The following is a 114,513-nucleotide window of genomic DNA, read 5'->3' as shown; positions in this document are numbered from 1 at the left end:
ACGTGAACGTGGCGCTGGACGAGGTGCACAAGACCCTGCGTACGGCCAACTCGGCCATTTCCGAAGACTCGCCGCAGCGCCAGCGAATGGGCGAAGCACTGGACGAGCTGGAGCGGATGTCGCGTTCGCTACGCGACCTTGCCGATTATCTTGGCCGCCACCCCGAGTCGCTGATTCGTGGCCGGCCAAAAGCGGCCGGGGCCGCAGACCTTGAACCCTGAGGAGACAACCTATGCAACGACTGCGCAATGTATGTGTGGCCAGCCTGCTGGTGTGGCTCGGGGGCTGCAGCAGTACGCCGAACAACTACCACACGCTGGTACCGAGCGAACCGGTGCGTGACAGCGGCCAGCGCATCCAGGTGGTCAGGGTGGCCATGCCGCCCCAGGTCGACCGCCCGCAGTTGGTCGTGCGGCAAGGGCAGAGCGGCCTGGCCATTCTGGAAACGGAGTGGTGGGGCGCCAACCTGGTGGATGAATTCCGCAGCGCCTTGCAGGACCGGTTGGGCGGCCCGGCGGGCGGCGGCAAGGCGTCGCTGCGGGTGGATGTGCAACGCTTCGACACGGTGCCAGGGCGCTACGCCTCGTTGGAGGCCGTGTGGCGCCTCAAGCAGGAAGGGCAGGCCGAACTGACCTGCCGTACGTCCGTGCAGACTGCCGCGGACAACAGCATCACCAGCCTGGTGAATGCGCACCAGGCCAACCTGCGCACATTGGCCGAGGCGGTGCGGGGGAGTGCCCGGCAGGGTCGCTGCCCTGCATGAACCTTGGCATGATTCACCGCATTTCCCGGCCGCCGGGGTATGATGGCGTTAGCGAAACCGTACTGACAGGCCCCGTGGACCATGAACCGTCGTAAAAAGATCAAACAGCTATTGCAGGCGCATGCCAAAAAGGCCAGTGCCAAACTGGCGCCACGCAAGCCCAAGTACATCTGCAAGGCGGACCGCTTGAAGATGGAGGCAGAGGCGGCGGGCGAGGCTCCCCAGCTGGCCGACTGACACTGCCCCTAAAACCGATCGCATGGGCTTCAACGGCGGTAATAATGATGCGCGTCATGATGACGCTGGCGCATGGCGCGCTCATGGCGGCGCTCCCAATCACGGCGCCGTTCCCAGTCGCGCCGCCGCTCCCAGTCCCGCCGGGCTTGTTCACGCCGCCACTGTTCGCGGCGCCAGTCGCTTCGGTGGCCATGCCAGCGATCGTCATCATGCGCCAGCAGCGTGGCCGGCTGTTCAACGGCCGCACTGGCCACCCTGGACCAAGGGTTGCCGGCTGGTTGCAACGGTGATTGAACGGCCGGTGCAACTGCCTCGGTGGCTTTCATTTGTGTTGCCGATGCCGTGCCCACCGCCGCGAACGAGAACAGGCCGAGCAGCACCAACCTTGCGACATGTATTTTCATGAGCGTAGCCAACCTCTGATAACAATTGAGCCATCTGGCCAGCAGGTGTGGGGCGAACCTTGTCTCGCGTTCCGCTACCTTTCTGCGCCTCACACATAGACAGGGAATCAAGAAAAAGTTCGCTGCAGCAACAACTTGAAGAACTTTGCCGGGGTGGTTGGTGCTGGGCAGAACCCGCAACAGGTGCCATTGCGCTCAGTCAACTGCCTGCAAATACCTCACGCAGATGCCCCCGATAACTGTCGAACGCAGCAATCGCCCCTGCCACCACCTCTGCTTCTTCCTGTTCCTCCAGCACCAGGCTGTCCAGCCTGGCAACAAACTCGCGCCAATGCAGCGCTCGGCCATCCGGGTGGGGGGCCAGGTGGCGGGCGCCCTTGTCGCCATCCAGCCCAAGACGTTGTGTGTGCCTGAACAAAAACGCCGCCCCCAGGTTCGAACCTTCACTGCAATACAGCCATCCCAGGGCCTGGGCCGAGCTGACGCAGACCGGTTGGGGGGACGTTGGCAGTGGCAGGCCCAGGTCGAGCAGGTCGGCCTCTACCGCCGCGAAACGCGACAGCGCCGCCAGCCCAGGCAGTTGCTGGTTGAGTTGTTCATCCTGATACAACGCCAGCAGGCTGCCATGAAAGCGGTGCTGCACCTGCAGGAAGCGTCCATAGCGCGCGCGGTTCTCGAAAGGCCGCGCTGCCATCACCAGTTGATCAACGCTGTCATGATCCCTGCTGCTGGCCGCTTTCAGGCGTTTGCAGCGGCTTGGTTCGGTGGTGAGGGAAGTTACAGCGGTCATCGGCGTATCCGTGGCAATAGAGCAAGGCTCCCATGATGCTTGCCGTCCTTGGCAAGCAGCAAGCATCACACGTCCGACCTGAGCGAGTTCGCAATGATGGAGCGCAAGGACGATGCTCATTTATCATGGCGGCTGCCTTTACCATTGCCAAGGATACTTGCCATGAGCGCCCTCCAGTTTCGCACCCCCGTCCCCGCAGATGCCGAGCGTTGCTACGCCATCGAAATTGGCGCCTATGAAGGGGATGAGGCAGCCACGCTGGAGAAAATCCGCACGCGTATCACGCAGTACCCACAAGGCTTCCTGGTGCTGGAAAGTGACGGCGAGATCGTTGGTTTCATCAACAGTGGTTGCGCCCACGAGGTCGTGATGTCCGACGAGGCATTCAAAGAGCTGGTCGGCCATGACCCGGCGGCAGAGAACGTGGTGATCATGTCGGTGGTTGTAGACCCGGCCCACCAGGGCAAAGGCTACGCCAAAGTGTTGATGAACGAATTCATTGGACGCATGCACGCGGCGGGCAAGCAGGCCATTCACCTGATGTGCAAGGAGCAGCATGTGGCCCTGTACCAGAAGCTGGGCTACCAGTACGTGAAACCGTCGCCGTCGGACCACGGCGGCATGGCTTGGCATGAGATGGTCATGGACCTTTGAGTGGACATCTCGCTGCGTGACAGCGCAGCCCAAAAGGGCTGCGCACTACCTTCATTCAACCCGGCGATGCCGAGCTGATGCCTGGCATCAAGTGCCACTGACCAACTGATGTGCCAGCTGGTTGTGGCGCTCCAGTACGCGCGGCAGGTCGACAGTGGTCAGCTGGCCGTCTTTCACCACGATGCGGCCGTTGATCACGCTGGTATGCACCTGGGTCGGGGTGCAGAACACCAGTGCCGCCAATGGGTCGTGGTGGCCGCCGGCATACGCCACATGGCCCAGGTCGAAGGCGACGAAATCGGCGACCATGCCCGGGGCCAGTGCACCGATATCATTGCGGTTGAGCACTTTCGCGCCACCCAGGGTGGCAATCTCCAGTGCTTCGCGTGCGGTCATCGCGTCAGGGCCAAAGCCCACCCGTTGCAGCAGCAGCGCTTGGCGCACTTCACCGATCATGCTGGCGCCGTCGTTGGAGGCAGAGCCGTCGACCCCCAGGCCCACCGGTACGCCGTGGTCGCGCATCTTGCGCACCGGGGCGATGCCCGAGGCCAGCCGCATGTTCGAGCATGGGCAGTGGGCCACGCCGGTGCCGGTGCGGGCGAACAGCTCGATGCCGTGCTGGTCGAGCTGCACGCAGTGGGCATGCCATACATCGTGGCCGACCCAGCCAAGGTCTTCGGCGTACTCGGCAGGGGTCATGCCGAACTTCTCGCGGCTGTAGGCGATGTCGTTGACGTTCTCGGCCAGGTGGGTGTGCAGCGACACCCCATACTGGCGCGCCAGCACGGCAGCTTCGCGCATCAGGTCGCGGCTGACCGAGAACGGCGAGCATGGCGCGACCACGATGCGGCGCATCGAGCCGTGGCTGGCATCGTGGTAGTCCTCGATCAGGCGTTGCGATTCCTTGAGGATGTCGGCTTCCTTTTCCACCACCGAGTCAGGTGGCAGGCCGCCTTGGCTCTGGCCCACGCTCATGCTGCCGCGCGCGGCGTGGAAGCGCATGCCGATCTCGGCCGCCGCGTGGATGCTGTCGTCGAGCTTGCAGCCGTTGGGGTAGATATACAGGTGATCGCTGGAGGTGGTGCAGCCGGACAGGATCAGCTCGGCCATGGCGGTCTGGGTCGACACCGCGATCATCTCGGGAGTCAGGCGCGCCCAGATCGGGTACAGGTTGGTCAACCAGTTGAACAGCTCGCCGTCCTGAGCGGCCGGTACCACGCGGGTGAGGCTCTGGTACATGTGATGGTGGGTGTTGACCAGGCCTGGGATGACCACCTTGCCGGCCATGTCCAGAATCACGTCGGCGTGCTGCGGGAGGGTTTCGCTGGGGCCGACTTGCCTGATCAGGTTGTCTTCGATGAACAGGCCGCCGTTCTTGATTTCGCGGCGTTCGCCGTCCATGGTGACCAGCAGTGCGGCGTTTTTGACGAGGAGCGTTTTTGCAGGGTTTGTAGATGACATGGTGCAAGCCTGCGCAATACGCATCGGCGATTACCGATGTCATAGGCGCTCGGTATTGTAAGCAAGCTTTTTAGTGATTGTATACAGCTCGAAGCGCCAGTGCCGGCCCCTCAGCAGGTAAGACCGCGAAGCGGCCCGCACAGGTCATATCCATGAATGCTCGCACCGCCTCAGCGCCCGGCCTTGCGTTCCAGCACCGGTACCCGCGAGGCAAAGGCGCGCAAGTCGTCAGGCGTCACTCGGCCATCTGCAGCTCTGGCAGCTTCATGCGGAATGCACGGGTCAGCCCCATTAGCACCAACAGGCCCAGGCCCATCCAGCACAGACCGATGGTAAACGACAGGCTGGTCAGGCTGCTCCATAGCCACAGCGTGCTGAGAAAGCCCAGCCCGGGAATGACGCCGTACAGCAGGGCGTTGCGGCAACCGCGCAGTTTCTGGTCGACCAGGTAGTGCTTGACCACCGCCAGGTTCACCGCCGAGAAGGCGAACAGTGCACCAAAGCTGATCATGTTGGCCACGGTATCCAGGGTGATCACCAGGGCGATCAGGGACAACAGGCTGACCACCAGGATGGCAGTGGCCGGCACGCGCTTTTTCGTCACCAACTGGCCGAATGCCCGCGGCAATGCGCCATCGCGGCCCATGGCGAACAGTACGCGCGATACGCTGGCCTGGGACACCATGGCCGAGGCGAAGCAGCCGGCCACGTAGGTAGCGGTGAAGGCGGTTACCAGCAGCTCGCCGCCCACCCGGCGCATCACGTCCACCGAGGCCGAATCCGGGTCGGCGAAGCTGCCCCAGTCGGGGAACACCATCTGTGCGCAGTAAGATACCACCAGAAACAGCAGCCCGCCGATCAACGACACCGCAAGAATCGCCACCGGAATGCGGTAGGTCGGGTTGCTGGTTTCCTCAGCCATGGTCGACACCGCATCAAAACCGAGGAACGACAGGCACAGTACGGCGGCACCGGTCATGATCAACGGCACGCTGAAGCCTTCGTGGTGGAAGGGGGCCAGCAGCGACACCGGCTCCGCCTGTCCGCTGAGCTTGAGAATGGACAGGGCGACGAAGACGATGATGAACACCAGTTGCACCACCACCAGTATCCAGTTGACCCGGGTGATCGACTCGATGCCGATCAGGTTGAGGAAGGTGACCAGGGCAATGGAGCCCGCGACCCACACCCAGGCATGGATGGCCGGGAAGTATTCCGACATGTAGATGCCGATCAGCAGGTAGCTGAGCAGCGGCAGGAAGATGTAGTCGAGCAGCAGTGTCCAACCGGTGATGAAGCCGATATGGCTGCCAAAGGCCTTGCGCGTGTAGGTGTAGACCGAGCCGGAGTAGGGGTGGGCCTGGACCATGCGGCCGTAACTGTAGGCGGTCAGCAGCATGGCGGCGAGCGTGAGCAGGTAGGCGGTGGGCAGATGCCCTTTGGTCATCTGGGTGACCAGCCCGTAGGTGGTGAATACGGCCAGGGGCACCATGTAGGCCAGGCCGAACAGCACCAGGGCGGTCATGCCCATGGACTTGCGGAAGCGGCCGGTGCTGGTACCGGGTTGCGAGGATGCATGCTGGGCGGGGCTATGGGCTGTACTTGTTGTTGTATGCATTGCTAACTCCTGAAAAGGGATGCAGGACACCGCGGCAGGCGAGCAGGCTCGCGACCGTTGGGTGTTGTGCAAGGAGGTCGAGCGGAAGCTCGCAGCGCTGGGGCGGGTTGATGCTCCCACACCCTGCAGGTACCCGGAATCACCCTTTGGGGTGAGCGGCCACTGCCCTTGCCCGGCTCACCCCAAAGGGTGATTCCGGTGTCTGCAGCGCCGTGGGAGTATCTGCTCAACGACGCACCGCACTGGCGGCGGTGCCACTGAAAAGAAACGGCAGGCCCAAAGTGACTAATCAACTGCTTTCAGAACAATGGTTCGAGCACCAGGCCAAGGTCACCGAGGCGATCGGCCGGCCGGGCTTTGCCGCCAGCCTGTTTGCGGCATTGGGTGTGATCCGGCCGATCCAGGCGACCACGGTGTACCTGTACCCGCACGACGGCATGCCCTGTGCGCTGTTCGAGCAGGATGACAAGGCGCCTTGGCAGCCTGAGGGCAATGTCAGCCGCTACCTGTCGGGCTTCTACCTGCTCGACCCGTTCTACGGTGCTTGCGTGGAACAGGTCGAATCCGGCTGCTACGGCCTGTTCGAAGTGGCACCCGATCACTTCGAGGTCAGCGAGTACTACCAATCGTTCTACCGCCACTCGCACCTGGAGGATGAACTCAACTACATCCTGCAGGTGGCGCCCGGGCAAAGCCTGGCGGTGTCGCTGGCCTTCACCGACAAGCTGGATGGGCAAAGCCGCACGCGGTTCGGGCTCATCACGCCTTGGGTGCTGGCGGTACTCGGCAAGCACTTTGCCGGGCTGGACAGCCGCGCAGGCCGCTTCGAGAACATCCTCGAGCAACGTATCCATGCCGCCCTGAACAACTTCGGCAGCTCGCTGTTGACCGAGCGTGAATGCCGTATCGCCCAGCTGATCCTGCGTGGCCACTCGACCAAGTCGCTGGCCGAGCGGCTGGGCGTATCGGAAGACACCATCAAGTCGCACCGCAAGAACGTCTACGCCAAGCTCGACATCGGCACCCAGTCCGAACTGTTCTCCCTGTTCATCGATGCGCTGGCCAATGCCCAGGGCGTGCTGGGCAAGGACCCGCTGGAAAGCTACATGGGCAAGCTGCGCTGAACGCCAGCCGCCCTGCAACCCCACCGCAAAGGAAAACCAACAATGAACGCGCCTTTCGCCCCGCAACGCCAGACCCGTGACTACCAGGCAGCCGATGCAGCCCACCACATTCATGCCTTCCTCGACCAGAAGGCGCTGAACGCCGAAGGGCCGCGGGTGATCGTTGGTGGCGAACGTTTGCACCTGTGGGACAGTGAGGGCAAGCGCTACCTGGATGGCATGTCCGGCCTGTGGTGCACCCAGCTCGGTTATGGCCGCCGTGACCTGACCGCCGCCGCGGCCACGCAGATGGATCAGTTGGCTTACTACAACATGTTCTTCCACACCACCCACCCGGCGGTGATCGAACTGTCCGAACTGCTGTTCAGCCTGCTGCCGGGGCACTACAGCCACGCGATCTACACCAACTCCGGCTCCGAGGCCAACGAGGTACTGATCCGCACCGTACGCCGCTACTGGCAGGTGGTTGGCCAGCCATCCAAGAAAATCATGATCGGCCGCTGGAACGGCTACCACGGCTCGACCCTGGCGGCCACGGCGCTGGGCGGCATGAAGTTCATGCACGACATGGGCGGGTTGATTCCGGATGTGGCACACATCGACGAACCCTACTGGTACGCCGAGGGCGGTGAACTGACCCCGGCCGAGTTCGGCCGCCGCTGCGCCCTGCAGCTGGAGGAAAAGATCCTCGAGCTGGGTGCCGAAAACGTTGCCGGCTTCATTGCCGAACCCTTCCAGGGGGCGGGCGGCATGATCTTCCCGCCGGAAAGCTACTGGCCGGAAATCCAGCGTATCTGCCGCCAGTACGACGTGCTGCTGTGCGCCGATGAGGTGATTGGTGGCTTTGGCCGCACCGGCGAGTGGTTCGCCCATGAATACTTCGGTTTCGAACCTGACACCCTGTCGATTGCCAAGGGCCTGACCAGCGGCTACGTGCCCATGGGTGGCCTGGTGCTGAGCAAGCGCATTGCCGAGGCGCTGGTGGAGCGGGGCGGGGTATTTGCCCACGGCCTGACCTATTCCGGCCACCCGGTGGCGGCGGCAGTGGCCATCGCCAACCTGAAGGCGTTGCGTGACGAAGGCATCGTCACCCAGGTGAAGGATGACACCGGGCCGTACCTGCAGCGCATCCTGCGCGAGGTGTTCGCCGACCACCCGTTGATCGGCCAGGTGCAGGGCGCCGGGTTGGTGGCAGCGTTGCAGTTCGCCGAGCACAAGCCGACGCGCAAACGCTTTGCCAACGAGAACGACCTGGCCTGGCAGTGCCGCACCTTTGGTTTCGAGGAAGGGGTGATCATTCGCTCGACCCTGGGCCGGATGATCATGGCCCCGGCCTTGATCGCCAACCACAGCGAGCTGGATGAGCTGGTGGAGAGGACCCGGATAGCCGTAGACCGCACGGCGCGGCTGGTCGGCAAGCTCTAAGCCGCTGACAAGGGTAACGCGCTTCCCTGTGGCAGCGGGCACGCCCGCGAACACCGGCGAAGCCGGTGCCATCCACCGTGTCGCCTGATTCGCGGGCATGCCCGCTCCCACAGAGGGAGTGCGGCGTGCTTGCGGACTGTGTGGTACCTGTTACTTGCGCAAGAAGGACCGCCCCGACGGTCGTCTGGAGTACAAATGTACACGCTCGAATTCTGGCAACAACGCGCCTCGGACCTCTACCTTCCGGCCCATGCACTGATCGACGGCAAACCCGTCAACGCACAGGATGGCGCCACCTTCGCAGCCATCAACCCCGCCACCAACAACGTAATGGCACAGGTTGCCGCCTGCGGCCATGCCGAGGTCGACCTGGCTGTCGCCAGCGCCCGTCGAGCCTTCGAGCAAGGCCCCTGGCCGCGCATGGCGCCGGGCGAGCGCAAGAAAGTGCTGCTGCGCCTGGCCGAGCTGATCATGGCCCATCATGAAGAACTGGCATTGCTGGACTCGCTGAACATGGGCAAGCCGGTGATGGATGCCTTCAACATCGACGTGCCGGGCTCTGCCCATGTGTTCGCCTGGTACGGCGAGGCGCTGGACAAGCTGTATGACCAGGTAGCGCCCACTGCTGCCAATGCGCTGGCCACCATCACCCGCGAAGCCCTCGGCGTGGTCGCTGCCGTGGTGCCATGGAACTTCCCCCTCGACATGGCCGCCTGGAAGCTGGCCCCGGCGCTGGCTGCCGGTAACAGCGTGGTACTCAAGCCCGCCGAGCAATCACCGTTCTCGGCCCTGCGCCTGGCCCAACTGGCGCTGGAAGCGGGGTTGCCGGAAGGCGTACTGAACGTGGTGCCGGGCCTGGGCGAGCAGGCCGGGCAGGCGCTGGGCCTGCACCCGGATGTGGACTGCCTGGTGTTCACCGGCTCCACCCAGGTGGGCAAGTACTTCATGCAGTACTCGGCGCAGTCCAACCTCAAGCAGGTGTGGCTGGAGTGCGGCGGCAAGAGCCCGAACCTAGTGTTCGACAACTGCCAGGACCTGGACCTGGCTGCGGAAAAGGCCGCTTTTGGCATTTTCTTCAACCAGGGCGAAGTGTGTTCGGCCAACTCGCGGCTGTACGTGCAGCGTGCCATTCACGATGAGTTCATCGAGCGCCTGCAGGCCAAGGCTCGCCAGTGGCTGCCCGGTAACCCGCTGGATCCGGCGAGCCGCGCCGGGGCCATTGTCGATGCCGAGCAGACCGGCCGCATAGAGGCCGCCATCGTGCGTGCCGGGCAAGAGGGCGCGAGATTGGTGTGTGGCGGCCGACGCCTGAACATCGAAGGTTCGGACAACTACATCGAACCGACCATTTTTGCCGGTGTTGAGGGCCGCATGAGCCTAGCGCGCGAGGAGGTGTTCGGCCCGGTGCTGGCGGTCAGCGCCTTCGACACGGAAGAAGAAGCCGTGCGCCTGGCCAACGACAGCATCTATGGCCTGGCAGCCTCGGTGTGGAGCGACGACTTCAACCAGGTGCACCGGGTAGCGCGGGCGTTGAAAGCCGGTACCGTATCGGTGAACACAGTCGATGCGCTGGATGTGACGGTGCCGTTCGGTGGGGGCAAGCAGTCGGGGTTTGGCCGCGATCTGTCACTGCACTCGTTCGACAAATATTCGCAGCTGAAGACCACCTGGTACCAGTTGCGCGGCTGATGTCCTGTTCATGGTCCGCGGCGCCTGCGTCGCGGTACAAGGTCTTGCACGCTCGTCTATAAACCTGTTTCCGGCCCGGCAGAACGCTCACCCGCACTCTACACTGCTGCAGACATCAGCCAAGGCAATGTGCCGCACATGGAGTACCTGGGATGGGCTGCGTGTCGACGGGGCGTTTTGTTGGCAATACAGGACGTGGTATTTCACTGCAGTGGCTGGTGGCGCTGGCTATCGTGCTGGGCATGCTGCTGCTCGGCGCCGCCCTGGCCTGGCAGGGTTACCGCGGAATTCGCCAAACCCTCGTGGCTGCTGCTGGCGATGCTGCCCAGCAGGTTGCCAAGACGATCGACGAGCGCGCCAGGCGCCTGATCGAGCCGGCGCAAAGCAGCATTCGCCTGCTTGCCCACAACACGACGCTTCACACCCAGGCACAGCGCATGGATCGGCTGCCACAGCTGGTGGAAATGCTGGACGCCAACCGCATGCTCAGCGCCGCCTATCTGGGTTACCCCAGCGGCGAGTTCCTGTTGGTGCGTCGCCTGCGTGACCCACAGCTGATGCAGCGTTTCGCCGCTCCACCGGGCACGGCTTTTCTGGTGCAGAGCGTCAGCCATGGCGACGGCGCCAAGGTGCAGGGCGAGTGGCGCTTTTATGATCGGGCGCTGAACTTGTTGCAGGCCCAGGCCAAACCTGACTATCGCTACGATCCACGCCTGCGTCCCTGGTTCGCTCAAGCCACGGTACAACCCGCTACTGTACTGACTCGTCCCTATGTGTTCTTCACCACCCGTGAGGTTGGCTTGACCATGGCCCAACGTAGCGTCGACGGTGGGGCCGTGATCGGCCTGGACGTTTCGGTCAACGACCTGGCCAGCGAGACTCAGGACCTGCGCATGACCCCTGGTACCGAGATTGTTGTGGTCGATGACCAGGGCAACGTTGTGGCCTATCCGGACCCGCAGCGGGCAATCGTGCACGAAGGGCAAGGCGTGCGCCTGTCGCGGGTCGCCGAGTTGGGCGCTCCCAGCCTGGCGCAGCTATACGCTGACCTGCCGAAGGGCAACCAGCCTCAGCCTTATCAGGTGGACGGCCAGACCTGGTATGGCATTCGTGTGCAGCTGACCACCCTGGCCGGGCACGACTTGCACGTGCTGATTGCCGTACCAGGCCACGAGCTGCTGGTGGGGGCACGCAAAGTCTTGTTCGAGCAGTTGCTCTGGACCGTGGCACTGATGGCCGTGTTGCTGGTGCTCGGCGGTGTGCTTGGCCGGCGCATTGGTCGCCCGCTGCGGCTGTTGCGCGAGCAGGTTCAAGGTTTGGCCAGTTTTGATTTCAGTCGTGAAGTGGGCGTGCACTCGCGGGTTTCCGAGGTGCGTGAGCTGAGCCGTGTGCTGAGTCGCATGTCCGGTACTATTCGCCACTTTCAGGCGATTACCCTTGCGCTCAGTCGCGAGCGAGACCTTGAGCGCATGCTCGATGGCGTGCTGAGCCATCTGGTAGAAGCTGCCGGGGGCGACGCCGGCGGGGTTTACCTGTACGACGCTGATCAGGCTTTGCTGCGCCTGGTCGCCTCGTGCCGCGGTGAACACTACCCAAGCGAGCTGGTAGTGGATGAAGGCGCCCGGCAGCACTTGGCTGCAACAGTGACCCAGGCCCTCGGCCTGCACGAGCGCAGCCTGGCCGTGGTGCTGAATGACCGTAGCCAGGCACTGTTGGGCATACTGGTCCTGCAAATGGACGAAGAGCAGGCGCATGAGCGGGTAGGCGAGGCATTCCGGCGCTTTGTCGAGGAGTTGTCCGGTGTGGCTGCAGTGGCCATCGAGACCCGCCAGTTGGTCGAAGCCCAGCAACGCCTGCTGGACGCCATGATCAAGCTGCTGGCAGACGCCATCGACGCCAAGAGCCCCTATACCGGTGGCCACTGCGAGCGGGTGCCTCAGCTGGCTCAGATGCTGCTGGATCAGGCAGTGGCAGCCGACAGCGGCCCGTTCGCCAGCTTCAGCATGACCGAGGCAGAGCGATACGAGTTCCGTGTGGCAGCCTGGCTGCACGATTGTGGCAAGGTCACCAGCCCCGAGTACGTGGTGGACAAGGCGACCAAGCTGGAGACCCTTTACAACCGCATCCACGAAGTACGCATGCGTTTCGAAGTGCTGTGGCGCGATGCGGAGCTGGCTTACTGGCAAGGCCTGGCCAGCGGCGCCGACCAGCAGGTGCTGAAAGCCGCACTGAGCCGAAGCCAGGCCGAGCTGCAGGACGACTTCGCTTTCGTCGCCCAGGCCAACATCGGCGGCGAGTTCATGCAGGACACCGATATCCAGCGCTTGCAGGTGATCGGCAAGCGACGCTGGCTGCGCCATTTCGATAACCGCCTGGGCATCTCCCGAGACGAGGCGGAACGCCTTGTCGGCGTGCCGCAGCCTGAACTACCGACAGAGGAGCCATTGCTGGCCGACCGCCCCGAGCACTGCGTGCCCTGGGGTACTCGCACGCCGCCGGTGGTGAAGGGCGACCCGCGTAATATCTGGGGGTTCGATATGCACCTGCCAGGCCACGCCAGCAACTACGGCGAGTTGTACAACCTGTCGATCCGCCGTGGCACGCTGACTGACGAAGAACGCTTCAAGATCAACGAACACATCGTGCAGACCATCATCATGCTCAGTGCACTGCCGCTGCCGCGCCAGCTCAAGCGGGTACCCGACATCGCCGGCAACCACCACGAAAAGATGAACGGCAGCGGCTATCCGCGCCGTCTGGACGGGCAGGACCTGGGCATTGCCGAGCGAGTGATGGCGATTGCCGACATCTTCGAAGCACTGACGGCAGCAGACCGGCCGTACAAACCTCCGAAGACGCTGTCTGAATCGGTGAAGATCCTGGTGTCCATGGCCCGCGAGGGGCACGTCGACGGGCAACTGCTACAGCTGTTCCTCAGCAGCGGGGTATTTCGCCAATATGCCGAGCGCTTCCTGCGCACCGAGCAGATCGACGAGGTGGATGTGGCCTACTGGCTGGCGCAGATTCAGGAGCGTTGCGCAGCCAGACCTGTGAGCTGAGGGACGACAACGCTGAAAAAATCAGGCCGCGTGGCGCTCGATTCAAGCGCCACGGCCTTTCGCAGTGTCCTCCTGGAGACCGCCAACCACCCAGGTAGCGTGGATCAGCTCACTCATACTCCTGCACCCCTGCAATATGCCGCCCGGCGACATAGCCAAAGGTCAGCGCCGGTCCCAGGTTGATGCCACCCGACGGATACCAGCCACCCAACACGCTGGCCATGTCGGTACCTGCTGCGTACAGGCCTGCAATCGGTTGTGCGGACTCATCCAGTACACGGGCATTGCCGTCGGTGCGCAACCCGGCAAAGGTGCCAAAACAGCCAGGCTTTACTTTCACCGCATAGAACGGCCCGTGCTCGATGGGCGCCACGCAAGGGTTAGGGCCCTTGTGCTGTGGGTCACCCTGCTTGCGGTTGAACGGCGTGGAACCGCGGCCGAACGCCGGGTCCTGGCCGTTACGGGCATGGCTATTGAAGTCAGTGACCGTGGCGCGCAGCTCGGACGGGTCAATGCCGCAGGCCTGGGCGAGTTGCTCGAGCGTGGCGCCGCGTTTCAGGTAGCCGTTGCGCACATGCGGGCCTACCGGCAGCGGTGCCGGGCGGGCATGCCCCAGGCCATAGCGGCGCAAGAAGCGATGATCGCAAACCAGCCACGAGCACACCTCCTGACCCTGCGGCACTGCAGCGACCATGGCCGACACATAGTCGTAATAGCCATGCGCTTCGTTGACGAAACGCTTGCCGTTGGCCAGCACGCCGATAACGCCCGGTTTGCCGCGCTCGATAATGTGCGGGAAGTGGCCGACGCTGCCGTCGCGATACGGCACCTGTGAAACCGGTGCCCAGGCCACTGGCGACTTCAGGTCGGTGGCAACCACGCCGCCGGCGGATTCACCCAGCCGCAGGCCATCGCCAGAACACCCCTTGGGCGGCAGCGCCAGGTTGTCGTGGCCGCTGGCATCGCGCGGGAACAGTTGCTGGCGCCGGGCGTTGTCATTGGGGAAACCACCTGCCGCCAGCACCACGGCCTTGGCGCGGATCAGTTGCTCGCCCTGTGGCGTAGCGACCCACGCCCCGCGCACCTGGCCACCCTCGATAAGCAGGCGTTTGGCCGGCGCCGATGCTTGCAGGTGTACACCCAGGTCCTGTGCGGATTTAGCCAGGCGCGCCACCAGCGCCACACCGTTGACCAGGTGCATGGCCCGACCATGGCGGGCCAGGTGGTACAGGTGGCGGCCAAAGCGCTTGCACACGTGCAGCAGGGCCTTGGGCGAGCGGGTCATGTTGAGGAAGGCGGCAAGGTCGGCACCGGCCATGATCGGCATGCCCATGAACGAGGTTTCGCGCATGGTCTTGCGCAAGCGTGGCAGCAGGGCGCCAACCTCGCGGGCATCGTAGGGCGCAGCGATCACCTGGTGGCCGCCAAGGGCTGCCCCCGGCGTATCGCCATGCATGTCCGGGATGCCGTTGCCGTCGGCAAACTGCAACGCCGTGTACTTCTCGAAAAACGCCACCATGTGCGGGCACGCCTCGAGGAAGGCATCGACGCGCTCGGCATTGTAGTTTGCCCCCAGCTCATGGCGCAGATAAGTCCGCGGTTGCTCGATGTCTTCCTCGATGCCGGCCCTGCGCGCCAGCGGGTTGCGTGGCACCCAGGCCCAGCCGCCGGACCAGGCGGTGGCACCGCCAAACACCGGTTCTTTCTCCGCCACGATCACCTTCTGCCCATGCCAGGCAGCCGTGACGGCCGCCGCCAGCCCGGCGGCGCCAGAACCTATGACCAGTACATCGCATGCGGTTTCGAGAGGAGCGGAAGACATTGCGGGTTTCCTGTGTTTTTATTGGTACAATGTTCCACATTCTTATCGGCAGCGGGTGGTCCTGCAAGGTCAGGTCGGGCATGTCAGGCAAGAACTGGGCGATCATCGGACATTCGAGGTGGCCCGAGCTGCGCTGGCTGGCGACGATGTGGAATCATCTTCTAGAATCCGCAAAAAAATCAGGGACCTGTGACATGGCTGGTAGTCAGATCGAACGCGCCTTCAGTCTTGTAGAAAGCCTTACCGGTGAACCCCAAGGGCTGCCGTTACAAACCCTGGCCGAGCGCCTGGACATTCCCAAAAGCGCTGCCCACCGCATGCTCACTGAGCTGGTGCGGCTGGGCTACGTGCGCCAGAACCGGGAAAGCAGCCGCTATCAGCTGTCGGCCAAGCTGGTAGCGCTGGGCTTTCGTTACCTCGCCAGCAGCGGTGCCGACATCATCCAGCCGATTCTTGACCGCCTGGCCCAGGACAGCGGCGAACTCGTGCGCCTTGGGGTGATCGACGGTGCCCGGCAAACCTGGATCGCCAAGTCCCAGGGGGCGCGCTCCGGGCTGCGCTATGACCCGGATATGGGGCGCGACGCGCCGCTGTTCTATACCGCCTCCGGGCATGCCTGGCTGGCCAGCCTGGACGATGAGCAGGCGCTGCAGATGGTGTTGCGCCAGGGTATTGCCGACCCCGACCAGTTCGGCCCCAACGCGCCACGCTCCACCGACGAGCTGCTCGCCTACCTGCACCGCGCCCGCGAGCGTGGTTATGCCTGGGTCGAGGAAACCTCCGCCATCGGCACCTCAGCCCTGGCCGCAGTGGTGCGCCGGCCGCAAAGTGACGAGGTGATCGGCGTGCTGAGCATCGCCGGGCCCAGCGCGCGGCTGGCACAGAGCCGCCTTACAGCGCTGGCACCGCTATTGCTGGCGGCGGCAGAAGAGCTGTCGGCGGCCAGTCCCGCCAGCGAGCTGTTTGCCTGAGGGGATATTCCGGTCGATTACCGCACAGTCTGTTGCGCCTGTTCTTCTGAAAAGCTGAACTTGGTTCTAAATTGTCGAGTGTAAATTGTGGAACCAGGTTTCAGAATTTCATGACAACAATGACAAGAGGACAGGCTGTTGAACCCACCCCTTCGTATTGCCTTGATTGGCGCCGGCATCATGGGCCGGCAGCATTACCAGCATTTGCGCAATGTGCCGCAAGCCCAACTGTGTGCCGTGGCCGACCCCGGCCCGCAGGCCGAGGCCTTCGCTGCCGAGTGCGGCGTGCCTTGCTTTGCCGACCACCGGCAAATGCTGGAGCAGGTGCGCCCCGAGGCAGTGATCGTCGCCAATCCCAACAACCTGCATGTCGCCACCGCCCTGGATTGTGTCGAGGCCGGGGTGCCGGTGCTGCTGGAAAAACCGGTGGGCGTGCACCTGGATGAAGTGCGTGCACTGGTGGAAGCCTCACGCCGCCGAGGTGTGCCGGTGCTTGTAGGGCACCATCGCCGACACAATCCGCTGATCGCCAAGGCGCACCAGGTGATCAACGAAGGCAAGCTGGGCCGTTTGATCAACGTCACCGCGCTGTGGCAACTGCAAAAGCCCGACAGCTATTTCGAAACGCCCTGGCGCCGCGAGCCAGGGGCCGGTTTCTTGCTGACCAACCTGATCCACGACCTTGACCTGTTGCGTTACCTGTGCGGCGAGGTGGTGCAGGTGCAGGCCTTCACCCGCAACGATGTCCGCGGTTTTGCCAACGAAGACAGCGCCGCGGTGCTGCTGCAGTTTGCCAACGGTGCCCTGGGCAGCCTGACCGGGTCCGACGCGGTGGCTGCACCGTGGAGCTGGGAGCTGGACGCTGGCGAAAGCCCCGTGTACCCGCGCCAGGACGGCCAGCCGTGCTATCTGCTGGCCGGCACCCAAGGAGCACTGAGCATTCCCCAGCTAAAGCGCTGGCATTACGCCGAGGCAGGCTCGGGCTGGCATACGCCCCTGTTGCAAAGCTCGGAAAGCATCCCCGCCGGCGAGGCATTGACCCTGCAACTGCAGCATTTTGTGCGGGTTGCCCGGGGTGAACAGGCTCCGCTGATCGACGCTGCCGACGGGGGGCGCACACTGGCGCTGATCGAAGCGATAAGGCAGGCAGCCCAGAGCGGTCGGGCTTGCGCGCCCGCGCACATTGGCTGATGCAACCTTACTATTGCTGGTGATGATTAATGACTGATCGAATTTTTTCCCTCGCGGCCCTGACGGTGCTCGAGCTGTCTCCACCGGACATGGTCGAGGCCGCCGCCCGAGCGGGCTACAGCCATGTCGGCCTACGGCTGGTGCCAGCCACCGAACAGGAGCGGCATTTCCCGTTGGTTGCCGATGCCGAACTGCGTCGGCAAACCCAGGCGCGCTTGCGCGACACGGGCATCAAGGTGCTCGACCTGGAGATCCTGCGTCTTGAGCCGGCAACCTGTGTGGCCGATTTCGAAGCGATCCTGGCGGTGGGCGCCGAGTTGGGTGGCACTGAATTGCTGGTAGCGGGCAACGACCCTGACGAAGCGCGCCTGACCGAACGCTTTGCCGCATTGTGCGAACTGGCGGCACGCTACGGCATTCACCCCCACCTGGAGTTCATGCCCTGGACCGACGTACGTGACCTGCGCCAGGCCATGCGGGTGGTGGCCAACGCCGACCGCGCCAATGGCTGCGTACTGGTGGATGCCTTCCACTTCAACCGCTCCGGGTCTTCGCTGGACGACCTGGCGCAGCTGAAGCCGCAGCGCATGCGCTATGCCCAACTGTGTGACGTTGCTGGCCCGGTACCGGCCGACATGGACGAGATACTGCGCCAGGCGCGTAACGAACGTCGCTTCCCGGGTGATGGCGATGCTGACCTGGTTGGCCTGTTACGCGCCTTGCCGCCGAGCATGCCGCTGAGCCTGGAAACCCCTACGCGGCAATTGCTGGAGCAGGGCATCAGCGGCGAACAGCGTGCGCGCATGGCGCTGGAGAAAGCCAAGGCGGTGCTGGCCGCAGTCTGATTGGGCGAACGTGGTGCATGGCACCGGCTACGTCACGTCCGTGGGGCAACCCGCTCACACACCGAACGTTGCAGTGGCGTTGTCCGCTTCTCAAAAATACCAGGCCAAAAAAAGGGCCCGCAAGGGCCCCGTAGAGGTAAGTGGTTAGCGCTCTCAGGCGCTCTCGACCTTGCGCGGTGCCATGAAATACATCCACACCAGCGCCAGGAAGTACATGGCGGGGATCATGGTAAACAGCACCGCATAGTTGTTGTTGGTAGCGGTCAGCACGCTGCCGACAATCTGCGTCATGAACATCCCGCCAATTGCCGCACACATGCTGCCGAAGCCGAATACGGTGCTCACCAGGTGCTTGGGTGTGTAGTCCATCACCAGGCTCCATATATTCGCCGTCCACGCCTGGTGCGCGCCCACCGCGATCGAGATGGCCGCCACCGCGACCCACAGCCCACTGGCGTTGGCGGCAAAGATGACGCTGAGCATGGTGCAGGCAAAGATCAGCATGGACACCAAGCGCGCTGTCGTAGCGCGCACGCCACGGCCAATCAGCCACGACGACAGGATGCCTCCCCCGATGCTGCCGAAGTCTGCCGTCAGCCAGATGATGATCAACGGGATCCCCATCTGGGTCACGTTGATGCCCAGGCTGTATTGCTGGTTCAGGAACGGCGGCAGCCAATACAGGTAGAACCAGAACACCGGCGCGGTAATCGCATAGGCCACTGCAAAAGCCCAGGTGCCACGCAGGCGCAGGATACGGCTGAACGGCACGCGGGTCGGCTCTGGCTCATCATCCTGCTGGATGTACTGCACCTCGCTCTGACGCACGCGGGGGTGGTCTTCAGGGTTGTAGTACTTCAGCACCCAAAACACGACCCACACCAGGCCCAGGCTGCCCATGGCGATGAACGCAGCCTGCCAGCCCCACACAGCCAGGATCAGCGGCAACAGCGCGGGGGTGACCATGGCACCAACGTTGGTACCGGCGTTGAACAGCCCCGTTGCAATTGCCCGCTCACCTGCCGGGAACCACAGGCGCACGGTCTTGACGCAGGCCGGGTAGTTGGCGGCCTCAGTCAGGCCGAGGATGAAGCGGCAGACCATGAAACCTGCCGCCGAGGTGGCCAGGCCGTGGGCACCCGTGGCCAGGCTCCACAGCAATACAGCGAAGAAGAAGGCCCGTTTGACCCCGACTTTGTCGATCAGCCGGCCTTGCAGCAGAAAGCCGATGGCGTAGCCGACCTGGAACCAGAAATTGATGTTGGCGTAGTCCATCGCCGTCCAGCTCATTTCCTTGGCCAGCACGGGCTGCATGATGCCGAGGGCGGCGCGGTCGATGTAGTTCAGGGTGGTGGCGAAGAACACCAGGGCCAGCATGCCCCAACGGGTCTTGCCGACGCCAAAGGCGCCGCGGAGCTTGTCGCCGATCGAGCCCTGGGACATCCGGGGCGCGGCGGGGGGGATCTTGGAGTGGTTCATAGACTGCTCGTTTCTTGAAATTGTATTCAGCTGCGGTGCTACGGGTACGTGACCGCTTCCCAGGCAGGGGGGCACGCAAGGCCGGTGCATGGTGAGCAGTGAAGACAGCAGCGTCAATTCAAGAGACGGGCTACTGTTCGGTTATCGAACGGTTGCGTTAGACCGCGGGCGCGGCAGGGATTCACGTCACTGAAGGGTAGAAGGCTTTGGCCTTGGTTGCCTGATGGGCGCAAAACCGACATCAATGATGTGCACAGCCCCCGCTCAACGCTCTACCGGCCAGATACCCGAAGGTCATCCCTGGCCCGAGGGTAATGCCGCCGCTCGGGTAGTACCCACCCATCACGCTGTGCATGTCGTTACCCACTGCAAACAACCCGCGTATCGGCTGCCCTGCGTGGTCCAGTACGCGGGCCGAGGCGTCTGTGTCCAGGCCGGCGAAGGTGCCAAGGCTGCCTGGCAGCAGTTTCACCGCATGGAACGGCCCCTTCAGCAACGGCCGAAGCGACGGGTTAGGTGCCTGCTGCGGGTCGCCTTGGGCCTGGTTGTAGGCCGACGCGCCACGCAGAAAGGTTGGGTCTTCACCTTGTGCCGCATGATGGTTGAAGCCCTCCACCGTGCGCTGCAACTGCTCGGCGTCGATCCCGCAGCGCTGCGCCAGTTGCGCCAGGGTAGCGCCGCTGTGCAAATAGCCACTGCGCTGATAGAAGCGGGTAGGGAAGGGAAAGGGCTTGGCCCAACCGATGCCATAGCGTCGTTGCGCAGCATGGTCGCAGATCAGCCAGGCCTCCGGCTGCTCAGCCTGCGGCGTGGCGGCGAAAAGCGCGTTCATGAAGTCGTGGTAGCAATCGGCTTCGTTGACGAAGCGCCGACCATCGCGGCGCACGGCGATGAAACCGGGCTTCGCGCGGTCGATCAGGTGTGGAAAATGGCCGAAATGGCCATTGCCGCGCGGTACCTGCGATACCGGCGCCCAGGCGCCCCCGTGGGCGCCTGCCGCAGACACCTGGCCACCCGCCTGTTCGCCCAGGCGCAAACCGTCACCGCTATTCTCCCTGGGCGCAGCGGAGTAATGCTGGTCACCGTCCGGCGCGTGCGGCATCAGTTGCGAGATACGCTGGCGATCATGTGGGAAACCACCGCACGCCAGCACCACACCACGCCGTGCGTAGATCGTTTGGCCGTCGGCAAACAGCGCGCCGTTGACCCGTTCTTCGCACAACAACAGTCGGCTGGCCGCTTTCTCGGTCAGCAATATCACGCCACGATCAAGGGCGCTGCGCAGCAGGCGCGCTACCAGCGCGTTGCCATTGACCAGATGTAGGCCGCGACGGTGCAGCAGCAGGTCTCGGCCATGGCGCAACAGGCGCTTGCCAACATGCAGCGCTGCCTTTGGCGAGCGTGTGGTGTTGAAGAAGGCAGCCATGTCGGCACCTCCGGCAATGCCCATGCCGGCCAGGCTGACGATGTCCAGCGGCGGGCGCAACTTGTGCAGCCAAGGCCCTAGCCGTCGCCCGTCGTAAGGTAATGCACACAGCGAGCGACCGCCGCGTGCACTGCCATCGCCTTCACGCATGTCGGGCATACGGCTACCGCACTGGAACTGCACGGCAGTGTGTTGCTGGAAGAACGCCACCATTTCCGGACCATGGCGCAGGAAGGCGCGTTGACGCGGGTCCAACTCGCGGGTGTGGGTTTGCGCACGCAAATAGCGCTCCGGGGCATCGTCGGCTTCGACGATGCCTTCGGCGATGGCCAGAGGGTTGCGCGGTATCCACAACCAGCCCCCCGACCAGGCGCTGGTGCCGCCCAGCTGGCTGGCTTTTTCCGCGACGACCACTGTCAGGCCATGATGCGCGGCGGTTACGGCGGCAGCCAGGCCAGAGGCGCCGGAGCCGATGACGAGTACGTCACATTCAAGGGGGGGCATGGAAGGGGTCCGCTCGGCTGTTGGAAGAGGTGGGGTGTGGCTTACTGCAGCGGTGAGAAACCGGTCGGGCGCAGCAGGCGCGATTGCAGGCGCAGTACCGCGCCCAGCTCGCGGTTGCGTCGCGAGAATTCTGCCCAGCGTGAGTCTGCCGCCATGGCTGCGCGGCGTGCCATGCGGTCGTCGAGGCTGGCATAGCCCCAGATGTGCACCACTTGGTTGACGTCGCCGAACTCGCTGGTGAAAAAGCCCACCAGGTTGCCCAGGTGTTCGCTCTGCACCTCGAGTGCGTGGCTTTGGTACAGGGCCAGCCAGTCGGCCATTTTCAATGGGTCGAGGGTGTAGGTTCTCAGTTCGTAGTACATGCCGGGTTCTCCGTAGGGGTAGCCGGCGCCTGCAGGCGCGCGGTGACGTGGTTGGCAGCAAGCCAGCCGAAGGTGAGGGCAGGGCCCAGGGTGATGCCGGGGCCGGGGTAGGTGCCCTTCATCAGTGAGTTCATGTCGTTGCCCACCGCATACAGCCCGGGAATCGGCAAGCCGCTGCGGTTCAGCACGTTGGCATCGGCGTTGGTCACCAGGCCACGGGCTGAACCGAGGTCGCCGGTGTGAATGCGGATGGCGTAGAACGGCCCCTTGGTAAGGGGTGCCAAGCATGGGTTGGGCGTATGTTGTGGGTCGCCCATGTAGCGGTTGTAACTGTTGCCGCCTTTGCCAAAGGCGCGGTCGATGCCATTGCCGGCATCGCTGTTGAACTGTGAAAGTGTTTGCGCAAACACCTGTGGATCGACGCCGATGGCCAGGGCCAGTGCCTGCGATGTGGTGGTGCGATACAGGTAGCCTGCGTCGATCAACGCCTGGTTGTTGACGGGCTTGGGCCGCGCCAGGCCAAGCCCGTAGCGGTTCATTGCCTCGGCATCGCAGACCAGCCAGCAGCTGGCAATGCCTTTGGCGAACATGGTGTGCACGAAGTGGTGGTAGGAGTCGGACTCGTTGACGAAGCGCCGCCCGGTTTGGTCTACCGCAATCACGCCCGGCTTGGCGCGGTCTGTGACCAGGTGCGGGAAGCGCTCACGTTCACCATCGGCATGACGTAGTTCGGAAACCGGTGCCCAGAAGAAGTTGGCCGCCAGGCCCTCGCCCTCGGCTGCTGCCACGGCCTGGGCAAGGCGCAGGGCGGCTCCGTCGTTGGCCGGTGGTGACAGGGTCAGGTGCGGCGCCTTTTGAGCCGGGCGGTAGTCGGCGGCCATTGCGCCTGCTGCGAATCCGCCCATGGCGCACACCACGCCACCACGGGCCATTACCCGCTCACGTCGGCCCTCGCGCTGTATGACCACGCCCGTGATCACGCCGCGCTCGGCGATCAGCTCCACGGCTTCGCTGCGCAACCACAACTGCGTGCCGTGGGCGAAGGCGCTGGTGGCCAGGCGGGCGATCAATGCGTTGCCGGTGGTAAGCCGGGTGCCGCGTGGGTGCTGCAGGCGGTCGCGCGCGTAACGCGCCATCAGCTTCAGGCAATGCCACAGCGACCTGGGTGAGCGGCGAATGCTGAGGAAATGCTGGATATCCACCCGGTTGACCATCATGCCGCCGAACAGCAGCATGCCGGGCGGTGGCATCTGCAGGTCCTTGAAGCGTGTGCCCAGGCGCTTGCCGTCGTATTCGGCCATTTCCAGCGCCCGGCCGAACTGAGTGGCGCCGGGTGCATCCGGGTAATAGTCGGGCGAGAGTGGGCGCAGGGCATAACGCAGTTCGGTGTTCTGCTCCAGCCAGCGCAGCGCCTGGTGGCCATGCTCGATGAAGGCGTCGCCCAAGGCGGGGTCGTAGCCGTCGCCGATGACCTGCTTGAGGTAGGTGCGCATTGCCTCGGGGGAATCCTTGGCGCCGGCGTCACGGGCTTGGTCGGTGCCGTACAGCCACACCGCGCCGCCAGAAATCGCCGAGGTGCCGCCAAAGCGTTCGGCCTTTTCCACCACCAGCACCTTCAGCCCACGGCGGGCCGCGGTGGCGGCAGCGGCAAAACCACCGGCACCGCTGCCCAGCACAATCAGGTCGAAGCTGTTTTGTGTGTGCTCCAGAGTCGTCATGGCCTCAGATCTCCAACGGCGTGACGCCCATGAAGGCGCCAAGGTGGCCCAGTTGGGCGAAGGCCATTTCCGGGCCAGTCTGGATCCTGCAACCTACTTGCCGCGCGCGGTTCAGCAGCGGGGTGATCTCGGGTGAGGTGACCACGTCGGCGACCAGGGTGTCTGGCAGCAGGGTAGCCAGCAGGGCGGCGGACAACGGCAGCTCTGCGCGGGTGCCCATGCCGACTGGGGACGCGTTGGCCACCAGGTCGAAGTCTTCCAGCCCACTGAACTGTGTGCTGACCGTAAGCCCGGGGAAGCCGTTGCCGAGCAGTTCGCATACAGCACCCATGCGTGCTGTGCTGGGGTCGCTGAGGGTAATGCTGGCGATCCCTGCCTCAGCCAGTGCATAGGCAATGGCACTGCCAACACCGCCGCAACCGATCACCAGTGCCCGTTTGCCCGCCGGCTCGAAGCCATGCTTGTGCGCAGCGCCGAGGAAGCCGGCGCCGTCCACGTTGTCGCCCAGCAGGCGTCCGTCGCGCTCGCGGCGTATCACATTGACCGAACCCAGGGCAGCTGCGCGCACGCTCAGGCCGTCCACGCGGTTGGCGAGCGCCTGCTTGTAAGGCACGGTGACCACGCAACCGCGCAGGTTCTGCCAGCCACGCAGGGTATCCGCAAAGCTGCCCAGCGCCGCCTCGTGCAGGTCGATGGGCAGCATGGCGAGGTTGCAGTTGTTGTGGTTGAACCAGGTATTGAAGTTTTGCGGGGACTTCACCTGGGCGATGGGCGAACCGACGATGGCGACCAGTTCAGTGGAACCTCGAATCATGCTGACCTCCTTATTGGCGTTGTTATGGAGGCAAGGGTGAGGCAGAGGGGCGTGGGCAACAATGCGCCAAGCGGCCACTTAATGCGATAATCGCAGTCATGATCCGGTTATCGCAGTAATCGGCTGTTTTTGTGCCTCTGGTAGCGAGTCGAATGCATGAACCCACCCGTCATCCATCCCCGTGACCTGATCGCGGGCTTGCAGAAAGGCCTGGCGCTGATGCAACTGTTCAGCGCCGAGCAGCCGCGTCTGAGTGTGCCGCAGGCGGCCAGGTTATCTGGCCTTACGCCCAGTGCGGTGCGGCGGTTTCTGCTGACCTTGGTGCATGAGGGCTTTGCCGAAACAGACAGCCGTGAGTACTGGCTGACCCCCAAGGCCTTGCGTATCGGCCAGGCTTATGTGAACTCGGCGCAATTGCCGCGAATGCTGCGGCCGATTGTTGAACAGGTGGCGCGCCAGACCCAGGAGCACGTATCGGTGGGTACCCGCGATGGCGATGAGATCATCCATCTGGTGCGTAGCCGGTATAGCCATGTGGCGTCTTTGTCGATCAGGCCGGGCTCGCGGGTACCCATGTATTGCACGGCCAGCGGGCGGGTCTGGCTGGCCTGGCTGGATGAGGGGGAGCGGGACGAATACTTTGCCCGTCACCCGCTGCGGGCGTTGACGCCCTACACACTGACAGACCGGGTGCAGCTGGACGCTGAGCTACAGCGCGTGAAGGGGCAGGGGTTCTGTATCGTTGATCAGGAATATGAAATCGGTATGCGGGTGCTGGGGGTGCCATTGCTGGGGCGGGCCGGTCAGTTGAAAGCCACGCTGACCATCACTACTCATGCATCGCGGTTGAGTATTGATGAGATACGGTTGCGGTATTTACCGACCCTGTATGAGGCACAGGCGTTGCTTCGGCCAGTGCTGGATTGACGCAGACATGGCGCAGTTTGCGGGCTGGCGCCATGGATGTGAGAACGGGTCACCCGGAAAGGTGGCTTCGCTCGCCTTTTGGGCCGCTGGACGGCCCAAACCTGTTGACTGTCAGGCTTCAGCATCCGGCTCGGTGGCCGGTAGTGGCTTTCAATCAATGAGCCAACCCTGGTCCCCCTCGATCAAGGTCCCTCCATGACTGGTAGTGTCACCCTCCCTTGCTGCGGGGTGGCCCTCGATGATCGTGCAGGCAGCGCCGATTTCGATAACGGCGCCACAACTGATGCGATCGCCCACACGAGCGACGGCCTTGCCATCCACGAATGTTGCATTTGCGCCGGTTTCCACAGTGCCTTCGCCATGGAGCGGGCAGCTATGACGATGGCCTACCAGTACGATGGGTTTCATTTGCGCTTCCTTTTGCCGGGTTGAATGGGGGCTTCCTCAAATGCTTCGGGTGGCGGTGGCGCTGCTCGGACGTTGAACAGGCGGCAGATGCCATACCAGCAGAGGGCGACGGAGAGGTTGTAGGGAAACAGCACGACCCAGAACGGCAATTGCCAGTTCTTTTTGCCCTGCATTTCACCGGGCTCGCCGGTTCGCCAGGGGGCATAGTGGCGCCAGGCTTCTGCCGGGGTCAGGCAGATGGCGTGGAGTGGCTTGTGCCACCAGTTGGGTTCACCGGGCGGGGGGAGTTTGTCCGGGCCGTGGTCCATGAAGTGGCGGAGGTATTCCCATACCTCGGCCACATGCTTGACGCCGGGTTCGGTGGGTTCGTTGCTGTCGACCCAGAGGCAGTCTTTTTGGTGCAGGCTGCCGTCTTCCCGGCGGGGGGCGAAGGCGAGGGCATAGCTGGTGCTGAATGATGAGCCGCCGTATTCAGTGCGTTTGAAGATGCCACCTCCTGTGTTGGCCCATTCGAATATGAGTACCTTGCTCAAACGTTGGTAGTAGATTTTTTGGGTTGATCGGTTGAAGCAGAAGATTGATAAGCGTTTTATGAAATATATTCGATAGGCTAAGAACGGGAGGAAGATGAAAGGTGCAATTAGTGTAAGGAGGATAAAGGTATAACTAAAGGTGTATGGGTTCCAGGCTTCACTGGTTAGTAAGTAAGGATAGGTGAAAATAATGAGCGCAATGGTCATTGCGCAGTACAGCTTTCCCATAAAGACTGAGTCTGTTACCCAGGGGTTTCTCAGACATAAGGTGGTTTTTGACAAGCTTGATAGTTGCCCGCCAATAGCGGGCTTATGCCCTGAGCTTGAGCTTGAGTTGAATATCCAGATGGTTGCCATGATCAGCGCTCCAGACGAAAAATTGACAAGGTCTCAGCCATGGCCGGGGAGTCGCGGGTGCATGGCGCGTTGGTGTAGTGCACCGTCAAGATGGGTACGCGTGAACTGCAGACAGGGCCTGGAGGTAGCGCTGCTGACGGAGGTGTCGCTCATGTACGCTTCCTTTTTTGGGTTGAATGCGCTGGGGCCTCCTCAAATGCTTCGGGAGGCGGTGGCGCTGCTCGGACGTTGAACAGGCGGCAGATGCCGTACCAGCAAATAGCGACGCAGAGGTTGTAGGGAAACAGCACGGCCCAGAACGGCAATTGCCAGTTCTTTTTGCCCTGCATTTCACCGGGCTCGCCGGTTCGCCAGGGAGCGTAGTGGCGCCAGGCTTCTGCCGGGGTCAGGCAGATGGCGTGGAGTGGCTTGTGCCACCAGTTGGGTTCACCGGGCGGAGGAAGTTTGTCCGGGCCGTGGTCCATGAAGTGGCGGAGGTATTCCCATACCTCGGCGACATGCTTGACGCCCGGTTCGGTGGGTTCGTTGCTGTCGACCCAGAGGCAGTCCTTTTGATGCAGGCTGCCGTCTTCCCGGCGGGGGGCGAAGGCGAGGGCATAGCTGGTGCTGAATGATGAGCCGCCGTACTCGGTGCGTTTGAAGATGCCACCTCCGGTGTTAGCCCATTCAAACACAAATACCTTGCTCAAACGTTGGTAGTAGATTTTTTGGGTTGATCGGTTGAGGCAAATGGTTGATAAGCCCTTTATAAAGAAAATTCGATAAGCGAGGAAAGGAGTGAACGCGAAGGGGGTTATTAATAATAAAGTCATCAATAAAATGTCTTCGCTATAAAGTTTCGAGATGTTAGAGGGCAGATAAGGGTAAGTGCCTGTCAGCAGTGTTATCGTAATTGCGCAGTATAGTTTTCCCATAAACACGGAATCTGTTATCCATGGGTTTCTTAGGCGCAAGGTATTCTCGGATACGTTTGCCAGCTGCCCTCCAATTGCAGGGGCGTATCCGGAGTATGACGTTGAATTGAATATCCAGATGGTTGCCATGATTAGCGCTCCAGACGAAAAATTGACAGAGTCTCATTGTCTTCGTCCAGGCCTTGATTGGCGTTGTAGGTTAGATGAAGTGAGACATGATTTTGGTTGGCTAGGGTGTTTTCGAAATGTAGAACTAAGCCAGCACCTACGAGGTGGCCGGTCGGGCTGATTGGGAAAACGTCAATTCCGTGGTCGTCACGAAGGGAACTCAAACTTCCTGACCATTCACTTATGCCTAGCCTGAATGCAGGCAGCAGCACTGTGAACTCTACGGTTGGTTGGGGCGTGACTACTTCGTTTTGTGTGATAGCTGTCCAATTTGGCGGCGACCAGTGGTTATTCTGATGCCATCGGGTGTCGGCTTTAGTTATGCCGAGGGATAGGGCCTGCTCGGCCGATAGTAGCTTGGGTCCGTAATGTTCATTATGCCAAGCCTTAATTTCTGTTTGCAGCGAAGTGAAAGCAGGAAGTTTTTTGTCCAAGTCTAATTTTATGTCTGCGTGCGACTCTCCATCATTGATGCGATTGCCGAATATGCTGCGTGCTGCCCATAGTTCTATTGGGCTGTGAAGGTGCTCATGTGCCTTGGCGTGCAGGTAGAGGCCTCCTGCAATGATGGCTACTCCTACGAGGACAAGGGCCGCTGCGGCCCATCCAGCAAAGGGTACTAGCGTTGTAGCGCCCGCAATGGCAAGTCCCGCTTCAAGAGTGACAGCAGAGCCAACGGCCATGGTTAATCCACCAGCAATTGTGTATCTGCCAGCCGTAGAGTTACCGTTATCGAATTGGCGCAATCCCTTTGACCAATCTGAGATCAGAGCAAATGCTATTGCCGGGTATCCGGCTAGACGCGCAAACAGATTGCTACTCAAAAACTTGATAGCCCCATTGCCAAAGGCCATGCCCGGCGCTGTGGCACTTAATCTCAGCATGACGGCCTTTTGCGTTGCCCGTACGCTGACCAACGTTGCCGCCGCTGCACCGATCACCCCGAACACAGATGAAGCGAACCCCAGGGTGTACTCCGGTGCATCGCTCTTCTGCAGGCTGTTGTAGGCCGTCTTGAGCGATAAGATGTTGAACCACAGCATCCCCGCGTTTAAACCGCCACCACCGCCGGAGGTGAGCAACCCCAGAAAGTTGGGTTTCACCCGCGCAGTGGTGGTCAGCTCGATGGACACCGTGCGGCTGCCCGAGATGCGCAACGCTTTCATCTCCTCAACCTGCGCCATGCCGCTCTTCAAATACCGCTGCACCTCCTGGCTAAATGGATTTTCCGTAATGGCCTGGTCGGTGATTCGATAGCGCGCCGCCAACAACCCCAGTGCTTTCTCGGCATTGGCCTCACGCGCAGCCAGCAACACTTGCTGGCGCAGGCCATGGCTGGCATCCCAGCGGGTCTGCCCGCGCAGGCGCTTGAGCACCACGGTATTGACCGACTGGGCGGTGAGGTCGGTGATGTTCGCCATGGCCGGGAAGCGACCGGCCAGCCCTTCGATCACGTTGTCGCTGGCGCCGAACAAGGTGCCGATCGAATCGGCTTTGTCCTTGAACGGGTTGAACGGCGCCAAGGCGGTGTAAAGCGGGCTGTCGTGCTGGTCCAGCCATTGCTCCAGGCGTTTGAAACGCCGGTCATGAGCTTCGGTGCCTGGTGTCGGCTGGCCCATCGGGTGGATCAGCAATGCCAGTGAGATTTCCAGACCGCGGGCGGAGGTGCGTTCGTTGCGGTCGTAACAGGCCAAGGCGGCTGCCAGGCTGTAGGGGTTATCGATGTGTTGGGATTCGGCCGTCGCCAGCCAGGCATCATGATCGTTGCTGGCTTGCAAGGCCAGGTTGCGCAGGGCGGCAATCCGCCGTTCCAGCGCGTCGCGTTCGGCGAGGAAGCGCCGGTATTTGTCGACATCGAGGCGCTGTGCCAGGCGCGCGCCGTTGGGGGAATAGTCTTCATGGGTGAGGGCCTGGAAATGTGACTCGGCCGGCGACAGGGCGGGCCCCCGGCGTGACGTACCCAGCCTGAACGCGGCCAGTTCCGGTGAAGGGGCATCTGCCGGGTACAGGCTTTCCAGCGTCTTGTTCAGCAGCATGGCGACCAGGTTGCGATGGTGAAAGTCGCGGCTCTGCGGGCTGAGCTGTTCGGCATCCAGCCGGTAGCATGCCGGCACGCGCTCCTGCTCGGGAAGCTGGGCGGGTTTCGTGTGCTCCAGTTGCTCGGCCGGCATCAGGTCACGCAGTTGATGCTGGTAGGCCGAGACCGACAGGCTCAGGTCCAGGGCCATGCCTTCGGCATCGGCGAGCGCCACTACCACCGGCACTTTCGGTTGGGTCCAGGGGTAGTGCCGGGCGATGGCATTGAGGTTGCCGATGGGCAAGGTTTCGGTGATCGGGTCGCTGCTCCAGGTCAGCGGCATGCGCCGTTCTGTCGGTTTGAAGTCTTCGACCCAGGTTTGCAGGGCACTCACTGGCAACGCATGGGGCTGGGTGGACGGCGCCGGGTTGCCGCTCACCAGCTCGGCCATGTCCAGCTGGCGCATGTGCCGTTTGCGCAGGGCTGGCGAACCGGTGATACGGGCGGTGATGGCGTTGGTCCACAGGTGCGGGCTGTAACCGATCCACACTTCCTTGGCGGTGTCCTGACAGGTGTCGGCCCACACCCAGCCCGTGCTCTGGCCGGACAGGTAGCGGCCACGCTGGTGGTAGTCCTCCAGCCCTTGGTAGCGCAGCTCCTTGTAGAGGCCCACGCCGACGTGCTCATGAATGACCAGCTTTTCGCCCAAAGGGCCTTTCATGAACACGTAGACATAGCCCGGGCGCAAAGCGCGGAGGGTATAGGCCGAGTGCTGCAGCGTGGGGAAGCCTTGTTCCAGGTTGAAGCCTGCATCGGCATAGCGGCAGGCGGGGGCGTCGGCGGTGCGTGGCACGATGGCGTAGCGCACTGGCAGGATGGGTATACGTGCGCTGCAGGCTGGACCGGAGGTGGCGCTGCTGACGGAGGCATTGGTCATGCGAGCTCCTTGCTCAGAGAGACAGTCTTTTCGAACCAGAGACGCACTGCGGCAAGTTTCAGTACTGACAAGACTGAAATAGCGTTATTCATACTGTGCTGGATTTAAGCCCCAGATCTATGCTGTAAGAAGTTTCCTACTTACTTGCTGAGATGAACGGGTGGCCTAGTACCTGGAACTCAAGTGAAAGACAATGCCTCGAACGCTGCTTTTTGGTCGAGTTTGAAAGTGTAAGATTTTATTTGAATATATATTGTATTTGCGCAGCTTCGTGTGAAAAGTTGCAGTGTGTTTGTAGGAAGTTTCTTGCAGTAAGTTTTTATATGTTCAGTTCTTGCACTTGGCCAGCACTACCTGGCAAGTCCTGGGCGTGCCTCCCGAGCGGCTGGCATAACGCACGCAGTTGTTCAGCGATTTCTGTTGCGCAATGCTCAATGTATTGCCCCAGGCCAGGCCGCCTTCACCGATAGTGGGGACGGCCTTGGCGAAGCAGTTGGAGCCCACTGCAGGCGTGGCGTAGCGTGCCTGGCTGGCTTTGCTGGAGCAACCAGCGGTAAGTGCCAGGCTGAGGCCTAACAGGGTGGCCAGTACCCAGGACGTAGTTGGCCTGCTCATGTATTCCCCTTCTGCACTTGGCAGCAAATGCCTTGCAGGATATTTCATTACAGCGAAGCGGTGAACTATCTCGGCGTCAAGAGGCTCCTTTGCTAAGCGCACCCTGCGCTTACCTGATGGCGCAAGACCATCAGCCCTGGGTCACTGAATGAAAAGGAGGCACCGTGACCGCATCAGATCAAACCCTCTACCGCTGTACGCCCAGCCCGCTGCATGCCTTGCTGCTGGCAGGCAGTGTGCCGTTGTTCCTTGGCGCGCTGTTGAGCGATCTCGCCTACTACAACAGCTACCAGATTCAGTGGAGCAACTTCGCTGCTTGGCTGATCGCCGGTGCCTTGGTGTTCTGTGGGCTGGCACTATTGTTCGCGCTGGCCAACCTGATCCGCGCCGAGCGCAAGGGCGGGCGCGCTACGCTGTACTTCGTGCTGCTGTTGGTGACCTGGGTGCTTGGGCTGATCAATGCCTTCGAGCATGCCAAGGACGCCTGGGCGGTGATGCCTTCTGGGCTAGTGTTGTCGGTAATCGTGACAGTGCTCGCGGTGGTGGCCGCCTGGATCGGTTTGAGCAACCTGCGCTCAGGAGGTGTGGCATGAAGCCTTTGCATGCGTTCAGCCTGTTGAGCGTGGCGCTATTGTTGGGTGCCTGTGGTGGCGACGGCGAGCCGACCCAGGCCCATGGCCCGGACCCGAAGCTGCCGGAGCCTCAGCGCGGCTTGCTGCCAAATATGAAGATTGCGCAGCCGGTTGCCTGGGGTGAGCTGAAACCGACAGTGCCGGAGGGCTTCAGTGTCACGGCCATTGCCACTGGCCTGAAAATCCCGCGTCAGAGCCTGGTGCTGCCCAATGGCGACATTCTGGTGGCTGAGGGTAGGGGGGGGAGCGCGGCCAAGCTCAAGCCCAAGGATGTGATCGCCAGCCAGATCAAGGCCAAGGGCAATACCCAGGTCAAGGGTGGCAACCGCCTGACCTTGCTGCGCGATGCTGACGGCGATGGCAACTACGAGGTACAGGCCGTGTTTGCGGAAAACCTCAACGCACCGTATGGCCTGGCCTATGCCAACGGCAAGCTGTATGTAGCCAACCAGGATGCGCTGGTACGCTTTGACTACAAGGAAGGCCAGACCCAGGCCGACGGCCCGCCAACCAAGGTCACCGACCTGCCGGCCGAGATCAACCACCATTGGACCAAGGCGCTGACCATCAGCCCGGATGGCCGCTACTTGTATGTGGGTATCGGCTCGAACAGCAACATCACAGAGCGCGGCCTGGAGGTAGAGATCGATCGGGCCATGGTCTGGCAGGTCGATGCCGAGACCGGCGCACACCGGCCCTATGCCACCGGCTTGCGTAACCCGACGGCATTGACCATTCAGCCGCAGACCGGGCAGTTGTGGACGGTGGTCAACGAGCGGGATGAGCTGGGCCCCGACCTGGTGCCGGACTACCTCACTTCGGTACGTGAAGGGGGCTTCTATGGTTGGCCTTACAGCTACTGGGGGCAGCATGTGGATGAGCGGGTGCGGCCGCAGAACCCGGACAAGGTGGCGGCGGCGATCAAGCCGGATTACAGCCTGGGTTCGCATGTGGCTGCACTGGGTGTGGACTTCTCGACCCCGGCAATGGGCGAGCGCTTTGCAGACGGTGTGTTCGTGGGCGAGCACGGCAGCTGGAACCGGCCCAACCCGGTGGGTTACAAGGTGATTTTCGTGCCGTTCAGCAATGGCAAGCCTGCAGGGGAACCCATCGACTTCGCCACGGGCTTTCGCGGTGAGGATGGCAAGACCCGGGGGCGACCGGTTGGGGTGACGGTGGACCCGCGTGGGGCGTTGATCATTGCCGATGACCTGGCGAATACGGTGTGGCGGGTGACGCGTAATCGCTGAGTGCTATCGGGTCAAATCGTCAAAGCTTGCTGGCGATGGGCCGCAGAGCGGCCCAATTGCTGACTGACAGGCATTGCGCGTGGGTCAGAAGCGGTAGTTGAAGCTGGCTTCCAGCGTGCGCGGTGCCCCTGGGGTGATCAGGTCGACCGAGCCATGTGCCGAGGCATAGTAGTCACGGTCAAACACGTTCTTCAGGCGCAGCGCGGCATCCCACTGCGGCACGCTGTACAGCAGCGCGGCGTCGAAGGTGGTATAGCCCGGCATCACCACCACATTGTCGAGCGCTGTGTAGCGTTCGTCGACGTAGTTGGCGCCGGCGGCCACACGCCACTCCGGTGTCAGGGTACGTACCAGCCAGACGTTGGCGCTGTTGCGCGGCGTCAGGGTAGGGGTCTGGCCTTCGTTCGCGACGCCATTGGTCTTGCTGTTGGACTTGGTGATTTCGGCGTCCAGGTAAGCGTAACCGGCATAGATCTGCCACTTGTCGGTGAGATCCCCGCTGATGGTGGCTTCGAAGCCATCGGTACGCTGTTCGCCAGCCAATACGGTCAGGTTGGGGTTGGCCGGGTCGGCAGTCTTCATGTTGGTGCGTTCAAGGCGGAACACTGCGGCGGTCAGTGACAGGCGGCTGTCGAGCAGGTCCCATTTGGCGCCGATTTCATAGTTGGTGGTTTCTTCCGGCTCCAGGTGCTGGTTGCTCGGGCTCACCGCGAACACTTCGCCTGAAGGCTGGTAGCTGCGGCTGACCGACACGTAGTAGGACTGGAATGCGTCTGGCTGGTAGACCAGGCCGGCACGCGGGCTCCAGGTCTTGTCGGTACGATCAAGGTCGATGTTCTGCACGCGGTCGTCGTCGTACTCCTGGCCAAAGATGTCATAACGCACACCGACCAACGCCTTCCAGTGCGCGTTCAGCTCGATCATGTCCTGCACGTACAGACCGGTGGTCTGCTGGAAGTTGGTGCCCTTGGAAGACAGGTTGGCGGCATGGTCCGGTACCGGCACCAAGGCATCGCGGTAAACCGGTACCTGGGCCACGTTGGTCTGGCTCAGCACGCGCTGGTACTTGTCCTGAAAGCCTGCTTCCACGCCATACAGCAGGTTGTGCTGCATGCCGGCCAGTTGCGCCTGTTGCTTGAGCTCCGTCTGGTTGAACACACCGTACTCATCGCGAGCGACGTTGCCGCGGTTGAGCTTGATCAGCAGTTCACCATCAGGCGCGGTGACGAAGCGCGTCGGGCTGCTGTTGGCCAAGGTGTTGTTGCGGTCCAGGTCGTAGCGGTAGTAACGGCTGGTGTTGGTCAGGGTGAAGTTGTCGTTGATGCGGTAGTCCAGGCTGGCTGTAAGCGAGAACACTTCGCTGCGGGCGTAATCCTGGTCAGCATCGCCAGAGCCGAAGCGCCTGTCGCGGTCCACGTCCACCGGGCGGTTGCCCAGGGCCGGGATGCCGAAGTCGATCAGGCGCTTGTCGTACAGGTAGGTGGCGCCCAGGTTCAGTTCCAGGTCGTCCGAGAGACGGAAGTAGGCCGACGGTGCGATGGCCTTGCGGTCGATGTAGCCATCATCGCGGAAGGTGTCGCTGTCTTCGAAGGCACCCGTTACGCGGTAGGCCTGGTTGCTTTGCGGGTCGGCCCAGCCGGTGTCGAACTGGGTTCGGCGTTTGCCTTCGCTGTCGAAGTTCATGCCGACTTCGCGCTTGGGCGTGAAGCTTGGTTTCTTGCTGATGCTGTTGATCAGCCCGCCCGAGGAGCCACGGCCATACAGCACCGCGGCCGGGCCCTTGATCACCTCGACGCGCTCGATGTTGGACAGGTCGCGGAAGTACAAGGCGTCGTCACGCACGCCGTCGATGTACATGTCGCCAATGGCGCTGAAGCCACGGATGGTCACCTGGTCGCGCTGGCCGTCACCGTTTGACAGGCCGATGCCGGGCACGTTCTTGAGCACGTCTTCCATGGACTGTGCGCCCTGGTCCTTGATCACGCTTTCGGGAACGACGTTGACGGTTTGCGGGATATCGCGCAGCGGTGCGTCGATTTTCATGGCGGTGCGGCTTTCACTGGCCTTGTAGCTTTGCTGCTCATAGACGCTGGTGACGGCGGTGGCAGGCAGGGCGAGGCTACTTTGCGTATCGGTTTGGGCGGCAGCGTGTACAGCAGGCACAACGAGCAGGCCCAGCATGGAAATGGATGCTGGGGCAACAGACCTTTTTGCCATTACAGGCGACTCTTTGTTGTTATCGGGAGTAACGAATAGTAATGATTTGCAAATGTAAAGCAAGTGTAAAGAATTCGTATTAGCTGTAACAGTGGTTCGGCGCCGAAATGCGTCGCGCACCGAGAGGGCCGGCAAGGTGGCAGGTAATGGCTATGCTTGATAGCGCGTGAGCCTTTCACGCGCCTATTCGGACTTGATCACAGGGAAGCACGCCTATGAACCCCATTCTTACTCTCGCTCGTGCTGTAGCCCTTGCCACGCTGGCCTCTGCTGCCAGCTTCACGGTACAGGCTGCCGGCATCCCCATCGGGAGCGAGGCGCTGGAAAGCCATGTCACCACACAGGTAACGGCTATCGACCTGGCCACCCGCCAGGTCACGGTGAAAGGCCCTGACGATAAGAAGGATGTGACGTTCCAGCTGACCGAAAAGGCCAAGGCGCTGCCCAACCTGAAAGTCGGTGACCAAGTCGACATCTACGTGACACGCGCCGTGGCCTATGTGCTCAATCCGGACGTGGGTGGGGCGCCGAAAGCGACTGAAGAGTCCGGTACCATCCGTGCAACCGAGCAAAACCCCAACCCGGGCGGCGAGGCGTTCCGCCAGGTCAAGGTTACCTCTCAGATCAAGAAGATCGACCTCAACACGCATGAGGTGAGCTTGTTGCCGCCGGAGGGCAAGCTGCAGGTGGTCAAGGTCGAGAATCCAGACCTGCAGAAACGGATGAAGAACCTCAAGGTTGGCCAGACGGTCGACGCGATCTACACCGAAGTGCTGCGCGTCGAAACCTCGCGCTGACCTCAGCCGTTGCCGACCTCGGTTACTCGCCTACGATCGGCCATTTGCGGTCCGGGCAGCCCGGTGCCTGGGAGCGGGCCTCAGTGGCCCGCGGCTTCGATCAAAGCCTGGGGTTCGGCACGCTCGGAGTAGTCGACATTGACGAAGGCATGGCGAATGCGGCCATCCTGGCCGATGACGAAAGCGCTGGCCATCGGCAGGCTGACGTCGTCGCATTCGTTCAGTGCCTTGAGGTCGGCGCCAAGTGCTCGGTATACCGCCTCCAGCTCTGGCTCCAGCTCGAAGACGATGCCGTACTGGCGCGCCAGCTGGTTGCCCGGATCGCTCAGCAGTTGGTAGCGCACGCCCAGGGATTCGCGGGTTTTCAGGGTGGCAGCGCGGCTCTGGGCGGAGACGGCGACCAGCGTGGCACCGCTGGCGGCCAGATCGCCTGCCATCTGCTGGTATTCGCTGAGCACTACATTGCAGAACGGGCACCACAGGCCGCGGTAAAACACCAGTACCAGCGGGCCGCGTGCCAGCAGGGCCCGCAGATCCACGGCCTTGCCATCGGCATCCTCCAGCACGGCCAGCGGGGCGTTGTCGCCGGATTTGAGCACGTGGTCCTCAGGATGCCTTGCGATCAGGGCTTGCAGCGAGGCGCCAAATTTTTCCAGCACCTCGGTGGGCAGTTGGGTCATCTGCTCTTTGACGGCGTCGAGTTTTTCCTTGAGTGACATGCTTGTTTCCTTGTGATGGTTCACTGGGGCAGGCTTCGGGTAGCACGGGTTTGTATGCGCTGCGAGGCCTTGCAGGCCGGGGGATGGCGCTGAAACAGCTGAAGTACCCAGTCGGGACGGGTCTTGCTGGCATCATTGAGCCAATTGGCGACCGAGTCCTGGGCATATTTCTCGGCTTCGGCCAGCAGCGGTACCAGCAACGGCTCGGCCACTTCTGGATGTTGCTTGAGCGTGGCAATGTGCTCGCACCAAACGCCGCGCGGGCGCAGGATCTCGATGCAGAACCGACGCACCAGTGGGTCTGCATCGCCGGTATGGCGACCAAGTAGCGCCAGGGCGGCTTCAGGGTGCTGGGCCAGGCGCGGGCGCAGGGCAATCCAGGCCCATTCACGCACGCCGAAATGCTCATCGCGGGCGAAACGAAACTGCGCCAGCAGGGCATCTTCCACAGGCTGCGAGCGTGCAAGGTACGCCTGGGCGAACGCCGCCCAGCTGCGCACGGTATCGGACGGGTGCGTACAGCATTGCTCGAACACCTGCTGGCGCAAAGGCTCGGGGGCCTGCTCCAGCCACTTGCCCAGCGCCAGGCCAATGGCCGCCACTTTTTTTGACAGGCCCAGTGCCTGGGCCTGGTCTGCACTGGCAGCGAGGTGCTCTACCAACGCTGCGGGCAGTTGGCCTGCCAAGGCGTTGACCAGGGCGGCTTGATCCACCGCCAGGCACTCGGCCAGGTTGCGGGTTGGGAGTTGGCCAAGGTCGATCAGGGACTTTCGGTCGTCGCTCATTGCTGAGGTTCCATGGCGGTGGCACGGTGCACTCGATGACCGGCCAGGAACGTGTGCAGCCTCGTTGATGTGCACATCCTCCAGTGGACGGCCCAGTGCCGAATCTTCGATGGGCGAAAGCTGAAACCCTCGATGGCCAGTGGCTGTCTGGCAAGGCGGCGGATGAACAGTCGCCGGTAAAGTGCCGCTGGCAGGCAGGCCTCGAGCCAAGGTTGGCGACGACTTGGCTGGTCGTGTTCGCTATGTACCCGGGGCTTCCTGCCAAGCCGGGCCAATACGCTCTGATTCTGCAACATTATCCACCTCCATGTGGTCTTGCGGGTGTGCCTTGGGTTCAGTGCTTGTCCGGTGGCAGTGCCAGGGCAGGACTGGCCGAGAGTGCCTGTAGCGTGATGGACAGGGCGTCGCGTTGCGTGTTGTCCAGTGACTGCATGATCGTGCCGATCCAGTCGGTGTGTTCGGCGAATACGGCGTCGAGTACCGCTATGCCTGCCGAGGTTAGGCTGATGCTCAGCTTGCGACGGTCATGGGCGTCCTTGCGGCGCTTGATAAAACCATCACCCTGCAGGCCGTCGAGCAGGCCGGTTACGGTGCCCGAGGTGATTGCCAGGCGCGTTGCCAGCTCCAGCGGTGCCAGGCGGCCGCCTGCGCCTTGCAAGGTCAGGAGGATTGCGAACCGCCCTTCCGACAGGTTATGGCGGGCCAACCGTGCGGCGCATACCCGGTTGATGGCCGCTGCAGCGGACAGGAGTTCGAAACACAGGCGCACGTTCTGTCTGGCGTCAGCGGGGGCCTCGGTCAGTGCATCGAGCATGATGTGATGCTTGTTCTCAAGCGTATTCATAAGGCGCAGTTTATCTTGGTGCCTTACTAAGTCAACAGCACAGATGTCTCAGGGTGAAGACAGCATGCGCACGCTGGACAAAAGGGATGTTTCACTATGCAGGGTACGAATAGTTCAAGTGCAGGATTTTGATTTCTATCAGTACTGCGGAATGCACCATCATGGTGGCCATCGATACCTTGGATGAGGACTGCCATGTTCAGTAAATCAATGCTTCTGCTGGCGCTTCCTGTGGCCATGGCGTTGCTTGCCGGTGCCGTGTTGCCGTTTCAGGCTGCCGGTAATGCTGCGGCAGGCCGGGCACTTGGGCACTGGCTGTGGGGGGCTTTCACATCGTTGACGGTAAGCATGCTGGTGGTAATCGCTGCCCTGCTGATTATCCGGGTGCCGGCGCCAGACATGGGAAAGGCCCTGCAGGGGCCTTGGTGGTTGTGGGTTGGTGGCGTGCTGGGGGCAATGTATGTAGCCGGCGCCGCAGCCCTCACCCCTAAACTTGGCGCAGCAGGGTTCCTGGTACTGGTGGTGGCAGGGCAGATCATCACGGCAGTGCTTGCCGACCACTATGGGGTGATGGGGTTGGGTGGCAAGCCGCTCAGTCTGGCCAGGGTGGCCGGCGTGGTGCTGATCCTGTGCGGAGTAATGCTGGTACAGGGCACTTGGGCGACAGCGTCACCGGCCCCTTCCACGGCAGCTGTGAAAGGGCAGGAAAACTGATCAGCGCCCTGGCTGGCTACAGGCCCATACGGTTTCGCGCAGCCAGCGGTGCCCGGGGTCACTGTCCTTGCGGTTGTGCCAGGCTTGCTGATAGTCGAAGGAGGGAATGGCCAGTGGCGGCGTGAACTGGCGCAGTGTCCTGTGCTGGCGCAACGACCCCACTGCGCGGCTGGCCACCGTCAGGATCAGGTCAGTGCCGGCCAGCACTTCAACCGCCGCACTCCAGTGTGGCAAGGCCAGGGCAATGCGGCGTTGCAGGCCCCGGGCGGCCAGCGCACGCTCGATCTCATCGAAAGCATCCGGACGCATGGCCATCAATACATGTGGGCGTGCCAGCCAGTCTTCCAAGGCCATGCCGCCGCTGGCAGGCAGGACCTGGCGATCGGCAACGCTGATGAAACGATCGGCAAACAGGGACTGGGCGGTGATGTTCTGAGGCAGTTCGGGGAACAGGCCCAGGGCCAGATCCAGTTCGCCATCGAGCAACTGCGCCAACATGGTTTCACGGCTGGCCTGGCTGATGGCCAGGTCCACTCCGGGCGCGACTTGGCGCAGGTGGCGCAGCAGGTGCGGCAGGATGATGCGCGAAGCGTAGTCGGACAGCGACAGCCGGAATCGGCGCTGGGCCCGGGCTGGGTCGAACAGCGGGGTGGCCAGCAGGCTGTCGAGATTGCTCAGTGCATCCTGTAGTGGCTGTGCCAGCGACTGGGCGCGGGCAGTGAGGACCATGCGGCCGCCTTGGCGTACCAGCAAAGGGTCGTCGAAGTGTTTGCGCAACTGCGCCAAGGCGTGGCTGACCGCTGGTTGGCTGCGGTGCAGACGCAAGGCTGCACGGGTCACGTGCTTTTCGCTGAGCAGGGCGTGCAGCGCGAGCAGCAGGTTGAGGTCGATCTTGCGCAGTTCATCCATTGGGTGAATGGCCTTGGTCAAGTCTGGCAACTCAGGTCAGCTTAACAAATGCTTGAGTCTTGCGTGTGCCTGCAAACTGCTGGCGGTAAAGGCCCTTTCGCAGCACTAGGCCTTTACTTAATGACTTTAAGTTTGATCTGTAATTTTCTGATAAATATAGAGTTATCTTTTTGCAGTCGCATGCTGAACACACTGCTCAAAGTAAGTCCGCCTTATCGCTGCTGGCTTGAGCCGCGAGCGGCTGTTGTACGTCTGCTCGGTAATGCCGAAGGCAGTCATACGCATCCACGGTTTGGGAAATTTACGCACCTGAAGCTTCTTGCGTGTGGCGTACAGCGTTACCCCGGAAAGCTTGGCCTGCTGGGCTTCGGCGGCTATCTGCGCGCCCCAGCCGCAGGTGTGGCGATCGTTCTGGCTCAGTGCCCTGGCCTGGGCGCCGAAAGCGAGGGTGGCCAGCAGGCAGCCGGCCATCGTTGCTAGAATTACTCGCATGTTGCTGTCCTAAGCATCTGAAAGAGAACGGAGTTTGCCTTCGCTTTCCGGTGCTGTGGGCCAGCAATTTGCCGTCAGGTCACCGCCATGCGCAGAGGGCTGGCCGCGGGCTTGCGCAAGCTTGTCCAGGCCAGGCTGGCAACCCAGAGCACCGACACGCCATAGTTGAGGCGTTGATACAGGCCGAACAGCTGACCGCTCTGCGCCGCCTGGCCCATCAACCCGACGGTGATGATCGCCAGCACCACGCAGGCCAGGGAAAACAGCGCCAGGGGGCGGGAGCCGGCAATGCGGCTGCCCAGCCATGCCCACAGGGCGCTGGCCAAAGTCAGCGAGAGGAACATCAGCAGACCAAACAGGTTATGCAGTTGCTGCGAGGTAGATGGCTGTACCGGTGCGCAGCCCTGGTCGCAGGGGAACCAGCCGGTGCCCAAACTGCCCATGCCATGCAGCAACACCAGGCCCGCACTCAGCAGCGCCAGCTTCGAGCTATGCCAGCGCCGCACCAGGCCCCAGGCAAACAGGGCAAACAGCAGGGCTAGAGGGTAGTTGTTGACCCGTGGTGACCAGCTGTGGGTTGGCGAGCCTGCCGCGCCAAGCTGGCTCATGGCCTGTTGCAGGTGATCATAGCCAGGGTAGGCCTGGGCCGTGAGCCATACCCCCGCCAGCAGCCAGAGGGGGATCAGCAGGCCACTGCTGAGCAAAAGGCGGTCGAGGGTTTTCATACTGTAGATTCCTTCCATGGATCAGTGAGCGTGAAGGCATACAGTACAGGCTCGCGCAGACCATGGGCCACTGATTCTGCGCGTTTTTTCATGGGCCAGGGTCGGCAAAGATGTGCAATAAATACCGCACCGGGTGTATGTGATCGTACAACCGCTTGCGCTATGATGAACGCTGTCTTTCAAGGTGAAATACAGGGCAATGACAGAGCAGCAGGTACAGGCAAGGACCCGGCGCAAGCCGCGCAGTCTGGCCCAGGAACTGGTCACGGTGCTGACCGAACGCATTCGCAGCGGCCAGCTCAAGCGCGGCGACAAGCTACCGACCGAATCGCAGATCATGGCCGAAGAGGGCGTCAGCCGCACGGTGGTGCGTGAGGCGATTTCGCGGCTGCAGGCTGCCGGGCAGGTAGAGACCCGCCACGGCATCGGCACCTTCGTGCTGGATGCGCCGGCTACGGGCGGTTTCCGTATCGACCCGGCCACCGTGGTCACCCTGCGCGAAGTGCTGGCGGTGTTGGAGTTGCGCATTGCCCTGGAGATCGAGTCGGCCGGGCTGGCGGCCCAACGGCGAAGCGACGAAGCCCTGGCCGGTATGCGGGCGGCGCTGGACGAACTCAACGAGGGGGCGGCCCACGCCACTGATGCGGTGTCGGCGGACTTCCAGTTCCACCTGCGCATTGCCCAGGCCAGCGGCAACCACTACTTCGCCGACATCATCAACCACCTGGGTACCAGCATCATCCCGCGCACCCGGCTGAATTCGGCGCGCCTGGCCCATGATGACCAGGCGCATTACATGAGCCGCCTGATGCATGAGCACGAGGCGATCTATGAGGCGATTGCCCGGCGTGACAGCGAAGGGGCGAAGATGGCCATGCGCATGCACCTGAGCAACAGCCGCGAGCGCTTGCGCCAGGCGCATGAGGCGGCTGAAGCGCAAGGAACCTGAAGCCTTTGCTGCCTGTACTGGCCTCTTCGAGGGCAACATAGCCCTGTAGGAGCGGGCTTGCCCGCGAAGAGGCCAGTACAGTCAAAAAGGAAAGCCCCGCCGTGCGCAGGGCTTTCCTGTTTCTGGCAACCAGTCAGATCGCCCCGTCACTCCACTGACCGTTCACCAACCGCCGCAGCCCCAGCGGGTTGCCGTCGCGCAGTGCCTCAGGCAGCAGCGTCTGCGGATAGTTCTGATAGCACACCGGGCGCAGGAAGCGGTCGATGGCCAAAGTGCCGACCGAGGTGCCACGCGCATCGGAGGTCGCCGGGTACGGGCCGCCGTGCACCATGGCATCACAGACTTCGACACCGGTCGGGTAGCCATTGACCAGGATTCGCCCGACTTTCTCCTCCAGCAGCGGCACCAACCAGGCGAACGCATCGAAGTCGTCCGCCTCGCCGATCAGCGTCGCGGTCAGTTGGCCACGCAGGCCTAGCAGCGCGTCGCGCAACTGGTCGTTGTCTTGCACCTCTACAGCCACGGTGGTGGGACCAAACACTTCCTCCTGCAACAGCGGGTCGGACTCGACCAGCAGGCGTGCATCGGCCTTGAACAGCTGAGCGCGCGCCTGGTTGCCTTCCTGCGCCTGGCCGGCCACATGCTCGATACCGGCATGGGCATGCAGGTGTTCAAGGCCGCCAACGTAGCTGCACAGGCCGCCAGCGTTGAGCATGGTTTGCCCGGCTTGCTGGTCCAGGTACTGGCCAAGGTCGGCGAGCAACTGGCTGTACTGTGGCGACTGCAAGCCAATCACCAGTCCAGGGTTGGTGCAGAACTGCCCGGCACCCATGCACACAGACCCCGCCAACTCGCGGGCAATGGCCTCGCCACGCTTGGCCAGGGCGCCCGGCAGGATGATGACCGGGTTGATGCTGGACATCTCGGCGAACACCGGGATTGGCTGCGGGCGCTCAGCGGCCATGCGGCAAAGGGCATCACCGCCTTTCAGCGAGCCGGTGAAGCCAACCGCCTGGATGGCCGGGTGCTTGACCAGCCACTCGCCCACGCCGCCACCAAACACCATGTTGAACACGCCCTTGGGCATGCCGGTACGCTCAGCGGCGCGCACGATGGCGCAGCCAACCAGGTCGGCCGTGGCCATGTGGCCGCTGTGCGCCTTGAATACCACCGGGCAGCCTGCAGCCAGGGCGGCGGCGGTATCCCCACCGGCGGTGGAGAAGGCCAGCGGGAAGTTGCTGGCACCGAACACCGCGACCGGGCCCACGCCGATGCGCATCTGGCGCAGGTCTACGCGTGGCAGCGGCTGGCGCTCGGGCAGTGCCAGGTCGATGCGCGCGCCGAGGAAGTCGCCGCGACGCAGCACCTGGGCGAACAGGCGCATCTGCCCGCTGGTGCGGCCGCGCTCGCCCTGGATACGGGCGACGGGCAGTGCGGTTTCGCGGCAGACAATGGCGACGAAGGCGTCATCCAGTTCGTCGAGTTCAGCGGCGATGGCGTCGAGGAACTCGGCCCGACGTGACGGGGCCAACTGGCGGAACTCGGCGAAGGCTGCTGCAGCGGCCTTGGCGGCCTGGTCCACTTCGGCTTCGGTGGCCTGGGCAAAGCTGTAGGGCAGGGCTTCGCCAGTGCTGGCGTCCAGGCTCTGCAGGCGCTGAGGGCCAGCGGCACTGCGCTGACCGGCGATGAAATTATGGCCGAGGATCTCAGGCATGGGGTGCTCCTGTGGGCTTGAGGGTGGAGTGTGTGAATGCGTGGTCAGGGCTGCGGCATCAGGTAATGGGCGCCGGGTTGAACAGGGTGATGTCGTTGTGCAGCCGGTGTTGTTCGGCCCAGGTCTGCTTGCGGCCGCTGGCCACGTCCAGGTAGTAATGGAACAGCTCCCAACCCAGCTCCTCGATGGTCGAGCGACCACTGGCGATGCGACCGGCGTCGATGTCGATCAGGTCGGGCCAGCGTTGGGCCAGTTCGCTGCGGGTACACACCTTGACCACCGGTGCCATGGCCAGGCCATAAGGGGTGCCGCGGCCGGTAGTGAAGACGTGCAGGTTCATGCCAGCCGCCAGTTGCAAGGTGCCACAGACAAAGTCGCTGGCCGGGGTGGCGCAAAAAATCAGGCCTTTTCGGTTGACCCGTTCGCCTGGGCCGAGCACGCCCTGGATAGCGCCGCTGCCCGACTTGACGATCGAACCCAGCGACTTCTCGACGATGTTCGACAGCCCGCCTTTCTTGTTGCCCGGCGTGGTGTTGGCGCTGCGGTCGGCGGCGCCTTGCTGCAGGTAGCGGTCGTACCAGTCCATTTCGCGCACCAACGCGTCGGCAACGTCCTGGTTTTCCGCGCGCGAGGTCAGCATGTAGATCGCGTCGCGCACCTCGGTCACTTCAGAGAACAGCACAGTGGCGCCAGCGCGGACCAGCAAGTCCGCGGCATAGCCCAGTGCCGGGTTGGCGGTGATGCCCGAGAAGGCGTCGCTGCCACCGCATTGCATGCCGAGGATCAGTTCGCTGGCCGGGACCGTTTCGCGGCGGCGCTGGTCGAGCCTCTTCAGACGGGTTTCGGCCAGGTCCATGATCTGCTCGATCATTTCTACAAAGCCAAGGCTGGCATCTTGCAGGCGGTACAGCCATGGGTCGCTGAGGTCCACCGACGGGTCGTTGTCGTGCATCACCTGGCCGGCTTGCAGTTTTTCACAGCCCAGGCTGATCACCAGTGCCTCGCCGCCGAGGTTGGGGTTGCGCGCCAGGTTGCGCACGGTGCGGATCGGGATGTAAGCGTCGCGGGCGTTGATTGCCACGCCGCAGCCGTAGCTGTGGGTAATGGCCACCACGTCGTCGACGTTGGGGTATTTGGGCAGCAGCTCGTTGCGAATGCGCTTGACCGCATGTTCCAGCACGCCGGTCACGCATTGCACGGTGGTGGTGATGCCGAGGATATTGCGGGTGCCGACAGTGCCGTCGGCATTGCGATAGCCCTCGAAGGTGAAGCCCTCCAGCGGCGGTAGCGGCTGTGGCACGGCGTCGCAGCGCGGCAGGCTGTCCAGTTCCGGGGCGGCCGGCATGGCCAACTGGCTTTCCTGCACCCAGCTGCCTTGGCGCAGGTCTTCCAGCGCGTAGCCGATGATTTGCCCGTAGCGGCGCACCGGCTCGCCCTTGGCGATGGCCACGGTGGCCACCTTGTGGCTTTGCGGCACGCCTTCGACCAGGGTCAGGCCGTCGGCGAAGCGGGCGCCTTCGACCAGGGTCAGGCCGTCGGCGAAGCGGGCGCCTTCGCCCAAGCCGCCGTCGTTGACGACCACCACGACGTTGTCGTCGTCGTGCAGGCGGACGTAGCGGGGCGAGTCGGAATGTTCGATCAACTGCATGTTTGGGCCCTACTTGTCAGGTTCTCAGGCTTTTGTACATCCGCCCACGCCGGGTGACCCGGCGTGGGTGTGTGCTTTCAGTGACGTGAGCTGGCCAGTTCGCCGTCGGTGGCAGGCTCAGCGTGTGGCTTTGGGGCGGCATCACGCAATTCGATACGCTTGATGGGGCCGACGATAACCAGGTAGCTGAATACCGCTACCAGCGCGTTGGCACCCACGTACACAAGCGCCCACTTGAACGAGCCGGTGGCGCTGATGATGTAGCCGATCACGATAGGGGTGGTGATCGACGCGATGTTGCCGAAGGTGTTGAACAGGCCACCGGACAGCCCGGCGATCTGCTTGGGCGAAGTGTCCGCTACCACCGCCCAGCCCAGCGCACCGATGCCCTTGCCGAAGAACGCCAGCGTCATGAAACCAACCACCATCCACTCGGCATCGACGTAGTTGCAGAACACCATGGTGGTGGACAGCAGCAGGCCACAGACGATCGGCAGTTTGCGCGAGAAGGTCAGCGAGTTGCCGCGGCGCAGCAGCCAGTCGGAGATCACGCCACCCAGGACGCCACCGATAAAACCACACACCGCCGGCAGCGAGGCGATGAAGCCGGCCTTGAGGATTGTCATGCCACGTTCCTGCACCAGGTACACCGGGAACCAGGTGAGGAAGAAGTAGGTAATGGCGTTGATGCAGTACTGGCCCAGGTAGACGCCCAGCAGCATGCGGCTGGTCAGCAACTGCTTGATGTAACCCCATTTCGGGCCGTCGCTGCCGCGCTTCTGGTCCATGTCGACCAGGCCGCCGTTCTGCTCGATGTGCTCGAGTTCGCTTGGGCTGATGCGCGGGTGTTGGCGCGGGTTGTAGATGGTTTTCAGCCACACCATCGAGAAGATGATGCCTATCACACCCATGACCACGAACACGTGCTCCCAGCCGAAGCTGAACACGATCCAGCCCATGATCGGGGCGAACAGTGCAGTGGCGAAATACTGCGCCGAGTTGAAGATGGCCGACGCCGTGCCGCGTTCCTGGGTCGGGAACCATGCGGCGACGATGCGCGCGTTACCCGGGAATGACGGGGCTTCGGCGAAGCCCACCAGGAAGCGCAGGGTGAAGAGGGTGACCACGGCCCAGGCAACCGGCAGGCCACCGACAAAACCCTGCAGCAGGGTGAACAGCGACCAGGTGAAGATGCTGAAGGCGTAGACGTTCTTGGAACCGAAGCGATCGAGCAGCCAGCCACCAGGAATCTGGCCAGCCACGTAAGCCCATCCGAAGGCGGAAAAGATATAACCGAGGGTTACGGCGTCAATGCCGAGGTCTTTCTGCAGGCTGGAGCCTGCGATTGCAATGGTCGCGCGGTCGGCATAGTTGATCGTGGTCACCAGAAACAGCATGAACAGGATCAGGTAGCGCACATGCGTTTTCTTAGTCGCTTGCATGCTGGCAATACTCCCACTAGTTATTTTTGTGCGGGCTCACGAATTGTAACCGGAGTGGGGCAGGCCCACTCCGGGCGCGGCATCTGGCAGGCCGCGGGCAGCGCTTACTGCGGGCCCATCTTGTCCATCAACGCGGCGAGCATCTCGTACTCTTCGGCGGTGAGGTCGGTCAGCGGAGTACGCACCGGGCCGGCGTCGTAACCGGCAATTCTGGCGCCAGCCTTGACGATGCTGACGGCGTAGCCGGCCTTGCGGTTGCGGATGTCCAGGTACGGCAGGAAGAAATCGTCGATCAGCTTGGCCACGGTGGCGTGGTCGTCCCGGGCGATGGCGTTGTAGAAGTCCATGGCGGTTTTCGGCACGAAGTTGAACACCGCGGAGGAGTACACCGGTACACCCAGGGCCTTGTAGGCGGCCGCATACACTTCGGCGGTCGGCAGGCCACCCAGGTAGCTGAAGCGCTCGCCCAGACGACGACGGATCGACACCATCAGCTCGATATCACCCAGGCCGTCCTTGTAGCCGATCAGGTTCGGGCAGCGCTCGGCCAGTTTTTCCAGCAGGTCGGCGTTCAGGCGGCAGACGTTGCGGTTGTACACCACCACACCGATGTTTACCGATTTGCACACCGCTTCGACGTGGGCGGCGACGCCGTCCTGGCTGGCTTCGGTCAGGTAGTGCGGCAACAACAGCAGGCCCTTGGCACCCAGGCGCTCGGCTTCTTGCGCGTATTCGATGGCCTGACGGGTGGAGCCGCCGACACCGGCGAGGATCGGTACCGAAGTGGCGCAGGTGTCAACCGCGGTCTTGATCACCTGGCTGTATTCGCTGGCGGCCAGGGAGAAGAATTCACCGGTACCGCCGGCGGCGAACAGCGCGCTGGCGCCGTAGGGGGCCAGCCACTCAAGGCGCTTGATGTAGCCAGCCGGGCTGAAGTCGCCCTGGGCGTTGAAGTCGGTGACCGGGAAGGACAGCAGGCCGTGGGAGAGGATGGATTTGAGTTCTTGTGGAGTCATTGTTGTTGGCATCCTGGGGCGCTTGGGTGAAGGGTGTTGTCTTGCGTTGGAGGTAAGTTATCGTACAACCTATTCGATGACTAGTCCTTTTTCAGAATTTTGTGTTCTCGCCAGGGTGGCCGTCTGGATAGGTGTGTTGTGGCGCAGATCGAGCGCCGCCCGCGCGGCGCTTCGCGGGTAAACCCGCTCCTACGTTTGTCGGGCCAGTTATGCCTGTGGCATTTGCGCGCGAACGCCTTGGCGCATGCCTCGATATCGTGTCGTACAAACAAGGCAGTCGCGCGCGTCTGGGACAGGCGATACTGGCCCGAAACAAACGTAGGAGCGGGTTTACCCGCGAAGCGCCGCGCGGGCGGCGCTCGATTTCACAGGCGCAGCAGGTACGACGACAAACACATGGCAGTCATCGTATCTCTTGAGGGGAAGAAAAAACGATCGCGGAGACAGGCACAAGCCCGCCGCCCGATTCCACGGGAAGTGTTCTGGGACCAGCAGAGGGTGACCGGGGAAACGGGGGCGGCCTTGCACCGCCCCGCGATCAAAGCAGAGGAAACTGAAGGTCAGGCCGCGTGCTGACGCTTGGTTTGCGCCTTGCGTACCTGGGCCCGGCAAGCGTCGCCGAAAGCCTGGAAGATCTTTATCGAATCAGGGTTCTTCGCCGCTTGCCATTCGGGGTGCCACTGCACGGCGAACAGGAACGGCGAAATGCTTGGCGCGTGAATCGCCTCGACCAAGCCGTCTTCGGCACGGGCGATGGCTTCAATACCGGCGCCGAGCTTGTGCAGGCCTTGGCCATGCAGCGAGTTGACGCGAATCTCGTCGGTACCCAGGGTGTCGTGCAGCCAGCTGCCCGGCTGGATCTTCACCCCATGCACCTGGGCGTACTGCACTTCGACCGGGTCTTCGGGGTTTTCCCGGTGGTCATTGAACCCAGGTTCGGCATACACCTTCTGGTAAATGTCACCACCCAGGGCCACGTTGATTTCCTGCATGCCACGGCAGATGCCGAAGATGGGCAGGCCACGCTTGATCGCCGCCTTGACCAGCGGAATGTCGAACAGGTCGCGGTTCTGGTCCTGGCCTTTGCCTGGGGTCTGGTTTTCCTGGCCATACAGGGCTGGGTCGATGTTGCTGCCAGCGCCAGTCAGGTACACGCCGTCGGCCATGTCCAGGTAGGTCTCGAGGTCTTCAGTGCCGAAGCAGGTGGGCACCAACACCGGGACGCAATCGGAGAACTCGACGAGCGGGCTAATGTATTTGTGGGTCATGACCTGGTAGTCATGGCCTTTGCGCTCTTGGGTGCCCATGGTCATCAGGACGACGGGTTTGCGCAGGGAAGGTTGCTTGTTGCCAATGTTGCTGTTGGACATATGTCACCTTGGGACAGGTTCGACCTGTCGTTGTTGTGCAGGCGCACGGCGCGGGGCCCTGATTGCTGCCTGTGGCCCCGAGCACTGCCGGCTCGTCAGAGGCGACGATTCCGGTCGGGGCTTGTAGATAGCTTGCCAGAGCCGTTCGATATGTCAAACAACGGAAGAGGGCTTTAACGCAGGCAATACACCGTTTTTGGGGGGCTGAAACCGATGCGGGCCTGTGGCGGCGTGGGTTTGGCAGGGGCTGCGGTCAATAATATTTAACGATGCAGTTGGGTCATTGCAGCGGTGCAATGAATAGGTAGCTCGAAGTCTCCTCGGTCCTTGTGGGGGCAACTGTCTTGCTCAACGTCTAAAAGCTGGCGCGATCCCTGTGGGAGCGGGCTTGCCCGCGAACACGGGCGAAGCCCGTGCCATGCACGGCGGTGTCTTCTTCGCGGATAAACCCGCTCCCACAGGCTTTCAATCAATGCAGGATCTGCGCCAGGAACGCCTTGGCCCGCTCGGTGCGCGGCTGGTTGAAGAACACCTGCGGCGGGCTGTCCTCGATGATCTGACCACCCTCAAGGAACAGCACCCGCTCGGCTACCTGCCGGGCAAAGCCCATTTCATGGGTGACGCACAGCATGGTCATGCCCGTCCCAGCCAACTGCACCAATACATCCAGCACTTCGGCGACCATTTCCGGGTCCAGCGCCGAAGTGGGCTCGTCGAACAGCATGATCCGCGGCTTCATGCATAGCGCCCGGGCGATTGCCACGCGCTGCTGCTGGCCGCCGGACAGCTGGCTGGGGTATTTGTGCGCCTGGCTTTCGATGCCGACTTTGCTCAGGTACATGCGTGCCCGCTCCTCGGCGTCCTTGCGTGACAGCCCGCGCACGCTGGTGGGGGCCAGCAGGCAGTTGTCGAGCACGCTCATGTGCGGGAACAGGTTGAAGTGCTGGAACACCATACCGATGTCGCTGCGTACCTGTGCCGCCTCGCGCGTGGTGGCCGCCAGGTCGATGCCGTCCACCTGGATGCTGCCCTGCTGGGCGACTTCCAGGCGGTTGATGCAACGGATCAGGGTCGACTTGCCCGAGCCGGACGGCCCGCACAGCACGATGCGTTCGCCTTCGCGCACCTGCAGGTCGATGTCGCGCAGCACGTGGAACGCGCCATAGTGCTTGTTCAGGCCTTCGATGCGGATCAGCACCGGACGTGGGTCGGGTTCGGGGGCAAGGGTGGCAAGGCTCAGTGGTGCGGTCATCTTGTTGTTCTCCCGCGTGGGTTCAGTCGAAACGGGTCGCGCTGTAAGGCGCGGGGTCGGTGAAGGGGGGCTCGCCAGTGAGCAGCTCGGCCAGCAGCCGACCGCAGACCGGGCCCAGCGTGAGGCCGTGATGGGCATGGCCGAAGTTGAACCACAGCCCTGGGTGGCGCGGCGCCGGCCCGATCACCGGGCGCATGTCGGGCAGGCAGGGGCGGCGGCCCAGCCAAGGCGTGTCGTCCAGGCGCTCGCCGAGGGCCGGGAACAGCTTGCGCGCCAGCGCCTCGCAGCGGCCCAGCTGGATCTGGTTGCCAGGCGCACTGGCTGCGTCGAACTCGATGCCGGTGGTCAGGCGCACACCGCGCGCCATCGGCGCCAGAACATAGCCACCTTGGGTGTCGCAGATGGAGTGCTCCAGCTGAGCGCCGTCACGGGTGCTGTAGTGCATGTGGTAGCCTCGCTTGATTGCCAGCGGGATCTGGTAGCCCAGGCCGCTGAACAGGTCGGCCGACTGTGGGCCGAGGCAGGCCACCACTTCGTCGGCAGTGATCGGGCCGCGACGGCTCTCTACCCGCCATTGGCCATTGGCCTGGCGCAGGCTGCGCGCATCGCCATGCACGAACTGCCCGCCGCGTTGCAGGAACAGCGCCGCATAGCCACGGGTGAGCGCGCCGGGGTTGTTCACGGTTTTCGGGTCGAGCCAGTGGATGCCACCGACCACGGTGGCGTCCAGCTGGTGTTCACGAGCCTGTAGTTGCCCGCATTCGAGGATTTCGAATTGCAAGCCGTAGCGGCTCAGGCCCTTGGCATCGGTTTTTGCCTGCTCGAACAGCGCTGGGTCGCGGAACACTTCGATCCAGCCTTTGGCTTGCACCAGACTTTCCAGGCCGGCAGCAGCGATCAGCGCGTCATGCTCTTCGACACAGCGCTGCACCAGCGGCAACATATCGGCGGCGGCGCCGGCCAGACGCCCGGGTGCCGACTGGCGCCAGTAGCGCCACAGCCACGGTGCGGCCTTGGGCAGGTGCGTCAGGCTGTAGCGCACATCGGGCTGGCGGTTCAGGCCGTAGCGCAGCAGTGCGCTCAATTGCCGCGGAAAGGCATAGGGGATGACACTGGAGCGCTCGATCAGCCCGGCGTTGCCATGGCTGGTGCCGCTGCCCGGTTCGTCGCGGTCGATCAGAATTACCTGGCGCCCGCGTGCCTGCAGGTGCAGCGCGGTGCTGACGCCGACGATGCCGGCGCCAAGGACAAGGGTCTGGCAATGCATGAAACGTATCCTTCGGTCAGTTCAGGTGGCGGCCCAGGCGGGCTTCCAGGTGTTTCAACAGGCGCCGCACCAGTTCGACGATCACCAGGTAGAGCACGGCGGCCCACAGGTAGATCTGGAAGTCGAAACTGCGCGAGAAGGCCAGTTTGGTCACGCCCATCAGGTCGTAGATCGTCACCAGCGAGGCGATCGCACTGGCCTTGATCATCAGGATCAGTTCGTTGCCCAGCGGGCCGATGGCCACCAGCAGCGACTGCGGCAATATCACCTTGAAGAAGGTGGTCGAGCGTTTCAGGTTCAGCGCCCGCGCCGCTTCATGCTGGCCAGGTGCAACCGCCATCAGGCTGCCGCGGAAAATCTCGGCCTGATAGGCGGCGGTGTTCAGGGTGAACGCCAGCAAGGTGCAGAACCACGCTTCGCGGAAGAACCACCACAGGCCGACGTCCTGCCAGAAGCCCTTGAGCGAACCCAGGCCGTAATACAGCAGGAACAATTGCGCCAGCAGCGGCGAGCCGCGGAAGAAGTACACGTAGCCGGCAGCCATGCGCTGCAGCAACAGGCTGCGAGACATGCGCGCAAGTGCCAGCAGAAGGCCGAGCACAGCGCCCAGGCTGAAGGAAATTGCCACCAGCTTGGCGGTGACCAGCAGGCCGTCGATGAAGCGTGGGCCGTAGCGCTCCAGCAGGTCGGGGTCGAGCACCATTGCCAGCAGTTGATCGAAGCTCATGCGCGTGCTCCTTGCAGGTGGCGGTTGCTGCGCCGTTCGATGTAGGCGAACACGCGCCCGGACAGTGCTGCGAACAGCAGGTAGCCCAGGCAGGCGACGCCGTAGAAGAACATCGGCTCCTTGGTTACGCTGACCGCCAGATTGGTCTGGCGCATCAGGTCGACCAGCGAGATGGTCGACACCAGCGAGGTGTCCTTGAGCAGCGACAGCCAGTTGTTGGACAAGCCGGGCAGGGCGATGCGGGTCAGTTGCGGCAGCAACACCTTGAAGAAACCGGTGCGCTTGCTCAGGCCAAGCGCCGAGCAGGCTTCCAGTTGGCCCTTGGGCAGGGTCTTGAAGGCGGCCAGCCAGATCTCGCTGGAAAACGCGGCGAACACCAGGCTGAAGGCGATCATCGCGGCGAGGAAGGTGTTGATGATGAACTCACCTTGATAACCCATGGCGGCGAGGATCTTCTGCGCGGCGATCTGGCAGCCGTAATAGATGATCAGCAGCGTCAGCAGCTCGGGCAGGCCGCGGAACACGGTAGAAAAGGTGGTGGCCCAGGCCCGTGGCAGGCGTTTGCGTGAGCGCGCCGCCAGCGCGACCACCAGGCCCAGTGGCAGGCCGATGGGCAGGCAGGCCAGGGCCAGGGAAACGGTAACCAGCGCGCCGGCCAGCAACGCCTGGCCCCAGCCTCCGCTGGCGAAAGACAGCAAGGACAATTGATCGAGCATGACGAACCTCTTGGGCAGGTTATGCGGCCTTGTGGGAGCGGCCTTGCGTCGCGATAGGGCTGCGTAGCGGCCCCAGGGTTTATGCAACTGCAGAGATTATCGGGGCCGCTACGCGGCCCTATCGCGACGCAAGGCCGCTCCCACAGGGCGTTCGCACAACTTCCTGAAGATCAGTTGTAGATATCGAAAGCAAAATACTTGCTGGCGATCTTCTGATAGGTACCGTTGGCCACGATCTGTTGCAGCGCGGTATTCAGGCGCTGGCGCAGGGCTTCGTCGTCCTTGCGCACAGCGATGGCGGCATCGGCCTTGGTGTCGGCCACGTCGCCAAGGATCTTGCAGCAATCCCCACCGTTCTTGTTCATCCACTCGTGCAGCGGGAATTTGTCGGCAATCACACCGTCCAGGCGGCCGGCCGCCAGGTCTGCGTTGGCTTCGTCCATGGTCGGGTACAGTTTCACGTCGGCACCAGCCTTGCCATACACGTCTTCGGCGTAGATGGCCTGGGTGGACGAAGACTGCGCACCGACGGTGTAGCCGACAAAGTCGGTCTGGGCGCTGTCGATCTTGCTGTCCTTGGCAACCGCCACGGTCAGGGGCGTGCGGTAGTAGCGGTCGGTGAAGGCGATCTTCTTGCGTCGCTCTTCGGTATCGATCATCGACGCTACCACCGCGTCATACTTGCGCGCCATCAGGGCGGGGATGATGCCTTCCCAGTCCTGGGCCACCAGCGTGCATTCGACTTTCATCTGTTCGCACAGGGCATGGGTGATGTCGACATCGAAGCCATGCAGCTTGTTATCGGCGTCTACATAGTTGAAGGGCGGGTAGGCACCCTCGGTGGCGAACCGCAGGGTTTCAGCGCTGGCGGCACCCGCCAGCAGCAGGGCGCACGCACCCACCAAGGCCATGGACTTGTTCATCTCTGCACCTCATTGCACTCTTGCTATTGTTGTTTGCCCGTCGACCACGAGGTGTAGCCGACGAATTCGTTATGTAGAGCGGCAGTTGCTTCCAAGCGTTTTTCAACATCTGGCCCGAGCTTCTTGCAGACCTCGTTGACCATCAGATGCACCCACGACAACATCGTCGAGGTGGATTCCCAGAACAGGTTGAACTCGGTGGGGATGCGGAACACCTCGTCGGCATTGGCATCCGCCCAGTCACAGAAAGTGTCGGTCACCAAGGTGACCGCAATGCCAGCCTCGCGCGCCTTCTGGCACAGCATCAGGGCATGGCGGGAATAACGGCGCGCCTCGAACACCACCAGAGCGCTGTCTTCGGCACGGCCCAGCAGCACTTCGCCGAAGTGCCCGGCGCTGATGTCGACCAGTTGCACACCATCGCGCAGGTATTGCAGCAGGTGGCTCATGCACATGGCGATGCCACGCTCGGTCTGGAAGCCGGCGATGAACACTCGCGGTTTGCTCGCCAGGCGTTGCGCCACGTTGTGCCAGGCCGGGCTCTGGCGGTACTCGTGTACGCGCACCAGGGCGGCGATTTCCAGCTCCAGGCTGCCGGCGTTGTCGCTGGCGTCCTGGTTCTGGCGGTAATCTTGCAAGCGATCACCCACCAGCCACGGGCCATCGCCCAGATCGTTCTGCAGGTCTTGCTTAAGCGCCTTGAGGTGGGCATAACCCAGTGAGCGACAGTAGCGCCCGACGCTGGATTCGCTGACGCCCAGCTTGGCGGCAATGCTGGCCGAGGTCTGGAACGGCAGTTCGTGCAGGTTGGCAAGCATGTAGGTGGCGATCTTGCGACCCGAGGCAGCGGCCCCTTCGAGGCTGTTTTCCAGGCGTTGCTTGATCAGTTGGCTCATGCTGCGGCTCCAGGGGTGAGGCTTGGGAAGAAAATGAATGTTTTCTGTCATCAAGTCAACATTTGACAGATTGCTGTCACATGAAGGAAAGTTTTTGTCGTTGCAACGCTGTAGCCATTCCAAAATCAACAAGGAGCTTCAGATGTCCGCACCTGCCACCAGCACCGTTGTGCGCATGCCGTTTACCGAGCTGCAAAGCCTGTTGCAGGCCATTTTCCAGCGCCATGGGTGCAGCGAGGCCGTGGCCCGGGTGCTGGCCCACAACTGCGCCAGCGCCCAGCGTGATGGCGCCCATAGCCATGGGGTGTTCCGCATGCCCGGTTATGTCTCGACCTTGGCCAGCGGCTGGGTCGATGGCCAGGCCACGCCACAGGTCAGCGACGTGGCCGCCGGTTATGTGCGTGTCGATGCTGCGGGCGGTTTTGCCCAGCCAGCACTGGCGGCGGCCCGTGAGCTGTTGGTGGCGAAGGCACGCAACGCAGGCATTGCCGTGCTGGCGATCCACAACTCGCACCACTTCGCTGCGTTGTGGCCGGATGTAGAGCCGTTCGCCGAAGAGGGCCTGGTAGCCCTCAGCGTGGTCAACAGCATGACGTGCGTGGTGCCGCATGGTGCGCGCAAGCCACTGTTCGGTACCAACCCCATCGCTTTTGCTGCGCCTTGCGCTGAGCATGACCCGATCGTTTTCGACATGGCCACCAGTGCCATGGCCCATGGCGATGTGCAAATTGCCGCGCGTGCCGGCCAGCAATTGCCGGAGGGCATGGGGGTGGACGCCGATGGCCAGCCGACCACCGACCCAAAGGCGATTCTGGAAGGCGGCGCCCTGCTGCCATTTGGCGGGCACAAGGGCTCGGCGTTGTCGATGATGGTCGAGCTGCTGGCGGCGGCGCTGACCGGCGGTCATTTCTCCTGGGAGTTCGATTGGTCCGGGCATCCCGGGGCGAAAACGCCATGGACCGGGCAGTTGATCATCGTCATCGACCCAGGCAAGGCCGAGGGCGAGCGCTTTGCCCAGCGCAGCCGCGAACTGGTGGAGCAGATGCAGGCAGTCGGGCTGACCCGGATGCCGGGTGAGCGGCGCTATCGTGAGCGTGAGGTGGCCGAAGAGGAGGGGGTGGCAGTGACCGAGCAGGAGTTGCAAGGCCTGAAAGAGCTGCTTGGCTGATCTGGCCCTTTCGCGGGTTAACCCGCAAAGAATCCAGCCCTTAACCCCGGCCATGCAATGTTGCATAGACAACCTTGCACAATAGTGGATGTTCCTGAGCCCTCACTCCGGGTATGCTCAGGGCTGACTTTCCGTACCGTCCTGATCCAAGGAGCTGCACGCTGTGTTCAAACATGTCGATGCCTATGCCGGCGACCCGATCCTCTCGTTGATGGAAACCTTCAAGGCCGACCCGCGCGCCGACAAGGTCAACCTGAGTATTGGCCTGTACTACGATGAGGCCGGCGTGGTGCCGCAACTGGCGGCGGTGGATGCGGTGGAAAAACGCATTGCCGGTCAGGACCACGAAGCCTCCCTGTACCTGCCGATGGAAGGCCTGGCCGGTTACCGCCAAGCCATTCAGGCGCTGCTGTTCGGTGCCGATCACCCGGCCGTGACCGGCGGCCGGGTGGCCACCGTACAGACCGTGGGTGGCTCCGGCGCCCTGAAGGTCGGTGCCGACTTCCTCAAGCGCTACTTCCCGCAGTCTGAAGTCTGGGTCAGCAACCCGACCTGGGACAACCACCGCGCCATCTTTGAAGGTGCAGGCTTCAAGGTCCACACCTACCCGTACTTCGACCAGGCCACCCGTGGCGTGGACTTCGACGGCATGCTGGCCACCTTGCAGAGCCTGCCGGCCAACAGCGTGGTGCTGCTGCACCCGTGCTGCCACAACCCTACCGGTGCCGATCTGGAGCAGCACCAGTGGCAACAAGTGGTCGAAGTGGTCAAGGCGCGCCAGCTGATCCCATTCCTCGACATCGCTTACCAGGGCTTCGCCGAAGGCCTGGTAGAAGACGCCTACGCTATCCGCGAAATGGCCCGTGCGGGCGTTCCGTGCCTGGTCAGCAACTCCTTCTCGAAAATCTTCTCGCTGTATGGTGAGCGGGTGGGCGGCCTGTCGGTGGTGTGCGATGACGAGGCCACTGCCCAGAGCGTGCTTGGCCAGCTGAAGGCCACCGTGCGCCGCAACTACTCCAGCCCGCCCAACTTCGGCGCCCAGCTGGTTGCCGGCGTACTGAGCGATGCTGGCCTGAATGCCCAGTGGGCCGAAGAAGTCGAAGTGATGCGCAAGCGTATCCTTGACATGCGCCAGGCGCTGGTCGATGCCCTGGCCGTGCTGCTGCCGGGCCAGGACTTCCAGTTCTTCCTGCGCCAGCGCGGCATGTTCAGCTACACCGGCTTCAGCGTCGAGCAGGTACGTCGCCTGCGTGACGAGTTCGGCGTTTACCTGATCGACAGCGGCCGTGTGTGCATGTCCGGCCTGCGCCCGGCCAACCTGCAACGGGTTGCCGAAGCGTTCGCTGCCGTTCAGAAGTAACTCGCCAGCCACGGACCCTCCTGCGGGGCGCGGTTGGACTTTGTGGGAGCGGCCTTGCGTCGCGAAAGGGGTGCGGAGCGCCCCCACGATTGCAGCTTTGCCGCTGACATTGCTGGGGCCGCTTTGCGGCCCTATCGCGACGCAAGGCCGCTCCCACAGGCCGCTCCCACAGGCGGCTCCCACAGGCGGCCCCACAGGCCCCCAGGCCGCTACATTCCATCGAACGACACCAGCAATGCCTTCCGCTTGTAAAGACAAGTGCAACCGCTCCTCGGAAAAGGGCTTCGCAAGTGCAACCTTTCCGTGCACAATCGCGCCCCTCTTTTCCGGTTGAGTTGGGCGAAACGTCTATTTCGCCATTCTCAGCCTGTTGCAGTCTTGCGAGTGGAGCTTCACCCGGAATGAATGAGCAGGCCCCAAGCGTTGAACAACGCTTTGCAGAATCGACCCCCGCCACCCTAGGCACCTGGGCGCGTCAAGACACCACCTGGATGCTGGGCCTGTTCGGCACAGCCATCGGCGCCGGGACACTGTTCCTGCCGATCAACGCGGGCCTTGGCGGCTTCTGGCCGCTGCTGATCCTGGCCGTGCTGGCCTTCCCGATGACCTATTTCGCCCACCGCGGGCTGACCCGTTTCGTCCTTTCCGGGCGCGATGGCGGCGACATCACCGAAGTGGTCAAGGAGCACTTCGGCGTCACCGCCGGCGCCTCGATCACCGTGCTGTACTTCTTCGCGATCTTCCCGATCCTGCTTATCTACAGCGTGGCGCTGACCAACACCGTGTCCAGCTTCATGGAACACCAGCTGCACATGCAGCCGCCGCCACGGGCAATCCTGTCATTCGTGCTGATTCTCGGCCTGCTGGCCATCGTGCGCTGCGGGGAGCAGGCCACGGTCAAGGTCATGAGCCTGCTGGTCTACCCGTTCATCGTCGCTCTGGCGTTGTTGGGCCTGTACCTGGTGCCGCACTGGACCGGTGGCATTCTCGACAGCGCCACAGAGGTGCCGCCGGCCTCGGCCTTCCTGCACACCCTGTGGCTGGCCATTCCGGTGATGGTGTTCTCGTTCAACCATTCGCCGATCATTTCGGCCTTTGCCGTCGACCAGAAGCGCCGTTACGGCGAGCACGCCGACGAGCGTAGCGGCCAGATCCTGCGTCGTGCCCACCTGCTGATGGTGGCGATGGTGCTGTTCTTCGTGTTCAGCTGCGTGCTCACCCTGAGCAGCGCCCAGCTGGCCGAAGCCAAGGCGCAGAACCTGTCGATCCTGTCGTACCTGGCCAACCACTTCAGCAACCCGACCATCGCGTTCGCTGCGCCGTTGATCGCCTTCGTGGCCATCGCCAAGTCGTTCCTCGGCCACTATATCGGTGCCAGCGAAGGCCTGAAGGGCATCATCGCCAAGACCGGTGCGCGTCCGGGCGCCAAAGCCCTGGACCGCGTGGTCGCTGCACTGATGCTGGTGGTGTGCTGGATCGTTGCCACGCTCAACCCGAGCATTCTCGGCATGATCGAGTCGCTCGGCGGCCCGATCCTCGCGGTGCTGTTGTTCCTGATGCCGATGTACGCCATTCGCCGTGTGCCATCGATGCGCAAGTACAGCGGTGCGGCCTCCAACGTGTTCGTCGTTGTGGTCGGCCTGGTTGCGCTGACTTCGGTGGTGTACGGCCTTGTAAGCTGATTCACCCGTTTCATTCAAGAATGCCCGGGGCGCTTGTCGTCACCCGGGCATTTTTCTGCCTGATCAAGGTTTCAACAGCGTTGCATTCCATCGTTCTTGGTGCGTGCAAGCAGCCACCACCCGCAAAGGCTGACCACCACGAACAGCATGCCCAAGCCTGCCGGTAGCTCGCTTTCCAAAGCTGCGACCACACTGCTCGTCAAACCGGCACCGGCGAACAGCAATGTCGCATTGAGCGACGCTGCCGCACCTGCCTGACTCGGATAGCGCGCCAAAGCCTGGGTTGTTGCGGCGGGGCGTACCAAGGTTGTCCCGGTGGTACAGACAATCATCGGCAGTAGAACCCCCAGCACAGATAAACCTGCTACCCGCCCCCACATCAAAAGGGTAATGCCCGCAGTACTTATAAGCAGCAAGCCTGCTTTTATTTGAGTTTGCGGGCTTACGCGACTGTTCAAGTAGGTCGCAGCCATGCCGCCGGCGATGTATGCCAACCCATAGCCGATAAAGACCAGAGAGAATTGATAGGCCGTCAGCTCCAGCCTGCCCATCAGCAGCAAGGGCGCTATGACGATAAAGGAAAAATGGCAGGCAAAGGCGAGGCTGGACAGCATGGAATGCGCGAGATAGTCCGTGTCTCGCAGCATCACCCGATAACTGGACATGCTTGGCGCCCGGTCGCGCGCCGCAGGTGTGTCATGAAGCAGCACACACGATAAAAGTGAAACGATTGCAGCGATGATCACGAATACCGTAAAGCTTGCCTTCCAGCCAAACGACTGTTGAAGCAAAGCACCTGCCAGCGGTGACAGGGAGATGAACAACCCGCTCGCGCTTGTTAACAGGATGCGCATGGCATTGCGTTGTGTACCGCTGTAGAGGTCCTGCACAAGCGCCTGGCCTAGCACGAGGCTGCCGCAACCCAGGGCCTGCACCAAGCGAAAGGCCATGAACGTTTCATAATGGGTTGAAAATACGCAACCGAGCGCCCCCACAATGGATACGCTCAACCCAGCGAGCAACAAACGCTTGCGCCCGATGCCATCCGACAGTGGGCCGATCACGATTTGCGCCATGGCCACACCAACAGCAAAAAAGCTCACCGAGTACGCAATCTGTTTTGTGTCGACTCGAAACTCATTGGCCAGCGCAGGGAATGACGGGAGGATCACGTCCAGGGGAAACGCACCCAGCAGACATAACAGAATCAGCAGCGTCGAACACAGATAGCGCCGAAGCGAACCAGCGGGGCGGTGCACGCTGCTAACCACGAGCCAGGCTGGCCGGTTTTTCAGGTCTCGTGTTGGTAGCGTTCATCTATGTATTCCCCTTGTTGTCAGGCGTCTGATGGTAGCGCTGCCTTGAGGATGCACAAGCCGAACTGAGTGGCGAAATTTCTGATAGCGTTGTAGGTTCCTGCCGAGGGCTTATTGGCAGCCGTGAAGCAACTGGCCGTGACAGTCGGGGCTCGTCATTTTGTCCACAAAAATCGTCCGGCAATAGAACAATTTCACCTGCCCCCATAGGCACCCGGCTGCCTTCATGCTTAACTCAGTGTCCTTTTCAAACCCCGCATAAGGATTTCGTCATGGCTCAAGTGACCCTCAAAGGCAACCCGGTCCAGGTCAACGGCAACCTGCCACAGGCCGGCGCCCAGGCTCCGGCTTTCTCCCTGGTAGGTGAAGGCCTGGCTGACAAGTCGCTGAAAGACTACGCCGGCAAGCGCAAGGTGCTGAACATCTTCCCGAGCGTCGATACCCCGACCTGCGCCACCTCGGTGCGCAAGTTCAACGCCCAGGCCAACGACGTCGCCAACACCGTGGTGCTGTGCATCTCGGCTGACCTGCCGTTCGCCCAGGCACGCTTCTGCGGCACTGAGGGGCTGGACAACGTGAATAACCTGTCGACCCTGCGTGGTCGCGAGTTCCTCGAAAACTACGGCGTAGCCATCGCCGACGGCCCGCTGGCCGGCCTGGCCGCCCGCGCCGTGGTGGTGCTGGACGAGAACGACAAGGTGCTGCACAGCGAACTGGTTGGCGAAATTGCTGACGAGCCGAACTACGAGGCGGCGCTGGCTGTACTGAAGTAAGGATTGCGTGGGGCAGGGCGGGCGTCTGTAGCCTGTGATGGCCTCTTCGCGGGTAAACCCGCTCCTACAACGTGCGGCACAGTTTTCAAAGGCTGTGACATCCCCGTAGGAGCGGGTTCACCCGCGAAAGGGCCAGACCAGGCAACCGAACCTTCAGGCCCGCCACCGCTCCAAGCAACACCCTGTAACGGCCCGGAACACGTTCCGGGCCGTTTTCATTTAAAATTCCGCCTCTTGGCAACGTCAGGCAAAGGTAAACCTCTGGTAAAGGCCCTTTGCTAAAACGATGGCAGTGCTTATCGTTCATCCTCCCCAAGTCGTCATTCCGAACAAGGTTCGTTCAACCCATGCAAGCGTCCAATTCCCGTTCCCTCCGTCGCTGGCTCGTCGGCCTGCTGATCCTGCTGCTGGTGGCTGCACTGGCCTGGTGGCTGTGGCCTGCAGCGACGCCTGCGCATAAAGAAGCCAGTGGCGGGCGCGGTGGCAAGGGCATGATGGGCGGTCGGCCAGGTTTTGGCGGCTCCAGCGACCCGGTGCCGGTGCGCGTCGTACCGGTGCGGACAGGCGACTTCCCGCTCTACTACAAAGCCTTGGGCACGGTCACCGCGACCAATACAGTCAATGTGCGCAGCCGTGTGGCTGGCGAGCTTGTGAAAATCCACTTCAAGGAAGGCCAGCGCGTCAAGGCCGGCGACCTGCTGGCCGAAATCGACCCGCGCCCTTATCGCATCGCCCTGCAGCAGGCCGAAGGTACCTTGGCGCAGAACCAGGCGCAGTTGAAAAACGCCCAGGTCGACCTGGCCCGCTATAAAGGCCTGTACGCCGAAGACAGCATCGCCAAGCAAACCCTGGACACCGCCCAAGCCCAGGTTGCGCAGTTCCAGGGGCTGGTCAAGACCAATCAGGCACAGGTCAACGACGCTCGCCTGAACCTCGATTTCACCCAGATCCGTGCGCCGATCAGTGGCCGGGTGGGCCTGCGCCAGCTCGATCTGGGTAACCTGGTGGCCGCCAACGACACCACCGCGCTGGTGGTGATCACCCAGACCGAGCCGATCAACGTCGCCTTCACCCTGCCGGAAACCGAACTGAGCACTGTGCTGGAGCGCTACCGCAGTGGCGCCAGCCTGCCGGTCGAGGCCTGGGACCGCAGTGACAGCAAGCTGCAGTCCACCGGTGTGCTGGGCAGCATCGACAACCAGATCGACACCACCACAGGCACACTCAAGTTCAAAGGCCGCTTCGAGAACAAGGACCTGGCCCTGTTCCCCAACCAGTTCGTCAACGTGCGCTTGCTGGCCGACACCCTCAAGCAGGTGGTCATGGCCCCGGCCGCGGCCATCCAGTTCGGCAACGATGGCACCTTCGCCTATGTGGTCAACGAGCAGAGCACCGTCAATGTCCGCAAGCTGAAGGTGGGCGCCAGCGATGGCGAGAACAGCGTCATTCTCGACGGCCTGAAGGCCGGCGACCGCCTGGTGCTGGAAGGCACCGACCGCCTGCGCGAAGGCACCCAGGTGGAAGTGGTCGAAGACAGCTCGCAAGTGCCGACCAGCCCAGGCCAGCACCTGCAAGGGCAGGAAGCCAAGGGTGCGGCCCAAACAACAGGTGAAGCACAACCTGGCAACGCAGTAGGCAAGGCGGGCGCATGAACCTGTCGCGCCTGTTCATCCTGCGCCCGGTCGCCACCACGCTGAGCATGCTGGCCATCGTGCTGGCCGGCCTGATCGCCTACAAGTTGCTGCCGGTTTCCGCCTTGCCGCAGGTGGATTACCCGACCATTCGCGTCATGACCCTGTACCCCGGCGCCAGCCCGCAGGTGATGACCAGCGCCGTCACCGCGCCACTGGAGCGCCAGTTCGGCCAGATGCCGGGCCTGGAACAGATGGCTTCGACCAGTTCTGGCGGCGCGTCGGTGCTGACCCTGCGTTTCAACCTCGACATGAACATGGACGTTGCCGAGCAACAGGTACAGGCCGCGATCAACGCCGCCAGCAACCTGCTGCCCAGTGACCTGCCGGCACCGCCGGTGTACAACAAGGTCAACCCGGCCGACACCCCGGTGCTGACCCTGGCCATCTCCAGCAAGACCATGCCGCTGCCCAAGCTCAACGACCTGGTCGATACCCGCGTGGCGCAAAAGCTTGCGCAAATCAGCGGCGTGGGCATGGTCAGCATTGCCGGTGGCCAGCGCCAGGCGGTACGCATCAAGGTCAACGTCGACGCCCTGGCGGCCAATGGCTTGAATCTGGATGACGTGCGCACGCTGATCGGTGCCTCCAACGTCAACCAGCCCAAAGGCAACTTCGACGGCCCGACCCGGGTGTCGATGCTCGATGCCAACGACCAACTGCGCTCTCCCGAGGAATACGCCAACCTGATCCTGGCCTACAACAACGGTGCGCCGCTGCGCCTGAAGGATGTGGCCGAAATCGTCGACGGCGCCGAAAACGAGCGGCTGGCCGCCTGGGCGAACCAGAACCATGCTGTGCTGCTGAACATCCAGCGTCAGCCGGGCGCCAACGTGATCGAAGTGGTCGACCGCATCAAGGGTCTGCTGCCGTCGATCACCGACAACCTGCCGGCCGGCCTCGATGTGTCGGTGCTGACTGACCGCACCCAGACCATTCGCGCCGCGGTCAAGGACGTGCAGCACGAACTACTCATCGCCATCGTTCTGGTGGTGATGGTCACCTTCGTTTTCTTGCGCCGCTTCAGCGCCACTCTCATTCCGTCGATTGCCGTGCCGCTGTCGCTGATCGGGACGTTCGGGGTCATGTACCTGGCCGGGTTCTCGGTCAATAACCTGACGCTCATGGCCCTGACCATCGCCACCGGCTTTGTGGTCGATGATGCCATCGTCATGCTGGAGAACATCTCCCGGCATATCGAAGAGGGCGAGACGCCCATGCAGGCGGCGCTCAAGGGCGCCCGACAGATTGGCTTCACCCTGATTTCGCTGACCTTCTCGCTGATTGCGGTACTGATCCCGCTGCTGTTCATGGCGGACGTGGTCGGTCGCCTGTTCCGCGAGTTCGCCATCACGCTGGCAGTGGCCATTCTGATTTCCCTGGTGGTGTCCCTGACCCTGACGCCGATGATGTGCGCGCGTCTGCTCAAGCGCGAGCCCAAGGAAGAAGAGCAAGGCCGCTTCTACCGTGCCAGTGGCGCCTGGATCGACTGGCTGATCAAGCACTACGGCAGTGCCCTGCAGTGGGTGCTCAAGCATCAGCCGCTGACCTTGCTGGTGGCGGTGGCCAGCCTGGTGCTCACGGTGTTCCTGTACATGGTCGTGCCCAAGGGCTTCTTCCCGGTGCAGGACACCGGGGTGATCCAGGGTATTTCCGAAGCGCCGCAGTCCACCTCGTTCGCCGCCATGAGCGAACGTCAGCAGGCCCTGAGCAAGGTCATCCTGCAAGACCCGGCCGTGCAAAGCCTGTCGTCCTACATTGGCGTAGATGGCGACAACGCCACGCTCAACAGCGGTCGCCTGCTGATCAACCTCAAGCCCCACGGCGAGCGCGATGTCAGCGCCAGCGAAGTGATCAGCCGCCTGCAGCCGCAGGTCGACCGGCTGGTGGGCATCCGCCTGTTCATGCAGCCGGTGCAGGACCTGAGCATCGAGGACCGGGTCAGCCGTACCCAGTACCAGTTCAGCTTGTCGTCGCCGGACGCCGACCTGCTGGCGCAGTGGAGCGGCAAGCTGGTGCAGGCGCTGCAGCAGCGCCCGGAACTGGCCGATGTGGCCAGCGACCTGCAGGACAAGGGCTTGCAGGTGTACCTGGTGATCGACCGTGATATGGCCAGCCGCCTGGGGATCAGCGTGTCGCAGATCACCAATGCCCTGTACGACGCCTTCGGCCAGCGGCAGATCTCGACCATCTACACCCAGGCCAGCCAGTACCGCGTGGTGTTGCAGTCCCAAGACGCCGCCACGATCGGCCCGCAGGCGCTGGAGTCGATCCACGTCAAGGCCACCGATGGCGGTCAGGTGCGCCTTTCGGCGCTGGCGCGGATCGAGCAGCGTCAAGCGCAGCTGGCTATTTCCCACATTGGCCAGTTCCCGGCGGTGACCTTGTCGTTCAACCTGGCCCACGGCGCATCGCTGGGCGAAGCCGTGCAGGTGATCGAGCAGGTGCAGAAGGACATCGGCATGCCGCTGGGCGTGCAAACCCGCTTCCAGGGTGCGGCCGAGGCCTTCCAGGCGTCGCTGTCGAGTACCTTGCTGCTGATTCTGGCGGCGGTGGTGACCATGTACATCGTGCTGGGGGTGCTGTACGAAAGCTACATCCACCCGGTCACCATCCTCTCGACCCTGCCGTCGGCGGCGGTCGGTGCCTTGCTGGCCTTGCTCATCAGCGGTAACGACCTGGGCATGATCGCCATCATCGGCATCATCCTGCTGATCGGTATCGTCAAGAAGAACGCGATCATGATGATCGACTTCGCCCTGGAGGCTGAGCGCAATCAGGGCATGAGCCCGCGCGATGCCATCTACCAGGCGGCGCTGCTGCGCTTCCGGCCGATCCTGATGACCACCCTGGCCGCGCTGTTTGGTGCGGTGCCGCTGATGCTTGCCACCGGTTCCGGCGCCGAGCTGCGTCAGCCACTGGGCCTGGTGATGGTCGGCGGGTTGCTGGTCAGCCAGGTGCTGACGCTGTTCACCACTCCGGTCATCTACCTGTACTTCGATCGCCTGGCCCGCCGCCTGCGCCCGGCCACTGACGTGAAGCAGGCCCAGGCATGAACCTGTCCGGGCCTTTCATCCGTCGCCCGGTGGCGACCATGCTGTTGAGCCTGGCGATCATGCTGCTGGGCGGGGTCAGCTTTGGCTTGCTGCCGGTGGCGCCACTGCCGCAAATGGACTTCCCGGTGATCGTGGTGTCGGCGAACCTGTCTGGTGCAAGCCCCGAGGTCATGGCGTCCACCGTGGCCACACCGCTGGAGCGCAAGCTGGGCAGCATCGCCGGCGTCACTACGCTCACCAGCAGCTCCAACCAGGGTTCGACACGGGTAGTCATCGGCTTCGAGTTGGGCCGTGACATCGATGGCGCAGCCCGTGAGGTGCAAGCGGCGATCAACGCTACCCGCAACCTGCTGCCCAGTGGCATGCGCAGCATGCCCACCTACAAGAAGATCAACCCGTCGCAGGCGCCGATCATGGTGCTGTCGCTGACCTCGGATGTGTTGCAGAAAGGCCAGCTGTATGACCTGGCCGACACCATCCTTTCACAGAGCCTGGCTCAGGTATCGGGGGTAGGGGAGGTGCAGATCGGTGGCAGTTCGCTGCCGGCCGTGCGCATTGCCGTCGAGCCGCAATTGCTCAACCAGTACAACCTGTCGCTGGACGAGGTGCGCACTGCGGTGTCCAACGCCAACCAGCGCCGGCCCATGGGCTTTGTCGAGGACGCCGAGCGCAACTGGCAGGTGCGGGCCAACGACCAGTTGGAAAGCGCCAAGGACTATGAGCCGGTGGTGATTCGCCAGCAGAACGGCACCATTCTGCGCCTGTCTGACGTGGCGACCGTCACCGACGGTGTTGAAAACCGTTACAACAGCGGTTTCTTCAACGACCAGGCAGCGGTGCTGCTGGTGGTCAACCGCCAGACCGGCGCCAACATCATCGAAACGGTCGACCAGATCAAGGCGCAGCTTCCGGCACTGCAGTCGTTGCTGCCAGCCAGCGTGCAACTGAACGTGGCCATGGACCGCTCGCCCGTGATCAAGGCCACCCTCAAAGAGGCCGAGCACACCCTGCTGATCGCCGTGGTGCTGGTGATTCTGGTGGTCTACCTGTTCCTCGGCAGCCTGCGCGCCTCGCTGATCCCCAGCCTGGCGGTGCCGGTATCGCTGGTGGGTACGTTCGCGGTCATGTACCTGTGCGGTTTCTCGCTCAACAACCTGTCGCTGATGGCGCTGATCCTTGCCACCGGGCTGGTGGTGGACGATGCCATCGTGGTGCTGGAAAACATCTCCAGGCACATCGAGAACGGCCAACCGCCGATGAAGGCGGCCTACCTGGGCGCCAAGGAAGTGGGCTTCACCTTGCTGTCGATGAACGTGTCGCTGGTGGCGGTGTTCGTCTCCATCCTGTTCATGGGTGGCATCGTGCGCAACCTGTTTCAGGAGTTTTCCATCACCCTGGCAGCGGCGATCATCGTCTCGCTGGTGGTGTCGCTGACCCTGACACCGATGCTCTGCGCCCGCTGGCTCAAGCCGCACCAGGCCGAGCAGAGCCGCCTGCAGCGCTGGAGCGACAAGCTGCATCAGCGCATGGTTGCTGCCTATGACCGCAGCCTGGGCTGGGCCCTGCGCCACAAGCGCCTGACCCTGCTCAGCCTGCTGGCCACCATCGGCGTCAACATCGCCCTGTACGTGGTGGTGCCCAAGACGTTGATGCCCCAGCAGGATACTGGCCAATTGATGGGCTTCATCCGGGGCGACGACGGCCTGTCGTTCAGCGTGATGCAGCCGAAGATGGAAATCTACCGCCGGGCCTTGCTGGCCGACCCGGCAGTACAGAGCGTCGCCGGTTTCATCGGTGGCAACAGCGGTACCAACAACGCTTTTGTGCTGGTGCGCCTGAAACCGATCAGCGAGCGCAAGATCGATGCGCAGAAGGTGATCGAGCGCCTGCGCAAGGAACTGCCCAAAGTGCCCGGCGGGCGCCTGTTCCTGATGGCCGACCAGGACCTGCAACTGGGTGGCGGTGGGCGTGACCAGACCTCTTCGCAGTACCTGTATACCCTGCAAAGCGGCGATCTTTCGGCATTGCGCGAATGGTTCCCCAAGGTGGTCGCGGCGCTGCGTGCACTGCCTGAGCTGACCGCCATCGACGCCCGCGATGGTGCTGGTACCCAACAGGTGACGCTGGTGGTCGACCGTGACCAGGCCAAGCGCCTGGGCATCGACATGGACATGGTCACCGCGGTACTGAACAACGCCTACAGCCAGCGGCAGATCTCCACTATCTACGACAGCCTCAACCAGTACCAGGTGGTGCTGGAGATCAACCCGAAATACGCCTGGGACCCGAGCACGCTGGAGCAAGTGCAGGTGATCACCGCCGACGGTGCCCGGGTGCCGTTGTCGACCATCGCCCACTACGAGAACAGCCTGGCCAACGACCGGGTCAGCCACGAAGGCCAGTTCGCTTCGGAAGACATCGCTTTCGACGTCGCCGAGGGCTACAGCCCCGACCAGGCCATGGCGGCGCTGGAGCGCGCGGTGGCCAAGCTGGGCTTGCCCGAGGAGGTGATTGCCAAGCTCGGCGGCACTGCCGATGCCTTTGCTAAGACCCAGCAGGGCCAGCCATTCATGATCCTTGGCGCACTGCTGCTGGTGTACCTGGTGCTGGGCATTCTGTATGAAAGCTACATTCACCCGTTGACCATTCTCTCGACACTGCCTTCGGCGGGCGTCGGAGCCTTGCTGGCGCTGTACGTCACCGGTGGCGAGTTCAGCCTGATCTCGTTGCTTGGGCTGTTCCTGTTGATCGGGGTGGTGAAAAAAAATGCCATCCTGATGATCGACCTGGCCCTGCAACTGGAGCGCCATCAGGGCTTTTCGCCGGAAGAGTCGATACGCCGGGCCTGCCTGCTACGCCTGCGGCCGATCCTGATGACCACCCTGGCGGCGATCCTTGGCGCATTGCCATTGCTGTTGAGCCAGGCTGAAGGCGCAGAAATGCGTCAGCCGCTGGGCCTGACCATCATCGGCGGCCTGGTGTTCAGCCAGATCCTCACCCTTTATACGACGCCGGTGGTTTACCTGTACCTGGACCGCCTGCGCCACCGTTTCAACCGTTGGCGCGGCGTGCGCACCGACGCCGCCCTGGAAACCCCGCTATGACTTTTGCCCAGACCCCACTTCATCGTGCACTGCAAGCACTGGCCCGTGGCCGTGGCTCGCGCCTGCTCGGCGCCGGGTTGTGCCTGGCCTTGCTCAGTGCCTGCACCCTGAGCCCCGATTACCACCGCCCCGAGCTGAACAGCACGGCGGCGCAGTTCAAGCACGCCGAAGGCTGGACCCAGGCCTCGCCGTCCGACGCCATCGCCCGCGGCGCCTGGTGGGAAATCTACGGCGATGCCGGGCTCAACGCGTTGGTCGAAGAGCTCAACCGCAGCAACCAGACCGTGGCGCAATCAGAAGCCCAGTATCGCCAGGCCCAGGCGCTGGTGCGCAGCAGCCGTGCGGCGCTGTTCCCCAGTCTGGACCTGAGCGCCAGCAAGAACCGCTCGGCGCAGGGAACCGGCAGCTCCAGTTCCAGCCTGTCCAATAACAGCAGTGGCATTCGCAACACCTACAACGCCCAGTTGGGCGTGAGCTGGGAGATCGACCTGTGGGGCAAGCTGCGCGAAACCCTGAATGCCAATGAGGCCAGTGCCGAAGCCAGTTTCGCCGACCTTGCGTCTATCCGCCTGAGCCAGCAGTCGGAACTGGTGCAGAACTACCTGCAATTGCGGGTTATCGATGAGCAGAAGCGCTTGCTGGAAGCCACCGTGGCGGCTTATGAACGCTCACTGCGAATGAACGAAAACCAGTACCGTGCCGGGGTCGCCGGCCCGGATGCCGTGGCCCAGGCCCGCACCCAGCTCAAAAGCACCCAGGCTGACCTGATCGACCTGATCTGGCAGCGTGCGCAGTTCGAAAATGCCATCGCCGTGCTGCTGGGCAAGGTTCCGGCCGACTTCGCCCTGACCGACAGCAAGACTATTCCCGCGTTGCCGCAAATACCGGTTTCGCTGCCTTCGCAACTGCTGGAGCGCCGCCCGGACATCGCTGCGGCCGAACGCAACGTGATGGCGGCCAACGCCAACATCGGGGTCTCGCGGGCAGCCTACTTCCCGGACCTCAGCCTGAGCATGAGTGGCGGTTATTCCAGCAGCAGCTTCAGCAACTGGATCGAGCTGCCCAACCGCTACTGGTCGGTAGGCCCGCAGTTGGCGCTGACCCTGTTCGACGCCGGCAAACGCAGCGCCGAGGTCGACCGCACGGTGGCCGTATATGACCAGACGGTGGCGCAGTACCGCCAGACCGTGCTGGACGGCTTCAGGGAAGTGGAAAACCTGTTGGTTCAACTGAAAGTGTATGGCGATGAAGCCGTGGTGCGCCAAGAGGCGCTCGATGCTGCCCGCGAGTCGTTGCGCCTGACCGAGAACCAGTACCGCGCCGGGCTGATCGGCTATCTGGATGTGGTCAACGTGCAAACCACGGCGCTGAGCAACGAGCGCAGCGTGCTGAACCTGCTGCAAGGGCGCCTGGTGGCCAGTGTGCAACTGGTGGCCGCGTTGGGCGGCGGCTGGGATGCAGAGCAGGCGTTTGCCGAGCAGAATTGACCACGCGCAGAGGGGCGCATTTGCGGTTATTGGGCCCATCCCCATTCGCAAAAACCCCGTGCGTTTCGCTTAAGCTTGAGTACAATCGTCAGCTTTTGCCGGCCCCCTGTTCCGGCGCTGGAACTTTCAATGCTGACCGGTAGCTACTCTTCTTCGCTGGTGTTGATTTCGCTGTGCGTGGCGATCCTGGCATCCTATACCGCTCTTGACCTGACTGGCCGCATCGCCACGGCCAAGGGCCGCGCTGCCTACCTGTGGATGGGCGGCGGTGCATTGGCCATGGGCATCGGCGTGTGGTCGATGCACTTCATTGGCATGCTTGCCTTCAGCTTGCCCATCGACTTGGGTTACGACCTGGCCCTGACCGCGTTCTCGCTGCTGATCGCTGTGCTGTCCTCGGGCTTTGCCTTGTGGCTGGTCAGCCAGCCGAGCCTGCCAGCGCTGCAGTTGGGGTTCGGCGCGCTGATCATGGGCTCGGGTATTGCCTGCATGCACTACACCGGCATGGCCGCACTGCGCATGCTGCCGGGCATCGACTACGACCCGACGTTGTTCGGTGCTTCGCTGCTGATTGCCGTAGGCGCCTCGGCGGCGGCATTGTGGATCGCCTTCCGCCTGCGCAAACACACCCCCTATGTACGGCAGATCCGTGGCCTGGCGGCAGTGGTGATGGGCTTTGCCATCGTTGGCATGCATTACACCGGCATGGCAGCGGCGAACTTCCCCGAGGGCAGCTTCTGCGGCGCGTTGGGGGGCGGGCTGCAGGGTGACAGCCTGGTTTACCTGGTGCTGATCACCACGCTGGCAGTACTGGCAGTGGCTCTGCTGACTTCGGTGCTGGATGCTCGCCTGGAGGCGCGTACTGCCGAGTTGGCCCGTTCGCTGACCTTGGCCAACCAGGAGCTGACCCAACTGGCCCTGCACGACACCCTCACGGGTCTACCCAACCGTACCTTGCTCGCCGATCGCATCGAACAGGCCATCGCCAAAGTGGCGGAGCAGGGCGGCTGTTTTGCCCTGATGTTCATTGATCTGGACGGCTTCAAGCCGGTCAACGATGCCTTTGGCCACCATATCGGAGACCTTCTGCTCAAGGCAGTGGCGGCCCGCCTGCGCGGCCACTTGCACAGCCAGGACACGCTGGCACGGATTGGTGGCGACGAGTTCGTTCTGCTGGTGGAACTGCAGGAACCGAACGATGCCATGGACGTGGCGGTCAAGCAGGTCAACCTGGTTTCCCGGCCTTTCCGCGTGGCCGAGCACGACCTGCAACTGTCAGCGAGCCTGGGCATCGTCCTGTACCCGGGCAACGGCCAGGACCAGCACGAGCTGCTGCGTAACGCCGACGCGGCCATGTACCATGCCAAGAGCGCTGGCAAGAACGGTTACAGCTTCTTCGATGTGTCGATGAACAGCAATGCTCGCCAGCAGTTGCAGTTGCTGCAGGACTTGCGTCTGGCGCTGGAGCAGCGCCAGTTCCGCTTGCATTACCAGCCCAAGTTCGACGCCCATACCTGCCAGCCGATTGGTGCCGAAGCACTGCTGCGCTGGGAGCACCCGCAGCAAGGCCTGCTGCTGCCTGACCGCTTCATCGGCCTGGCGGAAAAGACCGGCCTGATCATCCCCATTGGCGAGTGGGTACTCATCGAGGCCTGCCGTCAGATGCGTCAGTGGCTGGACCAGGGCCACCTTGGCTGGCGCATGGCGGTGAACCTGTCGGCTATCCAGTTCTGCCACGCCGGCCTGGTCGACAGCGTGGCCCGTGCCCTGCAGCAGAACGGCTTGCCGGCCAACTGCCTGACACTGGAAATTACCGAAACCACCGCCATGCACGATGCCGACGCCAGCCTGACCGTGCTGCAGCGCCTGTCCGACATGGGCGTGGACTTGTCCATTGATGACTTTGGCACGGGCTATTCCAGCCTGATGTACCTAAAGCGCCTGCCAGCCAACGAGCTGAAAATCGACCGCGGTTTCGTGCGCGACCTGGAGCAGGACAGTGACGATGCAGCGATTGTTTCGGCAATTGTCGCACTGGGCCAGGCCTTGGGCCTGCGTATCGTTGCCGAGGGGGTTGAGACCGACAAGCAGCAGGACTTCCTGACCCGTCTGGGCTGTGATTCGTTGCAGGGCTACCTATTGGGCCAGCCCGTGCCGGCCGAGCAGTTCATGAGCAAGTTGCAGGCCATGGGCCCGGAATTCACCGCTGCGGGCTAAGCTCTGTATGAAAAGCCTTGATACTCGGTGAAGCTGCGATGAAAACAGCGCCTAGACTGCATCGCGCAGGGTAAAGGCGGGTATGAAGGCATCCATTTCCGCCTCGACGGCCTCGATGATGCGCTCTACATCGGCAGCGGGCATGATCGCCGCACAGGGGATGCCCGCAATCGCCAGCAAGGTTTCACCGCTGGCGCGGTCGAACAGCCGCGCGACCATGCTGCGTGGCGCATCCATGCTGGCCTCGAAACCCAATGGATGGAAATGCCAGCGCATCACCTGGCAGGCGTTGGGGAACGTCATCTTGTTCATGCCAGCCTCCTTGTCCGTCCCCGGACGTGATGAGCGGGTGGCCACATCGATGCGGCCGCCGGGAACATAAACATAGCACCTGCCATGCGCGATTTTCGGTTGTCGGCACGACAAATGTGTTAATGCATGACAGTGGTCACATCCTGGTCATGGGCGCTATGTGTCGACTGGTCGCATGGCAAACGTTTTCCCGGCCGGATGGTGCCGGGTAACCATTGGGTTTCGTGGATTTCGCTGACATACGACGCGCAGGTTTTTCAGACGAGCGGCTTGGGGTAGGGGCCGGCGACGGAAAGCCATGGGTTCCATTATCCAGGGGTATTGTTTCTACGCGAGACCGTTTACGCGCCATCACGCTTTGATGCGGTTCTGCAAGGGCGACGTGCACTGGCTGATTCTTTGATGCCCCCATCGCACGGCATTGCAACTCTCAGTACACTGCACGCTCCAACACCAACATCCGTTGAACTCGAGGTTTTGCATGACGCTCAGTCCTTTGGCAGGCAAGCCGGCTCCGACCAGCGTGCTGGTCGATATTCCCCGGCTGCTCACCGCCTATTACACCGGCCGCCCAGACGCTGTCGTGGCGGCCCAGCGGGTGGCCTTCGGCACCTCGGGGCACCGGGGCACTTCGCTTGAATTGAGTTTCAACGAGTATCACGTCTTGGCCATTACCCAGGCTATCTGCCTGTATCGCCAGGAAAAAGGTATCGATGGCCCGCTGTTCATCGGCGCCGATACCCACGCTCTGTCGGCCCCGGCTACCGCTAGCGCCCTGGAGGTTCTGGCCGCCAACGGCGTGCAGGTGATGCTGTCCAAGGATGACGAATACACGCCCACACCGGCTGTGTCCCACGCCATCCTCTGCCACAACCGTGGCCGCACACAGGGTTTGGCTGACGGTATCGTCATTACCCCGTCGCACAACCCGCCACAAAGCGGTGGCTTCAAGTACAACCCGCCCAACGGCGGGCCGGCCGACAGCGACGTGACCAAGTGGATCGAGGGCAAGGCCAACGAGCTGCTGGCGGCTAACCTGGCCGGCGTCAAGCGCATGGACCATGCCCAGGCGCTGCAGGCGCCGACCACCCACCGCCACGACTACGTCAGCAACTATGTGGCCGACCTGGAAAACGTCATCGATTTCGATGTGATCCGTGGCGCCGGGTTGCGCCTGGGCGTCGACCCGCTGGGCGGGGCAGGGGTACGCTACTGGTCGGCGATTGCCAAGCACTACCAGCTGGACCTGGAAGTGGTGAACACCGAGGTCGACCCGACCTTCCGCTTCATGACCGTCGATTGGGACGGCCAGATCCGCATGGACCCTTCCTCGCCGTATGCCATGCAGGGTCTGATAGGCCTGCGTGAGCGCTTTGACGTGGCCTTCGCTTGCGACCCGGACCACGACCGCCACGGCATCGTCACCCCTGACGGCTTGCTGCAACCCAACAACTACCTGGCCGTGGCTATCGACTACCTGTTCCGCCACCGCCCGCAGTGGCGCAGTGACGCCGCCGTGGGTAAGACCGTGGTCTCCAGCGGCCTGATCGACCGCGTTACCCAACGCCTGGGCCGTGATCTGTATGAGGTGCCGGTGGGCTTCAAGTTCTTCGCCCAGGGCCTGTTCGACGGTTCGCTCGGTTTTGGTGGCGAAGAAAGTGCAGGGGCTTCGTTCCTGCGCCGCGATGGCTCGGTGTGGGCCACCGACAAGGACGGGTTGATCCCGGCCTTGCTGGCCGCCGAAATGACCGCCCGTACCGGGCGTAACCCGAGCCAGGCTTATGCCGACCTGACCGAGGCGCTGGGCAAGCCGTTCGCCACGCGTGTCGAGGCCAAGGCAGATGCGCGGCAGAAGGCGTTGCTGAGCAAACTGGCGCCGGAGCAGGTGACGTCGACCGAGCTGGCCGGTGAGCCGATCGTGCAGATCCTCAGCCACGCCCCAGGCAATGGCCAGGCGATTGGCGGGCTCAAGGTGATGACGGCCAATGGCTGGTTCGCCGCGCGCCCGTCGGGTACTGAAGACATCTACAAGATCTACGCCGAAAGCTTCATCGACGAGGCGCATTTGCAGCGTCTGGTGCAGGAAGCACAAGTGCTGGTCGATGAAGCAATCGCCTGACCGGTAACAAACCGCTTGGTTCTGTGGCGCGATGTAAATTAGAATTAATCTTATTTACTCCGCCGCAGGACCCTCCTCATGATCGACGCCGCGCCGCCACCGGAGCCTGGCCTGCCTGCCCTGTACCGGGAGCATCGCGGCTGGCTGGAAACCTGGCTGCGCCGGCGTATGGGCAATGCCTGGGATGCCGCCGACCTCAGTCAGGATACTTTTCTGCGCATTCTGGCCAGCGCCCAGCCGCTGGCAGACATACGCGAACCGCGCGCCTATCTGCTGACCGTCGGCAAGCGCCTGCTGAGCAACTTCCACCAGCGACGTAGCCTGGAGCAGGCCTACCTTGATGCTTTGGCGCAGTTGCCCGAGCAACACGTGCCGTCGCCAGAACAGCGCTGGGTACTGCTGGAAACCCTGCAAGCACTGGATGAATTGCTCGACGGCCTCAAGCCGGCGATACGCAAGGCCTTTCTCTGGAGCCAGCTGGAAGGCTTGGGCTACGCCGAGATTGGCCAGCGCCTGGGCGTTTGCCAGCGCTCGGTGAAACGCTACATGGCGCAGGCTTACGAACATTGCCTGTTGGCCGATTTGCAATGAGCCCCCACTCCCCAGAAACCCGCAAAGCGCTGCGTGCTGCGGCCCGTTGGCTGGCATTGCTGGATTCTGGCGACGCAAGCGAAGCTGACCTGCTGCGCCTGGCGCAATGGCGCGCCAGCAGTCACCTGCACGAAGACGCCTGGCAAAAGGCATCGCTGCTGCGAGCGCGGTTTGCCGGGTTGCCCGGCGCATTGGCGATGGCCGCCCTGGATCGTCCGGATGCCGGTCGTCGGGCATTGCTCAAACAAGCCCTGGGAGTGTCGGCGTTGTTGCCGGTGGCCTGGCTGGTGAGCCGTGAGCTGCCGCTGGATGCCTGGACCGCCGACATGCGCACCGCAGTAGGAGAGCGCAGGCAGGCTCTGCTGAGCGACGGCACCTGGTTGCAGTTGAACACCGACAGTGCGGTCGGTATCGAGCTGGGTGCAGGCCGCGTGGCACTGCTGCGCGGTGAAGTGGCCGTCAGTGTGCCCGCTAACCTTAGCCTTACCTTGCAGGTGCCTTACGGCCGGGTGGTGCTTAGTGAGGGCGAGGTGTGCCTGCGCCTGCTTGATGAGGCCTGCCGGGTGTCGGCGATCAAAGGGGCGGCCAGCCTGCAACCGTTGCGTGGTCCAGCCGTGATGCTGCAGGCCGGCCAGCAGGCCAGTTTGCAGGCGACCGGCGTTGGCCCCGTCAAAGCCTTCGACGAATGGCAACTGGGCTGGCGCGAAGGCGCACTACGGCTGGACGACCGCCCGTTGGGCGAGTTGCTGCACGAACTGCGCAGGTATCGCCCCGGCGTACTGCGCTGGGCACCGGAACTGGAGCGCTTGCGTGTGACCGGCACGTTCCGCCTTGACGACACCGACCGGGTGCTGGCCTTGCTCGCCGCCAGCCTGCCGTTGCAGGTGCAGAGCCGCACGCGTTATTGGGTGAGCCTGACCGCACGAGAAAAACGAGCATGAGGCTGTCCCCTTTTTTTCACTCGCCGGTCATTACCGGTAGGAGAAAATAAAAGGGGAGCCTTGTTCAATGCCTGCAGTAAAATCTTGCCGCCTGCGCCCACTGGTGCGCGCCGCACATCCATTGTTCGCGATGAGCCTGCTGTTGTGTGCGCCCACCTGGGCCGATGAGCCGGCCCGGCGTACGTTCCAGGTGGCGCCAGCCAGCCTGGGTGCTGCTTTGACCCATTTCGCCGACCAGGCCGGTGTCAGCCTTTCGCTGGACCCGGCATTGGTAGAGGGCCGGCAAAGTAACGGCTTGTCCGGTCGTTACAGTGTCGATGAAGGCTTCAGCCAGTTGCTGCGCAGTAGCGGCCTGCAGGCGCTGCCGGTGGGTGAGGGGGCCTTCACCTTGATGCCGGCCCCCCAGGCCAGTGGCGCTCTGGAAATCGCCCCCACCCGCATCGTCGGCGGCCTGGCCGCAGGCAGCGAAGCGCAGCCGTATGCCGGTGGCCAAGTGGCACGCCAGGGCGCGCAAGGCATGCTCGGTTCGCGCGACTTCATGGAAACCCCGTTCAGCATCACCAGCTACACCAGCGAACTGGTCAAGAACCAGCAGGCGCGCACCTTGGGCGAGCTGATTGCCAGTGACCCTTCGGTGCGTGCTACCAACCCGGCGGGCGGGCGTTTCGAGCAGTTCACCATTCGCGGCTTCAGCCTGTTCAACAGTGATGTGGCCTACAACGGCCTGTATGGCATCTTGCCGACGTATTCGATCGACATGGAAATGGCCGATCGGGTCGACATCATCAAAGGCCCCAGCCAGTTGATCAACGGCATTTCGCCGCGTGGCAGCGTGGGCGGCGGTATCAATGTGCAGCCCAAGCGAGCCGCTGACAAACCGATCACCGAATTCACCGGCAGCTACGCCTCGGCAGGCCAGACAGGCGGCGCAGTGGACATCGGCCGTCGCTTTGGTGAAGGCCAGCAGTTCGGCGTGCGCTTCAATGGTGTGAAGCAGGCCGGTGATACCGAATGGGACCACCAGCGCGTTGACCGCGAAATGGCGGTGCTGGGCCTGGATTTTCGAGGCGAGCGCCTGCGGCTCTCGGCAGACCTTGGCCACACCGAACGCGACACCGACGCCCCGCAGGAGCGTGTGCTGGTCGGTGCCAATGCCAAGGTGCCCAATGCCAATGACGTACGCCACAACTACGCCCAGGCCTGGAGCAAGGCGCGTACCAACGACACTTTCGGTGCGCTGAACGCCGAGTACGATATCAGCGAATCGCTGCTGGCCTATGGTGCGGTCGGTGCGCGCAAGAGCAACCACGACTTCCTGCGCCATAACGTGTCGATCACCAACGATGCCGGCGACTTCACTGTGCAGCCGCGTGACTTTACCCGGGACGAGTCGGTGCGCACCGCCATGGCCGGTTTGCGTCACTGGTTCCATACCGGGCCGGTGAGCCACGAGCTGAACCTGGCCGCCAGCTATTACTACATGGACTTCACCAACGGCGGGGCGCGCTATGCCTCGGCGCCGAGCAACCTCTACAACCCGGTGGCCGCAGCGACACCCGCTACGCCAACCCGCCTCGACCCCGAGGTTTACACGGAAAACCGCTTCTCCGGCGTGGCCCTGGCCGACACCCTTGGTTTTTTTGACGACCGCCTGCTGCTGACCCTGGGGGCGCGCTGGCAACGGGTGCAGGTGGATGACTGGAGCGACGGCGTCAAAGGCGAGACGGCTTATGACGAAGAAAAGCTCTCGCCTTCGGGGGGGATATTGCTCAAGGTCACCGACCAGCTCTCGTTGTACGCCAACTACATGGAGGGCTTGAGCCAAGGCAAGATCGCCCCATCGACCTCGATCAACGAAGACCAGATCTTCCCGCCGTTCACCAGCCGTCAGATCGAGGTGGGGGCCAAGTACGACCTCGGCCAGGTGGCCTTTACTGCCAGCGCCTTCCGCATTCGCCAGCCGGCCTACGAGACCAATCCCGTCTCGCGGGTGTTCGGCCCCAATGGCAAGCGTGACAACCGCGGCATCGAGCTGAGTGTGTTCGGTGAGCCAGTGCAGGGCGTGCGGGTGCTGGGTGGGGTGATGTATCTCGACAGCGAGCTCACCGACACCATCGGCGGTGCCTACGATGGCAACCGTGCGCCGGCCACGCCCGAATACAACGTCAATCTGGGGGCTGAATGGGACGTGCCAGGGGTGAGCGGCCTGACCTTCACAGCGCGCGGCATTCACTCCAGTTCGCAGTACCTGGACCAGAACAACAGCAAGCGCATCGATGGCTGGGAGCGTTATGACCTGGGCGCACGTTACGCCTTCAAGGTGGACGCCACCGAGGTTACCTTGCGGGCCAGTGTCGAGAATGTGCTCGATGATCGCTACTGGAGCTCGGCGGGGGCGTCGGATGACAGTGAGCCGGGATTGACCCTGTCTACGCCGCGGACCTATCTGCTCTCGGCCACGGTCGGCTTTTAAACTGAAGCCTTGTATACCCATCGGGAGCGTACATGCCCGCGAATCTGCCGACTCGATGCATTGCACCGGCTTCGGCAGTGTTTGCGGCTGAAACCTTTCCCACAGGGGGCGGTTGCGTAGATGATCAGCCCGGCGTCAGCGCCCGCCCCAGCTTCTGCGCCTGCCCCTGCAACACCCGCATCAACTGCAGTGCTGCATGCGATGGCGGCTCGAAGCGCGAATAGACGAAGCTGATATCGAAGTGAATATCATCGGCCAACGGCACCACCGCGAGCCCGCTGTCCTGTGCAACGAACTCGTCGATCACGCTGATGCCCATGCCTTGTTTGACCAACGCCACAGCCTCGTTGGCATTGGTGAACGACAACAGTGATTTCAGCTGTAGCCCGCGGCGCCCGATGTGTTCGGCCAGCAATTTGCCAAACGGCATGTCGGGCCGGAACAGCAGCAAGGCATGGCCCTCCAGCTGCTGCAAGGTCAGCGCGGGCTGACCGGCCAAAGGGTGGCCCGGCTGCATCACCACCACCATGCGTCCACGCATGAACGCTTGTGAATGCAGGTGGTCGTGCACCACCGGCAGGGCGGCTATCGACAGGTCGACCTTCTTCGACAAGATCTGGTTGGGCATTTCGCCCATCAGCGAGGTTTGCCACTCGATATTCAGCGCCGGTGATTCACGCTTGAGCTGGGCCAGGGCCATCGGGATCACCACCGTGGACAACGATGCGCTGCACGAGATACGCAGCTTGCGCTGGCCGCCAGCGCCCAGCGCGAGTGCGCATTCGTTGACCTGCAACGCTGCCTGGTACACCCGCTCGACCTTGCGAAACAGCACCTGCGCTTCGGCCGTCGGCACCAGGCGGTTGTTGACGCGCTCGAACAGCGGGTAGGCCAGGCGCGCTTCGATGTACTGGATCAGCTTGCTCACCGCCGGCTGCGACACATACAGCAATTTGGCCGCCGCGCTGATCGAGCCCGTCAGCATCACCGCCCTGAACACTTCCATGTGCCGCAGCTTGAACACCATGGGGCTTGCGTCTGCGCCTTCGTTGCCAAGCAGCATGTGTATTACCTTCGGTTATGGTTTTCGCCATCTGGGTATGAGCGTCAAAGCCGGCCACACAGTATCGTGAACCCCAGCCTAACCGCCCTTTCGGCGCACAATGACAAGATCTGCAGACAAGCGCAGTGGCGCTTGACGGGAGTGCTGCGTGAACATATTTGACGAAGCGAAGATCGATTGCCATAACCATTTGTTTGACCCCGCCCGGTTCCCCTATCACCCCGATGCACCCTATGCGCCCTCCGGCCAGGAGGTCGCCACCCAGGCGCAGTTCACCCGAGTGATGGACGCTTACGGCGTGCAACATGCCTTGCTGGTGGGACCCAACAGCGGCTACCACACCGACAACCGCTGCCTGCTGCATGCCTTGGCCAGCGGGCAGGGGCGGTTCAAGGGGGTGGCGGTGGTCAGGGTGGACATCAACCTCGATGCGCTGGCGGCGTTGCAGGCGCAAGGCGTGGTGGGTATCGCCTTCAACCCCGCGCTGTACGGGGTAGCCAGCCTAAAGGGCGTTGACGGGCTGTTCGGCAAGCTCGCCGAGCTTGGCATGTTCGCCCAATTGCAGGTGTGTGCCGACCAGTTGCTGGACCTGCACGGCCTGCTGCAAGGCTCGCAGGCTCGTCTGTTGATTGACCATTGCGGCCGCCCGGATGTCGCTGCCGGTGTGCAGCAAGCCGGCTTCCAGGCGTTGCTGCGATTGGCCGACAGTGGCCGCGCCTGCGTGAAGCTGTCAGGTATGCAGAAGTTTGCCGCAGCGGATGCCTTGTTCGAACAAAGCAGTGCATACGTGCAGGCCCTGCTCGAAGCCTTTGGCGCCCAAGCCTGTGTGTGGGGTTCGGACTGGCCGTTCATTCGCCAGCCCGCGCGGGTGGACTACGGCCCGCTGCTGAAGCTGGCCGAGCGCCTGATGCCGGATGCCCGGCTGCGCCGCACGGTGATGTGGGAGACCCCTCGGCGATTGTTCGGGTTTGCCTAGCCGGTGGCCTGTGTGGCATTGGCCTGGCGACAGCCTTTACCACGGGCTTTGTGTTCGGCCTCGGCGGAGGGAGGGCGGCCTATTGAATGGGCAGGACCTGGCACACCTGACGGCGTTGGAGCTGGCGCCGGGTAGCCAGCTGCGCGCGAACTGCGGGCGACGTGTCAGCGTGGAAGTGTCGTCCGTTGGCGTGCCCGCACCTCAGCGCTTGCACGCTGCGGCACAAGCGACCCAGGCGTGGCTGGACGGCAGGTGGCAGTCGCCACCCACCATTCAGGCCTGCGGTCATTGCTGATCGGGTACCACGGCAATCACGTCGATCTCCATCAGCCACTCGGCCTGGGCCAACCCGGCCACCACCAGCCCGGTGGAAATCGGGAATACGCCCTTGAGCCACTTGCCCACCTCTTTGTACACCGGCTCGCGGAAGCGCGGGTCGGTGATGTAGGTGGTGGTCTTGACGATGTGCGACAGGTCCGAGCCGGCTTCTTCAAGCAGTTGCTTGACGTTCTTCATCGCCTGTTCGGTTTGTGCGCGCGGGTTACCCAGGCCTACCAGCTTGCCTTCGAAGTCGGTACCGACCTGGCCACGCACGTAGATGGTATTACCCGCCCGCACGGCCTGGCACAAGTCGTTGTCCAGGGTCTGGTTGGGGTAGGTTTCCTTGGTGTTGAACATGCGGATGCGAGTATGGGTAGGCATCAGTGGGCTCCGAGGGTGCTGACATTGCTGATCTTGGCGGTTTGCTGCTCATCCGCTGCGCGTTGCTCGCGGTCGCGGTAGGCGGTGTAGGTACGCTGCGTGGCGATGTGGCCGGCGACGTGCTTGGCGTCGTGCCACACCCCCCAGATGAACGATGAACCACGGCGCGACAACCACGGCAGGCCGAGGAAGTACACGCCCGGTTCGCGGGCTACACCGCGCTGGTGCTGGGGCTTGCCGTTGGCATCGAAGGTGTCTACCTGCAGCCAGCTGAAGTCCACGCCGTAACCGGTGGCCCAGATGATGCTGCTGACGCCGGCCTTGGCCAGGTCCAGTTGCTGCAGCGGGTTGCGCATGCACTCCGGGTCGGCCAGGCGCTGGCGGGCTTCGGGCTCTTCCGGCAGGTCCAGGCCGTTGCGTTCGATGTAGGCATCGGCCGCATCCAGCAGGGCCAGGTAGTTTTCGTCGCCGCGGTTGATGTTCTCGACCAGGTTGTCCTGGAAGCGCGCTACGCCGTTTTCGAACGACTGGGTCAGGCCGACCAGGGTCATGCCTTGGTGGGCGAGGGCGCGGAAGTCCACGGTGTGGCCACCACGGGCGCCGCTGACCGCGATGGTCACATGCTCGCGACCGGGCTTGGCAATTTCCGCGTCCCACTCGCCCAGCACGCCCAGCCACCAGCAGAAGTCGCGGTTGCGGTAGGCACGCGGCGGGCGGTCGTGGGCGCCAACCGACAGGTACACCTGGCGCCCGGCGCGCATCAGTTCTTCGGCGATCTGCACGCCGGAGGAACCGGCACCGACCACCAGTACCGCGCCTTCAGGCAACTGCTCTGGGTTGAAATAAGCCGCGGAATGAATCTGGTGCAGGTTGCTGTCTTTCGGCGCGATGGCCGGGATCACTGGCTTCTGGAACGGGCCGGTGGCGGCGACTACGCGGTTGGCGCGAATCACGCCTTCATTGGTTTCGATGGTGAAGCCGGGGCGGTCGCTGTTACGCACCACGCGCTTCACTTCAATGCCGGTGCGCACGGGCAGGTTGTACTTGCGTACGTACTGCTCGAAGTAGTCGGCCACTTGGTCCTTGCCGGCGAACGCATCGGCGTCAAGGTTGAATTCCAGCCCTGGGAAGCGGTCGTGCCAGACCGGGCCGTTGGCGACCAGCGAGTCCCAACGGCCGGTACGCCAGGCCTGTGCGATGCGGTTGCGCTCCAGTACCAGGTGCGGCACGCCAAGCTTGCTCAGGTGTTCGCTCATGGCCACGCCGGCCTGGCCGGCGCCGACGACGAGGGTGTCGATTTCGAGGTTGTTCAGTGTCATGTCCGAGCCCTTGTTCAGGCGGTTATTGTCAGGTCGGTTTGGAGGACCGCCGTTGCCTGGAGCCAGACTAGGGATGCCGTGGAAATGGCGAAAATAGTATTTAGCTGGTACTTGCCGATAAAACGGCGAAGGCCTTGAGTTCTCTGGCCTGTGGGGTGGGTTGGTCGGGTGGGTGCCGTGGTTTTCCGGGGTGGTGCAGAGGTCCAGCGCCTGAGCATAGTTTTTTCCTGCCTACCCCCTCGGAAAAAGGTCGTTTCGCCCACCCGAAGGTTCCACTCAGAATGCCGTGTATCGCACAGCACAACAGGAACCATGACATGACGTTCTCCATCATCGGTCGTTGCCAGGAAACCGGCCAGGTCGGTATTGCCATCAGCTCGTCGAGCATCGCCGTGGGTGCCCGTTGCCCCTGGGTGCGTGCCGGTGTGGGCGCGGTCTCTACCCAAAACATCACCCTGCCGGCGCTGGGCCCGCAGATTCTCGATGCCCTGGAGCATGGCCAGTTACCGCCTGCCGCTGCGCTGGACAGGGTGCTCAGTGCCAATGGCTGGAGTGAATACCGCCAGGTCACGGTGATCGACAGTCACGGCCAGGTGGCATTGTTCACCGGGCGGGAAGCACTGGGCACACACCATGCAGTGGCCGGCGAACAATGCGCGGCGGCTGGAAACCTGCTGTCCTCGACCCAGGTGATCGAAGCCATGGTACTGGCCTTCGAGCAGGCCGGCGGCCACCTGGCCGACCGCCTGTTGGCAGCCATGCACGCGGCGATGGCCGCGGGTGGTGAAGCCGGGCCTGTGCACTCGGCGGCGCTGAAGATTGCGGGCGAGCTGACCTGGCCGCTGGTGGACCTGCGCGTCGACTGGGCCGATAGCGACCCGATCGGCGCGCTCGATGGCTTGTGGCAAGCCTATCGCCCGCAGATGCAGGATTACGTTACCCGCGCCCTCAACCCGACTGCCGCGCCAAGCTATGGGGTGCCGGGCGATGAGTGAATTTGCCAGCCGCACGCTGCTGGCCCGGCTGATCGGCTTTGCCACGGTGAGCCGCGACTCCAACCTGGCGCTGATCGGTTTTATCCGTGATTACCTGGCCGAGTTGGGAGTGGAATGCGAGCTGTTCCATAACCCGGAGGGCACCAAGGCCAACATGTTCGCCACCATCGGCCCCAGAGATGTTGGCGGTGTGGTGCTGTCTGGCCATACCGATGTGGTGCCGGTGGATGGCCAGGTCTGGACGGTCGAGCCGTTTGCCCTGAGTGAGCGTGACGGCCGCCTGTATGGCCGCGGCACGGCCGACATGAAAGGCTTTATCGCCTCGGTGTTGGCTGCTGTGCCCGCTTTTCTCGCCCAGCCGTTGCGCATGCCGATACACCTGGCATTTTCCTATGACGAAGAAGTTGGTTGCCTGGGCGTGCGCTCGATGCTGGCTGCCCTCGAACAGCGCCCGTGTAAACCACGGCTGTGCCTGATCGGTGAACCCACCGAACTCAAACCGGTGCTGGGGCACAAGGGCAAGCTGGCTATGCGTTGCCAGGTACAGGGCGCAGCGTGCCATTCGGCGTACGCGCCGTATGGGGTGAACGCCATCGAATATGCGGCGAAACTGATTGGCAAGTTGGGTGACATCGGCGATGCCCTGGCACTACCGGCTCATCACGATGAGCGCTTCGATCCGCCGTTCTCCACGGTGCAGACCGGGGTGATCAAAGGGGGCAGGGCGCTGAACATCGTGCCGGCCGAGTGCGAGTTCGATTTCGAAATACGCGCGCTCCCTGGGTTCGAGGCGCAGGCGGTGGCCGACCAGTTACAAACGTATGCTGAAGCCGAGTTGCTGCCGCGTATGCGCAAGGTCAATACCGCCAGCGCTATTCGCCTGGAGCCGCTGAGCGCCTATCCGGGGCTGGCGACACCGGAGGACAGCGAGGCTGCGCGGTTGGTGGCGTTGCTCAGTGGTTCGGATGCGTTCGGTACCGTAGCGTTTGGTACCGAAGGTGGCTTGTTCGACCAGGCGGGCATCCCCACCGTGGTGTGCGGGCCTGGCAGCATGGACCAGGGCCACAAGCCGGATGAGTTTGTCAGTGTCGAGCAGTTGCGGGGTTGTGATGCCATGTTGCTGAGGCTGGTGGACTACCTCAAGCAGGCTTGATGGTTGCGACGGTGGATGGGCCGCAGCGCGGCCCCCGGTGACTCAGAAGGTCGCCTTGACCTGCAGGCCAACCACCAGTGCGTTGTCGATGTCTTTGCCCGAAAACGCCCCTGGCTCGATGATGTATTGCACATCCGGGCGCAGGTTCAGCCATGGCGTGGCCTGGTAGCCGTAGCTCAGTTCGATCAACTGCTCGGCGCTGTCGATATCCGGGAACTGCTGGCCCGCGTCGAAAGCGGCATCTTCCAGCACATCGCGGCTACGCGGGTTGGGCACGGCCCGGCCGTAACCCAGTGCCACGGTATCCTTCGGGCGGCCTTCGAACGGTTTGTACAGCACCACGCCGGCGCCATACCACTTGGTGAACGGCGAAGCGGCCTTGCTTGACGCCGAGTACTGGCCGAAGGCGTGCAGGCTTCGGCCTGGGGAGGCCTGGTCGTTCCACACCGCCTGGTCGACCAGCAGGTAATGGCCACCTCGGCCAGACACTTCATCGTCGCTGCCAATGCGTTTCACATCGGAGCTGTCGTAGTAGTAGCCCAGCTTGTACTCGCCTGGCAGTTCACCTTGCAGCTTGTAGATAAGCTCTACCGGTACCACGGTGCCGGTGGTGTGTTTGGGCCCCAGGTGCCAGGCGCGGCTTGAGTTGCCGTTGCTTTCGGGGTCAACGTTGAACGCCGCCACGCGCAGTTGCCAGGCGGGCGACAGGTCGTACTTCACCCGCACACCGAGGTGAGCGTTGGGGTAGTTGGCCCAGCCACTGCCGCCGGACATGTTCAGCGGGTGGCCGCAGAAGCCGGCGTTCATGAAATTGCACAGGATGCCGCTGTCCAGGCCGCCGAGGTCGTTGCCCATGGCCATGTAGCCGAGCTTGACGTTGAGCGCCGGGGTGAACAGCGTGCGCTCGTAGCTCAGCTCGGTCAGGCGAGTGTACAGGCCACCGAAGTTTTCCTGAATCGGCAGGCGGTTGCCTACCAGGTCTTCCGAGGCGCTGTTACCGCGGCGGTCGTTGATGGTCAGCTGAACCTTGCCGCCGTTGTCCAGGCCGTACAGTTTCGACAGGTCGAACTGCACGCCCAGCTTGACGTTCTGCGAATAGCGCGCCGAGCGGTGCAGGCCACCGTGGGCGTTGTAGGCGGTTTCACCGCTGTAGTCGCCGGTGATCTTGACGCCGTCCTCTTCGAGTTGATGACGCAGGCCGCCCCAGTCACCGGTCAGGGTGCTGCGGGTCATGAGGTCGTCGTTGGCAAGGGCAGTGGTGCTGGCCAGGGCCAGCAGCAGGGTGGGGGTGATGCGAATTGCGGATGGCATTACAGAATCTCGGATTGTCTTTGAGGGGCATTCGCGGGCAAGCCCGCTCCTACAGGGGCCTTGTAGGAGCGGGCTTGCCCGCGAAGCAGGCGACGCGGTCTTACGGCAGAGCGTAAGAAATCACGTAGTCGCCACGGTCAGTCGACTGGCGTGCACCGCCAGCAGTGATCACCACGTACTGCTTGCCGGTTTTCGGCGAGACGTAGGTCATCGGGCCGCCCTGGCTGCCTACTGGCAGGCGAGCCTTCCAGATTTCCTTGCCGTTGCTGCTGTCGTAAGCGCGCAGGTAGAAGTCCTGGGTACCGGCGATGAATACCAGGCCGCCTTGGGTCGACAGGGTGCCGCCAAGGGTTGGCAGGCCGATCTTGATCGGCAGGTGCATGCGGATGCCGAGCGGGCCGGTGTCTTCAACGGTGCCGACCGGTACCTGCCAGGCCACCTGGCGGGTCTTCATGTCGATGGCGGTCAGGGTGCCGAACGGCGGTGCCTGGCATGGAATGCCGGCGACCGACAGGAAGCGGTTCTTGTTCACGGCATACGGGGTGCCCTTGAGCGGTACCGCGCCCATGCCAGTGTTCAGTGCTTCGCCACCGGACGCTGCGCCACCTTTGTTCTGCGACGGGATCATCTGGATCCATAGGCCCAGGCGCATGTCGTTGACGAAGATGAAGCCATGTACCGGGTCGGTAGAAATGCTGCCCCAGTTCATGCCACCCAGCGAACCCGGGAAGCTTAGCGACAGGTCGGTGCCCGGCGCGGTGTACAGGCCGTCGTAGCGCATCTTCTTGAAGTCGATGCGGCACAGCAGTTGGTCATATGGGGTGGCACCCCACATGTCCGATTCGGTCAGGGTCTGCGCGCCAATCTGCGGCATGCCCACCGACTTGGGCTGGGTAGGGGAGTACGGCTCGTTCGGGATGTTGCTTGGCTTGACCGGTACTTCGTCGACCTGGGTCAGCGGCTTGCCGGTGGCGCGGTCGAGCACGTAGATCTGCCCGGCCTTGGTGCCGATCACCACCGCAGGTACCGACTGGCCGTCGTCCTTGGTGAAGTCGATCAGGCTCGGCTGCATGGGCAGGTCGAAGTCCCAGAGGTCGTTGTGCACGGTCTGGAACACCCACTTCTGGTTGCCGGTGGTGGCGTCCAGGGCCAGCACCGAAGCGCCGTACGTGTGGTCCAGTTTGCTGCGCTCTACGCCGTAGATGTCGGTGGACGACGAACCCATGGGCAGGAACACGGTGTTCATCGCCGGGTCGTAAGACATCGGCGCCCAGCTGTTCGGCGTGCTGCGCACATAGGTGCTGTCGGCTTGTGGTGCCTGGCGATCTTCCGGGTTGCCCGGGTCGAAGGCCCAGCGCATTTCACCGGTGATCACGTCAAAACCACGGATCACGCCACCTGGCATGTCGGTCTGGACGTTGTCGGCAACCCGGCCGCCGACCACTACGGTAGTGCCGGCCATCAGCGGTGCCGAGGACAACTGGTAGTAGGAGTCCGGCACATCACCCAGGCCGGCCTTGAGGTCTACCTGGCCATTGTTGCCGAAGCCCTGGCAGAACTCGCCGTTGTCGGCGTCGACGGCAATCAGGCGGCCGTCGATGGTGTTGGTCAGCAGGCGACGCTGGCAGTTGGCACCGGCTGGTACGCTAACGCCGGTGATCGGTGAGCTGTTCGGCTGGGTTGGCTGGGCGATGGCGGCAGTGGCGTCGAAGTAGGCCATGCCACGGCAACGCTGCCAGACCTTGGACTGGGCGTTGATTTCGTTCTTCCACAGCTCCTTGCCGGTGTCGGCATCGAGTGCGATCAGGTTGTTGTGCGGGGTGCAGATGAACACCTTGCTGCCGATCTGCAGCGGGGTGAGCTGGTCTTCGGCACCGTTGCCGTCACTGATGGCGACGTCGCCGGTGTGGTAGGTCCAGGCCACTTTCAGCTTGTTGACGTTATCCCGGTTGATCTGGTCAAGCGCGGCGAAGCGGCTGCCACCTTCGGTGTTGCCGTAGTGGGCCCAGTCTTTCTGTTCCTTGCCGGTTTCGACCGGGGTCATGCCCGGGCCTTTGCCGTTGGGGGCGACGCTTGGGTGGGCAACGAACATGTTGCCGACCGCGATCACCAGTACCACGGCCATTACCCCGGCGACGCCGTAGGCACCGCGCCCGGCGCTGGCGCCGTTGGCACGCGCCAGCAGCGGGTAGACCAGCGCCACGACCATGCCGATTGCGCCGAACATGAACAGGCGCGAGAACAGCGGCCAGAACACCAGGCCTGCATCGATCACCGCCCAGATGGCAGTGCCGACCAGGAACACGGCATACAGCCAGGCGCCAGCCTTCTTGCGCCGAGCAATGAGGACACCGGCGATGGCCATGGCCAGGCCGCCGATCAGGAAGTACCAGGAACCGCCCAGACCGGCGAGCTTGACGCCGCCAGCAGCCAGGAGGAGGCCGAGCAGGGCGATGATCACGCCCAAGCCGACCAGGATGAAGTGTGTGGCGCCAGAGGCGCGCGGTATTTCTTTCATGCCAGGGATCTCAGCAGGTGGAATGCGCGCAGTTTAAGCCCTTAGCTTGCTAATTAACAAGTTGGTACATAATTGAGCGAGGCTGATTGTCGCAGGGCTGAACTTACGAAGATGTGGCTAAAAGTATAGATAAGGTGCTGAAAAACGCATTGAACGGGGCGTTAATGCGCATGTTCGATTTGTATTCATGCTTTGGTCGTAAGCCCAACCTTCCACGGCTACGTGACAACAGCGTCATGTGCATGGCCCTTCATGCCGGCCATGGGGTGCTGCTGCTATAGAACACCGCGAGCCAGATGGTGGTCGTGCCGGGTGCGGTCCATTCCACGCGGTGGCGGTGGTGCGGGGGGATGTCCAGACAATCGCCCGGCGCCAGCAGGCGGGTGTGGTGCTCGTGCTCGAAACGCAGGGCGGCAGCCCCCCTGAGCAACATGATCCACTCACCTTCAGCCTGGTCGTACCAGAAACCGGGTGGGCTGGCTTGCCCGCTGGAGACGATACGCTCCACGCGCACGCCTGGGCGGCTGAGCAATTCGTCGACACGTTCGGCGCTGGCGGGATCGCAGGGCGGCAGGGCGGTCAGCAGGTTGTTCAGGGTCATGGCAAGCCTCCTTGGAATTGGGTTGATTTCACTATGGACGCAATTGCCGTGGGGCGCGCTGCTTGACCCGCCCGGCTGTTTGTAAGAACTTTCCGGTTTTTGGAAGACGGGCTGAACATGGACAAGCTGCTGGCGATGAAAATGTTCGTGGCCACTGTCGATGCCCAAGGCTTTTCTGCTGCCGCGCGCAGGCTAGGGCTGGCGACATCGTCGGTGACACGTCTGGTCGATGCCCTGGAAGCGTCGCTGGGCGCCACCTTGCTCAACCGCTCGACGCGCCAGGTCAGCCTGACCGAGGCCGGCGCCCGTTACTACCAGCGGGCACGGGGCATTTTTGAAGCACTGGACGAGGCTGATGCCAGCATCGCCGATCGCGGCGAGGAGCCTGTGGGTGTACTGCGCCTGAGCCTGCCAGTGGAGTTTGGTCGGCGGGTCATCGCCCCGCACCTGGGGGCATTCCTGGCGCAGCACCCGGCACTGGAACTGGACATCGACCTCAGCGACCGCCTGGACGACTTGCTTGACGGGCGCTATGACCTGTCGATTCGCCTGGGCGACCCCTCGCCCAATGACGAGCTGGTGTGCCGCCGGCTCGGCGGTTTTCAGCGTTGGCTGGTGGCCAGCCCGGCCTACCTGGCCGGGCGTGAGCCACTGCAGCATCCCCGGGAGTTGCTTGACCATGCCTGCCTGCGCTTTCGCTATGGGCAGAAAGCGCGCCCCTGGCGCCTGACCTGTGGCCAGGACAGCCTGGAGCTGGACGTAAACGGGCCACTGCGCAGCGCCAACGCCGACATGTTGCGTGAAACGGCACTGGCAGGCAGTGGTATCGCACTGCTGGCCGACTGGCTGGTACGCGAGGATGTGCTGGCGGGGCGCCTGCAGCGGGTTTTCCCCGACTGGCAGGCCAGCCCTGGCATGGCCAATAGCAGCATCAACGCCTTGTATATGCCCAACCACCGGGGCTCACGGCGGGTAAACGCATTCATCGACTTTTGCGAAAATTTGCTCATACGCGGCAACTAGTGTTGCGCTGTGCGCAAAGCCGCATTGCGCCACCGCCGGATTCTCGGCGATGGCGTGCATGGGTAAGGTGGCCAGCATCTCCCCATCCCTTGTCGAGGAACTTCGCATGAACCCCTCCCTTGCGACAGCGCAACCGGCAGCCGCCAGCCTGAGCCGGGCTCTGGTAGTGCTGCTGGCGTTCTGCTGCGGCGCGATCGTCGCCAACATCTACTACGCCCAGCCCATCGTCGGGCTGATCGCCCCGGACCTGGGGCTGTCCACCGAGCATGCCAGCCTGATCGTTTCTCTCACTCAGCTGGGCTATGCCTTGGGCCTCTTGTTGCTGGTACCGCTGGCCGACCTGCTGGAAAACCGCCGCCTGATGGTGGCCACCGCGGTCCTGGCCTGCGTCAGCCTGCTGCTGGCGGGCACCAGCAGCAGCGGCCAGGGCCAGCTGTTCCTGGGTTACGCACTGCTGATCGGCTTCAGTTCGGTGTCGGTGCAGATGCTCATCCCGCTGGCAGCGCATCTGGCGCCGGAGCAGCAGCGTGGTCGTGTGGTCGGTAACATCATGGGCGGCTTGTTGCTGGGCATCCTGCTGGCACGACCGCTGTCGAGCCTGGTGGCCGACCACTTCGGCTGGCGTACAGTGTTCATTGGCGCCGCCGGGATAATGCTGGCGATCGTCCTGTTGCTGGTGTTGACCTTGCCGCAGCGGCGTCCCGAGCACAAAGCCAGCTATGCCGGGTTGATGCTGTCGCTGCTCACACTGCTGCGTCGTTATCCGCTGTTGCGCCAGCGTTCGTTGTACCAGGCATTGATGTTCGCAGCGTTCAGCCTTTACTGGACGGCGGTGCCGATGGCGCTCGCCGGTGAGCATGGGCTGTCACAAAGCCAGATCGCTGTGTTCGCCCTTGTCGGCGCGGTGGGCGCCGTTGCTGCACCCTTGGCCGGCCGCCTGGCCGATGCCGGGCATGCCCGGGCCGGCTCGCTGCTGGCGCTGTTGCTGGCGCCGGCGGCCTTGTTGCTGGGGCTGACAGTACCGGGTTACAGCGTGATTGGCCTGGGCCTTACCGGCGTGTTGCTGGACTTTGCGGTGCAGATGAACATGGTCATCGGCCAGCGCGAAGTGTACGCACTGGACCCTGCCAGCCGCGGGCGGCTGAATGCGGTGTACATGACCAGCATCTTCCTCGGCGGGGCGCTGGGGTCGGCGGTGGCAAGTGCGCTGTTCAGCCAGTTTGGCTGGCATGGCGTGGCACTGGTGGGGGCGGGGTTGCCGGGTGTGGCGCTGGTTGTGTTTCTACTCAAAGCACGCCGGGGTTGAACCGGTACGCGATGGAGGGCACGGGCTTCGCCCGTGTTCGCGGGCCCGCTATCGGCCAAGCGGCAGCGCCAGGCCAATCAAGGCAAACAGGCTCCCGCAGCAACGATTGAAACCTTTGCCACCCTTGGCCAGCCATGGCCGAATGCGAAACGCCAGGCGCGCCAGCAGGTATTCGACCAGGCACTCGACGCTGGCAAAGGTCGCGGCCATCACCGCAAATTGCAGCACCAGCCCTCGCTGTGGGTCGATGAACTGCGGCAGGAAGGCGCCATAGAACAGCAGCACCTTGGGGTTGGCCATGGCCGAAAGCAGGCCCTGGCGAAACAGCCCGGCATTGCCGCGCCGCGCGCTTTGCTCGGTCAGTTCCAGCTGCAGGCCGGGGCTGCGCCACAGTTGAATGCCCAGCCAGATCAAATAAGCCCCACCCACCCACTTCAGGACGCCCAGCACCGACGCCGAGGTCTGGAGCAGTGCGCTGAGGCCGAACATGGCCAAGGCGATGAGGGCGCTGAAACCAAATACCCCACCCACGATGGTAAACAGCGTTCGCCGTGCGCCATAGAGCGCGCCATGGGTCAACGCCAACAGGCTGTTGGGCCCAGGGGTCAGCGACAGGCCGATGCTGGCCAGCAGGTAGATAAGCCAGGTGTCCAGTGCCATGTTGAACATTGCCTTGTTCGAGAGAGAGCGCCAGTCTATGGCGCAACGCTCAAGCTGGAAGAGTATTATCTGGTCATACAAGGGTCTTTTCTGGACGTGGTTTCATGCCGCCCGACATTCGCTTGCTGATCATGCCGTTACCGGATTTTGCCTTGCTGCCGTTTGGCGCCTTTCTCGACAAATTGCGCTTCAGCGCCGACGACGAGGACTACAGCCAGCAACGCTATTGCAGTTGGGCGGTGGCGGGGCTCAGCCTCGAGCCGGTACCGTCAAGCAGTGGCGCGGTGCTGCAGGTCGAGGCCATTGCGGATCAGCTCGAGCTGAGCCGTTTCGACTACCTGGTGGTGTTTGGCGGCCGCAGTGCCTTGGCCACCGTGGAGCTGGCGCCACGTTATCGGGCTTTGCTCAGGCAGGCCGCCAAGGCAGGTGTCAAGCTGGTGGGGGTCGACAATGGCGCCTTCCTGCTGGCGGCCTGCGGCCTGCTGCAGGGGCACAAGGTGGTGGTGCACTGGCGTCACGAAGCCGAGTTTCGGGCTGCTTTTCCGCAGTTGCAGCTGCTGCGCGAGCAGTTGTACTGCATCGATGGCAACCGCATCACGTGCGCCGGTGGCACTGCCGCCATCGACCTGGCCGTTGCCCTACTGTCACGTGCTTGCGGGCGAACACGTGCGCTCAAAGGGCTGGCTGACATGCTGGTGGACGAGACCCGCGACAGCCGTCATGCCTTGCGCTCGCTGGAGCTGGGAGCCGGTCAGGGACGCCAGGTGCAGCGGGCGCAAGCACTGATGCGTCATCACCTGGGCACGCCGTTGGCCGTGGAGCAACTGGCGGCGGAACTGGGCATTAGCCGGCGTCAACTGGACCGGCAGTTCCAGGCCAGCCACGGCATGAGCGCCAAGGCCTGGTGGCTGGAGATGCGCTTGCAGCAGGCGCGCTGGCGTTTACTCAACTCCAGCCACAGCCTGGCGCAGATTGCCGATGAGGTGGGCCTGGGGGATGCCAGCTACCTTGGCAAGTGCGTGCGGCGTCGGTTTGGTTGTACAGCTTTGCAGTTGCGTGCAGGCAATTGCCCCTTCACGTGACCTACTGCGGCGTCCCGAACACGCCTGTCCAGTAGATCCCGGCATCACTCTTGGGGTCTACCGCATACGCAGCGCCCAGTTCACGGAAGGCCGGATTCATCAGCGTGGCGCAGTGCCCCGGGCTGTCCAGCCAGCCGTTGACGACCTTTTGCGCGGTGTCACGCCCGGCAGTGATATTTTCGCCGATCTGCTGGTACAGGTACCCGGCCAGTTCCGCCCGGTCACCGGGTGTGCGGCCATCTTTGTCGATGTGGTCGAAGAAGTTCTGGTTGGCCATGGCCCGTGTGTGGTTGGCGGCGACCCCGGCCAGCACTGTACTCCAGCTGAGTGCCGGGGCGGCGGCAAACGGTTGGCCGCCGCATTGCCGTGGCACCTTGCGCGCGGCGTTGACCTCCTGCAGCACCTTCTGCCCCTCGGCCTGCCAGTCGCCCAGGCGGCCGGTGAGCAGCGGCCGTGCCAGTACGATGCGCCAGTCGCGGCCCTCCTGGCTGACGCCGATATCGACGAATTGCGGGTCGAGCACCACCTGGCAGAAGCTTTCCTCGATGGCATGCATGGCGGCGCGTGCATCGCGTGGCCCCGACAGGCTGATGGCCTGGACGCTGACCATCGGGTAAGCGGCGCGGGTCATGGCCTGCTGCAGGTCGCGGGTGCCCTCTGGCGACAGCGCAAGGCGTGTGTCGCTATTGAGCGGTGGCAGTTCCAGCGACGCCCCGCCACCGCAGGGCTGGGCCTTGCTGCGGTAGACATTGATCGAATCGATCAGCTGCGCCTCTTCGCCGGTGGCTGCCAGCGCCCCGGTCGAAACGACCAGGCTCAGCGACAAGACGACGGATGTCAGGACGCGCATGTGGATCTCCCTTTGACTGGCAGCGTCGTGGTATGCGCTGCTCATCCTACACAAGCCCGCGGCTTTTGGCCCGAGGTCGTGCAAGGCAATGAAAACGCCGGCAATCGTTACTGGCGGCAAAAGAGGGGGTAGACCCCTGGTCGATGGAAAAGTGCGGTCAGTTGCCAATCATTCGTATCAGGCCAGCGTTGTCAGCCGTTTACGCGTCAATGGGCCAACGCCTGGTCTGGCTTGTAGAACAGGAAGTGGGTCGTCTGCGCGGTCTTTCGATATGCCTTCGCCCAGTCGGGGCGCACAGTGCGATCGTGAAAGTACAACGCACCGCCGGTGGGGTCTTTCAACTGCTGGTTCAGTGCCTTGCGTGCGATCTCTTTGGCAACATCGTAGCGTTGCGGCTCCTCGACCTGGTCCGGGCGCCCGTCACACCACCATGAGAACTGGCAGGCCTTGGTCTCCACACCCTGTTTGACAACCCCGCAGATGGTATCGGGAAAGCCATCGTGGCCCAGGCGGTTGAGCACCACGCTGGCCACTGCGGTCATGTCTTTGGCGTCGGCGCCTTTGGCTTCCCAGTAGAGGGTACGAGCCAGGCAGGTGATGCTGTCATCCAGCGGCGCCTTGCCAGCCGGGTCCACTGCCTGTGCTTCGCCGGGGGTCAGTTTCTCTGCTTTTTTGGGGGGAGGCGCATCTACAACGACCTTTTCTTCAAGCACTTCGGCCTTGTCCTCGGCAACGGCCGCTTTGGCCGGGTCAGCGGCATACAGGGGGCCTGCGAGCAGGGCCGAGGTCAAGCCGATCAGCATGCAGTAAAGGTGCATGGGCGAACTACCAGACGGTGAGCAGAGTTTCAGTCTAGCCAAGCGTAAGCATTAACACCAAAGGCAAGGTGGCGGCGGCAGCCACGGTCTGCAGAGCGATGATGGTGGCCATCAGTGGCGCATTGCCGCCCATTTGCCGGGCCATGACATAAGACGATGAAGCGGTTGGCAGCGCCTGGAACAGCACCGCCACCACCGCTGCCTGGCCACTCAGGCCGAGCAGCCGGCAAAGGCCCCAGGTGGTCATTGGCATGACCAGGAACTTGAACGCCGATGCCGCCATCAGCGGGCGCACCTGCTGGCCGAGGCTGGCGCCGCCCAGTGCTGCACCGACACACAGCAGGCCCAGAGGCAAGGCGGCGTGGCCCAAGGCCTTGACCGTGGCGTCGATACCGGCTGGCAAGCCCAGCCCCGAGACCCGTAGCATCAGCCCCCCAGCGCAGCCGATGATCAGCGGGTTGGCGAAGATCGCCCGAAGCACTGTGGCAGGGGAACTGTGACGGGCGCTGAAGCGGGCAAACACCAGCACGCAGAGCAGGTTGACCAAGGGCACGATGGCCGCGTTGGCCACCGCTGCCAGGGCAATCCCGGCGCTGCCATAGATGCCCGCAGCCAGGGTGGCGCCGATGTAGTTGTTGAAGCGGATACCGCCCTGAAACACTGAAGTGAAGTCGGCTCCATCATGGTTCGCCGTGCCCTGATACAGCACCAGCAACACGGCACCTGCCAAGGTTGAGAGCATCAGGACGCCGGCCATGCCCAGCACCGGTATGCCATCTAGGTTGGCAGTGGCCAGGCCATGGAGGAACAGCGACGGCAGCAGGACGTAATAGCTCAGGCGCTCGGCGCCAGGCCAGAAGTTCTCGGCAAGAAAACCGCGAAGTCGCAGGAAGGTACCCAAGGCAATCAGCAGGATGATGGGTAGCAGGGTGGTCAGCAGCAAGTGCAGCATGGTCAGCATTCCGTGGTCGGGTACGGGCATAGACTACGGGTGCGGATCAATCTGGAAAAACGTTGTTTTCTTCAGTGACCGTTGAGGAAAAGTGCATGTTGGTGGGTGCTCGTCTCGCCCGTGAGCAGCCTGACTTCAGGCTTCCAGGGCGGTCTTCAACACCGCACTCAAATGCCGCCGCTGGCTTTTTTCATGCTCCAGCAACACCACCCGCCGGGTCAGCTGCGGCTCGCCAAACGGCAGGCAGGTGGCGGGTGGCAAGCGTTGCAGGTCGTCGTCCGCCATGGGGATGACCGCCACGCCCAGGCCCATCACCGCCATGCGCGCCAGGGCTTCCTGGCTGTCCAGCTCCATCAGTTCGCTCACTTGTACATGCTGGCGGCGTAGCTCCTGCTCGATCTGCCGGCCGGCCCAGGCACGCTTGTCGAAGCGCAGGAATGGCTGGCTGGCCAGCAACTGCGGCACGCTATACCCGGCCAGCTCAGGGCTGGCAATGGCCCAGAAACGGTCCTCGAACAGCGGTGTGAAGTCCAGGTTCTGCGGGTAAGGGCTGACCGGTTCGGTGGTGATCGCTGCATCGAGTTCACCGTCTTCCACGCGCCGCGCCAGCTCAGCCGACATGCCTGAGGCCACGCTGATGTGTAGCTGCGGGTGGTGAGCCTTGATCCACACCAGCGCCTTGGGCAAACGCCGCGCCAGCACCGTGTGGATCGCCCCCAGGCGCAAGCGGCCGCGCAGGCTCGGGCCGCTGGCCAGGGCATCGGCCAGTTCGTCATAGGCAGCCAGAAGGCTCTCGGCGCGGGCCACCGCCAACTGGCCGGCTTCGGTCAGCACCACCTGCCTGCGGCTACGGTCGAACAAGGCCACCTTCAGTTCGTCTTCGAGGGTTTTGATGTGCAGGCTGACCGCCGAGGGGGTGAGGCTGAGCAGGTCGGCGGCGCGGGCAAAGGTGCCGTGGCGGGCGATGGTCACCAAGGTGCGCAGGGCTTTCAGGGACATGCGGTTGAGGTCCGGTTCTCAGCTGACAGAGGCGTATTGTCAGGCCCGGCCCTCTCGCAGCACAAGGCTGCTCCCAGGCCTTGGCGATACGGTTCAGCGACTGCTGCGCCCATAGGCCTGGCTGATCCGGTCGATCACCATGGCCAGGGCGACAATTGCCAGCCCGGCCTCCATCCCTTGGCCAACATTCAAGGTCTGGATCCCCGCCAACACATCCTCACCCAACCCACGGGCGCCGATCATCGACGCCACCACCACCATCGACAGGGCCATCATGACCGACTGGTTGAGCCCGGCCATGATGCTTGGTAGCGCCAGGGGCAGGGCGATGCGCCGCAACCGCTGCCAGCGGCTGGCGCCAAGGCCGTGTGCGGCCTGCAACAACGAGGGGTCGATCTGGCTCAAGCCCAGTTCGGTCAACCGCACCAGCGGCGGCAGGGCGTAGATCAGCGTGGCGAACACGGCAGGCACCTTGCCCAGGCCAAACAGCATCAGCACCGGGATCAGGTAAACGAACGCAGGTAGCGTCTGCATCACATCGAGGACCGGCAACAGGAGCCGCCTGGCCAGTGGCCGGGCGGCCAGCAGGATGCCCAGCGGTACACCCACCAGTACGCACAAACCGGTACTGACCAGCACCAGGGCCAGGGTCTGCAGCAGCTTGTCCCAGAGCCCGAGCATACCGATCAGGGCCAGCAGCGCGACCAGCACGGCGCTGCGCAGCAGGCTGCGGCTGGCGTGCCAGGCCAGCAGACCCACCAGCAACAACAACAGCCACCAAGGCAACAGACGCAACAGGTTCTCCAGGCCGACCAGCAGTTGCAGCAACTGGTCAGAAAAACTGCGCAGGTGGTCGCCGTAGTTCAATACCAACCCGTCGACCAGGCGGTTGATGCTGTCGGCAAAGGAAAACTGCAGGGTCTGCGGGAAACCGCCGCTCACAGGCTGGCCTCGACCTTGGCGGCGATGTCCGCCGGCAGCCAGGCTTTCCACACCTCGCGGTTATCGCGCAGGAAGGTGAGGGCGGCTTCGCGCGCGGGCGTGCGTTTTTCGCTCATGACGGCCAGGGCCTTGTTCAGGCGATCGATGGGCAGGTCTACCTGTTCGAACACGCTGACCAGGTCTGGGTAGTTTTCGCGAAAGGCTTTGGATACGCCGATCGACAACTTTGCCGGCAGCGAGCGGCTGCCCTTCGGGTTGGGGTTGGCGGGGTCGGTGAGGGTGGCCCAGGCCTGGGCATCGAACGGTGGTTCTTCCAGCCGGATGAGCTTGTAGCGCCCCATCAGCGGGGTCGGGTTCCAGTAGTAGAACAGCACAGGTTTGCCACGGCGGATTGCCGAACCGATCTCGGCGTCCATCGCGGCACCGGAGCCACTGCGGAAGTTGCTGTAGAGGCCATCCAGGCCATAGGCCTTGAGCTTCTGGCTGTTGACGGTTTCGGACGTCCAGCCGCTCGGGCTGTTGAGAAAACGCCCTTTACCGGGTGATTCGGGGTCGGAAAATACCTGCGGGTAACGCTTGAGGTCCTCGACACTGTGCAGCTCAGGCGCCACGGGTTTCAGATTACGAGCGGCATCACCCTCGATCACATAGGCCGGTACCCACCAACCTTCCTCTGCATGCTTGACCGTATCGCCCAGTGCGAACACCTGGCCGGCCTGTTCGGCCTTGACCCAGGCAGGGCTGCGCCCGGCCCATTCCTCGGCGATCACTTGCAGGTCATTGCGCGCCAGGGCCACCTCCATGCTGACCGTGCTGCCAGGCAGGGTGTCCGTGCGGTAGCCGTAGCCGCGCTCCACGATCAGGCGCAGGATCTCGGTGGTGAGGGCGCCGCTTTCCCAGCCGATGGCACCAAAATGGATAGGTGCAGGCTGTTCTGCCGATGCGGCGCTGTCCGTGCTGGCCAGGCCCACCGTCAACAGCAGCCCGGCCAGTAGCGCTGGAATTCGCTTCATGTAAACCTCGTCGTTCGCCCCCCTTGGCGGTGGGGGCAAGTGTAGACGACGAGGTTTTGTCAGTTTCAGGGCCACAGGCGTGGCCCCGTTCGCTTCAGACGCGGAACTGGTCCATCAGCGCTTGCTGCTGGTTGGCCAGGCTGTTCAGCGACTGGCTGACCCGCGCCGACTCGTTGGCCTGGCCTGACAGGGATTCAGTGACGTCACGAATGGTCGCCACGTTGCTGTTGATTTCCTCGGCTACCGCGCTTTGCTCCTCGGCGGCAGAGGCAATCTGCAGGTTCATGTCGGTGATCACCGTCACTGCCTGGCCTATGCGCTGCAATGCCGTGACGGCTTGGCCTACCTGCTCCACGCCACCTTGGGCCTGGCGGTGGCTGTGGTCCATGGCGCCGACCACTTCGCGGGTGCCGTTCTGCAGTGCTTCGATGACCTGACGGGTTTCTTCCACCGACTCCTGAGTGCGCTGGGCCAGGTTGCGCACCTCATCGGCGACCACGGCAAAGCCACGGCCGGCCTCACCGGCGCGGGCAGCTTCGATGGCAGCGTTGAGCGCCAGCAGGTTGGTCTGCTCGGCGATCGAGCGGATCACTTCCAGTACCGAGCCGATCTTCTCGCTGTTCTGCGCCAGGCCTTCTATTTCGGCCATGGTGTCGCTCATGTTGGCGGCCAAGGCACCGATGCTGCTGGTGGTGCGGTCGATTACCGCCAAGCCCTCGCGGGTGGCCTGGTCGGCATCGCGTGCAGCCTGTGCAGCCTGGGCGGCGCTGCGGGCAACGTCCTGGGCGGTGGCGCTCATTTCATGCGAGGCGGTGGCCACCTGGTCGACCTGGCGGTACTGCTGTTCCATGCCGGCGCTGGTTTCAGTGGCAATCGCCGAGGATTGGTCGGCCGTGCCTCGGGCGGCCTGCACCGAGCTTTTGACCTCGGCGATGGTTGGCTGCAGCTTGTCGAGGAAGCGGTTGAACCAGCCGGCCAGTTCGCCCAGTTCGTCCTGCTTCTGGTAGGTCAGGCGACGGGTCAGGTCGCCTTCGCCGCTGGCAATGTCCTTGAGCATGGCGGCCACGCCAAGGATCGGCCGGGTAACGCCGCGAGCCATCAGCCAGACCAGCAGCAGGCCGGCAATGGCTGCCGCCAGGCCCAGGCTCAGTTCCAGCAGGGTGCCACTGGTGTTGAGGGCGTCAAGTTCCTGCTTCAGGGTTTCGGCCGGCCCGGTCAGGGCGTTTTCCGGCACATCCAGCAACACGCCCCAGGGCTGGGCGTCCGGGATTGGCCGGAATGCCGCCAGCACCTTCAAGCGCTGGCGGTCGTGGAGGATGGTCAGTTTGCCATCGGCCAGCTTGCGCACCAGCTCGGCGCCTTTGGCCGGGTCTACCTGGTCGAAGCGCTGGGCCAGCTTGCTGGCATCGGCGCTGTAGCCTGCCAGCAGGCCGACCGGGGTGAGAATGCCGACCGTGGTGCGGCCTTCGTAGAGGCTGCGGCTGGCCTCCTGGCTCAGCGCCTGCAGGCTGTTGAGGTTGATGTCGATGGACAGGGTGGCAATGATCTTGCCGTTGACCGCCAGCGGGAACACGATGCTGGTCATCAGTACCTGCTGGCCGTCGATGTCGTAGAAGTAGGGCTCCACCACACACACCTTGCCGGATGTGCGAGGGCACACCCACCAGGTGTTGGCCGGCTGGCCGCTGGGGCCGATCTCGGTGTTGGCCATGTCATGTTCGGGCAGGGCCATCGAGGTCAACTGGCCTGCGCGTGGCTGCGACCAGTACAGGGCAAAGCGCCCGGTTTCGTTGCTGCCCAGTTCTGCCTTGCCGGCAAACAGGCTGTCCTTGTCGTCCAGGGCATTGGGCTCGAACACCAGTGACAGGCCGAGCAGGTCGGGGTTGGCTTGCAGTGCGGCGCGCACCTGGCGGGTCATGTCCTCGCGCAGGTCGAAGGCATCGAGAAAGCGCTTTTCGGCCTGCTCGCGCAGGAACAGCACCTGGCGGGCGAAGCCGGCGCCGTACTGGTAGGCATCCATGAACTGGCGGCGGATGTTCAGTGCTTGCACTTCACCTTGTGACTCGATACGCGACTGCGCCGCCTCGGTCAGCATCTGCATGCTGCTGGCCTTGACCAGGTCCGAACTGTGATCCATGCGGTACAGCGACAGGCCGACGAGCAAGGTGACGATAGCGGCCAGACAGAGACCGGCGAGCAGGGTGATCTTCCACTGGATGGAGAGTTGTCGCAAAGGCATGGGGGCGGATCCCTTTTTTGGCAGTAAGGGTTATGGCTTCATCTGCGGTGGGGCCTGGAGGTGCCAAAGCGCTCCAGCCAGGCACCTCGCTGCCTCTCACGGTATCGGCTCAAGCCGTTTTTTCTTTATTCAAACATTCAATTTAAATTCGACCGTCAGTTAACGCGCCGTATCAAGGCGCTTTTGACATCTGCCGCCTACTGCTTCAGAGTTCGCGCTTTTTTCTGTCGTAATGAGGTAAGCCAACCATGAATGCAGTGATCGCCGCGGTCGGCATCATGCTGATACTCAGCCTGTCCCGCGTGCACGTGGTCATCGCCCTGATCATCGGCGCCCTGGTCGGTGGGCTGGTGGGCGGCCTGGGCATCGAAGGCACGCTCAAGGCCTTCAACGGTGGTCTCGGTGGTGGTGCCACGGTGGCTTTGTCCTATGCACTGCTGGGTGCCTTTGCCGTGGCGATTGCCAAGTCTGGCCTGGCCCATGCGCTGGCCGACCGCGCCCTGGGCATGATCGACCGGCGGGGCGACGCCAATGGCGGCAAGCTCAAATGGCTGATGATCGGCCTGATGCTGGTGGTGGCCGTGTCGTCCCAGAACATCCTGCCCATCCACATTGCCTTCATCCCGCTGCTGGTGCCGCCTCTGTTGTACGTGCTCACGCGCCTGCGCATCGACCGCCGGCTGATCGCCTGTGTGATCACCTTTGGCCTGATCACCCCGTACATGTTCCTGCCGGCGGGCTTCGGCAATATCTTCCTCAACGAGATCCTGCTGGCCAACGTTGCCCGCGCTGGTGTCGATGTGAGCGGCGTCAACGTCACCCACGCCATGGCTATCCCGGCAGCCGGCATGCTCGTCGGCCTTCTGGTGGCCGTATTCATCAGCTATCGCAAGAAGCGTGAATACGACCTGGCGCGCATCCAACAGGTGGAACAGGTGAGCGTGCAGTACAACCCGCTGACCTTGCTGGTGGCCGGGCTGGCGATCGCTGCAGCCTTCATCGTCCAGCTGTTGCTGGACTCGATGATCATCGGCGCCATGGTCGGTTTCCTGATCTTCTCGCTGTCGGGCATCGTCAAGTGGAAAGATACCGACGACCTGTTTACCGAAGGCATGAAGATGATGGCCATGATCGGCTTCATCATGATTACCGCGTCCGGCTTTGCCGAGGTCATGAAGGCCACCGGTGAGGTGATGAGCCTGGTGGAAACCTCGGCGCAGTGGATCAACCACAGCAAGGGCATCGGTGCCTTGCTGATGCTGCTGGTAGGTCTTCTGGTGACGATGGGGATCGGCTCGTCGTTCTCCACCGTGCCGATCCTGGCCGCGATCTTCGTGCCGCTGTGCGTGCAACTGGGCTTCGACCCGTTGGCCACGGTGTGCATCATCGGTACCGCCGGTGCGTTGGGCGATGCCGGGTCGCCGGCCTCTGACTCGACTCTGGGCCCGACCTCGGGCCTGAACGTGGATGGCCAGCATCACCACATCTGGGACACCGTGGTGCCGACCTTCATCCATTACAACTTGCCGTTGATGGCGTTCGGCTGGTTGGCAGCGATGACCTTGTAAGGCGGGGAGGGCGTCAGCCCTTGTCGGGCGGCGGCGAGATGCGATTGAGCACGGTGCTGCCGTCCTTGCTGCGGGTCAGGTAGACCGGTAGGACTTTGGGCAGGTTGTTGACCAGACGCCCCACTTCACGGGTGTTGTAGATGCCGCTGATGCGGATGCGGCCGGTGCTGGCATCGGCCAGTAGCAGCGGGGCGTCGAGGTAGCGGTTGATCACCGGCAGCGCCTGTTCCAGGCTCAGGTTGTCGAGCACCAGCTTGCCGCTGCGCCATGCCAGGCTGTTGCCATAGTCGTCGCTTTGCTCCAGCTGCGGCTCGAAGTCGCCCTTGTGGTAGCTGGCCTGCATGCCAGGGCCAAGGCGGTAGCCACCGGCACTGCCCTCACTGGACACCAGCACTGAACCTTCCACCAGGGTGACCTTCACCTGGTCTTGGTACTTCCACACGTTGAACTGGGTGCCGGTGACCCGGGTCTGGCCACTGCCGGCACGCACGATGAACGGGTGGCTGCTGTCGTGGTGCACCTTGAAGAACGCTTCGCCGCGCTTGAGTGTGACCCGGCGCTGGTCCTTGTAGTTGAGGAAGGTGAGCTCGGTGTGCAGGTTGAGCTGTACCGTGCTGCCGTCGCTGAGCTCCACGGTCTGCATGCCGTCACCGGTTTCAACGTGCTGGTAGTGGTTGGGCAACCAGCCCTGTTCCCACCCCATCCACCCGGCCAGCGGCAGCACTGCCAGGGCGATGGCCGCAGCAGATGCCAGCGGCCGCCAGTTGCGAGGGCGGGCGGCGTGTCTGGCGGGTGGGTTGAAGTCGATGACGGTGGCGCTGCGCGGCAGCAGGTCGGCGGTTTGCCAGATTTCCAGCATCGCCTGGTACTCTTCGGCATGCCGCGGGTCGGCCGCCAACCAGTCAGCGAATACGTCACGCTCGGCCTGCGTGCAATCTTCGGCGTGCAGGCGCATGCACCAATGCGCTGCGGCGTCGGTGATGGCATCGTCTGGGTTGGGATTGAGGCGGTCGTGGTTCATTGCGGCTCCGGGTTTTGCGCATTCTACCCTTGCGGGAGGGCTCCCGAGAACCAATGTAATGGCGAATGACTATCAGTTGTGCCGGTTTTTCGTCGGATTAGCCATGGTTTTTCAGCGTTTGAGAACCCTTCGCGGGCGCATGGCGTTGTCTGCAATCGTTTCTGCAGGGGTAGCCTGATGCTGCGAAGAGACCCTTCGCAATCCTGTACCGGACTCTTCGCAGCACACGGCACCCCTTGCAACAAGCGCGTCAGCGACACACCGGTCAGAACTGTGCGGCCTCTAGTCCATAAAGGCTGCCACTGCCGGCCCGTATACTCGCCTCCAGCCCCAACCCCCGCGGCAAGACCCGCTGGAAGTAGAACGCCGCACACGCAAGCTTCGCGCCATGAAACGCATCATCCTCATCACGTTTGGCCAGCGCCACCGCCGCCATCCGTGCCCACATGTACGCATATGCGGTCAGCCCGAACAGCTGCAAGTACTCAACCGCCACCGCGCTGACCAGATTGGCATCCTCGCCAGCCTGCTCCCGCAGCCAGCTGCTGGTGGCCTCCAGCCGCGCCAGGCTCGCCTGCAGGGCCTCGCGGTACAAGGGCGCATCCACACTGAAGGCTCGCACTTCGCTGGCAAAGCTGGCCAACGCCTGACCACCGTCGGCCAGCACCTTGCGCCCCAGCAGATCAAGGGCCTGGATGCCGTTGGTGCCTTCATAGATCTGCGCAATGCGCACGTCTCGCACGCGTTGTTCCTGGCCCCATTCGCGGATGTAGCCATGACCGCCATACACCTGCTGCCCAAGCACGCAGCTTTCCAGGCCGTTATCAGTGAAGAATGCCTTGGCCACCGGCGTCAGCAGTGCCACCAGGCGCTGGGCATGCTCGCGCTCGCCGGCGTCCTCGGCATAGCGTGCCACGTCCAGTTGCTGGCCAACGTACACGGCGAACGCCCGACCCGCTTCGGTGAGGGTGCGCATGGTCAGCAGCATGCGCCGGACATCGCCATGGTGGATGATCGGGTCGGCCGCCTTGTCGTGTGCCCGCGGGCCAGTCGCTGCGCGGCTCTGCAGGCGCTCGTTGGCGTAGCGGGCGGCGCTCTGGTAGGAGGCTTCGGCACAACCGATGCCCTGTATGCCGATGGACAGGCGCTCGTAGTTCATCATGGTGAACATCGCTGCCAGGCCCTTGTTCGGCTCGCCCACCAGGTAACCGATGGCACCATCAAAGTTCATGACACAGGTCGCCGAGGCCTTGATGCCCATCTTGTGTTCGATCGAGCCACAATGGACAGCGTTGCGCGCGCCCAGACTGCCATCGGCCTCGACCAGGAATTTCGGTACCAGGTACAGCGATATACCTTTGGCACCGGCGGGCGCATCCGGCAGTTTGGCCAGCACCAGGTGGACGATGTTCTCGGTCAGGTCCTGTTCGCCGCCGGTAATGAAGATCTTGCTGCCACTGATGCGCACGCTGCCATCGGCCTGGGGCTCGGCGCGGGTGCGGATCAGCCCCAGGTCAGTGCCGGCATGGGGTTCGGTCAGGCACATGGTGCCGGCCCAGCGGCCTTCGTACAGTGGTGGCAGGTAGGTGGCCTTGAGCGTTTCACTGGCGTGGGCATCGATCGCCAGGCAACTGCCGGCGCTCAATGCCGAATACAGGCTGAAGCTGCAGTCAGCGGCGTAGAGCATCTCTTCGAACAGCACGCCGAGCATCTTTGGCATGCCCATGCCGCCGTGTTCCGGGTTGCCGCCCAAGCCGACCCAGCCACCTTCGCGGTAGGTGTTCCAGGCCTCGCGGAAGCCATCAGGGGTGGTGACCTGGCCTGCGTCGAAGCACACACCTTGCTCGTCACCGTTGCGGCTGAGCGGGGCAATCAGCTGGCCGGTGACTTTGGATGCTTCCTCGAGAATGGCGTCGGCAGTATCGGCATCGATGCGTTCGGCCAGGGCGGGCAGGCGGGCCCACAGGCCCGAAGCGTTGAACACGTCATGCAGGACGAAGCGCATGTCGCGCAGGGGGGCGGAATAAGTGGTCATCGGCAGCTCTTGCAATAGTGGGGGAGGGTTGGGCGTGCGCTGAACCTTCAGGCGCAGCCGTGTGCTGCGCCTGAAGGGGAGCGGCTATGGCATCAGAGGGCTTTGGCCCGGTCGCGCAGCACGTACTTCTGGATCTTGCCGGTCGAGGTCTTGGGCAGCTCGCCGAACACCACGGTCTTCGGCACCTTGAACCCGGCCAGGTGCTCGCGGCACCAACTGGTGATGTCGGCTTCACGGGTGTCCTCCCGGCCCGGCTTCAGGGCGACGAAGGCGCACGGGGTTTCCCCCCATTTTTCATCCGGGCGTGCCACCACGGCGGCTTCCAGCACTGCCGGGTGCTTGTACAGGGCGTCCTCGACCTCGATGGTGGAGATGTTCTCGCCACCGGAAATGATGATGTCCTTGAGCCGGTCCTTGATCTCGATATAGCCGTCGGCATGCCACACGGCCAGGTCGCCGGTGTGGAACCAGCCGCCACGGAAGGCTTCGGCGGTGGCTTCAGGGTTTTTCAGGTAGCCCTTCATCACCGTGTTGCCGCGCATGAAGATCTCTCCCAGGGTATCGCCGTCGCGGGGCACCGGCTGAAGGGTTTGCGGGTCGGCCACCATCAGGCCGTCGAGGGTCGGGTAGCGCACGCCTTGGCGAGACTTGATCCGGGCACGCTCTTCCAGCGAAAGCGCATCCCATTCGTCATGCCAGGCACACACGGTCACCGGGCCGTAGACCTCGGTCAGGCCATAGGTGTGGGTGACCTTGATGCCCATTTGCTCCACGGCGCCGATGACCTTGGCCGGTGGTGCGGCGCCGGCGACCATGGCCTGCACCGGGTGCTCGATGGCTGCCTTGGCCGCCTCGGGCATGTTGACCAGCGCGTTGAGCACGATCGGTGCACCGCACAGGTGGCTGACTTTGTGCTCGCGGATCAGGGTCAGGATTTTCTGCGGGTCGACCCGGCGCAGGAACACATGGGTGCCGGCCAGGGCGGTGATGGTCCAGGGGTAGCACCAGCCGTTGCAGTGGAACATCGGCAACGTCCACAGGTACACCGGGCGGTGGCCCATGGCCCAGGTCATCTGGTTGCCCAGTGCGTTCAGGTAGGCGCCACGGTGGTGGTAGACCACGCCCTTGGGGTTGCCGGTGGTGCCAGAGGTGTAGTTCAGCGAAATGGCCTGCCACTCGTCATCGGGCCATTCCCAGGCAAATTCCGGGTCGCCTTCGTTGAGCAGTGCCTCATAGTCCAGCTCGCTGACCGCGCGGCCTTCGCCGTACTCCGGGTCATCTACATCAACCACCAGCGGCGGGTGTTCAAGCAGTGCCAGTGCACCTTCGATGACTGCATGGAACTCGCGGTCGGTGATCAGCACCTTGGCCTCGCCATGCTGCAGCATGAAGGCGATGGCCTCGGCATCCAGGCGCACGTTCAGGGTATTGAGCACGGCACCAGTCATGGGTACGCCGAAGTGCGCCTCGAGCATGGTCGGGGTGTTGGGCAGCATCACTGCCACGGTGTCGCCGCGGCCAATGCCACGGCCGGCCAGGGCGCTGGCCAGGCGCCGACAGCGTTGGTAGGTTTCTTGCCAGTTGCGGCGGATGGCGCCGTGGATGACGGCCGGGTAGTTGCCGTAAACGGCAGCGGTGCGTTCGATGAAGCTCAGCGGGGTGAGGGCGACATGGTTGACGGCAGCGGGCATCAGGCCCTGGGCATAGATCGACATGCGGTAATCCTGTAAGGGAGGCAGACGCAGCCTGTGCACCTGACCCCCGATGGCTGATTGTTAGCTCTGTTCAGGGTGCAGTGGGGGCGGACGGTGGGCCGCCCCCTCTGTCGCAGTTTTACGCGAGTCGCTATGGTATTAGGAATATCGACTATAGCAATATAGTAAAACTACTATAAAAAACAGGCCGCCTACTGTGGATGACACTGCTTACCCCTTGCTCACCAACGACCCACAACCCAGTCTGTTGCTGGCCAGTGATGCAAGCCCGCTGGCACTCAACCCGGCACTGCAGGCCTGGGTCGCCGAAGGGCCTGAGCTGGCTCGCTGGCTGCCGGCCAATTGCGCTGCACTGGTACGTGCCTGTTTGCGCCAGCATCGGGCGATCAGCGATGTCGAGGTGCAGGTCGGCGAACGCATCGTGTTGTGGACGTTCATGCCGGACAACCAGGGCCAGCAGGTGCTGGGCCGCTGTCGCGATGCCAGTGAAGAGCGCCATGGCGCACGCGAAGCCAGCCGCGCCCGGCGCCTGTATTGGCTGATCATCGAAAACACCACCGACCTGATTTCCCGGCACAGCCCCGATGGCCGCTTTCTCGATGCCTCACCGGCAGCCTACCGCCTGCTCGGCCTGTGGCCCGAGCAACTGCGTGGCATGCCTGTACATACCCTGCTGCATCCGCGCGAGCGGCGTCAGGTGCTGCGTCAGGCCGCTGCCGCGCTGGACCAGGACGGCTACCACACGATGACTTGCCGGGTGCGCCAGGCGACAGGTGGCTACCGTTGGTTCGAAATCGCCAGCCGGGCGATCCGTGAGACTTACACCGGCGCGGTGGTGGAGGTGGTCAGCGTGTCCCGCGACATCACCTTGCGCATCGAAGCGCAGGAAAGCCTGGCGCACAGTGCCCGCCTCGCTACCCTGGGCGAGCTGGCCTCGGGTATCGCCCACGAGATCAACCAGCCACTGGCCGCCGTGGTCAACTATGCCAACGCCAGTCAGCGTTATCTGCAGGGCCTGGACCGTGACCCCTTGGCTCGCGAGCGAGTAGGCCAGGGTCTGCAGCGTATCAGCGAGCAGGCCACCCATGCCGCCGAAGTGATCCGCCGCCTGCGTGCCTTCCTGCGCAAGGGGCCGCGCCGCCTGGAGGCGCTGGATGTGGCCGAGCTGGCTGGCGAAGCCATGCGTCTGTGTGCCTGGGAAGCCGCGCGGGACCAGGTGCAGGTGGAACTTCGCATGAGCGCTCAACTGCCCTTGGTGTATGCCGACCGGGTGCTGCTGGAGCAGGTGCTGCTCAACCTGCTGCGCAATGCCATCGATGCCAATCGCGAGCAGCAGGGGGAGCGGCCGTCACGTATCCTGCTCTGCGCGGCGCGCGATGGCGATGGGGTACTGGTTGAGGTAGCCGACCAGGGCCCGGGCGTGGCGCCGGAGCGGCTGGATGAAATCTTTACGCCGTTTACCACCAGCAAGGCCGACGGCCTGGGCTTGGGCTTGAGCATGAGTCGCAGCCTGATCGAAGGCTTTGGTGGCAGCCTGTGGGCGCGGGCGGGTGACAACGGCGGTCTGGTACTGTGCTGCCGGCTGGCGGTCAGCAGGGAATAAGGGGAGGCGGTGTTGCAAGCAAAAGTGTATGTGGTCGATGACGACCAGGGGATGCGCGACTCTACGGTCTGGCTGCTGCAGTCGGTGGGCCTGCAAGCCTTGCCGTTCGCCAGCGGGCAGGCGTTTCTCGACGCCTGCATCGATGATGGGCCCGCTTGCGTCTTGCTGGATGTGCGCATGCCGGGTTTGGGCGGGTTGGCTGTGCAGCAGGCGATGCGTGAGCGTGGCCTGATGGTGCCGGTGATCTTCGTCAGCGGTCATGCCGATGTCCCGATCGTGGTGCGGGCGTTCAAGGCCGGCGCCTGCGACTTCATCGAAAAACCCTACAACGACCAGTTGCTGCTCGACAGCGTTCAGGCTGCGCTGGAGCACGCCGGGCTGGCGCGACAGGGCGATCAGGCGCTGGCCTTGGTGCAGGCGCGTATCGATGGCCTGACGCCGCGTGAGCGAGACGTCTTCGTACCCTTGGCCCAAGGGTTGAACAACCGCGAAATTGCCGAGCAGTTGGGCATCAGCGTCAAGACCGTGGACCTGTACCGGGGGCGGGTGATGAAGCGGTTGCAGGCGGGCAGCCTCGCAGAACTGGTGGGAATGGCGATTGCTTGCGGGGCGGTGGAGGCGCTGGGCCTGCGAGCGCGTTAGCCGCCTTTACGCACACCCTTGCAGGCGCGGCCTTGTGTGTAGCAAAGGGCCGCAATACGCGCCTGCTGAGACCGGTGAGACAGGCAGAAGTCATGAAATATTTCATAGCTTGCTAATGAAAGCTTTGACATTCACTGCCTAGGCAGTAATATTTCCACACACTTAACTGAGCAGTCAACGATGGCCCATTTTTCCCCCGAAAACTTCCAGACCTGCGCCATCGGCATGTTGCTTGGCCGCGCAGCGATCCTCAAAGACCGCATTCTTGACTGGCACCTGGAGTCAGAGGGCGTCACCGCCGCGCAGTTCAAAGTGCTGATCATCGTCACCCAGTACCAGGTGGATACCCCGGCCGAGCTGTGCCGGTACCTGGGCCTGGACAGCGGTTCGATGACCCGCATGCTCGACCGCCTCGAGCAGAAGGAGCTGATCGTGCGCAACCGCTGCGCCGACGACCGTCGCCAAGTGCGCCTGGCACTCACTGCCGACGGCCAGCGCCTGGCCAACCGCCTGCCGGAAATCGGCGCCGCCGCCATGAACGAGTTGTGCGGCGTGCTGGCACCAGAGGAGCTCAAGACCCTGGAAGGCCTGCTGGCCAAGGTGCTGCTCGGTGCTGGCGACCCTCTGACGATCCGCCGCTTCGGCGACCGTTGAACCCTGTAACGAATTATCCAAGGTATTGTCATGGCCACACCTACAGATACCCCGACTCCCTCCGTCGCGCCTGAGCCGTCACGCAAGCGCAAGGCCTGGCTGCTTGGCCTGCTGTTGCTGCTGATCCTTGCCGGGGCAGGCACCTGGGCCTGGTACAGCATTGTCGGGCGTTGGCACGAAAGCACCGACGATGCCTATGTCAACGGCAACGTGGTGGAGATCACCCCGCTAGTCGCTGGCACCGTTACCAGCATCGGGGCCGATGACGGCGACCTGGTCCACGCCGGCCAGGTATTGCTGCAATTCGACCCGGCCGACAGCGAAGTCGCCTTGCAGTCCGCCGAAGCCAAGCTGGCACGCACCGTGCGGCAGGTGCGCGGGCTGTACAGCAACGTCGACTCGCTAAAGGCTCAACTGGAAACGCGCCAGGCCGAACTGCGCAAGGCGCAGCAAGACTTCAACCGGCGCAAGGTGCTGGCTGACAGCGGTGCGATTGCCGCAGAAGAACTGTCCCATGCCCGCGACGACCTGACCGTTGCCCAGGCCGCCGTCAACAGCGCGCGCCAACAGCTCAGCACCAGCAGTGCGCTGGTCGACGACACCGTGGTGTCCTCGCACCCCGACGTCATGGCTGCTGCTGCCGACCTGCGCCAGGCCTACCTCGACCATGCCCGCACCACGTTGGTCGCGCCGGTCACCGGCTACGTCGCCAAGCGTACCGTCCAGTTGGGCCAGCGCCTGCAGCCGGGCACCGCGACCATGGCGGTCATCCCGCTGGATCAGGTGTGGATCGATGCCAACTTCAAGGAAACCCAGCTGCGTGAGATGCGCATCGGCCAGCCGGTGGAAATCACCGCTGATTTGTATGGCAGCGAGGTCAAGTACAGCGGCACGGTCGACAGCCTTGGCGCGGGCACCGGCAGCGCCTTTGCCTTGCTGCCGGCGCAGAACGCCACCGGTAACTGGATCAAGATTGTTCAGCGAGTACCCGTGCGCATCCACCTCAGCCCCGACCAGCTCAAGGACCACCCCCTCCGTATCGGCCTGTCCACCGTGGTCGAAGTCGACCTGCATGACCAGAGCGGTCCGGCCCTGGCCCAGCAGCCACCGCAGAAGGCCAGCTACACCACCCAGGTGTATGACCACCAGCTGGTCGAAGCCGACAACCTGATCGCCCGGCTGATTCACGAAAACAGCGCAACCGGCAAGACGGCGCAGCGATGAGCAACAACGCCGCTGCCCAGTTCACGCCGCCGAGTCTGCTGCTGACCACCATCGGTCTGTCGTTGGCGACGTTCATGCAGGTGCTGGACACCACCATCGCCAACGTGGCCCTGCCGACCATCTCCGGCAACCTGGGGGTAAGCTACGAGCAAGGCACCTGGGTCATCACCTCGTTCGCGGTGAGCAACGCTATCGCCTTGCCGCTGACCGGCTGGCTGAGCCGGCGCTTTGGTGAAGTGAAGCTGTTCATCTGGGCCACGCTGCTGTTCGTGCTGGCGTCGTTCCTGTGCGGTATTGCCCAGTCGATGCCCGAGCTGGTCGGGTTTCGCGTCTTGCAGGGCGTGGTCGCCGGGCCGCTTTACCCGATGACCCAGACCCTGCTGATTGCTGTCTATCCCCCTGCAAAACGGGGGATGGCACTGGCGCTGCTGGCGATGGTCACGGTGGTGGCGCCGATTGCCGGGCCGATACTGGGGGGCTGGATTACCGATAGCTACAGCTGGCCGTGGATCTTCTTCATCAACGTGCCCATCGGCCTGTTCGCTGCTGCCGTGGTGCGCCAGCAGATGCGCACGCGCCCGGTGGTCACCAGCCGCCAACCGATGGATTACATTGGCCTGTTGACCCTTATTATCGGCGTCGGTGCCTTGCAGGTAGTGCTGGACAAGGGTAACGATCTGGACTGGTTCGAGTCGTCGTTCATCATTGTCGGCAGCCTGATTTCGGTGGTGTTTCTGGCGGTGTTCGTGATCTGGGAGCTGACCGACCGGCACCCGGTGGTCAACCTTCGGCTGTTCGTGCACCGCAACTTCCGCATTGGCACTATCGTGCTGGTTGGGGGGTATGCCGGGTTCTTCGGTATCAACCTGATCCTGCCGCAGTGGTTGCAGACGCAGATGGGCTATACCGCGACCTGGGCAGGCCTGGCGGTGGCGCCGATCGGCTTGCTGCCGGTGATCATGTCGCCGTTCGTGGGCAAATATGCGCACCGGTTCGACCTGCGGGTGCTGGCTGGGTTGGCGTTCCTGGCGATCGGCACCAGTTGCTACATGCGTGCCGGTTTCACCAGCGAGGTGGACTTCCAGCACGTGGCCTTGGTGCAGTTGTTCATGGGGATTGGCGTGGCGTTGTTCTTCATGCCGACCTTGAGCATCCTGCTGTCAGACCTGCCGCCGCACCAGATTGCCGACGGTTCGGGGCTGGCGACTTTCCTGCGGACCTTGGGCGGGAGTTTTGCGGCTTCGTTGACTACCTGGATCTGGATTCGTCGGGCGGACCAGCACCATGCCTACCTGAGCGAGCACATCAGCCAGTTCGATCCGGCGACGCGGCATACCCTTGAGCAGTTGGGCGGCGCCAGTCCGCAGAGTTACGCGCAGTTGGAGCAGATACTCAATGGGCAGGCTTACATGATGTCGACGGTGGATTATTTCACCTTGATGAGCTGGGTATTTGCCGGGTTGATTCTGCTGGTGTGGTTTGCCAAGCCGCCCTTTACCGCCAAGGCGGGGCCGGCATCGGCGGGGCATTGAGCCAAACAAGGCAAGATCCCGATGCTCTCGCTCTCGCTCTCGCTCTCGCTCTCGCTCTCGCTTCGGCTTTTGATTTTGCTTCTAAGCGCGCGATAGCCCAGGCGCCGCGGATTGCGACTTCAGGAGGCCGAGCGCAGGGCTTGCGAAGGGAGGTGACGGGCATGGATGCCCGTCAAGCGCTGGGCCCCAGGATGGGGCCTGCAGCGCGGTCCTCCCGGGAGCAAGCCCGGAGCGAGGGGACCCCGGAGCGTAGCGCAGGGGCCGGATGATGGGAGCACAGCGTTTTTTGGTTACTTTTTGTCGCGTTTGACAAAAAGTGACCCGCCGTAAGGGCGGAAAGGTGACTATGCGCCACCTGCGCGAATGAATACCTACTCGATGTGGATGCCCACATCCAAGAAGCAAGAAGCAAGAAGCAAGAAGCGAACTCGTCTGTTTTGACTCAGCGAACAGTCCATTCGCGATGGCGAC

At 63.1% G+C, this 114,513-nt stretch carries 93 protein-coding genes and 1 pseudogene (1 of these 94 only partly in view); 42 read left to right on the top strand and 52 right to left on the bottom strand.

Annotated elements, in window-relative coordinates; translation table 11 throughout:
- From ACF8RA_RS18985 to ACF8RA_RS18975, 3 genes are all read left to right on the top strand, one after another.
- A protein-coding gene (locus ACF8RA_RS18985) for an intermembrane transport protein PqiB (RefSeq protein ID WP_176684659.1) crosses the window boundary here: on the top strand, positions 1-221 show its final stretch. 1,420 nt of this gene lie to the left of the window's left edge; 221 of the gene's 1,641 nt are visible here — the last part of the coding sequence; its start codon lies beyond the left edge, outside the window; it ends in the stop codon at positions 219-221.
- Between the two features lie 11 nt (positions 222-232).
- A complete protein-coding gene (locus tag ACF8RA_RS18980) occupies positions 233-763 on the top strand; it encodes a membrane integrity-associated transporter subunit PqiC (RefSeq protein WP_176684658.1) in 531 nt (176 codons plus the stop codon).
- A gap of 81 nt (positions 764-844) precedes the next feature.
- The gene (locus tag ACF8RA_RS18975; RefSeq protein WP_003250831.1) at positions 845-1,000 is read left to right on the top strand and encodes a DUF2986 domain-containing protein; all 156 of its coding nucleotides are present in this window, start codon (positions 845-847) and stop codon (positions 998-1,000) included.
- Between the two features lie 29 nt (positions 1,001-1,029).
- Here ACF8RA_RS18975 and ACF8RA_RS18970 read toward each other — a convergent pair whose 3' ends face one another.
- Together ACF8RA_RS18970 and ACF8RA_RS18965 are read right to left on the bottom strand one after the other, a co-directional pair.
- The gene (locus tag ACF8RA_RS18970) at positions 1,030-1,404 is read right to left on the bottom strand and encodes a hypothetical protein (protein ID WP_176684657.1); all 375 of its coding nucleotides are present in this window, start codon (positions 1,402-1,404) and stop codon (positions 1,030-1,032) included.
- A 199-nt stretch (positions 1,405-1,603) separates the two neighbouring features.
- Positions 1,604-2,194, bottom strand: a complete 591-nt coding sequence (locus ACF8RA_RS18965; RefSeq protein WP_392462218.1) for a biliverdin-producing heme oxygenase — start codon at positions 2,192-2,194, stop codon at positions 1,604-1,606.
- Between the two features lie 162 nt (positions 2,195-2,356).
- Here ACF8RA_RS18965 and ACF8RA_RS18960 point away from each other — a divergent pair, with 162 nt between their 5' ends.
- Positions 2,357-2,848 carry a GNAT family N-acetyltransferase gene (locus ACF8RA_RS18960; protein WP_392519435.1) on the top strand — a complete coding sequence of 164 codons (492 nt, stop codon included), beginning with the start codon at positions 2,357-2,359 and terminating at the stop codon, positions 2,846-2,848.
- An 87-nt stretch (positions 2,849-2,935) separates the two neighbouring features.
- Here the strand turns inward: ACF8RA_RS18960 and ACF8RA_RS18955 are convergent, their stop codons facing one another.
- Both ACF8RA_RS18955 and ACF8RA_RS18950 read right to left on the bottom strand, forming a co-directional pair.
- Positions 2,936-4,309, bottom strand: a complete 1,374-nt coding sequence (locus tag ACF8RA_RS18955) for an 8-oxoguanine deaminase (protein WP_392519434.1) — start codon at positions 4,307-4,309, stop codon at positions 2,936-2,938.
- A 235-nt stretch (positions 4,310-4,544) separates the two neighbouring features.
- The gene (locus ACF8RA_RS18950; RefSeq protein WP_392488096.1) at positions 4,545-5,927 is read right to left on the bottom strand and encodes an APC family permease; all 1,383 of its coding nucleotides are present in this window, start codon (positions 5,925-5,927) and stop codon (positions 4,545-4,547) included.
- Positions 5,928-6,208: 281 nt separating this feature from the next.
- Between ACF8RA_RS18950 and ACF8RA_RS18945 the strand changes: the two genes are divergently transcribed.
- The 4 genes from ACF8RA_RS18945 to ACF8RA_RS18930 all read left to right on the top strand — a co-directional run bounded on the left by ACF8RA_RS18945 (position 6,209) and on the right by ACF8RA_RS18930 (position 13,224).
- Positions 6,209-7,051, top strand: coding sequence for a helix-turn-helix transcriptional regulator (locus ACF8RA_RS18945; RefSeq protein ID WP_010953510.1), 843 nt, complete (start codon positions 6,209-6,211; stop codon positions 7,049-7,051).
- Between the two features lie 42 nt (positions 7,052-7,093).
- The gene (locus ACF8RA_RS18940) at positions 7,094-8,476 is read left to right on the top strand and encodes an aspartate aminotransferase family protein (protein ID WP_392462213.1); all 1,383 of its coding nucleotides are present in this window, start codon (positions 7,094-7,096) and stop codon (positions 8,474-8,476) included.
- 195 nt (positions 8,477-8,671) lie between these two features.
- Complete coding sequence (locus tag ACF8RA_RS18935; protein WP_392519433.1) at positions 8,672-10,165, top strand: aldehyde dehydrogenase; 1,494 nt, start codon at positions 8,672-8,674, stop codon at positions 10,163-10,165.
- A gap of 152 nt (positions 10,166-10,317) precedes the next feature.
- A complete protein-coding gene (locus ACF8RA_RS18930) occupies positions 10,318-13,224 on the top strand; it encodes an HD domain-containing phosphohydrolase (protein WP_392488094.1) in 2,907 nt (968 codons plus the stop codon).
- Between the two features lie 109 nt (positions 13,225-13,333).
- Here the strand turns inward: ACF8RA_RS18930 and ACF8RA_RS18925 are convergent, their stop codons facing one another.
- Complete coding sequence (locus ACF8RA_RS18925; protein ID WP_392519432.1) at positions 13,334-15,046, bottom strand: FAD-dependent oxidoreductase; 1,713 nt, start codon at positions 15,044-15,046, stop codon at positions 13,334-13,336.
- A gap of 194 nt (positions 15,047-15,240) precedes the next feature.
- Between ACF8RA_RS18925 and ACF8RA_RS18920 the strand changes: the two genes are divergently transcribed.
- The 3 genes from ACF8RA_RS18920 to ACF8RA_RS18910 all read left to right on the top strand — a co-directional run bounded on the left by ACF8RA_RS18920 (position 15,241) and on the right by ACF8RA_RS18910 (position 18,053).
- Positions 15,241-16,017, top strand: coding sequence for an IclR family transcriptional regulator (locus tag ACF8RA_RS18920; protein ID WP_020190769.1), 777 nt, complete (start codon positions 15,241-15,243; stop codon positions 16,015-16,017).
- A gap of 138 nt (positions 16,018-16,155) precedes the next feature.
- Positions 16,156-17,208, top strand: coding sequence for a Gfo/Idh/MocA family protein (locus ACF8RA_RS18915; protein WP_392519431.1), 1,053 nt, complete (start codon positions 16,156-16,158; stop codon positions 17,206-17,208).
- A 29-nt stretch (positions 17,209-17,237) separates the two neighbouring features.
- Positions 17,238-18,053, top strand: coding sequence for a sugar phosphate isomerase/epimerase family protein (locus ACF8RA_RS18910; protein ID WP_392462208.1), 816 nt, complete (start codon positions 17,238-17,240; stop codon positions 18,051-18,053).
- A 153-nt stretch (positions 18,054-18,206) separates the two neighbouring features.
- Here the strand turns inward: ACF8RA_RS18910 and ACF8RA_RS18905 are convergent, their stop codons facing one another.
- From ACF8RA_RS18905 to ACF8RA_RS18885, 5 genes are all read right to left on the bottom strand, one after another.
- Positions 18,207-19,532 carry an MFS transporter gene (locus ACF8RA_RS18905; protein WP_012052802.1) on the bottom strand — a complete coding sequence of 442 codons (1,326 nt, stop codon included), beginning with the start codon at positions 19,530-19,532 and terminating at the stop codon, positions 18,207-18,209.
- Positions 19,533-19,773: 241 nt separating this feature from the next.
- On the bottom strand, positions 19,774-21,462 hold the full coding sequence (locus ACF8RA_RS18900; RefSeq protein WP_176684646.1) for an FAD-dependent oxidoreductase: 1,689 nt from the start codon (positions 21,460-21,462) through the stop codon (positions 19,774-19,776).
- Between the two features lie 41 nt (positions 21,463-21,503).
- Positions 21,504-21,824, bottom strand: coding sequence for an NIPSNAP family protein (locus ACF8RA_RS18895; protein ID WP_003250862.1), 321 nt, complete (start codon positions 21,822-21,824; stop codon positions 21,504-21,506).
- On the bottom strand, positions 21,809-23,542 hold the full coding sequence (locus ACF8RA_RS18890) for an FAD-dependent oxidoreductase (RefSeq protein ID WP_392519430.1): 1,734 nt from the start codon (positions 23,540-23,542) through the stop codon (positions 21,809-21,811). Before ACF8RA_RS18890 ends, ACF8RA_RS18895 begins: the two co-directional genes overlap by 16 nt.
- A gap of 4 nt (positions 23,543-23,546) precedes the next feature.
- Complete coding sequence (locus ACF8RA_RS18885) at positions 23,547-24,356, bottom strand: shikimate dehydrogenase family protein (protein WP_392514357.1); 810 nt, start codon at positions 24,354-24,356, stop codon at positions 23,547-23,549.
- A 156-nt stretch (positions 24,357-24,512) separates the two neighbouring features.
- Here ACF8RA_RS18885 and ACF8RA_RS18880 point away from each other — a divergent pair, with 156 nt between their 5' ends.
- The gene (locus ACF8RA_RS18880) at positions 24,513-25,283 is read left to right on the top strand and encodes an IclR family transcriptional regulator (protein ID WP_392514356.1); all 771 of its coding nucleotides are present in this window, start codon (positions 24,513-24,515) and stop codon (positions 25,281-25,283) included.
- 150 nt (positions 25,284-25,433) lie between these two features.
- Here ACF8RA_RS18880 and ACF8RA_RS18875 read toward each other — a convergent pair whose 3' ends face one another.
- From ACF8RA_RS18875 to ACF8RA_RS18855, 5 genes are all read right to left on the bottom strand, one after another.
- A complete protein-coding gene (locus tag ACF8RA_RS18875; protein WP_392519429.1) occupies positions 25,434-25,691 on the bottom strand; it encodes a PAAR domain-containing protein in 258 nt (85 codons plus the stop codon).
- On the bottom strand, positions 25,688-26,581 hold the full coding sequence (locus tag ACF8RA_RS18870; protein ID WP_392514355.1) for a DUF6708 domain-containing protein: 894 nt from the start codon (positions 26,579-26,581) through the stop codon (positions 25,688-25,690). Before ACF8RA_RS18870 ends, ACF8RA_RS18875 begins: the two co-directional genes overlap by 4 nt.
- Positions 26,582-26,730: 149 nt before the next feature.
- Positions 26,731-27,624 (bottom strand): DUF6708 domain-containing protein, encoded by an 894-nt coding sequence (locus tag ACF8RA_RS18865; protein ID WP_392514354.1) that lies wholly within the window; start codon positions 27,622-27,624, stop codon positions 26,731-26,733.
- A 2-nt stretch (positions 27,625-27,626) separates the two neighbouring features.
- A complete protein-coding gene (locus ACF8RA_RS18860) occupies positions 27,627-30,617 on the bottom strand; it encodes a T6SS effector BTH_I2691 family protein (RefSeq protein ID WP_392519428.1) in 2,991 nt (996 codons plus the stop codon).
- A gap of 327 nt (positions 30,618-30,944) precedes the next feature.
- Positions 30,945-31,232, bottom strand: coding sequence for a hypothetical protein (locus tag ACF8RA_RS18855; protein WP_209965356.1), 288 nt, complete (start codon positions 31,230-31,232; stop codon positions 30,945-30,947).
- A 164-nt stretch (positions 31,233-31,396) separates the two neighbouring features.
- Here ACF8RA_RS18855 and ACF8RA_RS18850 point away from each other — a divergent pair, with 164 nt between their 5' ends.
- Complete coding sequence (locus ACF8RA_RS18850; protein ID WP_339444145.1) at positions 31,397-31,825, top strand: DUF2231 domain-containing protein; 429 nt, start codon at positions 31,397-31,399, stop codon at positions 31,823-31,825.
- On the top strand, positions 31,822-33,114 hold the full coding sequence (locus ACF8RA_RS18845) for a PQQ-dependent sugar dehydrogenase (RefSeq protein WP_392519427.1): 1,293 nt from the start codon (positions 31,822-31,824) through the stop codon (positions 33,112-33,114). Before ACF8RA_RS18850 ends, ACF8RA_RS18845 begins: the two co-directional genes overlap by 4 nt.
- 84 nt (positions 33,115-33,198) lie before the next feature.
- Here the strand turns inward: ACF8RA_RS18845 and ACF8RA_RS18840 are convergent, their stop codons facing one another.
- Positions 33,199-35,331, bottom strand: coding sequence for a TonB-dependent receptor (locus ACF8RA_RS18840; protein ID WP_392519426.1), 2,133 nt, complete (start codon positions 35,329-35,331; stop codon positions 33,199-33,201).
- Positions 35,332-35,546: 215 nt separating this feature from the next.
- Here ACF8RA_RS18840 and ACF8RA_RS18835 point away from each other — a divergent pair, with 215 nt between their 5' ends.
- Positions 35,547-36,128, top strand: coding sequence for a hypothetical protein (locus ACF8RA_RS18835; protein ID WP_209965362.1), 582 nt, complete (start codon positions 35,547-35,549; stop codon positions 36,126-36,128).
- Between the two features lie 80 nt (positions 36,129-36,208).
- Here the strand turns inward: ACF8RA_RS18835 and ACF8RA_RS18830 are convergent, their stop codons facing one another.
- From ACF8RA_RS18830 to ACF8RA_RS18820, 3 genes are all read right to left on the bottom strand, one after another.
- Positions 36,209-36,847, bottom strand: a complete 639-nt coding sequence (locus ACF8RA_RS18830; protein ID WP_392519425.1) for a peroxiredoxin-like family protein — start codon at positions 36,845-36,847, stop codon at positions 36,209-36,211.
- A 20-nt stretch (positions 36,848-36,867) separates the two neighbouring features.
- Positions 36,868-37,632 (bottom strand): hypothetical protein, encoded by a 765-nt coding sequence (locus ACF8RA_RS18825; RefSeq protein ID WP_176683266.1) that lies wholly within the window; start codon positions 37,630-37,632, stop codon positions 36,868-36,870.
- 334 nt (positions 37,633-37,966) lie between these two features.
- Positions 37,967-38,476 carry a MarR family winged helix-turn-helix transcriptional regulator gene (locus tag ACF8RA_RS18820; RefSeq protein WP_176683267.1) on the bottom strand — a complete coding sequence of 170 codons (510 nt, stop codon included), beginning with the start codon at positions 38,474-38,476 and terminating at the stop codon, positions 37,967-37,969.
- A gap of 195 nt (positions 38,477-38,671) precedes the next feature.
- Here ACF8RA_RS18820 and ACF8RA_RS18815 point away from each other — a divergent pair, with 195 nt between their 5' ends.
- Positions 38,672-39,190, top strand: coding sequence for a DMT family transporter (locus tag ACF8RA_RS18815; protein ID WP_392461435.1), 519 nt, complete (start codon positions 38,672-38,674; stop codon positions 39,188-39,190).
- Here ACF8RA_RS18815 and ACF8RA_RS18810 read toward each other — a convergent pair whose 3' ends face one another.
- The 3 genes from ACF8RA_RS18810 to ACF8RA_RS18800 form a co-directional block, all read right to left on the bottom strand.
- Positions 39,191-40,099, bottom strand: a complete 909-nt coding sequence (locus ACF8RA_RS18810; protein ID WP_176683269.1) for a LysR family transcriptional regulator — start codon at positions 40,097-40,099, stop codon at positions 39,191-39,193.
- A gap of 162 nt (positions 40,100-40,261) precedes the next feature.
- Complete coding sequence (locus tag ACF8RA_RS18805; protein WP_176683270.1) at positions 40,262-40,591, bottom strand: hypothetical protein; 330 nt, start codon at positions 40,589-40,591, stop codon at positions 40,262-40,264.
- Between the two features lie 74 nt (positions 40,592-40,665).
- Positions 40,666-41,316 carry a DUF998 domain-containing protein gene (locus tag ACF8RA_RS18800; protein WP_392461433.1) on the bottom strand — a complete coding sequence of 217 codons (651 nt, stop codon included), beginning with the start codon at positions 41,314-41,316 and terminating at the stop codon, positions 40,666-40,668.
- 199 nt (positions 41,317-41,515) lie between these two features.
- Here ACF8RA_RS18800 and ACF8RA_RS18795 point away from each other — a divergent pair, with 199 nt between their 5' ends.
- Positions 41,516-42,265 (top strand): FadR/GntR family transcriptional regulator, encoded by a 750-nt coding sequence (locus ACF8RA_RS18795; protein ID WP_003247694.1) that lies wholly within the window; start codon positions 41,516-41,518, stop codon positions 42,263-42,265.
- A gap of 133 nt (positions 42,266-42,398) precedes the next feature.
- Here the strand turns inward: ACF8RA_RS18795 and ACF8RA_RS18790 are convergent, their stop codons facing one another.
- From ACF8RA_RS18790 to ACF8RA_RS18740, 11 genes are all read right to left on the bottom strand, one after another.
- Positions 42,399-43,979, bottom strand: a complete 1,581-nt coding sequence (locus tag ACF8RA_RS18790; RefSeq protein WP_176683272.1) for an aldehyde dehydrogenase (NADP(+)) — start codon at positions 43,977-43,979, stop codon at positions 42,399-42,401.
- A gap of 58 nt (positions 43,980-44,037) precedes the next feature.
- Positions 44,038-45,627, bottom strand: a complete 1,590-nt coding sequence (gene garD / locus ACF8RA_RS18785; RefSeq protein WP_392519424.1) for a galactarate dehydratase — start codon at positions 45,625-45,627, stop codon at positions 44,038-44,040.
- Positions 45,628-45,704: 77 nt separating this feature from the next.
- Positions 45,705-47,069, bottom strand: coding sequence for an MFS transporter (locus ACF8RA_RS18780; protein WP_209965385.1), 1,365 nt, complete (start codon positions 47,067-47,069; stop codon positions 45,705-45,707).
- Positions 47,070-47,173: 104 nt separating this feature from the next.
- Positions 47,174-48,085, bottom strand: coding sequence for a 5-dehydro-4-deoxyglucarate dehydratase (kdgD, locus tag ACF8RA_RS18775; RefSeq protein WP_209965387.1), 912 nt, complete (start codon positions 48,083-48,085; stop codon positions 47,174-47,176).
- Positions 48,086-48,645: 560 nt separating this feature from the next.
- Complete coding sequence (locus ACF8RA_RS18770) at positions 48,646-49,455, bottom strand: gamma-glutamyl-gamma-aminobutyrate hydrolase family protein (protein ID WP_176683276.1); 810 nt, start codon at positions 49,453-49,455, stop codon at positions 48,646-48,648.
- A gap of 469 nt (positions 49,456-49,924) precedes the next feature.
- Positions 49,925-50,707: an amino acid ABC transporter ATP-binding protein gene (locus ACF8RA_RS18765; RefSeq protein ID WP_010954443.1), complete on the bottom strand. Its 783-nt coding sequence runs from the start codon at positions 50,705-50,707 to the stop codon at positions 49,925-49,927.
- A 22-nt stretch (positions 50,708-50,729) separates the two neighbouring features.
- Positions 50,730-51,974, bottom strand: a complete 1,245-nt coding sequence (locus ACF8RA_RS18760; RefSeq protein WP_176683277.1) for an FAD-binding oxidoreductase — start codon at positions 51,972-51,974, stop codon at positions 50,730-50,732.
- A 16-nt stretch (positions 51,975-51,990) separates the two neighbouring features.
- Positions 51,991-52,701 (bottom strand): ABC transporter permease, encoded by a 711-nt coding sequence (locus tag ACF8RA_RS18755; protein ID WP_176683278.1) that lies wholly within the window; start codon positions 52,699-52,701, stop codon positions 51,991-51,993.
- Positions 52,698-53,417 carry an ABC transporter permease gene (locus tag ACF8RA_RS18750; protein ID WP_021781693.1) on the bottom strand — a complete coding sequence of 240 codons (720 nt, stop codon included), beginning with the start codon at positions 53,415-53,417 and terminating at the stop codon, positions 52,698-52,700. Before ACF8RA_RS18750 ends, ACF8RA_RS18755 begins: the two co-directional genes overlap by 4 nt.
- A 170-nt stretch (positions 53,418-53,587) precedes the next feature.
- Positions 53,588-54,340: a transporter substrate-binding domain-containing protein gene (locus ACF8RA_RS18745; protein ID WP_176683280.1), complete on the bottom strand. Its 753-nt coding sequence runs from the start codon at positions 54,338-54,340 to the stop codon at positions 53,588-53,590.
- A gap of 23 nt (positions 54,341-54,363) precedes the next feature.
- Positions 54,364-55,236: a MurR/RpiR family transcriptional regulator gene (locus tag ACF8RA_RS18740; protein WP_012052078.1), complete on the bottom strand. Its 873-nt coding sequence runs from the start codon at positions 55,234-55,236 to the stop codon at positions 54,364-54,366.
- 142 nt (positions 55,237-55,378) lie between these two features.
- Here ACF8RA_RS18740 and ACF8RA_RS18735 point away from each other — a divergent pair, with 142 nt between their 5' ends.
- The 3 genes from ACF8RA_RS18735 to ACF8RA_RS18725 all read left to right on the top strand — a co-directional run bounded on the left by ACF8RA_RS18735 (position 55,379) and on the right by ACF8RA_RS18725 (position 59,446).
- Positions 55,379-56,404: an Ldh family oxidoreductase gene (locus ACF8RA_RS18735; protein ID WP_176683281.1), complete on the top strand. Its 1,026-nt coding sequence runs from the start codon at positions 55,379-55,381 to the stop codon at positions 56,402-56,404.
- A gap of 163 nt (positions 56,405-56,567) precedes the next feature.
- Entirely contained in the window at positions 56,568-57,764 is a 1,197-nt protein-coding gene (locus tag ACF8RA_RS18730; protein WP_392488029.1) for an aromatic amino acid transaminase, read from the top strand.
- A 401-nt stretch (positions 57,765-58,165) separates the two neighbouring features.
- A complete protein-coding gene (locus ACF8RA_RS18725) occupies positions 58,166-59,446 on the top strand; it encodes a serine/threonine transporter (protein WP_176683282.1) in 1,281 nt (426 codons plus the stop codon).
- A gap of 71 nt (positions 59,447-59,517) precedes the next feature.
- On the opposite strand, the gene ACF8RA_RS18720 is transcribed toward ACF8RA_RS18725, so the two are convergent.
- Positions 59,518-60,705, bottom strand: coding sequence for a Bcr/CflA family efflux MFS transporter (locus ACF8RA_RS18720; protein WP_392519423.1), 1,188 nt, complete (start codon positions 60,703-60,705; stop codon positions 59,518-59,520).
- A 329-nt stretch (positions 60,706-61,034) separates the two neighbouring features.
- Here ACF8RA_RS18720 and tpx point away from each other — a divergent pair, with 329 nt between their 5' ends.
- From tpx to ACF8RA_RS18690, 6 genes are all read left to right on the top strand, one after another.
- Positions 61,035-61,535 (top strand): thiol peroxidase, encoded by a 501-nt coding sequence (gene tpx, locus ACF8RA_RS18715; RefSeq protein WP_176683284.1) that lies wholly within the window; start codon positions 61,035-61,037, stop codon positions 61,533-61,535.
- Between the two features lie 347 nt (positions 61,536-61,882).
- Positions 61,883-63,187 carry an MdtA/MuxA family multidrug efflux RND transporter periplasmic adaptor subunit gene (locus ACF8RA_RS18710; RefSeq protein ID WP_392519422.1) on the top strand — a complete coding sequence of 435 codons (1,305 nt, stop codon included), beginning with the start codon at positions 61,883-61,885 and terminating at the stop codon, positions 63,185-63,187.
- On the top strand, positions 63,184-66,282 hold the full coding sequence (locus ACF8RA_RS18705) for an MdtB/MuxB family multidrug efflux RND transporter permease subunit (protein WP_392519421.1): 3,099 nt from the start codon (positions 63,184-63,186) through the stop codon (positions 66,280-66,282). The genes ACF8RA_RS18710 and ACF8RA_RS18705 overlap by 4 nt, the downstream gene beginning before the upstream one ends.
- Positions 66,279-69,386: an efflux RND transporter permease subunit gene (locus ACF8RA_RS18700; RefSeq protein WP_176683287.1), complete on the top strand. Its 3,108-nt coding sequence runs from the start codon at positions 66,279-66,281 to the stop codon at positions 69,384-69,386. Before ACF8RA_RS18705 ends, ACF8RA_RS18700 begins: the two co-directional genes overlap by 4 nt.
- Positions 69,383-70,873: an efflux transporter outer membrane subunit gene (locus ACF8RA_RS18695; RefSeq protein ID WP_392515428.1), complete on the top strand. Its 1,491-nt coding sequence runs from the start codon at positions 69,383-69,385 to the stop codon at positions 70,871-70,873. The genes ACF8RA_RS18700 and ACF8RA_RS18695 overlap by 4 nt, the downstream gene beginning before the upstream one ends.
- A gap of 129 nt (positions 70,874-71,002) precedes the next feature.
- Positions 71,003-73,090 (top strand): putative bifunctional diguanylate cyclase/phosphodiesterase, encoded by a 2,088-nt coding sequence (locus ACF8RA_RS18690; RefSeq protein ID WP_392515429.1) that lies wholly within the window; start codon positions 71,003-71,005, stop codon positions 73,088-73,090.
- Positions 73,091-73,141: 51 nt separating this feature from the next.
- Here ACF8RA_RS18690 and ACF8RA_RS18685 read toward each other — a convergent pair whose 3' ends face one another.
- Positions 73,142-73,402 carry a DUF1652 domain-containing protein gene (locus ACF8RA_RS18685; protein ID WP_176683290.1) on the bottom strand — a complete coding sequence of 87 codons (261 nt, stop codon included), beginning with the start codon at positions 73,400-73,402 and terminating at the stop codon, positions 73,142-73,144.
- 481 nt (positions 73,403-73,883) lie between these two features.
- Between ACF8RA_RS18685 and pgm the strand changes: the two genes are divergently transcribed.
- From pgm to ACF8RA_RS18665, 4 genes are all read left to right on the top strand, one after another.
- A complete protein-coding gene (gene pgm, locus ACF8RA_RS18680) occupies positions 73,884-75,521 on the top strand; it encodes a phosphoglucomutase (alpha-D-glucose-1,6-bisphosphate-dependent) (RefSeq protein ID WP_392515431.1) in 1,638 nt (545 codons plus the stop codon).
- 78 nt (positions 75,522-75,599) lie between these two features.
- Positions 75,600-76,112 (top strand): sigma-70 family RNA polymerase sigma factor, encoded by a 513-nt coding sequence (locus ACF8RA_RS18675; protein WP_176683292.1) that lies wholly within the window; start codon positions 75,600-75,602, stop codon positions 76,110-76,112.
- Positions 76,109-77,053 (top strand): FecR domain-containing protein, encoded by a 945-nt coding sequence (locus ACF8RA_RS18670; protein WP_392461120.1) that lies wholly within the window; start codon positions 76,109-76,111, stop codon positions 77,051-77,053. Before ACF8RA_RS18675 ends, ACF8RA_RS18670 begins: the two co-directional genes overlap by 4 nt.
- Before the next feature lie 67 nt (positions 77,054-77,120).
- Complete coding sequence (locus tag ACF8RA_RS18665) at positions 77,121-79,526, top strand: TonB-dependent receptor (RefSeq protein WP_209965414.1); 2,406 nt, start codon at positions 77,121-77,123, stop codon at positions 79,524-79,526.
- Between the two features lie 124 nt (positions 79,527-79,650).
- On the opposite strand, the gene ACF8RA_RS18660 is transcribed toward ACF8RA_RS18665, so the two are convergent.
- Complete coding sequence (locus tag ACF8RA_RS18660) at positions 79,651-80,589, bottom strand: LysR family transcriptional regulator (RefSeq protein WP_392488034.1); 939 nt, start codon at positions 80,587-80,589, stop codon at positions 79,651-79,653.
- 148 nt (positions 80,590-80,737) lie between these two features.
- On the opposite strand from ACF8RA_RS18660, the gene ACF8RA_RS18655 reads away from it, so the two are divergent.
- Positions 80,738-81,565 carry an amidohydrolase family protein gene (locus ACF8RA_RS18655; protein WP_392519420.1) on the top strand — a complete coding sequence of 276 codons (828 nt, stop codon included), beginning with the start codon at positions 80,738-80,740 and terminating at the stop codon, positions 81,563-81,565.
- A gap of 285 nt (positions 81,566-81,850) precedes the next feature.
- Here ACF8RA_RS18655 and ACF8RA_RS18650 read toward each other — a convergent pair whose 3' ends face one another.
- Entirely contained in the window at positions 81,851-82,267 is a 417-nt protein-coding gene (locus ACF8RA_RS18650) for a RidA family protein (RefSeq protein ID WP_392519419.1), read from the bottom strand.
- Positions 82,267-83,586 (bottom strand): NAD(P)/FAD-dependent oxidoreductase, encoded by a 1,320-nt coding sequence (locus ACF8RA_RS18645; RefSeq protein WP_209965416.1) that lies wholly within the window; start codon positions 83,584-83,586, stop codon positions 82,267-82,269. Before ACF8RA_RS18645 ends, ACF8RA_RS18650 begins: the two co-directional genes overlap by 1 nt.
- A gap of 317 nt (positions 83,587-83,903) precedes the next feature.
- On the opposite strand from ACF8RA_RS18645, the gene ACF8RA_RS18640 reads away from it, so the two are divergent.
- Both ACF8RA_RS18640 and argE read left to right on the top strand, forming a co-directional pair.
- Entirely contained in the window at positions 83,904-84,581 is a 678-nt protein-coding gene (locus ACF8RA_RS18640; protein WP_176683298.1) for a DUF1028 domain-containing protein, read from the top strand.
- Positions 84,574-85,734, top strand: a complete 1,161-nt coding sequence (gene argE, locus ACF8RA_RS18635) for an acetylornithine deacetylase (RefSeq protein ID WP_392519418.1) — start codon at positions 84,574-84,576, stop codon at positions 85,732-85,734. Before ACF8RA_RS18640 ends, argE begins: the two co-directional genes overlap by 8 nt.
- A 42-nt stretch (positions 85,735-85,776) precedes the next feature.
- Here argE and ACF8RA_RS18630 read toward each other — a convergent pair whose 3' ends face one another.
- The 3 genes from ACF8RA_RS18630 to ACF8RA_RS18620 form a co-directional block, all read right to left on the bottom strand.
- Positions 85,777-87,045, bottom strand: a complete 1,269-nt coding sequence (locus ACF8RA_RS18630) for a carbohydrate porin (protein WP_176683300.1) — start codon at positions 87,043-87,045, stop codon at positions 85,777-85,779.
- Positions 87,046-87,145: 100 nt separating this feature from the next.
- Positions 87,146-89,563 carry a glucose/quinate/shikimate family membrane-bound PQQ-dependent dehydrogenase gene (locus ACF8RA_RS18625; protein ID WP_209965424.1) on the bottom strand — a complete coding sequence of 806 codons (2,418 nt, stop codon included), beginning with the start codon at positions 89,561-89,563 and terminating at the stop codon, positions 87,146-87,148.
- Positions 89,564-89,813: 250 nt separating this feature from the next.
- On the bottom strand, positions 89,814-90,164 hold the full coding sequence (locus ACF8RA_RS18620; RefSeq protein ID WP_392515442.1) for a cupin: 351 nt from the start codon (positions 90,162-90,164) through the stop codon (positions 89,814-89,816).
- A gap of 117 nt (positions 90,165-90,281) precedes the next feature.
- On the opposite strand from ACF8RA_RS18620, the gene ACF8RA_RS18615 reads away from it, so the two are divergent.
- Positions 90,282-91,187, top strand: a complete 906-nt coding sequence (locus ACF8RA_RS18615; protein WP_392519417.1) for a LysR family transcriptional regulator — start codon at positions 90,282-90,284, stop codon at positions 91,185-91,187.
- 106 nt (positions 91,188-91,293) lie between these two features.
- Complete coding sequence (locus ACF8RA_RS18610; protein WP_392519416.1) at positions 91,294-92,493, top strand: MFS transporter; 1,200 nt, start codon at positions 91,294-91,296, stop codon at positions 92,491-92,493.
- A gap of 48 nt (positions 92,494-92,541) precedes the next feature.
- Here the strand turns inward: ACF8RA_RS18610 and ACF8RA_RS18605 are convergent, their stop codons facing one another.
- Positions 92,542-93,153 carry a LysE family translocator gene (locus ACF8RA_RS18605; RefSeq protein WP_392519415.1) on the bottom strand — a complete coding sequence of 204 codons (612 nt, stop codon included), beginning with the start codon at positions 93,151-93,153 and terminating at the stop codon, positions 92,542-92,544.
- A gap of 104 nt (positions 93,154-93,257) precedes the next feature.
- Between ACF8RA_RS18605 and ACF8RA_RS18600 the strand changes: the two are divergent.
- Positions 93,258-94,270: pseudogene (locus ACF8RA_RS18600) on the top strand (GlxA family transcriptional regulator).
- Here ACF8RA_RS18600 and ACF8RA_RS18595 read toward each other — a convergent pair.
- The 7 genes from ACF8RA_RS18595 to ACF8RA_RS18565 all read right to left on the bottom strand — a co-directional run bounded on the left by ACF8RA_RS18595 (position 94,237) and on the right by ACF8RA_RS18565 (position 102,048).
- The gene (locus ACF8RA_RS18595; RefSeq protein WP_209965436.1) at positions 94,237-95,085 is read right to left on the bottom strand and encodes a CAP domain-containing protein; all 849 of its coding nucleotides are present in this window, start codon (positions 95,083-95,085) and stop codon (positions 94,237-94,239) included. The pseudogene ACF8RA_RS18600 and the gene ACF8RA_RS18595 overlap by 34 nt on opposite strands.
- Positions 95,086-95,291: 206 nt before the next feature.
- The gene (locus ACF8RA_RS18590) at positions 95,292-95,903 is read right to left on the bottom strand and encodes a cell wall hydrolase (RefSeq protein ID WP_392461130.1); all 612 of its coding nucleotides are present in this window, start codon (positions 95,901-95,903) and stop codon (positions 95,292-95,294) included.
- Positions 95,904-95,937: 34 nt separating this feature from the next.
- Positions 95,938-96,855 carry an AEC family transporter gene (locus ACF8RA_RS18585; protein WP_392515444.1) on the bottom strand — a complete coding sequence of 306 codons (918 nt, stop codon included), beginning with the start codon at positions 96,853-96,855 and terminating at the stop codon, positions 95,938-95,940.
- A 135-nt stretch (positions 96,856-96,990) separates the two neighbouring features.
- The gene (locus ACF8RA_RS18580) at positions 96,991-97,854 is read right to left on the bottom strand and encodes a LysR family transcriptional regulator (protein ID WP_252459178.1); all 864 of its coding nucleotides are present in this window, start codon (positions 97,852-97,854) and stop codon (positions 96,991-96,993) included.
- Between the two features lie 93 nt (positions 97,855-97,947).
- Positions 97,948-98,796: an ABC transporter permease subunit gene (locus tag ACF8RA_RS18575; protein WP_176683311.1), complete on the bottom strand. Its 849-nt coding sequence runs from the start codon at positions 98,794-98,796 to the stop codon at positions 97,948-97,950.
- Positions 98,793-99,809, bottom strand: coding sequence for an ABC transporter substrate-binding protein (locus ACF8RA_RS18570; RefSeq protein ID WP_176683312.1), 1,017 nt, complete (start codon positions 99,807-99,809; stop codon positions 98,793-98,795). The genes ACF8RA_RS18575 and ACF8RA_RS18570 overlap by 4 nt, the downstream gene beginning before the upstream one ends.
- Before the next feature lie 94 nt (positions 99,810-99,903).
- A complete protein-coding gene (locus tag ACF8RA_RS18565) occupies positions 99,904-102,048 on the bottom strand; it encodes a methyl-accepting chemotaxis protein (protein WP_176683313.1) in 2,145 nt (714 codons plus the stop codon).
- Between the two features lie 248 nt (positions 102,049-102,296).
- Between ACF8RA_RS18565 and ACF8RA_RS18560 the strand changes: the two genes are divergently transcribed.
- On the top strand, positions 102,297-103,616 hold the full coding sequence (locus ACF8RA_RS18560; RefSeq protein ID WP_392519414.1) for a Na+/H+ antiporter family protein: 1,320 nt from the start codon (positions 102,297-102,299) through the stop codon (positions 103,614-103,616).
- Between the two features lie 13 nt (positions 103,617-103,629).
- Here ACF8RA_RS18560 and ACF8RA_RS18555 read toward each other — a convergent pair whose 3' ends face one another.
- The 3 genes from ACF8RA_RS18555 to ACF8RA_RS18545 form a co-directional block, all read right to left on the bottom strand.
- Positions 103,630-104,637, bottom strand: a complete 1,008-nt coding sequence (locus ACF8RA_RS18555) for a FecR family protein (protein WP_176683315.1) — start codon at positions 104,635-104,637, stop codon at positions 103,630-103,632.
- 265 nt (positions 104,638-104,902) lie between these two features.
- Positions 104,903-106,672 (bottom strand): acyl-CoA dehydrogenase C-terminal domain-containing protein, encoded by a 1,770-nt coding sequence (locus ACF8RA_RS18550; RefSeq protein ID WP_176683316.1) that lies wholly within the window; start codon positions 106,670-106,672, stop codon positions 104,903-104,905.
- Between the two features lie 92 nt (positions 106,673-106,764).
- Positions 106,765-108,387, bottom strand: a complete 1,623-nt coding sequence (locus tag ACF8RA_RS18545) for an acyl-CoA synthetase (RefSeq protein ID WP_019437073.1) — start codon at positions 108,385-108,387, stop codon at positions 106,765-106,767.
- Positions 108,388-108,583: 196 nt separating this feature from the next.
- Here ACF8RA_RS18545 and ACF8RA_RS18540 point away from each other — a divergent pair, with 196 nt between their 5' ends.
- From ACF8RA_RS18540 to ACF8RA_RS18520, 5 genes are all read left to right on the top strand, one after another.
- Positions 108,584-109,990 (top strand): ATP-binding protein, encoded by a 1,407-nt coding sequence (locus ACF8RA_RS18540; RefSeq protein ID WP_176683317.1) that lies wholly within the window; start codon positions 108,584-108,586, stop codon positions 109,988-109,990.
- Positions 109,991-109,999: 9 nt separating this feature from the next.
- Positions 110,000-110,632, top strand: coding sequence for a response regulator (locus ACF8RA_RS18535; RefSeq protein WP_176683318.1), 633 nt, complete (start codon positions 110,000-110,002; stop codon positions 110,630-110,632).
- A 180-nt stretch (positions 110,633-110,812) separates the two neighbouring features.
- Positions 110,813-111,286: a MarR family winged helix-turn-helix transcriptional regulator gene (locus tag ACF8RA_RS18530; RefSeq protein WP_003247811.1), complete on the top strand. Its 474-nt coding sequence runs from the start codon at positions 110,813-110,815 to the stop codon at positions 111,284-111,286.
- 30 nt (positions 111,287-111,316) lie between these two features.
- Positions 111,317-112,510 (top strand): HlyD family secretion protein, encoded by a 1,194-nt coding sequence (locus tag ACF8RA_RS18525; RefSeq protein ID WP_176683319.1) that lies wholly within the window; start codon positions 111,317-111,319, stop codon positions 112,508-112,510.
- The gene (locus ACF8RA_RS18520) at positions 112,507-114,042 is read left to right on the top strand and encodes a DHA2 family efflux MFS transporter permease subunit (protein WP_176683320.1); all 1,536 of its coding nucleotides are present in this window, start codon (positions 112,507-112,509) and stop codon (positions 114,040-114,042) included. Before ACF8RA_RS18525 ends, ACF8RA_RS18520 begins: the two co-directional genes overlap by 4 nt.
- Positions 114,043-114,513: the final 471 nt, after the last annotated feature.

Source organism: Pseudomonas sp. FYR_5 (assembly GCF_043106315.1).
GTDB classification, from domain to species: Bacteria; Pseudomonadota; Gammaproteobacteria; order Pseudomonadales; family Pseudomonadaceae; genus Aquipseudomonas; species Aquipseudomonas putida_Y.
Note: the sequence above shows the minus strand (reverse complement) of the source record. Positions and strands in the feature narration are given on the sequence as shown.

What these genes read in the sequence shown, in the direction of transcription:
- pgm (WP_392515431.1), top strand. Translation starts at nt 73,884, where the DNA reads ATGACGCTCAGTCCTTTGGCAGGCAAGCCGGCTCCGACCAGCGTGCTG.
- ACF8RA_RS18855 (WP_209965356.1), bottom strand. Translation starts at nt 31,232, where the DNA reads ATGAGCAGGCCAACTACGTCCTGGGTACTGGCCACCCTGTTAGGCCTC.
- ACF8RA_RS18595 (WP_209965436.1), bottom strand. Translation starts at nt 95,085, where the DNA reads ATGCGCGTCCTGACATCCGTCGTCTTGTCGCTGAGCCTGGTCGTTTCG.
- ACF8RA_RS18900 (WP_176684646.1), bottom strand. Translation starts at nt 21,462, where the DNA reads ATGCCCCCCCTTGAATGTGACGTACTCGTCATCGGCTCCGGCGCCTCT.
- kdgD (WP_209965387.1), bottom strand. Translation starts at nt 48,085, where the DNA reads ATGACTCCACAAGAACTCAAATCCATCCTCTCCCACGGCCTGCTGTCC.
- ACF8RA_RS18970 (WP_176684657.1), bottom strand. Translation starts at nt 1,404, where the DNA reads ATGAAAATACATGTCGCAAGGTTGGTGCTGCTCGGCCTGTTCTCGTTC.
- ACF8RA_RS18795 (WP_003247694.1), top strand. Translation starts at nt 41,516, where the DNA reads ATGACAGAGCAGCAGGTACAGGCAAGGACCCGGCGCAAGCCGCGCAGT.
- ACF8RA_RS18940 (WP_392462213.1), top strand. Translation starts at nt 7,094, where the DNA reads ATGAACGCGCCTTTCGCCCCGCAACGCCAGACCCGTGACTACCAGGCA.
- ACF8RA_RS18745 (WP_176683280.1), bottom strand. Translation starts at nt 54,340, where the DNA reads ATGAACAAGTCCATGGCCTTGGTGGGTGCGTGCGCCCTGCTGCTGGCG.
- ACF8RA_RS18805 (WP_176683270.1), bottom strand. Translation starts at nt 40,591, where the DNA reads ATGCGAGTAATTCTAGCAACGATGGCCGGCTGCCTGCTGGCCACCCTC.
- tpx (WP_176683284.1), top strand. Translation starts at nt 61,035, where the DNA reads ATGGCTCAAGTGACCCTCAAAGGCAACCCGGTCCAGGTCAACGGCAAC.
- ACF8RA_RS18925 (WP_392519432.1), bottom strand. Translation starts at nt 15,046, where the DNA reads ATGTCTTCCGCTCCTCTCGAAACCGCATGCGATGTACTGGTCATAGGT.
- ACF8RA_RS18695 (WP_392515428.1), top strand. Translation starts at nt 69,383, where the DNA reads ATGACTTTTGCCCAGACCCCACTTCATCGTGCACTGCAAGCACTGGCC.
- ACF8RA_RS18570 (WP_176683312.1), bottom strand. Translation starts at nt 99,809, where the DNA reads ATGAAGCGAATTCCAGCGCTACTGGCCGGGCTGCTGTTGACGGTGGGC.
- ACF8RA_RS18740 (WP_012052078.1), bottom strand. Translation starts at nt 55,236, where the DNA reads ATGAGCCAACTGATCAAGCAACGCCTGGAAAACAGCCTCGAAGGGGCC.
- argE (WP_392519418.1), top strand. Translation starts at nt 84,574, where the DNA reads ATGAGTGAATTTGCCAGCCGCACGCTGCTGGCCCGGCTGATCGGCTTT.
- ACF8RA_RS18870 (WP_392514355.1), bottom strand. Translation starts at nt 26,581, where the DNA reads ATGGCAACCATCTGGATATTCAACTCAAGCTCAAGCTCAGGGCATAAG.
- ACF8RA_RS18580 (WP_252459178.1), bottom strand. Translation starts at nt 97,854, where the DNA reads ATGTCCCTGAAAGCCCTGCGCACCTTGGTGACCATCGCCCGCCACGGC.
- ACF8RA_RS18830 (WP_392519425.1), bottom strand. Translation starts at nt 36,847, where the DNA reads ATGTCACTCAAGGAAAAACTCGACGCCGTCAAAGAGCAGATGACCCAA.
- ACF8RA_RS18690 (WP_392515429.1), top strand. Translation starts at nt 71,003, where the DNA reads ATGCTGACCGGTAGCTACTCTTCTTCGCTGGTGTTGATTTCGCTGTGC.
- ACF8RA_RS18685 (WP_176683290.1), bottom strand. Translation starts at nt 73,402, where the DNA reads ATGAACAAGATGACGTTCCCCAACGCCTGCCAGGTGATGCGCTGGCAT.
- ACF8RA_RS18860 (WP_392519428.1), bottom strand. Translation starts at nt 30,617, where the DNA reads ATGACCAATGCCTCCGTCAGCAGCGCCACCTCCGGTCCAGCCTGCAGC.
- ACF8RA_RS18790 (WP_176683272.1), bottom strand. Translation starts at nt 43,979, where the DNA reads ATGCCTGAGATCCTCGGCCATAATTTCATCGCCGGTCAGCGCAGTGCC.
- ACF8RA_RS18920 (WP_020190769.1), top strand. Translation starts at nt 15,241, where the DNA reads ATGGCTGGTAGTCAGATCGAACGCGCCTTCAGTCTTGTAGAAAGCCTT.
- ACF8RA_RS18760 (WP_176683277.1), bottom strand. Translation starts at nt 51,974, where the DNA reads ATGCATTGCCAGACCCTTGTCCTTGGCGCCGGCATCGTCGGCGTCAGC.
- ACF8RA_RS18820 (WP_176683267.1), bottom strand. Translation starts at nt 38,476, where the DNA reads ATGAATACGCTTGAGAACAAGCATCACATCATGCTCGATGCACTGACC.
- ACF8RA_RS18705 (WP_392519421.1), top strand. Translation starts at nt 63,184, where the DNA reads ATGAACCTGTCGCGCCTGTTCATCCTGCGCCCGGTCGCCACCACGCTG.
- ACF8RA_RS18590 (WP_392461130.1), bottom strand. Translation starts at nt 95,903, where the DNA reads ATGCACCTTTACTGCATGCTGATCGGCTTGACCTCGGCCCTGCTCGCA.
- ACF8RA_RS18660 (WP_392488034.1), bottom strand. Translation starts at nt 80,589, where the DNA reads ATGCTGCTTGGCAACGAAGGCGCAGACGCAAGCCCCATGGTGTTCAAG.
- ACF8RA_RS18725 (WP_176683282.1), top strand. Translation starts at nt 58,166, where the DNA reads ATGAATGAGCAGGCCCCAAGCGTTGAACAACGCTTTGCAGAATCGACC.
- ACF8RA_RS18545 (WP_019437073.1), bottom strand. Translation starts at nt 108,387, where the DNA reads ATGTCGATCTATGCCCAGGGCCTGATGCCCGCTGCCGTCAACCATGTC.
- ACF8RA_RS18880 (WP_392514356.1), top strand. Translation starts at nt 24,513, where the DNA reads ATGAACCCACCCGTCATCCATCCCCGTGACCTGATCGCGGGCTTGCAG.
- ACF8RA_RS18825 (WP_176683266.1), bottom strand. Translation starts at nt 37,632, where the DNA reads ATGAGCGACGACCGAAAGTCCCTGATCGACCTTGGCCAACTCCCAACC.
- ACF8RA_RS18665 (WP_209965414.1), top strand. Translation starts at nt 77,121, where the DNA reads ATGCCTGCAGTAAAATCTTGCCGCCTGCGCCCACTGGTGCGCGCCGCA.
- ACF8RA_RS18530 (WP_003247811.1), top strand. Translation starts at nt 110,813, where the DNA reads ATGGCCCATTTTTCCCCCGAAAACTTCCAGACCTGCGCCATCGGCATG.
- ACF8RA_RS18885 (WP_392514357.1), bottom strand. Translation starts at nt 24,356, where the DNA reads ATGATTCGAGGTTCCACTGAACTGGTCGCCATCGTCGGTTCGCCCATC.
- ACF8RA_RS18890 (WP_392519430.1), bottom strand. Translation starts at nt 23,542, where the DNA reads ATGACGACTCTGGAGCACACACAAAACAGCTTCGACCTGATTGTGCTG.
- ACF8RA_RS18520 (WP_176683320.1), top strand. Translation starts at nt 112,507, where the DNA reads ATGAGCAACAACGCCGCTGCCCAGTTCACGCCGCCGAGTCTGCTGCTG.
- ACF8RA_RS18645 (WP_209965416.1), bottom strand. Translation starts at nt 83,586, where the DNA reads ATGACACTGAACAACCTCGAAATCGACACCCTCGTCGTCGGCGCCGGC.
- ACF8RA_RS18930 (WP_392488094.1), top strand. Translation starts at nt 10,318, where the DNA reads ATGGGCTGCGTGTCGACGGGGCGTTTTGTTGGCAATACAGGACGTGGT.
- ACF8RA_RS18710 (WP_392519422.1), top strand. Translation starts at nt 61,883, where the DNA reads ATGCAAGCGTCCAATTCCCGTTCCCTCCGTCGCTGGCTCGTCGGCCTG.
- ACF8RA_RS18555 (WP_176683315.1), bottom strand. Translation starts at nt 104,637, where the DNA reads ATGAACCACGACCGCCTCAATCCCAACCCAGACGATGCCATCACCGAC.
- ACF8RA_RS18895 (WP_003250862.1), bottom strand. Translation starts at nt 21,824, where the DNA reads ATGTACTACGAACTGAGAACCTACACCCTCGACCCATTGAAAATGGCC.
- ACF8RA_RS18560 (WP_392519414.1), top strand. Translation starts at nt 102,297, where the DNA reads ATGAATGCAGTGATCGCCGCGGTCGGCATCATGCTGATACTCAGCCTG.
- ACF8RA_RS18585 (WP_392515444.1), bottom strand. Translation starts at nt 96,855, where the DNA reads ATGCTGCACTTGCTGCTGACCACCCTGCTACCCATCATCCTGCTGATT.
- ACF8RA_RS18615 (WP_392519417.1), top strand. Translation starts at nt 90,282, where the DNA reads ATGGACAAGCTGCTGGCGATGAAAATGTTCGTGGCCACTGTCGATGCC.
- ACF8RA_RS18810 (WP_176683269.1), bottom strand. Translation starts at nt 40,099, where the DNA reads ATGGATGAACTGCGCAAGATCGACCTCAACCTGCTGCTCGCGCTGCAC.
- ACF8RA_RS18965 (WP_392462218.1), bottom strand. Translation starts at nt 2,194, where the DNA reads ATGACCGCTGTAACTTCCCTCACCACCGAACCAAGCCGCTGCAAACGC.
- ACF8RA_RS18565 (WP_176683313.1), bottom strand. Translation starts at nt 102,048, where the DNA reads ATGCCTTTGCGACAACTCTCCATCCAGTGGAAGATCACCCTGCTCGCC.
- ACF8RA_RS18670 (WP_392461120.1), top strand. Translation starts at nt 76,109, where the DNA reads ATGAGCCCCCACTCCCCAGAAACCCGCAAAGCGCTGCGTGCTGCGGCC.
- ACF8RA_RS18650 (WP_392519419.1), bottom strand. Translation starts at nt 82,267, where the DNA reads ATGCCTACCCATACTCGCATCCGCATGTTCAACACCAAGGAAACCTAC.
- ACF8RA_RS18980 (WP_176684658.1), top strand. Translation starts at nt 233, where the DNA reads ATGCAACGACTGCGCAATGTATGTGTGGCCAGCCTGCTGGTGTGGCTC.
- ACF8RA_RS18605 (WP_392519415.1), bottom strand. Translation starts at nt 93,153, where the DNA reads ATGGCACTGGACACCTGGCTTATCTACCTGCTGGCCAGCATCGGCCTG.
- ACF8RA_RS18750 (WP_021781693.1), bottom strand. Translation starts at nt 53,417, where the DNA reads ATGCTCGATCAATTGTCCTTGCTGTCTTTCGCCAGCGGAGGCTGGGGC.
- ACF8RA_RS18835 (WP_209965362.1), top strand. Translation starts at nt 35,547, where the DNA reads ATGAACCCCATTCTTACTCTCGCTCGTGCTGTAGCCCTTGCCACGCTG.
- ACF8RA_RS18630 (WP_176683300.1), bottom strand. Translation starts at nt 87,045, where the DNA reads ATGCCATCCGCAATTCGCATCACCCCCACCCTGCTGCTGGCCCTGGCC.
- ACF8RA_RS18780 (WP_209965385.1), bottom strand. Translation starts at nt 47,069, where the DNA reads ATGCAAGCGACTAAGAAAACGCATGTGCGCTACCTGATCCTGTTCATG.
- ACF8RA_RS18620 (WP_392515442.1), bottom strand. Translation starts at nt 90,164, where the DNA reads ATGACCCTGAACAACCTGCTGACCGCCCTGCCGCCCTGCGATCCCGCC.
- ACF8RA_RS18525 (WP_176683319.1), top strand. Translation starts at nt 111,317, where the DNA reads ATGGCCACACCTACAGATACCCCGACTCCCTCCGTCGCGCCTGAGCCG.
- ACF8RA_RS18955 (WP_392519434.1), bottom strand. Translation starts at nt 4,309, where the DNA reads ATGTCATCTACAAACCCTGCAAAAACGCTCCTCGTCAAAAACGCCGCA.
- ACF8RA_RS18950 (WP_392488096.1), bottom strand. Translation starts at nt 5,927, where the DNA reads ATGCATACAACAACAAGTACAGCCCATAGCCCCGCCCAGCATGCATCC.
- ACF8RA_RS18770 (WP_176683276.1), bottom strand. Translation starts at nt 49,455, where the DNA reads ATGTCCAACAGCAACATTGGCAACAAGCAACCTTCCCTGCGCAAACCC.
- ACF8RA_RS18840 (WP_392519426.1), bottom strand. Translation starts at nt 35,331, where the DNA reads ATGGCAAAAAGGTCTGTTGCCCCAGCATCCATTTCCATGCTGGGCCTG.
- ACF8RA_RS18550 (WP_176683316.1), bottom strand. Translation starts at nt 106,672, where the DNA reads ATGACCACTTATTCCGCCCCCCTGCGCGACATGCGCTTCGTCCTGCAT.
- ACF8RA_RS18610 (WP_392519416.1), top strand. Translation starts at nt 91,294, where the DNA reads ATGAACCCCTCCCTTGCGACAGCGCAACCGGCAGCCGCCAGCCTGAGC.
- ACF8RA_RS18675 (WP_176683292.1), top strand. Translation starts at nt 75,600, where the DNA reads ATGATCGACGCCGCGCCGCCACCGGAGCCTGGCCTGCCTGCCCTGTAC.
- garD (WP_392519424.1), bottom strand. Translation starts at nt 45,627, where the DNA reads ATGCAGTTGATCGAACATTCCGACTCGCCCCGCTACGTCCGCCTGCAC.
- ACF8RA_RS18625 (WP_209965424.1), bottom strand. Translation starts at nt 89,563, where the DNA reads ATGAAAGAAATACCGCGCGCCTCTGGCGCCACACACTTCATCCTGGTC.
- ACF8RA_RS18800 (WP_392461433.1), bottom strand. Translation starts at nt 41,316, where the DNA reads ATGAAAACCCTCGACCGCCTTTTGCTCAGCAGTGGCCTGCTGATCCCC.
- ACF8RA_RS18700 (WP_176683287.1), top strand. Translation starts at nt 66,279, where the DNA reads ATGAACCTGTCCGGGCCTTTCATCCGTCGCCCGGTGGCGACCATGCTG.
- ACF8RA_RS18640 (WP_176683298.1), top strand. Translation starts at nt 83,904, where the DNA reads ATGACGTTCTCCATCATCGGTCGTTGCCAGGAAACCGGCCAGGTCGGT.
- ACF8RA_RS18910 (WP_392462208.1), top strand. Translation starts at nt 17,238, where the DNA reads ATGACTGATCGAATTTTTTCCCTCGCGGCCCTGACGGTGCTCGAGCTG.
- ACF8RA_RS18875 (WP_392519429.1), bottom strand. Translation starts at nt 25,691, where the DNA reads ATGAAACCCATCGTACTGGTAGGCCATCGTCATAGCTGCCCGCTCCAT.
- ACF8RA_RS18865 (WP_392514354.1), bottom strand. Translation starts at nt 27,624, where the DNA reads ATGGCAACCATCTGGATATTCAATTCAACGTCATACTCCGGATACGCC.
- ACF8RA_RS18905 (WP_012052802.1), bottom strand. Translation starts at nt 19,532, where the DNA reads ATGAACCACTCCAAGATCCCCCCCGCCGCGCCCCGGATGTCCCAGGGC.
- ACF8RA_RS18755 (WP_176683278.1), bottom strand. Translation starts at nt 52,701, where the DNA reads ATGAGCTTCGATCAACTGCTGGCAATGGTGCTCGACCCCGACCTGCTG.
- ACF8RA_RS18975 (WP_003250831.1), top strand. Translation starts at nt 845, where the DNA reads ATGAACCGTCGTAAAAAGATCAAACAGCTATTGCAGGCGCATGCCAAA.
- ACF8RA_RS18735 (WP_176683281.1), top strand. Translation starts at nt 55,379, where the DNA reads ATGTCCGCACCTGCCACCAGCACCGTTGTGCGCATGCCGTTTACCGAG.
- ACF8RA_RS18765 (WP_010954443.1), bottom strand. Translation starts at nt 50,707, where the DNA reads ATGACCGCACCACTGAGCCTTGCCACCCTTGCCCCCGAACCCGACCCA.
- ACF8RA_RS18845 (WP_392519427.1), top strand. Translation starts at nt 31,822, where the DNA reads ATGAAGCCTTTGCATGCGTTCAGCCTGTTGAGCGTGGCGCTATTGTTG.
- ACF8RA_RS18960 (WP_392519435.1), top strand. Translation starts at nt 2,357, where the DNA reads ATGAGCGCCCTCCAGTTTCGCACCCCCGTCCCCGCAGATGCCGAGCGT.
- ACF8RA_RS18815 (WP_392461435.1), top strand. Translation starts at nt 38,672, where the DNA reads ATGTTCAGTAAATCAATGCTTCTGCTGGCGCTTCCTGTGGCCATGGCG.
- ACF8RA_RS18935 (WP_392519433.1), top strand. Translation starts at nt 8,672, where the DNA reads ATGTACACGCTCGAATTCTGGCAACAACGCGCCTCGGACCTCTACCTT.